Origin of the sequence: Pseudomonas sp. IPO3747 (assembly GCF_013385245.1) — a bacterium.
Taxonomy (GTDB): domain Bacteria; phylum Pseudomonadota; class Gammaproteobacteria; order Pseudomonadales; family Pseudomonadaceae; genus Aquipseudomonas; species Aquipseudomonas edaphica.
In genome coordinates, this window is record NZ_JACAQL010000002.1 from 69,594 (window position 1) to 162,939 (window position 93,346).

Annotated in this window: 81 protein-coding genes, 4 tRNA genes and 3 pseudogenes (1 of these 88 running past the window's edge); 35 read left to right on the forward strand and 53 right to left on the reverse strand. The window is 60.1% G+C overall.

All coding sequences use genetic code 11. From position 1 onward, the window contains the following. A protein-coding gene (locus HX790_RS01495; protein WP_176991157.1) for a glutathione S-transferase family protein crosses the window boundary here: on the reverse strand, positions 1-48 show its 5' portion. The gene continues 570 nt to the left of window position 1, outside the view; 48 of the gene's 618 nt are visible here — the first part of the coding sequence; the start codon lies at positions 46-48; its stop codon lies off the left edge, out of view. Between the two features lie 56 nt (positions 49-104). Next, positions 105-776: a transglutaminase family protein gene (locus HX790_RS01500; RefSeq protein WP_017136397.1), complete on the reverse strand. Its 672-nt coding sequence runs from the start codon at positions 774-776 to the stop codon at positions 105-107. 178 nt (positions 777-954) lie between these two features. Between HX790_RS01500 and HX790_RS01505 the strand changes: the two genes are divergently transcribed. Both HX790_RS01505 and HX790_RS01510 read left to right on the forward strand, forming a co-directional pair. Continuing rightward, positions 955-3,402, forward strand: coding sequence for an acyl-CoA dehydrogenase (locus HX790_RS01505; protein WP_017136398.1), 2,448 nt, complete (start codon positions 955-957; stop codon positions 3,400-3,402). 91 nt (positions 3,403-3,493) lie between these two features. Next, positions 3,494-3,901: a PA2817 family protein gene (locus HX790_RS01510; RefSeq protein WP_010567536.1), complete on the forward strand. Its 408-nt coding sequence runs from the start codon at positions 3,494-3,496 to the stop codon at positions 3,899-3,901. Between the two features lie 140 nt (positions 3,902-4,041). Here HX790_RS01510 and HX790_RS01515 read toward each other — a convergent pair whose 3' ends face one another. Next, positions 4,042-4,974: a LysR family transcriptional regulator gene (locus HX790_RS01515; protein WP_176991158.1), complete on the reverse strand. Its 933-nt coding sequence runs from the start codon at positions 4,972-4,974 to the stop codon at positions 4,042-4,044. Between the two features lie 89 nt (positions 4,975-5,063). Between HX790_RS01515 and HX790_RS01520 the strand changes: the two genes are divergently transcribed. Next, positions 5,064-5,690 carry an alanyl-tRNA synthetase gene (locus tag HX790_RS01520; RefSeq protein ID WP_026013638.1) on the forward strand — a complete coding sequence of 209 codons (627 nt, stop codon included), beginning with the start codon at positions 5,064-5,066 and terminating at the stop codon, positions 5,688-5,690. Here the strand turns inward: HX790_RS01520 and HX790_RS01525 are convergent. Both HX790_RS01525 and HX790_RS01530 read right to left on the reverse strand, forming a co-directional pair. Then, positions 5,687-7,261: an alkaline phosphatase D family protein gene (locus HX790_RS01525; RefSeq protein ID WP_176991159.1), complete on the reverse strand. Its 1,575-nt coding sequence runs from the start codon at positions 7,259-7,261 to the stop codon at positions 5,687-5,689. The genes HX790_RS01520 and HX790_RS01525 overlap by 4 nt on opposite strands. Beyond that, a complete protein-coding gene (locus HX790_RS01530) occupies positions 7,258-7,812 on the reverse strand; it encodes a GNAT family N-acetyltransferase (RefSeq protein WP_026013639.1) in 555 nt (184 codons plus the stop codon). Before HX790_RS01530 ends, HX790_RS01525 begins: the two co-directional genes overlap by 4 nt. Positions 7,813-8,002: 190 nt before the next feature. Between HX790_RS01530 and HX790_RS01535 the strand changes: the two genes are divergently transcribed. From HX790_RS01535 to HX790_RS01560, 6 genes are all read left to right on the forward strand, one after another. Continuing rightward, positions 8,003-8,410, forward strand: a complete 408-nt coding sequence (locus tag HX790_RS01535) for a biopolymer transporter ExbD (RefSeq protein WP_176991160.1) — start codon at positions 8,003-8,005, stop codon at positions 8,408-8,410. A 2-nt stretch (positions 8,411-8,412) separates the two neighbouring features. Then, positions 8,413-9,147, forward strand: a complete 735-nt coding sequence (locus tag HX790_RS01540) for an energy transducer TonB (protein WP_176991161.1) — start codon at positions 8,413-8,415, stop codon at positions 9,145-9,147. Between the two features lie 24 nt (positions 9,148-9,171). Continuing rightward, on the forward strand, positions 9,172-11,457 hold the full coding sequence (locus tag HX790_RS01545) for a TonB-dependent receptor (protein WP_176991162.1): 2,286 nt from the start codon (positions 9,172-9,174) through the stop codon (positions 11,455-11,457). A 25-nt stretch (positions 11,458-11,482) separates the two neighbouring features. Beyond that, entirely contained in the window at positions 11,483-12,130 is a 648-nt protein-coding gene (locus HX790_RS01550; protein WP_017136406.1) for a MotA/TolQ/ExbB proton channel family protein, read from the forward strand. A gap of 56 nt (positions 12,131-12,186) precedes the next feature. Then, positions 12,187-13,404 (forward strand): phospholipase D-like domain-containing protein, encoded by a 1,218-nt coding sequence (locus tag HX790_RS01555; RefSeq protein WP_176991163.1) that lies wholly within the window; start codon positions 12,187-12,189, stop codon positions 13,402-13,404. Between the two features lie 270 nt (positions 13,405-13,674). Continuing rightward, entirely contained in the window at positions 13,675-15,414 is a 1,740-nt protein-coding gene (locus HX790_RS01560; RefSeq protein WP_176991164.1) for a dipeptidase, read from the forward strand. Positions 15,415-15,486: 72 nt separating this feature from the next. Here HX790_RS01560 and HX790_RS01565 read toward each other — a convergent pair whose 3' ends face one another. From HX790_RS01565 to HX790_RS01575, 3 genes are all read right to left on the reverse strand, one after another. After that, complete coding sequence (locus HX790_RS01565) at positions 15,487-16,035, reverse strand: hypothetical protein (RefSeq protein ID WP_099547853.1); 549 nt, start codon at positions 16,033-16,035, stop codon at positions 15,487-15,489. 20 nt (positions 16,036-16,055) lie between these two features. Beyond that, positions 16,056-16,310 carry a hypothetical protein gene (locus HX790_RS01570; RefSeq protein WP_017136409.1) on the reverse strand — a complete coding sequence of 85 codons (255 nt, stop codon included), beginning with the start codon at positions 16,308-16,310 and terminating at the stop codon, positions 16,056-16,058. A gap of 126 nt (positions 16,311-16,436) precedes the next feature. After that, entirely contained in the window at positions 16,437-18,098 is a 1,662-nt protein-coding gene (locus HX790_RS01575) for an NAD(P)H dependent flavin oxidoreductase family protein (protein WP_017136410.1), read from the reverse strand. A gap of 77 nt (positions 18,099-18,175) precedes the next feature. Between HX790_RS01575 and HX790_RS01580 the strand changes: the two genes are divergently transcribed. Further along, a complete protein-coding gene (locus HX790_RS01580) occupies positions 18,176-19,657 on the forward strand; it encodes a PLP-dependent aminotransferase family protein (protein ID WP_176991165.1) in 1,482 nt (493 codons plus the stop codon). Between the two features lie 536 nt (positions 19,658-20,193). On the opposite strand, the gene HX790_RS01585 is transcribed toward HX790_RS01580, so the two are convergent. Then, on the reverse strand, positions 20,194-20,445 hold the full coding sequence (locus HX790_RS01585; protein ID WP_099547849.1) for a hypothetical protein: 252 nt from the start codon (positions 20,443-20,445) through the stop codon (positions 20,194-20,196). 55 nt (positions 20,446-20,500) lie between these two features. Further along, positions 20,501-21,604, reverse strand: a complete 1,104-nt coding sequence (locus HX790_RS01590; protein ID WP_176991166.1) for a polyamine ABC transporter substrate-binding protein — start codon at positions 21,602-21,604, stop codon at positions 20,501-20,503. Between the two features lie 138 nt (positions 21,605-21,742). Between HX790_RS01590 and HX790_RS01595 the strand changes: the two genes are divergently transcribed. Both HX790_RS01595 and HX790_RS01600 read left to right on the forward strand, forming a co-directional pair. Further along, positions 21,743-22,534: a response regulator transcription factor gene (locus HX790_RS01595; RefSeq protein WP_017136286.1), complete on the forward strand. Its 792-nt coding sequence runs from the start codon at positions 21,743-21,745 to the stop codon at positions 22,532-22,534. A 118-nt stretch (positions 22,535-22,652) separates the two neighbouring features. Beyond that, positions 22,653-24,872 (forward strand): hypothetical protein, encoded by a 2,220-nt coding sequence (locus HX790_RS01600; protein ID WP_176991167.1) that lies wholly within the window; start codon positions 22,653-22,655, stop codon positions 24,870-24,872. On the opposite strand, the gene gltS is transcribed toward HX790_RS01600, so the two are convergent. Next, entirely contained in the window at positions 24,829-26,040 is a 1,212-nt protein-coding gene (gltS, locus tag HX790_RS01605) for a sodium/glutamate symporter (protein ID WP_099547845.1), read from the reverse strand. The two genes, HX790_RS01600 and gltS, sit on opposite strands and share 44 nt — an antisense overlap. A gap of 93 nt (positions 26,041-26,133) precedes the next feature. On the opposite strand from gltS, the pseudogene HX790_RS01610 reads away from it, so the two are divergent. After that, positions 26,134-26,355, forward strand: a pseudogene (locus HX790_RS01610) (hypothetical protein); the annotation flags it as partial. A 68-nt stretch (positions 26,356-26,423) separates the two neighbouring features. Here HX790_RS01610 and HX790_RS01615 read toward each other — a convergent pair. From HX790_RS01615 to HX790_RS01630, 4 genes are all read right to left on the reverse strand, one after another. Then, positions 26,424-26,499: transfer RNA gene (locus HX790_RS01615), tRNA-Gly, on the reverse strand. 4 nt (positions 26,500-26,503) lie between these two features. Further along, positions 26,504-26,579: transfer RNA gene (locus tag HX790_RS01620), tRNA-Glu, on the reverse strand. 105 nt (positions 26,580-26,684) lie between these two features. Further along, positions 26,685-26,760 (reverse strand) — tRNA-Gly (locus tag HX790_RS01625). A 3-nt stretch (positions 26,761-26,763) separates the two neighbouring features. After that, positions 26,764-26,839: transfer RNA gene (locus HX790_RS01630), tRNA-Glu, on the reverse strand. Between the two features lie 371 nt (positions 26,840-27,210). On the opposite strand from HX790_RS01630, the gene HX790_RS01635 reads away from it, so the two are divergent. Both HX790_RS01635 and HX790_RS01640 read left to right on the forward strand, forming a co-directional pair. Beyond that, on the forward strand, positions 27,211-27,981 hold the full coding sequence (locus HX790_RS01635) for a hypothetical protein (RefSeq protein ID WP_017136282.1): 771 nt from the start codon (positions 27,211-27,213) through the stop codon (positions 27,979-27,981). 663 nt (positions 27,982-28,644) lie between these two features. Next, complete coding sequence (locus HX790_RS01640; protein WP_176991168.1) at positions 28,645-29,457, forward strand: alpha/beta fold hydrolase; 813 nt, start codon at positions 28,645-28,647, stop codon at positions 29,455-29,457. A gap of 28 nt (positions 29,458-29,485) precedes the next feature. Here HX790_RS01640 and HX790_RS29765 read toward each other — a convergent pair whose 3' ends face one another. The 4 genes and pseudogenes from HX790_RS29765 to HX790_RS01655 all read right to left on the reverse strand — a co-directional run bounded on the left by HX790_RS29765 (position 29,486) and on the right by HX790_RS01655 (position 33,945). Next, positions 29,486-30,403: a methyl-accepting chemotaxis protein gene (locus HX790_RS29765; protein WP_371318485.1), complete on the reverse strand. Its 918-nt coding sequence runs from the start codon at positions 30,401-30,403 to the stop codon at positions 29,486-29,488. Beyond that, positions 30,392-31,453 (reverse strand): annotated as a pseudogene (locus HX790_RS29770) (HAMP domain-containing protein); the annotation flags it as partial. The pseudogene HX790_RS29770 and the gene HX790_RS29765, both read right to left, overlap by 12 nt. 114 nt (positions 31,454-31,567) lie before the next feature. Further along, entirely contained in the window at positions 31,568-32,980 is a 1,413-nt protein-coding gene (locus tag HX790_RS01650; RefSeq protein WP_017134452.1) for a PLP-dependent aminotransferase family protein, read from the reverse strand. Positions 32,981-33,183: 203 nt separating this feature from the next. Next, complete coding sequence (locus HX790_RS01655; RefSeq protein ID WP_176991170.1) at positions 33,184-33,945, reverse strand: SDR family oxidoreductase; 762 nt, start codon at positions 33,943-33,945, stop codon at positions 33,184-33,186. Between the two features lie 228 nt (positions 33,946-34,173). On the opposite strand from HX790_RS01655, the gene HX790_RS01660 reads away from it, so the two are divergent. Beyond that, positions 34,174-35,181 carry an NADP-dependent oxidoreductase gene (locus HX790_RS01660; protein ID WP_017134454.1) on the forward strand — a complete coding sequence of 336 codons (1,008 nt, stop codon included), beginning with the start codon at positions 34,174-34,176 and terminating at the stop codon, positions 35,179-35,181. Positions 35,182-35,292: 111 nt separating this feature from the next. On the opposite strand, the gene pyrF is transcribed toward HX790_RS01660, so the two are convergent. Beyond that, on the reverse strand, positions 35,293-35,991 hold the full coding sequence (gene pyrF, locus HX790_RS01665) for an orotidine-5'-phosphate decarboxylase (protein ID WP_017134455.1): 699 nt from the start codon (positions 35,989-35,991) through the stop codon (positions 35,293-35,295). 261 nt (positions 35,992-36,252) lie between these two features. Here pyrF and HX790_RS01670 point away from each other — a divergent pair, with 261 nt between their 5' ends. Beyond that, positions 36,253-37,017, forward strand: coding sequence for a response regulator (locus HX790_RS01670; protein ID WP_026013476.1), 765 nt, complete (start codon positions 36,253-36,255; stop codon positions 37,015-37,017). Next, positions 37,017-38,051: a HAMP domain-containing sensor histidine kinase gene (locus HX790_RS01675; RefSeq protein ID WP_017134457.1), complete on the forward strand. Its 1,035-nt coding sequence runs from the start codon at positions 37,017-37,019 to the stop codon at positions 38,049-38,051. The genes HX790_RS01670 and HX790_RS01675 overlap by 1 nt, the downstream gene beginning before the upstream one ends. Here HX790_RS01675 and HX790_RS01680 read toward each other — a convergent pair. The 9 genes from HX790_RS01680 to HX790_RS01720 form a co-directional block, all read right to left on the reverse strand. Continuing rightward, positions 38,048-39,109, reverse strand: coding sequence for an AI-2E family transporter (locus tag HX790_RS01680; protein WP_176991171.1), 1,062 nt, complete (start codon positions 39,107-39,109; stop codon positions 38,048-38,050). The genes HX790_RS01675 and HX790_RS01680 overlap by 4 nt on opposite strands. 73 nt (positions 39,110-39,182) lie before the next feature. Further along, positions 39,183-40,001 carry a DUF4892 domain-containing protein gene (locus tag HX790_RS01685; protein WP_017134459.1) on the reverse strand — a complete coding sequence of 273 codons (819 nt, stop codon included), beginning with the start codon at positions 39,999-40,001 and terminating at the stop codon, positions 39,183-39,185. 102 nt (positions 40,002-40,103) lie between these two features. Beyond that, on the reverse strand, positions 40,104-40,958 hold the full coding sequence (locus HX790_RS01690) for an alpha/beta hydrolase (RefSeq protein ID WP_099549014.1): 855 nt from the start codon (positions 40,956-40,958) through the stop codon (positions 40,104-40,106). After that, a complete protein-coding gene (locus tag HX790_RS01695; RefSeq protein WP_099549015.1) occupies positions 40,955-41,758 on the reverse strand; it encodes an alpha/beta fold hydrolase in 804 nt (267 codons plus the stop codon). The genes HX790_RS01690 and HX790_RS01695 overlap by 4 nt, the downstream gene beginning before the upstream one ends. Before the next feature lie 97 nt (positions 41,759-41,855). Next, complete coding sequence (locus tag HX790_RS01700; protein WP_138449178.1) at positions 41,856-42,299, reverse strand: hotdog fold thioesterase; 444 nt, start codon at positions 42,297-42,299, stop codon at positions 41,856-41,858. Between the two features lie 30 nt (positions 42,300-42,329). After that, positions 42,330-43,979 carry an AMP-binding protein gene (locus HX790_RS01705; protein WP_176991172.1) on the reverse strand — a complete coding sequence of 550 codons (1,650 nt, stop codon included), beginning with the start codon at positions 43,977-43,979 and terminating at the stop codon, positions 42,330-42,332. Positions 43,980-44,065: 86 nt separating this feature from the next. Further along, positions 44,066-44,515: a phosphohistidine phosphatase SixA gene (gene sixA, locus HX790_RS01710; protein ID WP_176991173.1), complete on the reverse strand. Its 450-nt coding sequence runs from the start codon at positions 44,513-44,515 to the stop codon at positions 44,066-44,068. Then, positions 44,512-44,859 (reverse strand): DUF4389 domain-containing protein, encoded by a 348-nt coding sequence (locus HX790_RS01715; RefSeq protein WP_017134465.1) that lies wholly within the window; start codon positions 44,857-44,859, stop codon positions 44,512-44,514. Before HX790_RS01715 ends, sixA begins: the two co-directional genes overlap by 4 nt. Positions 44,860-44,870: 11 nt before the next feature. Continuing rightward, entirely contained in the window at positions 44,871-45,896 is a 1,026-nt protein-coding gene (locus HX790_RS01720; RefSeq protein WP_176991174.1) for an NAD(P)H-dependent glycerol-3-phosphate dehydrogenase, read from the reverse strand. A 193-nt stretch (positions 45,897-46,089) separates the two neighbouring features. Between HX790_RS01720 and HX790_RS01725 the strand changes: the two genes are divergently transcribed. The 5 genes from HX790_RS01725 to fabB all read left to right on the forward strand — a co-directional run bounded on the left by HX790_RS01725 (position 46,090) and on the right by fabB (position 53,036). Beyond that, a complete protein-coding gene (locus HX790_RS01725; RefSeq protein ID WP_346343063.1) occupies positions 46,090-48,210 on the forward strand; it encodes a TonB-dependent receptor domain-containing protein in 2,121 nt (706 codons plus the stop codon). Between the two features lies 1 nt (position 48,211). Next, positions 48,212-49,141, forward strand: a complete 930-nt coding sequence (locus HX790_RS01730; RefSeq protein ID WP_176991175.1) for an ABC transporter substrate-binding protein — start codon at positions 48,212-48,214, stop codon at positions 49,139-49,141. Beyond that, the gene (locus HX790_RS01735) at positions 49,138-51,039 is read left to right on the forward strand and encodes an ATP-binding protein (protein WP_017134469.1); all 1,902 of its coding nucleotides are present in this window, start codon (positions 49,138-49,140) and stop codon (positions 51,037-51,039) included. The genes HX790_RS01730 and HX790_RS01735 overlap by 4 nt, the downstream gene beginning before the upstream one ends. Before the next feature lie 249 nt (positions 51,040-51,288). After that, positions 51,289-51,804: a 3-hydroxyacyl-[acyl-carrier-protein] dehydratase FabA gene (fabA, locus tag HX790_RS01740; protein WP_003210552.1), complete on the forward strand. Its 516-nt coding sequence runs from the start codon at positions 51,289-51,291 to the stop codon at positions 51,802-51,804. An 11-nt stretch (positions 51,805-51,815) separates the two neighbouring features. Beyond that, positions 51,816-53,036 carry a beta-ketoacyl-ACP synthase I gene (gene fabB, locus HX790_RS01745; RefSeq protein ID WP_017134470.1) on the forward strand — a complete coding sequence of 407 codons (1,221 nt, stop codon included), beginning with the start codon at positions 51,816-51,818 and terminating at the stop codon, positions 53,034-53,036. 176 nt (positions 53,037-53,212) lie between these two features. Here the strand turns inward: fabB and HX790_RS29775 are convergent, their stop codons facing one another. Next, the gene (locus HX790_RS29775) at positions 53,213-54,076 is read right to left on the reverse strand and encodes a methyl-accepting chemotaxis protein (protein WP_371318486.1); all 864 of its coding nucleotides are present in this window, start codon (positions 54,074-54,076) and stop codon (positions 53,213-53,215) included. Then, positions 54,068-54,838 (reverse strand): annotated as a pseudogene (locus HX790_RS29780) (MCP four helix bundle domain-containing protein); the annotation flags it as partial. The gene HX790_RS29775 and the pseudogene HX790_RS29780, both read right to left, overlap by 9 nt. Positions 54,839-55,043: 205 nt before the next feature. Between HX790_RS29780 and HX790_RS01755 the strand changes: the two are divergent. Beyond that, positions 55,044-55,460: an OsmC family protein gene (locus tag HX790_RS01755; RefSeq protein ID WP_099549021.1), complete on the forward strand. Its 417-nt coding sequence runs from the start codon at positions 55,044-55,046 to the stop codon at positions 55,458-55,460. 64 nt (positions 55,461-55,524) lie between these two features. Then, on the forward strand, positions 55,525-56,391 hold the full coding sequence (locus tag HX790_RS01760) for a pirin family protein (protein ID WP_017134473.1): 867 nt from the start codon (positions 55,525-55,527) through the stop codon (positions 56,389-56,391). A gap of 99 nt (positions 56,392-56,490) precedes the next feature. Here the strand turns inward: HX790_RS01760 and HX790_RS01765 are convergent, their stop codons facing one another. The 4 genes from HX790_RS01765 to HX790_RS01780 all read right to left on the reverse strand — a co-directional run bounded on the left by HX790_RS01765 (position 56,491) and on the right by HX790_RS01780 (position 60,205). After that, entirely contained in the window at positions 56,491-57,219 is a 729-nt protein-coding gene (locus tag HX790_RS01765) for a dienelactone hydrolase family protein (protein WP_017134474.1), read from the reverse strand. A gap of 66 nt (positions 57,220-57,285) precedes the next feature. Further along, positions 57,286-59,190 carry a molecular chaperone HtpG gene (gene htpG, locus HX790_RS01770; RefSeq protein WP_176991176.1) on the reverse strand — a complete coding sequence of 635 codons (1,905 nt, stop codon included), beginning with the start codon at positions 59,188-59,190 and terminating at the stop codon, positions 57,286-57,288. 89 nt (positions 59,191-59,279) lie between these two features. Continuing rightward, on the reverse strand, positions 59,280-59,732 hold the full coding sequence (locus HX790_RS01775) for a PaaI family thioesterase (protein WP_017134476.1): 453 nt from the start codon (positions 59,730-59,732) through the stop codon (positions 59,280-59,282). After that, the gene (locus HX790_RS01780; RefSeq protein WP_017134477.1) at positions 59,729-60,205 is read right to left on the reverse strand and encodes a PaaI family thioesterase; all 477 of its coding nucleotides are present in this window, start codon (positions 60,203-60,205) and stop codon (positions 59,729-59,731) included. Before HX790_RS01780 ends, HX790_RS01775 begins: the two co-directional genes overlap by 4 nt. 159 nt (positions 60,206-60,364) lie before the next feature. On the opposite strand from HX790_RS01780, the gene HX790_RS01785 reads away from it, so the two are divergent. After that, complete coding sequence (locus HX790_RS01785) at positions 60,365-60,622, forward strand: hypothetical protein (protein WP_017134478.1); 258 nt, start codon at positions 60,365-60,367, stop codon at positions 60,620-60,622. 96 nt (positions 60,623-60,718) lie between these two features. Here HX790_RS01785 and HX790_RS01790 read toward each other — a convergent pair whose 3' ends face one another. From HX790_RS01790 to sdhC, 11 genes are all read right to left on the reverse strand, one after another. Further along, on the reverse strand, positions 60,719-61,459 hold the full coding sequence (locus HX790_RS01790; RefSeq protein WP_017134479.1) for a DUF599 domain-containing protein: 741 nt from the start codon (positions 61,457-61,459) through the stop codon (positions 60,719-60,721). A 233-nt stretch (positions 61,460-61,692) separates the two neighbouring features. After that, positions 61,693-63,006, reverse strand: coding sequence for a branched-chain amino acid transport system II carrier protein (gene brnQ, locus HX790_RS01795; protein WP_017134449.1), 1,314 nt, complete (start codon positions 63,004-63,006; stop codon positions 61,693-61,695). A 432-nt stretch (positions 63,007-63,438) separates the two neighbouring features. After that, entirely contained in the window at positions 63,439-64,320 is an 882-nt protein-coding gene (gene sucD, locus HX790_RS01800; RefSeq protein ID WP_017134448.1) for a succinate--CoA ligase subunit alpha, read from the reverse strand. Further along, positions 64,320-65,486, reverse strand: a complete 1,167-nt coding sequence (gene sucC, locus HX790_RS01805; RefSeq protein WP_003210567.1) for an ADP-forming succinate--CoA ligase subunit beta — start codon at positions 65,484-65,486, stop codon at positions 64,320-64,322. The genes sucD and sucC overlap by 1 nt, the downstream gene beginning before the upstream one ends. Positions 65,487-65,690: 204 nt before the next feature. Beyond that, positions 65,691-67,127 (reverse strand): dihydrolipoyl dehydrogenase, encoded by a 1,437-nt coding sequence (lpdA, locus tag HX790_RS01810; protein ID WP_017134447.1) that lies wholly within the window; start codon positions 67,125-67,127, stop codon positions 65,691-65,693. A 99-nt stretch (positions 67,128-67,226) separates the two neighbouring features. Then, positions 67,227-68,444 (reverse strand): 2-oxoglutarate dehydrogenase complex dihydrolipoyllysine-residue succinyltransferase, encoded by a 1,218-nt coding sequence (odhB, locus tag HX790_RS01815; protein WP_176991177.1) that lies wholly within the window; start codon positions 68,442-68,444, stop codon positions 67,227-67,229. A 44-nt stretch (positions 68,445-68,488) separates the two neighbouring features. Next, positions 68,489-71,320: a 2-oxoglutarate dehydrogenase E1 component gene (locus tag HX790_RS01820; protein WP_017134445.1), complete on the reverse strand. Its 2,832-nt coding sequence runs from the start codon at positions 71,318-71,320 to the stop codon at positions 68,489-68,491. Positions 71,321-71,581: 261 nt separating this feature from the next. Next, positions 71,582-72,286, reverse strand: coding sequence for a succinate dehydrogenase iron-sulfur subunit (locus HX790_RS01825; RefSeq protein ID WP_003172807.1), 705 nt, complete (start codon positions 72,284-72,286; stop codon positions 71,582-71,584). A gap of 11 nt (positions 72,287-72,297) precedes the next feature. Then, complete coding sequence (sdhA, locus tag HX790_RS01830) at positions 72,298-74,070, reverse strand: succinate dehydrogenase flavoprotein subunit (RefSeq protein ID WP_017134444.1); 1,773 nt, start codon at positions 74,068-74,070, stop codon at positions 72,298-72,300. A 3-nt stretch (positions 74,071-74,073) separates the two neighbouring features. After that, positions 74,074-74,442, reverse strand: coding sequence for a succinate dehydrogenase, hydrophobic membrane anchor protein (gene sdhD, locus HX790_RS01835; protein WP_003172805.1), 369 nt, complete (start codon positions 74,440-74,442; stop codon positions 74,074-74,076). Next, positions 74,436-74,810, reverse strand: a complete 375-nt coding sequence (sdhC, locus tag HX790_RS01840) for a succinate dehydrogenase, cytochrome b556 subunit (RefSeq protein ID WP_016979564.1) — start codon at positions 74,808-74,810, stop codon at positions 74,436-74,438. The genes sdhD and sdhC overlap by 7 nt, the downstream gene beginning before the upstream one ends. A 364-nt stretch (positions 74,811-75,174) precedes the next feature. Between sdhC and gltA the strand changes: the two genes are divergently transcribed. Beyond that, complete coding sequence (gltA, locus tag HX790_RS01845; protein ID WP_017134443.1) at positions 75,175-76,464, forward strand: citrate synthase; 1,290 nt, start codon at positions 75,175-75,177, stop codon at positions 76,462-76,464. 271 nt (positions 76,465-76,735) lie between these two features. On the opposite strand, the gene HX790_RS01850 is transcribed toward gltA, so the two are convergent. The 3 genes from HX790_RS01850 to HX790_RS01860 form a co-directional block, all read right to left on the reverse strand. Beyond that, positions 76,736-78,394, reverse strand: a complete 1,659-nt coding sequence (locus HX790_RS01850) for a cation acetate symporter (protein WP_017134442.1) — start codon at positions 78,392-78,394, stop codon at positions 76,736-76,738. Beyond that, positions 78,391-78,702: a DUF485 domain-containing protein gene (locus HX790_RS01855; protein WP_017134441.1), complete on the reverse strand. Its 312-nt coding sequence runs from the start codon at positions 78,700-78,702 to the stop codon at positions 78,391-78,393. The genes HX790_RS01850 and HX790_RS01855 overlap by 4 nt, the downstream gene beginning before the upstream one ends. Before the next feature lie 231 nt (positions 78,703-78,933). After that, a complete protein-coding gene (locus HX790_RS01860) occupies positions 78,934-79,785 on the reverse strand; it encodes a glycine betaine ABC transporter substrate-binding protein (RefSeq protein ID WP_017136250.1) in 852 nt (283 codons plus the stop codon). Positions 79,786-80,117: 332 nt separating this feature from the next. Between HX790_RS01860 and HX790_RS01865 the strand changes: the two genes are divergently transcribed. Continuing rightward, positions 80,118-81,671 (forward strand): glycosyl hydrolase family 17 protein, encoded by a 1,554-nt coding sequence (locus HX790_RS01865; protein WP_026013624.1) that lies wholly within the window; start codon positions 80,118-80,120, stop codon positions 81,669-81,671. 113 nt (positions 81,672-81,784) lie between these two features. On the opposite strand, the gene HX790_RS01870 is transcribed toward HX790_RS01865, so the two are convergent. Continuing rightward, the gene (locus HX790_RS01870) at positions 81,785-82,153 is read right to left on the reverse strand and encodes a hypothetical protein (RefSeq protein ID WP_017136248.1); all 369 of its coding nucleotides are present in this window, start codon (positions 82,151-82,153) and stop codon (positions 81,785-81,787) included. Positions 82,154-82,388: 235 nt separating this feature from the next. On the opposite strand from HX790_RS01870, the gene HX790_RS01875 reads away from it, so the two are divergent. Together HX790_RS01875 and HX790_RS01880 are read left to right on the forward strand one after the other, a co-directional pair. Next, positions 82,389-83,687, forward strand: coding sequence for a serine protein kinase PrkA (locus HX790_RS01875; RefSeq protein WP_017136247.1), 1,299 nt, complete (start codon positions 82,389-82,391; stop codon positions 83,685-83,687). After that, complete coding sequence (locus tag HX790_RS01880) at positions 83,680-84,468, forward strand: VacJ family lipoprotein (RefSeq protein ID WP_017136246.1); 789 nt, start codon at positions 83,680-83,682, stop codon at positions 84,466-84,468. Before HX790_RS01875 ends, HX790_RS01880 begins: the two co-directional genes overlap by 8 nt. 35 nt (positions 84,469-84,503) lie before the next feature. Here the strand turns inward: HX790_RS01880 and HX790_RS01885 are convergent, their stop codons facing one another. Both HX790_RS01885 and HX790_RS01890 read right to left on the reverse strand, forming a co-directional pair. Beyond that, the gene (locus HX790_RS01885) at positions 84,504-86,495 is read right to left on the reverse strand and encodes an FUSC family protein (protein WP_017136245.1); all 1,992 of its coding nucleotides are present in this window, start codon (positions 86,493-86,495) and stop codon (positions 84,504-84,506) included. A 65-nt stretch (positions 86,496-86,560) separates the two neighbouring features. Then, positions 86,561-87,466 carry a DUF808 domain-containing protein gene (locus HX790_RS01890; protein ID WP_017136244.1) on the reverse strand — a complete coding sequence of 302 codons (906 nt, stop codon included), beginning with the start codon at positions 87,464-87,466 and terminating at the stop codon, positions 86,561-86,563. A 133-nt stretch (positions 87,467-87,599) separates the two neighbouring features. Between HX790_RS01890 and HX790_RS01895 the strand changes: the two genes are divergently transcribed. Then, positions 87,600-88,205, forward strand: coding sequence for a TetR/AcrR family transcriptional regulator (locus tag HX790_RS01895; protein WP_017136243.1), 606 nt, complete (start codon positions 87,600-87,602; stop codon positions 88,203-88,205). Positions 88,206-88,415: 210 nt separating this feature from the next. Continuing rightward, on the forward strand, positions 88,416-88,874 hold the full coding sequence (locus HX790_RS01900) for a transposase (protein WP_017136242.1): 459 nt from the start codon (positions 88,416-88,418) through the stop codon (positions 88,872-88,874). A gap of 127 nt (positions 88,875-89,001) precedes the next feature. On the opposite strand, the gene HX790_RS01905 is transcribed toward HX790_RS01900, so the two are convergent. Next, positions 89,002-89,442: a heme-binding protein gene (locus tag HX790_RS01905; RefSeq protein WP_017136241.1), complete on the reverse strand. Its 441-nt coding sequence runs from the start codon at positions 89,440-89,442 to the stop codon at positions 89,002-89,004. Between the two features lie 256 nt (positions 89,443-89,698). Here HX790_RS01905 and gcl point away from each other — a divergent pair, with 256 nt between their 5' ends. From gcl to HX790_RS01920, 3 genes are all read left to right on the forward strand, one after another. Then, on the forward strand, positions 89,699-91,474 hold the full coding sequence (gene gcl, locus HX790_RS01910) for a glyoxylate carboligase (RefSeq protein WP_017136240.1): 1,776 nt from the start codon (positions 89,699-89,701) through the stop codon (positions 91,472-91,474). Positions 91,475-91,484: 10 nt separating this feature from the next. Further along, entirely contained in the window at positions 91,485-92,267 is a 783-nt protein-coding gene (hyi, locus tag HX790_RS01915; protein ID WP_017136239.1) for a hydroxypyruvate isomerase, read from the forward strand. Positions 92,268-92,439: 172 nt separating this feature from the next. Beyond that, a complete protein-coding gene (locus HX790_RS01920) occupies positions 92,440-93,330 on the forward strand; it encodes a 2-hydroxy-3-oxopropionate reductase (RefSeq protein ID WP_026013623.1) in 891 nt (296 codons plus the stop codon). Positions 93,331-93,346: the final 16 nt, after the last annotated feature.

The window sequence follows — 93,346 nt, forward strand, 5'->3', positions numbered from 1 at the left end:
TGCCTTCCTGACGTTTGATGAATTTTTACGACCCCAGATTTTCAGCATGACCGCGCCTTATCGTTGATGAACATGGCTTGATGAACGCAGCAGCATACGCCGGTTCACCCGCGGCTTAAATCGCTGTGCATATCGCTGTGCATGTCCTTCAGCGAGATCGGCATGTCGTCGGCAAACAGGTGCGGATAACACTGCTGAATATGCGCGAAAAAAAACGCTTCGGGCACGTCGCTGAACTGCCCGTGGTCCAGCACATATTCCATCGAGCGCCGGCCCTGGCGGTTGAAGGCGTGGAACACGCTGTCGTTGACCCCATCGAACGCCAGCGGTGGCACGTCGAACAACTCGCACAGTTGACTGTTGAACGCCGGCGTGGCCTTGACCCAACGGCCGTGCAGGTACAACTCGGTATAGCCGTGCATGGCGAACACATCACTTTTGAGCAGCGCGAGCAGGCGCGGTGTCGATAAATGATTGCGCACGTCCGCCAGGCCAATGCGCGCCGGGATCCCGCAATGACGGGCACAGGCGGCCAATAAGGTGGCCTTGGGTACACAGTAGCTCTCGCCGGTGGCCAGGGCAAAGCTGGCACTGAGGGTATTTGGATCACGGCTGAAGGTGTACGGGTTGTAGCGAATCGCCTCACGCACGGCGTAGTAGAGACTGACCGCCTGGTCACTTAAATCCGGGCGGGTTCCGCGATGTTTTTCGGCGAACTCCACCACCGCAGGGTGGTCACTATCGATGAAGCGGCTGGGATTCAAGTACGTATCCATGAGCTTTATCTCCAAGGGAAGCCTTGAGTCTAACGACAGGCCTGCCGTGGAGATAACGACGATTCGGCCAAATGTCGGCGTGCGCCAGCACAACTCGTTACACCCTCGCCACCGCGCTTTTTCGGATGCCGACTAAGCTCCATGGTGGTTTCGCCCTTGGTTTCACGGAGGATTGAATATGCTGTTGTTGTGGATACTGGTTCTGGTGGTCGGCATTGCCTACCTGGCACACCGCCGCACCGCGCCCCTGCCCGCGCTGGGCGTGGTTGCCGTCTACCTGCTGGCGATGGGCGCCTGGAGCCATGCACCGGGTTGGCTGCTGGTCATCCTCTGGGTGCTGATCGCCGCCGTGGCCGTGCCCCTGTTGCTGCCCGACCTGCGCCGCCAATACTTCACCAAGCCGCTGTTCAGCTGGTTCCAGAAAGTCCTGCCGCCGATGTCCGAGACCGAGCGCGACGCCATCGACGCCGGCACCGTGTGGTGGGACGGCGAACTGTTCAGCGGTCGCCCCGATTGGGATAAATTGCTGGCCTACCCCAAGGCGCAACTGACTGAAGAAGAACAAGCGTTTATCGACGGCCCTACCGAAGAACTCTGCGCGATGGTCAGCGACTGGGAAATCGGCCAGGCCATGGACCTGCCGCCCGCTGCCTGGGAGCACATCAAAACCCACGGTTTCTTCGCCCTGATCATTCCCAAGGAATATGGCGGCAAGGGTTTCTCCGCCTATGCCCACTCCCAGGTCGCGATGAAACTCGCCACCCGCAGCGGCGACCTCGCCTCCACCGTGATGGTGCCTAACTCCCTCGGCCCGGCCGAGCTGCTGCTGCATTACGGCACCGACGAACAACGCAACCACTACCTGCCACGCCTGGCCCGTGGCGACGATATCCCCTGCTTCGCCCTCACCGGCCCACTGGCCGGCTCCGACGCCGGCGCCATGCCCGACACCGGCGTGATCTGCAAAGGTGAATGGGAAGGCAAGGAAACCCTCGGTCTGCGCCTGAACTGGGAAAAACGCTATATCACCCTCGGCCCGGTCGCGACCCTCCTCGGCCTGGCCTTCAAGGCCCATGACCCGGACCACTTGTTGGGTGAGGAAGAAGACCTGGGCATCAGCCTGGCGCTGATCCCCACCGACACGCCCGGCGTGGAAATCGGCCGTCGCCACCTGCCGTTGGGCGCCGCCTTTATGAACGGCCCCAACTCCGGCAAGGACGTGTTCATCCCCCTGGAATTCCTTATCGGTGGCCAGGAAATGCTCGGCAAGGGCTGGATGATGCTGATGAACTGCCTGTCGGTCGGCCGTTCGATCTCCCTGCCTGCGGTCGGTACCGGCGCGGCCAAGTTCACCAGTTTGGTGACCGGCCAATACGCTCAAGTGCGCGAGCAATTCAACGTGCCGCTGTCGGCCTTTGAAGGTATCCAGGAAGCCCTGGCGCGCATTGGCGGCAACGCCTGGCTGATGGACAGCGCGCGCATGCTCACCGCCAACGCGGTCGACCTGGGCGAAAAGCCTTCGGTGTTGTCGGCGATTCTCAAGTACCACCTCACCGAGCGCGGTCGCGAGTGCATCAGCCACGCCATGGATGTGCACGGCGGCAAGGGCATCATCATGGGGCCTAACAACTACCTGGGCCGCAACTGGCAAGGCGCGCCGATCTTCATCACAGTGGAAGGCGCGAACATCCTCTCGCGCAACCTGATGATCTTTGGCCAGGGCGCGATCCGCTGCCACCCGTTCGTGCTTAAGGAAATGGCCCTGGCCGGTCGTGAAGACCATGACCAGGCGCTCAAGGAATTTGACGGCCTGCTGATGCAACATATCGGATTTGCCGTGAGTAACGCCGCCAGCACGTTGGTGCTGAACCTCGGCATCGGGCACTTTGAAAAAGCCCCGGGCAACCGTTTGAGCCAGGGTTATTTCCGTGCATTGAACCGTCAGGCCGCAGCATTCGCCCTGCTCGCCGACTTGAGCATGATGTTGCTCGGCGGCGAGCTGAAACGCCGCGAACGCCTGTCGGCGCGCCTGGGTGATGTGCTGAGCCATATGTACCTGGCCTCGGCCGCGCTCAAGCGTTACCACGACCTGGATTCGCCGGATCACCTGGAGCCGCTGTTTGCCTGGGCCATGGAAGAAAGCCTCGGTGAGTCGGAGCGTGCCCTGGATGAGCTGCTGAGCAACTTCCCGAACAAGGTCCTCGGTTGCCTGCTGCGGGTGATCGTGTTCCCGTTCGGCCGTCGTCACACCGGGCCGTCCGATGCTTTGGACGCCGAAGTGGCTGCGGTGATTGGCCGTGCCAAAGGCGACCCGACCCTGGAAGAGTTGCTGGCGGGTTGCTATCGCCCGCAATCGGCAGAAGACCCGGTGGGTGCCCTGCAACATGCCTACGACCTGCTGGGTGCCAGCCACCCCTTGCAGAAAAAACTCCACACCGCGCTCAAAAGCGGCCAGGTCAAACCGGCCGCCGGCGAGCATGCCATCGACGCGGCGCTGCACGCGGGCGTATTGCAACCGGCCGAAGCGCAAACCCTGCGCGACGCCGAAGCCGCGCGCCGCAAGGTGATCGATGTGGATGATTTCAGCAAGGAAGAGCTGACCCAGGCCGAGGGTAAAGTGCGCTGACCGCTCACACCCTATAAAGCTAAGGTCATATAAATACGGGCGCGAGAGGCATATACTCTCGCGCCCGTTTTTGCTTTAGAGGACTTATCTCGTGTCCAACGTCGTTGCCGATCATCTCGTCTTGCTCGACCACTTGCGCAGCATCCTGGTTGCCGTCGGCGAAGCCGAACAGGTGCCCGAGGAAAGCCACACCCTGTTCCTGGAGCGCTTCGACGAATTGCGCGCCCTGCTGCCGATCGACCCGATCGAGAGCCAGTACCTGGGCCAGGACCTGATGAGCCAGGTCATCCTGCGTTACCCGCAAATCGCCCACCTGGTGCCACGCGACCTGCTGTGGTTCTTCGGCGGTGATTGCCTGCACTTCATGCCCGATGAAGAACTGGACCTGTACCAGGCCCTGGAAGAACGTCGTTTTGAAGCCGAACAGAACGATGAACCGTTCGACTGGAACCAGGAAAAACAGCTGCTGGCCATGCCGCAGGATCAGAGTAAGCACTGATTTTAAATGTGGGAGCTGGCTTGTGTGGGAGCTGGCTTGCCTGCGATGCAGGCGACTCGGTCTATCAGTTAAACCGAGGCGATACAATCGCAGGCAAGCCAGCTCCCACACAAGCCAGCTCCCACAGTTGGACCGCACTCCTACCTTCGGCGCAGTGTCGGCTCCTTCGCCATGCACTCCACCAGATAATCAATAAACACCCGCAACTTCGGTGGCAGATACCGCGTGGGCGAATGCAGCAACCACGCCTCACCATGGTAGGACGCAATAAAATCCCACTCGGGCAATACCTGCACCAGGCTCCCCGCCGCCAAGGCGTGGCGCGCCGTGAAGTACGGCAAGCTACCAATCCCCACATGCTGCAACACCGCATCCAGGCGCACGCCGGTGTGGTTCGCGGCGTAGCGCCCGCGCACGCCCACGGTCACCGCCTTGGCACCCTGACGAAACTTCCAGCGTGAATCCCCCGGCGTTTCTCCCAGGTAGATGCAGCTATGTTCCAGCAAATCATGGGGATGTTCAGGCGTACCCTGCTCGGCCAGGTACTGCGGTGTGGCACACAGCAAGTGCTCGATGGGCAACAGTTGGCGGCCGACCAAGCCCGGCGGCGGGCTGTCGGTGATGCGGATGCTGAGGTCCACATTGTCGTCGATCAGGTCCACATGCCGGTCTTCCAGGATCAATTGCACATCCACCTTGGGATAGCGCCGCAAGAACTCCGACATATGCGGGTGCACCACAAACCGGCCCACCGCCTTGGGCACGCTGACCCGCACCAGGCCTTCGGCTTCATGGGTGAACTGGCCACTGATCTCCATCACCGAGCGCGCCGCGTTGACCATCTCCTGGCAACGCTTGAACACCTCTTCGCCGCCTTCGCTCAAGCGCAATTTACGCGTGGTGCGTTGCAGCAAGCGTGTCGCCAGCGCCTGTTCGAGACGCGAGATACTGCGGCTCACGGCCGAGGGCGAAACGCTCAGTTGTCGCGCCGCTTCGGAGAAACTGCCGGTCTCCACGACTTTGACGAAAATCGCCATTTCACCCAGCAGTGGCAAAGGAAGATTGATGCTCATGACGCACAGGTCCATTGATAATTGAACGGATTATCACCCATCCACGCACTATTTATACTGCCCGTAGAACCCTGATGCGGATGTAAATGATGACCGAGCGCCTGTTTTTCACCCACGACCACCTGACCGCCGAGCTTGAAGTGCTGAGCTGCACACCCCACGAAGGCCTGTTCGCGGTCACCCTGCAGTCGACGATTTTTCATCCCCAAGGCGGCGGGCAACCCTTTGATACCGGTTGGCTGGGCGACAGCCAGGTGCTGCGCGTGACTCAGGAGGCTGACCGTGTGGTGCATTACGTGGACCAGCCTGTGCAGCCCGGCCCGATCAGCGCACGGGTCGACGCACAACGCCGTGCCCTGTACACGCGCCTGCATTCGGCCGGGCACCTGATCGGCAATGCGGGAGAAAGCTTCGGTTGGATGCCGATCAAAGCCCACCATTGGCCGGGCGAGTGCAAAATCACCTTTATCCGTGGCGAAATGGCCCAGGCCATCGACGCCGAGGCGATCCAGCAACAGGTCAACCAATGGATCGCCGCCGACTACCCGCGCCATATGACCCTGGAAGACGGCGCCCGCGAAGTGGGTTTCGGCGAACTGCCCGCCTACGCCTGCGGCGGCACCCATGTGCAAGCCCTGAACGAGCTCGGCCAAGTGACCATCCTGGCCTTGTCGGAGAAAAAAGGCGCGCTGTCGGTGCGTTACAGCCTGGACTAAACCGCAATCGCCCCCGCCCGCCCCGGCTCCACCACAAACGACTTGAGGGTCGACACCGTGGCGTTGGGATCGCGCGGGTCAGTTATCACCCGAAAGTTCGTCAGCATCTTCTGAGCCGTAAGCTCTACCGACACATACCCACGCTGGCGGCTGTCGAAAAACTTCACATGCGGATTAAGCGGCAGGATCTTGCTGAACGCTTCAAAGGGCGGGCCATCGGAGGTCACCGAGCTGCCGACAAACTCAGTGGCGATCACTGGCGAGTCCGGGTTGTTGGCGTCGGCATGCAGGTCAGTGGTCCAGAACGAATGGATATCACCGCCCCAGAACACCGGGTTGCTGACCTTGTGACGCCCGATGGACGCCAGCATGCGTGAACGATTGGCCACGTAGCCGTCCCAACCATCGGTCCAATGGCCCACCTTGTGGTTGCTCAGGTCGCGCTGGAGCAAGGGCGCCACCAGCAAGTCCTGGGCGATCACATTCCACTGTGCCTGCGACTGGGCAAAGCCCTGGTCCAGCCAGGCTTCCTGTTGCCAACCCAGCATGGTGCGGCCGAGATCACGCAGGTCGCTGCAAGTGTTGGCGGCGATATGCCCCTGATGGCTGCCGTTGGCCTGGATGCAGGGTTGCTCGGAGCGATACTGGCGCCCATCCAACACATGGAAGCGCGCCAGCCGACCGTAATCCAGGCGCCGGTAAATGCGCATGTCCGGCCCCTTCGGCACACTGCTGGCGCGCAGCGGCATGTGCTCGTAAAACGCCTGGTACGCCGCCGCCCGCTGCTGAAGAAATTGCGCCACGGGAATCTTCGGGTCCTGGGACCAGCGGTTGGCGTAGTCATTCTGCACTTCGTGGTCATCCCAGGTCGCCACGCTGGGGGCGGCCGCGTGCAGGGCTTGCAGGTCCGGATCGGTTTTGTACAGCGCGTAGCGGTTGCGGTAGTCGCTCAAGCTCACCGCGTTACCGCTGCCGTGGGCCCGAAAGACTTTCCCCGAGTCGGCGGCGTAAGAGCTGTCGTAAATGTAGTCCCCGAGAAAAAACACCAGGTCAGGTTGCTCTGCGGCTAAATGGCGATAGGCGCTGAAGTAACCGCGCTCCCAATGCGAGCAGGAAACAAACCCCAGCCGAGCCGAGGCCATCGCCTGCAAAGGTGGCGTGGTACGTGCCTGGCCCACCGGGCTCTGCGCGCCGAGGCCTTCGAACTGGTACCAATACGGCCGGCCCGCCGCCAGCCCGGCCACTTCAACATGCACCGAATGGGCGAACCGCTCCGTCGCCAAGACTTCGCCCTGCTTCACGATGCGCGTCATCGCCGCATCACTGGCCACCCGCCAACGCACCGGCACCGCGCGCTTCAACCCACCGCTGCCATCGGCTGCATTGAACAACGGCGCCAGGCGCGTCCAGATCACAAAACCATCCGGCAGCGGGTCGCCCGAAGCCACGCCGAGGGTGAACGGGTAATCCACCCCGGCACTGCGCGCAAATGGGCTGAGGATTGAAAACGCGGTAGCGACCGCCAGCCCGCTAAGGACTCGCCGCCTGCCTTGGTCCACTGCGTCATTCACAACGCGCGCTCCCAGTCCTCACGCACGGTGGCAAAGCCCAGCAGGTCTTCGTACACGCCATTTTTGAGAAACGCCTGACGCAGGCAACCCTCGTAGCGCAGGCCGATTTTCTGCATGACCCGCGCCGATTCCTTGTTGCGGCCAAAGCATTGGCTGCCGACACGCTGCAGCCCAAGCTCGGTGAAGCCAAAACCCATCATCGCGCTCGCCGCCTCAGCGGCATACCCCAGGTTACGCGCATGCGCCGCGACCCAGCCGCCCAAATGCCCTGCGTGATGACGAGCGTTAAGGCGCAGGCTGACCATGCCAACCAACTCACCGGTTTCACGCACATGCATGCCCAGGTTCAACAACTCGCCCGCCCGATATTTGTCTGCGGCCCCGGCAATAAAACTCTGTGCAGTTTCCAAGGTATAGGGCGACGGAATGTTGGCCGTGTTGTCAGCGATTTTCGGCCCGTTGGCGAGCATGAAGAGCACCTCGGCCTGGTCCATTTCCAGCGCCCGCAATAGTAGTCGCGGGGTCGACAATTGAGGCAGTGCAGTGGGCATACGCGGCAGCTCTTCAAGTAAATTCCCCCAGAATGTACTGCCTTCGTGTCAATTGCATTACGTCATGAAACCGCAAGGTAAAATCTCTGAGAGACGCGTCCTAGAGCCTTTAAAACGTCAATTAAAGTTAACCATTCGGTCATTTTTGGTTGTTAGCGTGTCGCCCCTAATTCAACGACGGGGTAACAGAATGAGAACCTGGGATGAACCCAAGAAACGCAAGGCACATATCGAGTTGATCCCCATGATCGACGTGATGATGTTCCTCCTGGTGTTTTTCGTACTGGTGAGTTTGAACGTGATCCCCGCACTCGGCATGAAGACCCAACTGCCCAGCGCCAGCAGCTCGCAGCAACTCAAGCCGCAGAATAAATTCATCCTTACCTTGGGCCTGGAAGGCCAGTTGCAACTCGACGGCAAGGCCATCACGGTCGATGCGTTGGTGCCGGCACTGAAGGCTGCAGAAAAGCCTGATACCAAGTCGACCATCATCGTCAACAGCGACAAAGGCGTAGAGGTTTCGCGCCTGGTGGAAGTCATGGACACCCTGCGCCTGGGTGGCTTTACCTCCGTGTCCATTGCCACGCGTAAGTCTTGATCATGTATGTATTGTTTCGTGCGCGTCAGCTGCTGGGCAGTGTCCCGGCCCTGATCGCCCTGGTGCTGATTGCACTGGGTATCCAGTCCCAACCGTTGAAAATCCAGCCGCAGTACGACGAGTCGGCGGTCGAGCTGGCCCTGGTCGAACCCGAGCCTGAAGTGGTTCCCGAGCCTGTGGTCGAGCAAGAGCCGCCACCGCCGGTGATCGAGGACGAAGAAGCCGAACCGGCCCCGCCGCCACCACCGCCCAAACCCTTGCCAAAACCTGAACCCAAGCCCAAGCCGGTGCCCAAACCCAAGCCCGTGGTGGCCGCCAAACCGACTCCCACGCCAGCGCCAGTCGCACCAGTGGCGGCCAAGCCAGTACAGGCCGCTGTCGCGCCAACACCTGTGCCGCCCGCGCCACCAGCACCGCCCAAAGTAGATGGCCAGGCACTGGAAGGCGGTTACCTCAAGGGGCTGCGCAACGAGCTGGACACGTACAAGCAATACCCCACCGGGCGCCAGGCGTCCCTCGAGCGCCCCAGTGGCGAGGTGGTGGTGTGGTTGATGGTGGATCGACAAGGTCGCGTCCTTGATGCCGGGATCCAGACCCCGGCGCCGAGCATGCTGCTCAATCGGGCCGCTACCAATAGCTTGCGCCGCATCAAGCAGGTCAAGCCGTTCCCCGAACAAGCCTTCGGTGGACGTAACGAGCAACGCTTCACCGCCACCTTCAACTACAGCGTGCAATAAGCACCCGACACCAGGACGACAGTGATGAGGTTCACACGTATTCATCTGGCACTCGTTGCCGCGACAAGCATGACCCATGGAGTGGTCATGGCTGATACCAGTGACAGTGACGTCGGCACGATCGGAGTTCAGGGAGGCAAGGCAACCGCGGGGGGCGGTTACATGGTCCAGGAAGAGAGCGCCAAGGGCCGCTCGACCATCACCAAGGAAGCGTTGGACAAACAAACCGCCACCGGCAACGCCATCGACAAGCTCAAATACACGCCGGGCCTGAACATCTCCAGTGAGGACAACACCGGTCTGTCGGGCTTTCGCTTCACCATGCGCGGCATGAACTCCGACCAGGTCGGTATGTCGGTCGATGGCATGCCGATCAATGACTCCGGCAACTACGCGCTGTACTCCAACCTGCTCGGCGATCCGGAAAACATCGACCAGATCTTCGTCACCCAGGGCTCGTCGGAAGCCGACGGCCCGCACATCGGCTCCAGTGGCGGCAACATCGGCATCGTGACGATTCGCCCGACGAAGGAAACCGGTGCGTTCGTTAAACAAGTGGTGGGCAGCAACGCTACCCGCAAGACCTTTGCGCGCCTCAACACCGGCGAAGTCAACGGCCTCTCCAACTGGCTGTCGGCGTCCCACACCGAAGGCCAGATGTGGCGCGGCTCGGGCGCGGTACGTGCGGACAAGGTGGAGTGGAACAGCTTTTTCGACGCCGGCAACGGCAACACCGCCAACCTGATCCTCAAGTACCACGAGCAGGACAACAACAGTTACAGCCAATTGACCAAGGCGCAGTTCCAGCAGTTCGGCCGCCAGTATGACCCGTACCCGGCCAAGCCGGCGCTGGGCTCCAACGGCAAGATCAGCAGCTATTACGACCTGGCACAGAACCCGTTCCAGACCTTCACCGCCGTGCTCAACACCCAGTACAAGCTGAGCGACAACCTGTCGCTCTCGGTGATCCCGTATTACTACTACGGCAACGGCAGCGGCGTGGGCTCCTCCGCCTATGCGCTCAACAGCGGTTCCAACAAAGGCGGCGTATTCGACCTCGGCAACCTGCCGACGCAGGCCCAATACAACGCTGACGGCTCCGCGACGACGGGCGTCTACTACCGCCCTTCGCGCACCCAGACCTGGCGCCCGGGCATCACCACCAAGCTGAACTGGGACCTGGGCGACCACAGCCTGCAATTCGGCTACTGGTACGAGCGCGCCCGCCAAAGCCAGACCCAGCCGTTCATTGCCCTCAAGAACAGCGGCAAGCCCAGCGACACTTGGCCGGACGCCAGCTCCGTGGTCGACGCCAATGGCAACACCGTACAAGGCCGCGACCGCTACACCGTAACGCCAGCGCAAAAAGTCTGGGCTCAGGACACCTGGTACATCAACTCGGACTGGACCCTGATCGCGGGCCTTGCCTACATGAATGTCGAGCGTGAGGGCACCAACCACGGCAGCCTCACCGAACAACCGGGCAAGGCCAACCAGACCTACAACAAGCTGCTACCCAACGCCGGTCTGAAATACCAGCTCGACGAACGTGACCAGTTGTTCTACAGCCTTTCGCGCAACATGCGTATCCCGCAGAACTACGTGCTGTACGACAAAGGCGTGGGCTCCCTGGACTCCAAGCCGGAACTGAGCTGGAACCAGGAACTGGGCTGGCGCTACACCGGCGAAGACATGACCCTCGCCGCCACCCTGTTCTACATGCAGTTCAAGAACCGCCAGCTCACGTCCCTGGACAGCAACGGCGATTCGGCCGACATCAACGCCGGTACCGTGATCAACAAAGGCCTGGAACTGGAGTGGAGCGGCAAGCTGCCGCACAACTTCAACTACTACACCTCCTACACCTATACCAGCTCCAAGCAGCAGGATGACCTGACCGTCTTCAGCGCCGGCAAACCGATCGTATTGCCCACCAGCGGCAAGCAGTTCGCCAACGTGCCGACCAACATGCTGGCGGCCAACATCGGCTACGACGACGGGCGCTTCTACGGCACCTTCGGCGGCAAATTCACCAGCAAGCTCTACGGTGACCTGACCAACGACGAAGCCATTTCGGCGCGCACCGTTTTCAACCTCGGCGCCGGTATCTACCTGCCCGTGGACAAGAAAGTGGTCAAGGACGCCACTCTGCGCCTGAACGTCGACAACCTGTTTGACAAGAAGTACCTGGACGGCGTGTACACCACCAAGACCAACGCGGCGAGCTACAGCGGTTTCCGCGATGGTGACCCGGCTTACATCGTCGGCCTGGACCGTACCGTCACGGTTTCCCTGGAAGCGAATTTCTGATTAATCACCTGAGAGGAACACACTCATGGACATGGACCTGCTGCACCAAATCACCTTCTATGTGATGTACGCCGCGATGGCGATTGCGATCTTCATCACCATCGAACGGGGCATCTACTTCGCTTACGTGCGCCGCCAGGCCCGCGCCCTGACCGACGTGCTGGGCGCCAACGTGCACAGCGAGCGTGACTTGCCAGAAAGCCTCACCCGCCGCGACAGCCTGCCGCTGAACATGGTGCTGCCGATCCTCGCGCAGAAGGCCTCCAACGGCTCGCGCAAGGACCTGGACGACGAAATCGAAACCCAGTACCTCAAGACCCGTGCGCCGCTGTCGCGCAGCCTGTGGATCATCGAGACCATCACCACCGCCGCGCCATTGCTGGGCCTGCTGGGCACCATCCTCGGCATCATCGACACCTTCAAGGCGCTGGCCAGCGCCGGCGTGTCCGACCCGGGCCAGATCTCCGGTGGCATCGGCACGGCTTTGTTCGCCACCGGCCTGGGTATCGCCATCGCGCTGTTCTGCGTGGTGTTCCACAACTTCTTCCAGGACAGCCTGGAGCGCATCAACGACCAGTTGAAAATCCTGCTGATCCGTGCGGCCACCGGCGCCCGTGTACAGGGTGAAGTACCGCATCTGGTGCCAACGCCGTTGCACACCCGCACGGCATGACCTTCAGGGCGGGCGCATGATGCGCCCGCCTTTCTTTTTGCCCCGATGAGACGCCTATGTCCCTCTCGATAAAGTTGCGTATCGCAGGCCTGACCGGCCTTCTGTTGAGTCCGCTTGCCCAGGCGGACTTTTCAATTCCAGGGTTTGAATTGGTACACACCGTACCGGTGGACACTGCGCTGGGGACTGCCGACTTGCGCCAGCCAGGGCCGGTGTGGATCGAGCTGTTTGACGGCGCAAAAAGCAGCATTGATATCGGCCAGTTCTACGCGGCCGACCATCCCGGTTCGGTGATGGACAAGGTGATCGAGCATCTGGAAGCTGCCGGCAAACGGGGTGTGAAGATTCGCTTTCTGCTGGAGGAAAAAGGTATTCGGCTGTCGGAGGCGTCTACGCTGGAACGCCTGCGCGCAATTCCTAACCTGAGCTTTCGCGTGTTGGCCTATGGGCAGTTGAGCGGTGGGATCATCCACGCCAAATACATGGTGGTGGACGGCAAGCAGGCGTTTGTCGGCAGTCAGAATTTCGATTGGCGCTCGCTGGAGCATATCCATGAAACCGGGTTGCGCATCAGCGATGCCAGCGTGGTCAGCCAGGTGCAGGCGATCTTCAACCAGGACTGGCAAGCCCAGGCCGCCTTGGCGGATAAGCAACCGGTGCCACTGCCCGCTGCGGCCCAGGAGCCTGCGCGCACCGGCAACTACCTGGTGGCCAGCCCGCAACGCTACAACCCGCCCGGCGTGGGCGACTCACAACTGGAACTGCCGCGCCTGCTAAGCGAAGCCAAGAAAGAAGTGCGCGTGCAATTGCTCGACTACGCGCCACTTTCCTACGGACCGGACCGAACCCGCCCCTACTACGCGGTGATCGACAACGCCGTGCGCGCCGCGGCTGCGCGTGGGGTATCGGTCAAGCTGATGGTGTCCAACTGGAACACCGACAAACTGGAACTGCCCTACCTCAAAAGCCTGGCCGTGCTGCCCAACGTGGAGGTCAAGATCGTCACCCTGCCCGAGGCCAAACAAGGGTTTATTCCGTATGCGCGGGTGATCCACAGCAAGACCATGGAGATCGACGGGCAAGTGGCCTGGGTTGGCACCAGCAACTGGTTGGGCGGGTATCTGGATAACTCGCGCAACCTGGAAGTGGTGATGCACGACGCGGCGATGGCCAAGCGCATCGGGCAGTTGCACGAGCAGTTGTGGGAGGGGCCGTATGCCAAGGCATTGGACGTGATTGCACCGTATCCGGAGCCGCATCCGGGTAAGCCTTGAGCACTCATTTCAAACTTCACTGTAACCCCCTGTGGGAGCTGGCTTGCCTGCGATGGCGGACTGTCAGTCGACAACTTCATTGCTGATCCACCGCTATCGCAGGCAAGCCAGCTCCCACATTTTGTTACTGGGCAACCCTGATACTTGAGTAGGACATTTCCCATATCGAGGCTCCCTATCCCGGCCTTGGTGATGGTAGTGTGTGGAAATGTTTCTGACAGATCGATCAGAAACCTCTTACTCACCGCCTGCAAAGGAATGCCTCTAACCATGCACTTTCCACTCAAGAAACTGGTGGCTGCCACCCTGTTCGCCGCCAGCTTTGCGGCCGTCGCCACGCCTGCGTCCGCCAATATCAGCGTCGAACAAAGCACAGCCATCATCAAGCACTTTGGTGAAACCCCAACCACCGATTTCCGTGGTTTCCTCGCCACCCTGGCCAAGGGCGACCTGGCAAAAACCGACGACGTCGGCCCGGCCATCGAAGCCTTCCTCGCCAGCAAACCCCTGAGCGCCGACCAGCAGAACGAAATCAATCGCCTGCTGGGGATTTATACCCGCGTGAAGTACGGCAAGGCCGCCCTGGAAACCCTGCGCGAGCTGGTCGAGATCCCAACCTTCAACATCGACGGCCTGCCGCAGTACAAGAACCCGGAATTCCTCAAGATCGCCGACAAGATCCAGGGCCTGGCCAAAGCCTTCAACCTGAACTTCCGTAACGTCGACAACCGCGTCTATGAAATCTCCCTGGAAGGCAGCGGCGATGAAGTGGTCGGCATTCACGCCCACGCCGACGTGGTGCCAGTGACCCCGGAAAACTGGGTGCTCAAGGACGGCACCAAGCTTGACCCGTTCAAAGTCACCCTGATCGGCGACCGCATGTACGGCCGTGGCACCGAGGATGACAAGAACGGCATCGTGGTGACGATGTATGCGATGAAGGTCATCAAGGAAGAAAAGCTTCCACTGGCGCGCAACTTCAAGCTGCTGGTGGACACCACCGAGGAAACGTCCGGAGACGCCATTCCTTACTACTTCGAGCATAACCCGACGCCGCAATACAACCTGGCGCTGGATGGCGGCTACCCGGTGGTGATTGCCGAAAAAGGCTACGGCACCGTCATGGCAAGCTTCCCGGTGCGCAAAGGTGACGGCAAAGGCGCAGAAATCATCGCCATGACCGGCGGCGCGGCCACCAATCAGATTCCTTCGGTGTCGGTGGCCACTCTGCTCAGCGACAAGCCTGCGGAGCTGGCGGCCAACCTGCAAAAAGCCGGCGACGAATACGCCAAAAATAACGGCGCTGACTTCACCGTGGCGGCCAAGGTGGTGGGCAAAGAGGTCAAGCTGACGGTCACTGGTGTGTCCGCGCACTCGTCCGAGCCGGAAACCGGCGTGAACCCGGTCGCACGCATGCTGGAGCTGATCCACAGCGTCGACGGCAAGATCGCCCTCAAGCACAACCACATCACCGACGCCGCAAAATATGCCGCCGACAACTGGGGCTTGGATTACCTGGGCGGCAAGTTGGGTGTGGGCTTCTCCGATGCGTTCATGGGGCCGCTGACCACTTCGCTGACCTTTGTTGGCCAAGACGCCAAAGCCTTCAAACTGGCGGTGAACTTGCGCATTCCCAAGGGCAAGTCGCCGGAAAAACTCAAGGCCGAGATCGAAGAGAAAATCAGCGCCTGGGACAAACACACCAAAGTGGCCATGGACGTCACTTACTCGGTGGCAGAACCGATGTATCGCAACCCTGAAGGTGAGTGGGTCAAAGCGCTGTTGGCCGTGGCCAGCGAAAACCTCGGCATGGAGCACAAGTTCGGCACCTCAGCCGGCGCGACCTCCGTGCATGAGCTGCCCAATGGCGTGCAATTCGGCCTGGCAAAGCCGGACGTGAAGTACACCGGGCACACCGACGGTGAGTTCAAGACCGTCGAGCAGTTCCTGTTGGACCTGCAGATCGTCACGGAAATGATCGGCCGTGTGGGGCAACTGCCGAAGCTCTGATAAGCGCAGGTAAAAACCACAACGCCGATCAACATTGATCGGCGTTGTGGTTAAACAGGTCTGGCTTGCGGCCTAAAACATATCCATCGCATTGCACAGCTTGGCCTTCTCTACCGGCACGTTCTGCGGTTTCCCCGTCGGGTTCAGGCGCTGCAATGCAATCAGGCACTGGCCACCGTCCAGCAGGATCAGTTCGTAATCTTGCCCGGCCTTGGGGGTGAAGTGAAAGCTCTGCCTGCAGCTGTAGGAATTGCCGCCAGAAACATAGCCCTCACTCTGGAAGTTCATGGCAAAAGGCTTGTTCGCCGGCACCTTCAGTTCGCTACGCGCCGAGCCTTGCGCCTCCACCCGGCGGTTGCTCTCGGGCATGCCCAGGCTGCGGCCATTATTCTGACCCGCAAAGCCGGATTCGGACACGGCCATCACCCCGGCGCCAGGCACACGCCAGTCGATGCAATCACGGCCCGGCACGCCGCGCGCCATGCCATTGGTGATTACACGCAAACGTGCGGTATCCCCGGATGTGGGTTCAACATAGGCCGTGTTGTAAGCACGGATATTGGAAATATTGCCGCAGCCACTTACGGCCACGGCCAGGCCTGCTATCAGAAACGCTCTCATGGAAATCCTTTTTTTGAGGCTTAACGGCAGTGATAAGGGCTTTCGCTGCGCAGTTCCTCGCCGGTCCGGGCATCGCGAATGATGACCGTCGCCCCCGGCGCATTGAGGCAGAACGCATTGCGTATGGGGTAAATGTTATGGCCCTCGGCGGTGAAGGTGCCGAGCCTGGTTAACGGGGCGCCGGAGGCGTCCTGAGCCGTCACGGTGTATTCACCCGACATGGTCAGGCAGCCGCTCAGTGACAGCAGCAAGGTGGCGCAGATTGCATATTTCACAGGTGATGTCCCTATCGCACAGAAATAATTGCCGTGATTGGCAATGGCTGTATGAGCCGACTGCGCCCATATAGTTCAGGGAAACTCGGGAAACCTCCTACCTAACACCTAGAGTGCCTCAGCCCTTCAAGCTTCAAGCATCAGGATATCTTCAAAGAACCCACCAACCGGCTCGGTGGGGTGGCAGAGCTGGATCTCCAGCACCCACACCATTTCACTCGGTGTGATCTCAAGCTCGGCCAATTCCGTGGTGCCGAACAGTGCGTGGGGGAAATCCGCAATACGGTGGCCGGCCAGGTTGCGCGACAACCGCCAGCCCTTGGAAACGGCCCGTTCCTCGGCAAAGTCATAGAGTTCACAGCCGGTCATGCCACGCTTCCAGGCCTCGCGGGTTTCATCGAACACTTCATGCACGGCCTTGAAGCAATCGCGGTGCAGCGCTGACTCGCCGAAAACAAAGGTGTCGCCATAGTCGCCCTCGTAGCCGTCCCACACCGGGCCGAGGTCGACCACCACGATATCGCTGGCACGCAGCGGGCGCAGTGGGTCAATGCCTTCTCTCGGTGGGCGAACCGTGTCGTCGCCAAAACGGATGTACGTCGGGTGCCAGGTGTGGGAGGCGCCCATGGCCTGCAACTGCTCGGCGGCCATGTCGAGAGCTTCCCCGGTGGTCATGCCGACCTTGAGCTGGCTGGCAATCGCTGCCAGGGCGCGGATGGTTTTTTCACGAGCGGCGAGCATGCCGTCCAGCGAATACCTCGGGCCGACCTTTTCCCAGGTGTCATCCAGGGTCTTGAGCAGCGCGTCGGCGCTCGACTGGCCGCTGGGCACAAAGGCTTCGGCGATAAACCGATGGCTCGGTAAACCTGCTTCCAGGCACTTGGCACGCGTCTGGCTGATCATGCCGCCATTACCGCAGGCATACACCTGAGCGGCTTCCCAACGGTGCCCGTGGCCTAGCGCGACTTCCTGCACCTTGCCCTGCGAGGCCAATACTGGGTGCCAGTGGAAACGCGGGTGGTCGATGACCGCCTGGTCCAGGAATGCGCGGTCGTAAAAATCTGCTGCTTGCGCGCCGCCCCAGTAAAACGTCACCTCTACATCACGCTTCAAGGCGGTCAGCAAGATCGGCTTGATACCCGCATAGCCGGTGCCGGTGGCAAACAGGACGACCGGCGCAGCGTCATCGTCCTGCCAGGTGCAGGCACCAAAAGGCCCTTCCAGCGGCAACAGGTCGCCGGCCTCAAGGCTGCCCAGCAGGGTCTCGGAAAACAGCCCGCCGCTCACCTGGCGAATCTGAAACACCAGCCGCCCATCGCCGTCGGCCGGCAAGTTGGCGATCGAGAAGCACCGCGAATCACCATCGACCAGGCGGACCTTGAGGTACTGGCCTGCCCGCACGGCCAATGGCATATCCGGCATCACCACCAACTCGATGATGTCGGAGCTCAGTGCGCGCTTGCTCAGCACTGTCGACTCGACGACCAGCGCGGGCGTGTCCAGCGACCAGCCGGGAATTTCCAGGCGCATGTCGGCGCAGGCATGGCTTTGGCACAGCAGCATTTCATTGGCCGCCAGCGGGTAGCTCGGCGCGGGTGCGCCGGGGGCCAGTTGCTTGGCGCGGTATTCACCTTGGGTGACCACCACCTTGCACGACCCACAGGCACCGCGTCGGCACGAGAACGGCACTGACAAACCGCTGGCGAGCATCGCGTCCAGCAACAGCTCATCACCGGCTTCAAAGGTTTTACCCGAGGGAGAGAGTTCGATTACATGGCGTGTGTTCATAAAGACCTCGGAGTAAGTGAGGCCTGATTGTTGCGCTAGACTAGGCCCATTAAAACCTCCAGTTTTGGATACTTCAGATGGTCCAGATGCGTAAGTGGCGCCCCTTGCTCAAACTTGATGACGGTTCAAGCCAAGCCTCCTATCGCAAGATTGCCGAAGGCCTCGTCGCGGCCATCCTCGAAGGGCGGCTGCCGCCCGGCACGCTGCTGCCGGGCACTCGGGAGATGGCGCACCTGCTCGACGTCAACCGCAAAACCGTGATCCTGGCCTACGAAGAGGCCATGACCAAAGGCTGGCTGATCAGCGAGCCGCGCCGTGGCACCTTCGTCAATGCGCAACTGGCGCCCAAGCCCGTGCCCAGTCGCTCGCAACCGTCTTTCGCCCCAGCGCTGGTGCCACAGGCGGTCGTGCCCTACTTCGCCCAGAACGCCCAGGTGATTGCGCTGGAGCACCGGCATGACGCGTTGTTTTTCGATAACGGCGCGTGCGATCACCGCTTGCTGCCACAAGCCGTGCTGCATCGTTACTACCGCAACGCCTTGCGCAGCAGCTTTACCACCAACACGGTGCGCTACGGCAGCGAAGGCACCGGCTATTACCTGCGCTGCGCGCTGGCCGACATGCTGCGCAACAATCGCGGGCTGATGATCAGCGCCGAGAATATCTGCCTGACGCCAGGCACCCAGGTGTCGCTGTACCTCACGGCCAGCCTGCTGATCCAGCCCGGTGACGTGGTGTTGGTGGAGCGCCTGAGTTACCCGCCGGCGTGGGAGATTTTCCGCAAACTCGGAGCGCGTTTGATCACGGTCGACATGGACGATGAAGGCTGCCGCACCGACCATATCGAGCAGCTCTGCCAAACGCATAAAGTGCGCATGATCTATCTCACCCCGCACCATCAATTCCCCACCACCGTAAGCCTGCATGCGGCACGTCGGCAACAGCTGCTGGCCTTGGCGGCGCTGCATGATTTTTGCGTGATCGAAGAAGACTACGACCACGAGTATCACTTTAACGGGCGGCCCTATTTGCCGCTGGCCAGTGACAGCGCGCAACGCCATGTGATCTACATCGGCTCGCTTTCAAAGGCATTGGGGTCGACGTTTCGTTGCAGCTATGTGGTGGCGCCTGCCCATGTGACTGAAGTGCTGCAAAAAAGCGCCGCATTGGTAGTGGGCGACACCGATGCCGTCGCGCAGAAAATGTTGGCGGACCTGATCAATGAGGGTGAATTGAAGAAGCACTTGCGCCGTGTTTCGAAAGAATACGCCGCGCGGCGGGAAGTGTTGCAGAGCTGTCTGCACGAGGCGTTCGGCGAGCGTATGCAGGTGCGTACGCCCGAGGGCGGGCTGGCGCTGTGGGTGCGTTTCCAGGATGAGACGAATGTTGACCGGTTAGTGGAGGATGCCCTGGGCCAGGGAGTTGTGGTGCGCAGTGCGCGTCAGTTTTCGCCTGAGGGCTTGGCGGAGAACGCGTTGCGCCTGGGCTTTGCTTCGCTCAATCGGGATGAGATCCGCCAGGGTACGTTGCGCTTGGCGCGGGCCATGAAGATGTGTTGAACACAGGCCGAACGCTATGTGTGGGGGTGGGTTGTTGAATACATATCCGTTGCTGCGGTAACGGCGGCTTATGCTTCCGCTCTTACGGCGGGTCACTTTTGCAAGGACCGGAATGCCGGCCCAGTCAAAAGTAACCAAAAGGTCCTCGCCCCAACACTCGGTGCCTCGCTGTGGCTCGGCATGCCCGCAATCCGCCAGTGATTTGGGGGGCGATTTCAGATCAAGATCANNGCCAGAGCAACAGCAACAGCAGAGCCATACTCGGTCTAATGTGGGAGCTGGCTTGCCTGCGATGGCATCAACTCTGTGTGCCTGACACACCGAGGTGCCTGCATCGCAGGCAAGCCAGCTCCCACAGAAAAGCAGTTTTTCAGTGTATTCAGTGGTTACTTTTGGCTGGGCCGGCATTCCGGGCGTTTGCCAAAAGTGACCCGCCGTAAGGGCGGAACCCTAAGCCGCCGTTACCGCAGCAACGGATATACACTCAAAACCACCGCCCCTAAGACCGCCTCAAAAGACCTGAAAAAGCACCACCCTCAAAGAGGAAGCATCAAACGAGACCGCTCTTGCACCCGCGCCAACTCAGGAAACTCCAGCAGCAGCGCCCGATTACCCCTGCCGATATGCTCCATGACCGCCCGCGTAACGTATTCACGCACCATCCCGGTCGAGACGTAATACATGGCCCAGGCCTGCTCCGGCGTACAGTGACCGATCTGCTCCTCAATCTCCTTGTACGCCTGATAATCGTCCGATTTCACATCGCACGGGTCATCACGTCGGGCCATGATTTATCTCCCTCTCTGGGATCTATGCGAAAGCACTCGGGCCTCACTCAGCCAGTCACGTACCGCTCTTCACCTTGGTCCACACACGTGTACGGATACGCTCCAGCTTCAAGGGCAACGGCTCAAGCGGCACCAGCGTGGCGATGGTGGCTTTGGACGGATAAATCCACGGGTTATCGCGCAACTTCTGCTCAACCAGCGCGGTGGCGTCCTTGTTGGCATTCGGGTAAAGCGTGTGGTTGGAGCTCTTGGCAATCACATCGGGTTCAAGCATGTAATTGATAAACGCCAAGCCGGCCTTAGCGTTGGGCGCATCCTTGAGCAACACAAAGTTTTCCGACCAGACCAGCCCACCCTCGCGCGGCAAGCTGTAGGCAATCTTGCGGCCAGTGTGGTTTTTCTCATTGATGGCCTGGGCCGTCAGTGCCCCGCTCGCCCAACCAACGACCACGCAGATATTGCCATCGGCAAAGTCGGCGTCGGTTCTGGAGGAGTCGAAGTAGAGAACATAAGGGCGGATTTTCAGCAGCAGCGCCTGGGCCTTCTGGTAGTCCTCGGGGTTCTGGCTGTTGCTCGGCAGGCCAAGGTAATGCAAGGCGATGGAGATGATTTCACTCGGCGAGTCGAGCATCGCCACGCCGCAGGACTTGAGCTTGCTGATGTTTTCTTCTTTGAAGATCAAGTCCCAGCTGTCCACCGGGGCGTTATCACCCAGTGCCGCCTTGACCTTATCCACGTCATAACCAATGCCGGTGGTGCCCCACAGGTACGGAATCGCGTATTGGTTGCCCGGATCGTTAGTGGCGAGCAAGGCCAGCATTTCCGGGTCGATATGCGCATAGTTGCTCAGTTGGCTGCGGTCCAGCGGGGCCAGCACGCCCGCCTGGATCAGGCTTGGCAATACGTTGGAGGTGGCGACGACGACGTCATACCCCGTGCGCCCGGCCATGGCCTTGCTTTGCATGACTTCGGCACTGTCGAAGGTATCGATGTGCATCTTGGTGCCGGTTTTCTGCTCGAATTCCTTCGGTGTCTCGGGAGCGATCAACCCGAACCAGTTGTACAGGTTAACCCGGGGTTCTGCCGCCGCTGCGGGCGTGCTGGCCCCGACACAGACAAGCGAGGCTAAAAAAATGGCTCGCAAATGTGATTTATTCATATAACTATCCTTGTCAAAAACGACAGGCCTTCATGGCCATCAACGCTGGTGGGTGAATATACCCGGCGTCGTCGAATAGTAAATACCTACAAATACTTAGCTCAGCCCCATGAATCCCTAACCCAAAAGGGGTAGTCCATGTCACTCGACCTACACAATCTCGCCTGGCACCGGTCGGCCGGCAAGCTGATCATGGAGCTGAACCGCCCAGCCTTCTGGAGCTCGCTGGTTCGCGTCCTGAATGAGTATGTGCAGATCGACAATTGGGTGGTCCTGGTGTTCAGCAACCAGCAAGTCAACGTCGTCAGCGTGACCGAGGTTGCGGATGCCGACGAAGTCGACGCCCTGACGCAACTGTATGTAAAAGGCCTTTACCTGCTGGACCCGTTTTACATTGCCAACCGTGAAAACCCGCAGAGCGGTTTTTTCCATCTGTCAGACATTGCCCCCGAGCACTTCCTGACCACCGAGTACTACCATCAGTATTTCGCCCGGTACGTGTCCGTCGATGAGGTGCAGTACAACGTCCAGCTCGACGCGGATCGAACCCTGTGTATTTCATTTGGCAGTAACACGCGCTACACCCCGGAACAGATCACCACACTGGATATCATCAAGCCGTGGGTCATGGCATTGATGCATCAACGCATGTGTTTTGAAGTCGATGAAGAAAAAAACCTCAGTGAGCCGCCGCCCTGGTCCGAAGCCATTGTGCAGTTGGGCACACAGATCACCACGCGCGAGAAGGACGTGCTCAAGTTGCTGCTCAGTGGTTTTTCCAATAAAGAAATCGCCGGCAAACTGGCGCTGTCGACAGAAACCATCAAGGTGCACCGGCGCAATATCTACACCAAGCTCAACATCAAATCGCAGTCCGAACTCTTTTCGCGTTTTTTCATGCCTAAACAGGACGTTTACACGCTGAATTAGGCGCGCGATCACTCGCCATCCTCAAGAAGCCCCCGGGCGGTAACCTAGCCGTTCGGTCAGTTACCGCGCATGCCCCCTTTGCTTACCCTTTCCCCTGGTTTCTCTCGGAGGGGGCGTGATGTCCTTGATCAGCGATGTAGAACGCGCTTGCACACGCCTGGCCTCAGCAGGATGGCATGACCTATTGCTGCACCACGGCCTGGACATCACCTCGACAAGCCTGCGTGAGGAACTCGCCAGGCCTGTGCAGATTGATCGCACCCAGCCAGGCTTTGAGGATTTTTCCGCTGATGCCACACGCGGCATAGAGCCAGGGCACCCGGCCGACAGCCTGCTGTTTCATGCCTTCGCCTCGCCTCATGTGGTCACCGCTGTCAAGGGTAAAACGCTCACGGCCTTCCCCACAGCCGCTGAAATCGAGCACGTCCTCAATTATGTCTACGGCGCCGCTCCCCCGACCCTGGAGGCTTTGCAGCAACTGGCCGGTGAGGCGCAACTGGCGATTGCAGTGTTCGCGTATGAATACCGGCCCTACGCCGAAACTGTGCACAGGCGCCAGGCGGACCTGTGTTTCTCGCGTACCGGGGTGGCCCGGGTCGGCACGGCGGACGCGCTGTATAACCCGCAGCAAAGAGGTTTTTTGCCCTTTGTCGAGGGCCAGCCGAACCAGATGCGGGTGATACCCGCGCGCTACGGCGCGTTCATCGCTGCCCGGCACACCGGCCAACCGGCGCGGTTTGGCCCAATGGATGCTCAACCTATCGATGAGGATCTGGAGTTCTGGGTGCCCCTGCACAAAGTGTTCGATGGCAACGAGTGCCTGGCCGGAATGGACCTGACTGTGCAGTTGGAAAACCACCAGATCAATGAAAAAATCGGACAGATCCATAGGCGATTTCGCGATACCGGCTGGCAAGAGCCTGACATTCTCAACGCGCCTTTCGTCATTACCGAGGGCTTGTCCCATTGGGCGAATACCGATGAGTTCGCGCCGGGGCTATTGGTGCCCGACGCCAAAGAAGCGCTGGTGGAACTGGCCTATTACCAAGACCGTCCGCTGTCGTTCATGATGCCTCCCAATACCGGTGGGTTGGTGCATGGGCGCCATCATTTGCGCGACGACGGTTCGATCGAAGACCTCAATCAACGACAGGATGTCGACGCCATCGTCAAGGCGGGCGGCTACCGAGCCCTGCACTATCAGGATGCCATGGCCGACGGCTGGGTACGGGCCCACTGCCCTGCGCTGGAACTGGCGAGCATCGCCGCCTACTCCATCATCGGTGCGCCGGATTTTTTTCCGTTATGTGGGCAACGAGAGCTCAAGCAATGGTCCAGCGACCCGGCGGTTTTCCCTTGCCCTGCGCCGCCCTGCCCAGAGGTTTGGCATACACGGGTCAACCCACTGTCCGACGTGCGTTTTTTTATCAATCAGGCCCTTGCCGGTGGTTACTTCGCCCCTGAAGACCGTGGCGTCACCGCCATCGTCTCCCACCCACAGTCCTCCACAACACCCGACTTGGCCCTTCCTGTGCAGCGTGCTCAACGGCAATCCTGGCTACCGGATTTCGCCAGCGGGGTCTTTGGACCGGGCTGGGAAGTGGGCCGGGGCCTGGTAGACGCTCCGTTTACGAACATGCTGTGCGGTTATCAGTTAGCCAGCCCGTTTACTGAGGATGCACGCATCTGTGCGGCACTCGGCTCGTACTGGCCAGGGGTGGCACCTGACTCCACCCGCAGCTTTGAACCGCGCAATGTTTCGGCCACGGTCATTCCGCTGACAGACAGCGAAATCGGCCTGGGCGACAGCCCTGCCTGGGATGGCCGCGCCGGTCCCACCTTGATTGAGTCGCAGGGGCGCATGCTGGTGCAGTACCGTGCTTATGAGTACAGCGACTACACGCAGGCCGCATTGGATGGCCAACTGTCGCTGGCCATCACCGGGCAGACCAGCACCGCGCAGTACCACCAGAGGGTGCTGGGGATGCGTCGTGCTTATGAGGCAGTAGGGGTCGGATCAGACAAAGAACAACGAAAACGCTGGCCTCTGCTGGCGTTTTTTCAGGTGCAATTACCGGATCAAGCGTTCGAAGTTGCGCAGCAAGAGGCCGGCTTGCAACTCTCGGGTGAGGTGCATTTTTACACGCTGTACAAACATGGCGCGATAATCACCCCAACGCATGACTTCAAGCTTCGCCACGTGCAAATAGAGCAAGTCATCGACCTGTACATGAGCCACGACGCCGTACTGATCCGTCTGGACGGCGCCGCCTGGCGACCATTCGAAGGCCCCCTCAACCCGCCGCCCCCAAAAACGGCAACGCCAGGTACAGTTTGATCACCACCGCATTGGTAATGTCGATAAAAAACGCCCCCACCATCGGCACCACCAGAAACGCAATCGGCGATGGCCCGAAGCGCTGCGTGACCGCCTGCATATTGGCAATGGCGGTCGGCGTGGCCCCCAAGCCAAAACCGCAATGCCCCGCCGCCAGCACGGCCGCGTCGTAGTTGCGGCCCATGACCCGGAACGTCACAAAGATCGCAAACAGGGCCATCAGCAACGCCTGGGCCGCCAACAGAATCACTATCGGCAAGGCCAACGCCGCCAGATCCCAGAGCTTGAGCGACATCAGCGCAATCGCGAGGAACAACGACAAGCTGACATTGCCCAGCAGCGACACTTCACGCTCAAACACCTGATGCCAGCCAAGCGCCGACAAGCCGTTGCGCAACACCACGCCCACAAACAGCACGCATACAAACGTCGGCAATTCGAAAGCCGTACCTTTAATAAAGCCATACAGGAAGGTGCCGACCTGCAAGCTGATCGCCAATAACGCCAGGGTCTCGATAAATGAAAACGAGGTGATCATGCGTTCCTGGTTGGGCTGCTCAAAGCCTTTGGGCTGGGGCGGTTGCGCCAGCTCAACGCCGGGCACCTGCACACGTTTGATCAGCAAGCGGGCAACGGGGCCACCTATCAGCCCACCCAATACCAAGCCAAACGTCGCCGAGGCAATCGCCAGTTCGGACGCCGAAGCCACGCCATATTTTTCGCTGAACACCGCGCCCCAGGCTGCGCCAGTGCCGTGCCCGCCGGACAAGGTGACGGAGCCTGCCAACAGCCCCATCAACGGGTCGAGCCCCAGCGCCTTGGCCAGGGCAATGCCCATGGCATTTTGCACCACCAGCAGGGCCGTCACGACCAGCAGGAAGATGCCGAGGATGCGCCCGCCTTTCTTCAGGCTGGCAAAGTCCGCATTCAGGCCGATGGTGGCAAAGAACGCCAGCATTAAGGGGGCCTGCAATGAGGCGTCGAATCGAACCTCGATATCCGTTAATGCGCGCAGCAACAGCAGCAGCGCAGCCACCAATAAGCCGCCGACCACCGGCTCCGGAATACTGTAGGCGCGTAAAAAGCCGATACGGGCGACCAGCCAACGCCCCAACAGCAGCACCAGAGAGGCGGCGACCAGGGTTGAGTAAAAATCGAGTTGGAACATCTGGGCAGTTCTCTGAAGTGAACAGGCACACGGGGCTGGCCAGAGTAGAGACAGCAGAACCAGTACACACCCACCCGCTATTAACTACAGACTATTCCCACGCACTTCACAACAAGGCCTACACATGTCGCGTGCAGCCGCTATCGCTGGGTGGTCCCCGGTTTGATTTTCGTCATCTACGCCATTGCGGCGGCCGACCGCGCCAACCTCGGTGTGGCGATGCCATTTATTCGCAAAGAATTCGACATGAGCAACGCCGAGGCAGGCGGCCTGATAAGCCTGTTCCTTCTCGCCTATGCCCTGGCGCAGATTCCTGACCCGGCTGATTAAAATCAGCACAAACAAAAACGCCGATCATTGCTGATCGGCGTTTTCGTTAAATATGGAGCGGGAAACGAGACTCGAACTCGCGACCCCGACCTTGGCAAGGTCGTGCTCTACCAACTGAGCTATTCCCGCAAAATGGCGTCCCCTAGGGGACTCGAACCCCTGTTACCGCCGTGAAAGGGCGGTGTCCTAGGCCACTAGACGAAGGGGACACACAACTGAAACACATGGTGTGTATTTCAGTGCCCAGAGGTTAAATCCGAAGATTATGCCCTGGTTTCACTCAATGCCGCCCGAGGGCCACATTGCTTGTAAATTGGAGCGGGAAACGAGACTCGAACTCGCGACCCCGACCTTGGCAAGGTCGTGCTCTACCAACTGAGCTATTCCCGCATATGGCGTCCCCTAGGGGACTCGAACCCCTGTTACCGCCGTGAAAGGGCGGTGTCCTAGGCCACTAGACGAAGGGGACACACGTACAACATTCACTCCCTACCGCGTTTCGCTGTGTGCTTTACGCTGTAAGTGGCGCGCATTCTATGGATGGATTGAAAGGTCGTCAACCCCCAAGGATAAATTTATTTAAATCAATGACTTCGCCCTGCTTTCCGGGCCTTGGCGGGCATTCTGCCCGTCCGGGCTTTGACGCCTATATTCTGGCGCCCGACAAGGCGCTATAGTTCGCCCAAGCAAATGATGGCAATGTGCATCTATGCAGGGAGCCCGCCCGGCAACGCTTACCTATATAGAAGAAACTACCTGGGCAACTGGTCGAACAGTCCTATCCGCCGGATGGTCCAGTCACTACACTCCACAGCAAACCCTATAAAAGAGGTCACACCGGTGACACCACTCATGATCACCCTGCTGGTAATAGCCGGGATCGTAATACTGATCGCCATTGGCTACATGAACCACGTGGTGGAAAACAACAAGCTGGAAAAGAAACGTACCGAGATCGAGCTCAATGATCGGCTGCGTCGGTGCGGTGAAATCACCGAGACCTTTCCTGGCCAATTGATGACCCCGGCGCTCAAGCTGCTGCTCACCCGCCTTGAGCTGAACGTCAACCAGCGTCTGTTGCACCTCAACAAGTCCAGTGCAGCACTCAAGGCGCGTATCACTGAGTTGAATGCGCTGATCGCCCAGGGCGAATCGATTCCGGTGACCAACCCGCCGGCGCCGATCCAGACCGAAGCCAAGGCCAAGGATGTGCGTTTCCTCCTTGAAGCCCTGCATGGCCAAGTGACCCGCGCGGCCCAGGATGGTTTTCTGCCGACCAACGAGGCCAAGCACTGGATCAAGGAAATTCGTCATATCCTGGTGCTGCTGCACATCGAGTTCTTCAACAACCTCGGCCAGCACGCCCTGCAACAGAACCAACCCGGCCAGGCACGCCTGGCATTCGAGCGCGGTGTGCAGTACCTGCGTAAACAGCCAGAGCCGGTGCTCTATAGCGCGCAGTTGCAATTGCTTGAGAATCAATTGGCCCGTGCTAATTCGACGGTACTGACTAACAGCAAGCCGGCTGAAGATGAGGTCAATGAGTTGACTGAAGGGCTTAAAGTTGTGGATGCGGATGCGGAGTGGAAAAAGAAGGCTATTTACGATTGATCGTTTGGCGCGCGCGGTGGATGGATGGGTTGGGTACATATCCGTTGCTGCGGTAACGGCTACTTAGGGTTCCGCCCTGACGGCGGCTCACTTTTGGAAAGACCGGAATGCCGGCCCAGCCAAAAGTAAGCAAAAAGTCTTCGCCCCACCACTCGGCACCTCGCTTAGGCTCGGTGTGCCAGAACGAAGGCTTGAATCCGTGGGCCGCCTCAGATCAAAAGCAAGATCAAAAGCAGAGCACGGCGGCCTAGTAGCCGACCTGAGTGGTTAGATCAAAAGCAAAAGCGGATTTGCATACACTGAAGAGCTGCTTTTCTGTGGGAGCTGGCTTGCCTGCGATGCAGACACCTCGGTACATCAGGCACACCGAGTTGATGCCATCGCAGGCAAGCCAGCTCCCACATTAGACCGAGTATGGCTTTGCTGTTGCTGTTGCCGAGTGTTGGGGCGAAGACTTTTTGGTTGCTTTTGTCTGGGCTGCCATTCCGGTCTTTACAAAAGTGCCCCGCTGTCAGGGCGGACTCCTAAGCCGCCGTTACCTAAATAACGGATATGCCCCCCAACGCAACACGCCACAACAAAGTGCCATCAATTTGCACCTATCCCCCCGCCCCCGACTAGCGTAAAAAAGTGCCCCTAACTCCATGAAGTCAGAGGCCTGCTATGCCTGTCGCCGTCATTGATGGACAACCGCTGCACTACGTCGACCAGGGCACCGGCCCGGTCGTTCTGCTGGGTTCAAGCTACCTGTGGGACCGCCACATGTGGGCGCCGCAAATCGAAGCCCTGTCGCAACAGTACCGCGTGATCGTCCCCGAGCTCTGGGGCCATGGTGAATCTGGCCCGCTGCCGGCCCAAACCCGGTCCCTCGACGACCTGGCGCGCCAGACCCTGGCCCTGCTGGATCAGTTGGACATCCCACAGATCAATCTGGTGGGCTTGTCGGTCGGCGGCATGTGGGGCGCACGCCTGGCATTACTGGCCCCAGAGCGCATCAACAGCCTGGTGCTGATGGACACCTACCTGGGCGCCGAGCCCGAGGCCACGCGTCAGTATTATTTCTCGCTGTTCAAGATGATCGAAGACGCCGGTGCCATCCCTGAGCCGTTGCTGGATGTGATCGCACCGATCTTCTTCCGGCCAGGCATCGACCGCGAGTCGGCGCTGTACCAGGATTTCCGCCAGTCGCTGCAAGCCTTCTCCAAGGAGCGTTTGCTGGACAGCATCGTGCCATTGGGCCGCCAGATCTTCAGCCGCGCCGATATCCTCGACCAACTGCACCGCCTGGACACCGACACCACCCTGATCATGTGCGGTGAGCAGGACAAGCCACGCCCACCCGCCGAATCCAGGGAAATGGCTGAGTTGATCGGTTGCAGCCTGACCCTGATTCCAGACGCCGGGCACATCTCCAGCCGCGAAAACCCGGACTTCGTCAATGAAGCCCTGCTGACCTTCCTCGCCAACAACGCCTGATCGTACGGCTCCCGCCTTTGCTCACTGATCAAAGGCGGAAGTGCCCCACCATGCCCTTGAGTTCGGCCCCCAGCTGCGCCAGCTGAATGCTCGAGGCGGCGTTGCCTTGCATGCTCAGCGCCGATTGGTCGGCACTCGCGCGAATACTGGTGACACTGCGATTGATCTCTTCGGCCACCGAGCTTTGTTCCTCGGCGGCGGCGGCAATCTGCTGGTTCATCTGCTGGATCAGGGACACGGCAGCGGCGATGCTGCCCAGCGCGCTCTCGGTTTCCAGCGCATCGCTGACGGCGAGTTTCACCAGCTCGCCGCTTTGCTGAATCTGCTGCACCGATGACTGCGCCGCACTGCGCAAAGTACTCACCAACCGCTCGATCTCCTCGGTCGATTGCTGAGTACGCTTGGCCAGCGCCCTCACCTCATCGGCCACCACCGCAAACCCTCGGCCTTGCTCGCCGGCGCGGGCGGCCTCGATGGCAGCGTTAAGGGCCAACAGGTTGGTTTGTTCGGCCACGCTTTTGATCACCCCCAACACCGTGCCGATGTGCTGGATTTCGGCACTGAGGCTGTCGATGCTGGCGCTGGCACTGGTGCTGGAGGACGCCAGCAATTCGATGCGTTGCAGGCTCTGACGCACCACCTGCTGGCCGCTGTCGACCTTGGCATCGGCGGTCTGCGCCGCTTGCGCGGCTTCTTCGGCGTTACGCGCCACGTCATGCACGGTGGCGGTCATCTGGTTCATCGCCGTGGCGACCTGTTCGGTCTCCTCCTTCTGGCTGCTGACCTCTAGATTGGTTTGTTCGGTGACGCTGGAGAGGGATTGCGCAGAGCTGGCCAATTGCTCTATGCCGGCCTGCAAGCCGCTGACCATCTGGCTCAAGCCATTGCCCATCTGTTGCATCGCTTGCATCAGCTGGCCAATTTCATCGCGGCGACTGACCTCCATCCGCCCGCTCAGGTCACCGGCGGCGATCCGCTGGGCCACTGCGATCACACTGCGCAGCGGCGCCACGATCAGGCGGGTAATCAGCCAGGCTGCAACCAGCCCCACCAGTAACGCCAGTGCCGAGGAACCGACGATCAGCAGCGTGCTTTTCTTCAATTGCGCCTGCATCGACTGGTCTTCGGCGGCATACGCCTGGTTGACCCGGCTGACCACCTGGTCGGCGCGGTCATGCAATTGCTTGTAGACGATTTTTTCCTGAGCCAGCAAACCGGTGTACTCACCGAGCTTTTCGCTGAAGGCCGCAATATGCCCGGACACCTCATTGAGCACGGTCTGGTAACCCGCGTCCTTGACCGAGGTTTTCAACTGCTCAACCTGCGCAAGGGCCTGGTCGGCCTGTTCGATCTTGCCCTGTTCGGCGTTGTCGGCATCGGCCTTGCGGCTCTGGTCCAGGCGTACCCGCGCCTCGTTCATGGCTTGCAGCATCAAGCGAGACACCTGGCTGACCTGCCCGGCCTGTTCGATAAACTCGGCGCCCTCCTTGCCCTGGCTTTCCTTAAGGCCATAGGCGCCATCGTCGGCCAGGCCGGCTTGCAGCACATCGAGGTTATTGGCCACGCTGGAAACGGACCAACTGGCCATTTCCAAAGCCAGGTCCTTGGTCTGGGTCAACTCGACAAATTCATCGAACGCCTTGCGATACGCGGCCAACGCCTGTTCAACGTCGCCCATCACCAGCACATTGGCGGCGGACTGGGCCTTGAGCGTGGCCGCCAGGGCGGCCAGTGCATCGACGCTCTCATGCAAGGCATCAACGGCTTTGGGGTCGGCGTGCAACGCGTAGTCCTGCTCGATCAAGCGCACCTTGAGCAAGCCGCTGTTGAGCGAGGACATGGCATTGAGGCCTTCGAAACGCTGGCCAATGGTTTGCAGCGACCACACGCCAATGGCCGCCACCAGCGCCGTCAGCAGCAGCACCAGGAAGAAGCCCAAGCCCAGCTTTTTTGCCATACCGAGGTTGGCGAAACGTCGTTGCACGGCCGAAATCATTGCACTTGAATCCTCTTGCACGGGCAGATGCCAGCAAGCCTGGTTGCCATGCAGCGAGATTCGCAACGAGACGCCATTGGCACAAGACGTTGGCGTCACAATAATGGCAAAAAGCTACATGCTCGTCGTTTTCAGAATGGTTGAGGTCGATCTGGCAGGCCCCATGGCACGGAACAACTCCAAAGCCCGCTGATCAGCAGCATAGGCCACATTTATGCGCAGCCAGTCACTGTGCTCACCGCGGGGAGTGAACAGCGCCCCGCAAGACAGCAGGACACCAAGCCTGCGCGCGCACGCCTGCAACCGTGAATGATCGCCCAGGCCCGGCCGCGCCCACACAAACATACCGCCAGCAGGCACGGCAAACACCTGCCATTCCTCATCCTCCAGCACCTGCAGGGTGGCTGCCATTTGCGCATTCAAACGCTTGCGCAGGCGTTGCACCCACTTGCGGTAGGTGCCATTGGCCAGCAATGTGGCGACCACTGCTTCGGCAAACCGTGAAGTGCCGATACCGGTCAGGGTCTTGAGGCTGGCCATTTTCGCAACGATATCTGTGCCGGCACTGACGTAGCCCACGCGCAAGGCACTGCTCAGGGTTTTGGAAAAGCTTGATACGTAGATCACCCGGTCATCATGGGGCAACGCCGACAGCCGCGTGCAACTGGCGTGCTGCAGGTCGCCATAGACGTCTTCTTCAATGATCAGGAAGCCATCGCGTCGCGAAAGCTCCAGCAACCGTTCAGCCACGGCGCGGCACAGGCTGGTGCCGGTTGGGTTGTGGTAGAGGCAGTTGATGAACAGGCACTTGGGACGATGCCGTAGCAGCAGTTGCTCAAGCACTGGCATGTCCGGGCCGCCCACGGTGCGCGGAACTTCCAGCAACGTGACGCCATGGCGCTCCAATTGTCGATAGAGGTTGGCGTAGCCCGGCGTCTCGACCACCACCGTATCGCCAGCCTTGAGCAATGAGCGGATCAACAGGTCCTGTGCATGGCCGGCACCATGGGTGGTCAGGATGCGATCCAGGCAGGTGCCCACCTTTATCTGGGTCAGCCGCTTGAGCAGTTGCTCGCGCAATGCTGGCAGGCCCAATGGCGTGCTGTAGTTGAAGAGACCGGCCGTGTCGGTGCGGCTGATTTCCCGTATCGCGTAGCACAGGTCATCACTTTCACGCCATGTGTCCGGCAGCCAGCCGCAACCCAGCTTCAACTCGCCCAACGGGCCATCGACATAGGCGCCCCAGCCCAGCTCTGCACCCTCATACCAGTGGCCTTCAAGGCAAACAGGCGGCTGGGCGACCACAAATCCCGAGCCTTGCCTGGACGCCAACAACCCCTGGGCCACCATTCGCTCGAAAGCCTCGATCACGCTGGACTGGCTGAGCAGGTTGTCGAGGGCCAGTTGCCGGATGGACGGCAAGCGCGTGCCGGGGCTCGCGCCGCTCTTGCGTATCCATTGCGCCACCGCGCTGACGATTTGCTGCACCACCGGTACAAGGGCTTGTCGATCGATCCCTAAATCCATGAGCCACTCACTTGAACTGTCTGTTATTCAACCCCAAACAGTTAAGCACAGAAGCTCGCTCAAGCCGGCCGCAAAAAATTATTAAAGTATTGATTTTATTGACTTATTTACCTGCTGATACACATTCTGACGAGGCCTTGTGCCAGCCATGGAAACGCCCCACAGCAGCCCCATCCTTTTCTAAGAGTGCATGGCATGGAGTCCTAGATAGCCGTTGCGCCACCATCCACCGCCAAGGCTTGCCCGGTGGTAAACGCCGCCCCATCACTGCACAGGTACAGCACGGCACTGGCGATTTCCTCGACCTTGCCGATGCGCCCAACCGGGTGCATGGCGGCGGCGAACTCGGCTTTGCGCGGGTCTGCTTCATAGGCACGGCGGAACATGTCGGTGTCGATCACCGCAGGGCACACCGCATTCACGCGGATTTTCTTCTTTGCATATTCAATTGCGGCCGATTTGGTCAGGCCGATCACAGCATGCTTGGACGCCGCATAGATGCTCATCTTCGGCGCAGCGCCCAGCCCGGCTACCGAGGCGGTGTTGACGATTGCACCGCCGCCCTGGGCCAGTAACAGCGGCAGTTGATACTTCATGCACAACCACACGCCCTTGACGTTGACGCCCATGATTGCATCGAACTCATCCAGGCTGCCGTCGGCCAGCTTACCCTTCTCAATCTCGATGCCGGCGTTGTTGAAGGCATAGTCCAGGCGCCCATAGACGGCGATGGTCTGTGCCATCAATTGCTGCACATCGGCGTCCAGCGTGACATTGCAACGCACGAACAGCGCTTCGCCGCCTGCTTGTTGAATCAACGCAACCGTGCCCTCGCCGCCCGCCACATCCAGGTCGGCTACCACTACTCTCAAGCCTTCTGCGGCAAATGCCAGCGCGGTGGCGCGGCCAATACCGGCGGCGGCGCCGGTCACCAGGGCAACCTGGCCGGAAAACGTCATGCTCATGGGGGATGTCCTATGCAAGAAATAGCCGTGGGCCGAGTCTAGCCAAGCCGACGGCGGGCGCGTCAGCACTATCATATGGCCGGTTGGGGTTGCATGAATCGCAGTGATAAGACGCCCAGGCCAACTATCAGTCCAACCTATCGGCGGGCATTCGCAGCCCCCCTTAACCTTGCCCACAGGCCGCTGAAGGTCTATCACTCAGGGTTCACTTCTAACAGAGTCCCTGCCATGACTGCCCAGACCAACCGCCAATTCCTGCTCGCCAAACGCCCGGTCGGCGCCGCCACGCGGGAGACCTTTACCTACCAGGAAGTGCCGGTGGGCACGCCAGGTGATGGGCAAGTGCTGGTGCGCAATGAATACTTGTCCCTGGACCCGGCCATGCGTGGCTGGATGAACGAGGGTAAATCCTACATTCCACCGGTCGGCATCGGTGAAGTGATGCGAGCGCTGGGCGTGGGCAAGGTGATTGCCTCGAACAACCCGAAATTTGCCGTGGGTGATTATGTGAACGGCGCGCTGGGTGTGCAGGATTATTTCCTGGGCGAGCCGCGCGGCTTTTATAAGGTCGACCCCAAACTGGCCCCGCTGCCGCGCTACCTGTCAGCGCTGGGCATGACCGGCATGACCGCCTACTTCGCCCTGCTCGACACCGGCGCGCCCAAGGCTGGCGATACCGTGGTGATCTCCGGCGCCGCTGGCGCAGTGGGCAGCATTGCCGGGCAGATTGCCAAGCTCAAGGGTTGCCGCGTGGTGGGCATCGCCGGGGGCGCCGACAAGTGCAAGTTCCTCATTGATGAACTGGGCTTTGACGCGGCCATCGACTACAAAAGCGAAGACGTGCCCGCCGCCCTCAAGCGCGAATGCCCTAAAGGCGTGGATGTGTATTTTGATAACGTCGGCGGCGACATTCTCGACGCCGTGCTCAGCCGCCTGGCCTTGAAGGCACGGGTGGTGATCTGCGGCGCAATCAGCCAGTACAACAATAAAGAAGCAGTGAAAGGCCCGGCCAACTATTTGTCGTTGCTGGTCAATCGTGCGCGCATGGAAGGGTTTGTGGTAATGGACCACGCGGCGAACTTTGCCGCCGCCGGCATGGAAATGGCCGGCTGGATGGCCCAGGGCAAGCTCAAGAGCAAGGAAGATATTGTCGAGGGGCTGGAGACGTTCCCGGAGACGTTGATGAAGCTGTTCAACGGCGAGAACTTTGGGAAATTGGTGCTTAAAGTCAGCTGACCCGATCGTTCCCACGCTCTGCGTGGGAATGCAGCCCGGGACGCTCTGCGTCCCAAAGCGTGACGCAGAGCGTCACAAGAGGCGTTCCCACGCAGAGCGTGGGAACGATCATCAGGCGATTTCGGCGACGACTGCGGCCAGTGCCTTGGCCGGGTCCGCCGCCTGGCTGATCGGGCGACCGATCACCAGGTAGTCCGAGCCTGCATCCAGCGCCTGACGCGGCGTCAGGATACGACGCTGGTCATCCTGGGCGCTGCCCGCGGGACGAATCCCCGGGGTTACCAGTTGCAGCGACGGGTGCGCGGTCTTCAGCGCCTGGGCTTCCAGGGCCGAACACACCAGGCCATCCAGGCCAGCCTTCTGCGCCAAGGCTGCGAGGCGCAGTACCTGCTCCTGCGGCTCGATGTCCAGGCCGATGCCGGCCAGGTCTTCGCGCTCCATGCTGGTGAGCACGGTCACACCGATCAGCAAGGGTTTCGGGCCGCTGCGCTGCTCGAGCACTTCGCGGCAGGCGTTCATCATGCGCAGGCCGCCGGAGCAGTGCACATTGACCATCCACACGCCCATTTCGGCGGCGGCTTTAACCGCCATGGCTGTGGTATTGGGGATGTCATGGAATTTCAGGTCGAGGAATACTTCGAAGCCTTTGTCACGCAGGGTGCCGACGATTTCGGCGGCGCAGCTGGTGAACAGTTCCTTGCCGACCTTGACCCGGCAAAGCGCGGGGTCCAACTGGTCAGCCAGCTTCAGTGCGGCGTCACGAGTGGGGTAATCCAGGGCGACGATGATAGGAGTCTGGCAGACGGACATTGGAATGGGCTCTCAGGCAAGTCGAAATCGGCGCGGATTGTAGCGCAAGCGGCGCCGTTGCGGGATCCGATGATCGGTAAAATGCTGATCAAGCGCGCATAACCCAGTGTTTTAAGAAGATGTGTCAAGACTGATACATTCCCGACATGCCCTCAACACGCCCCGCGACTAGCCTCGCGCACATGACCGCTCGCCCGGCACTTCCAGCCATGGAGCCGGGCGCCTATGCTCAATGCAACAACCCAGGCAGATGATCGCACTATGCATACCCCTACCGTCTCTGTAAACGAAGAGCAAAAAAGCGCGGTGATCGCCGAAGACAAGCGGTGGAACACCCGCGCGCTGATCGTCGATGACGACCTGCCGATCCGTGAACTGCTGATCGACTACCTGGCCCGCTTCAATATTCTTGCCACCGGCGTCACCGACGGCACGGCCATGCGCACCGCCATGCAAGCCGAAACCTTTGATGTGGTGGTGCTCGACCTGATGCTGCCGGGCGAAGACGGCCTGTCGCTGTGCCGTTGGCTGCGCACTGAATCGGACATCCCGATTTTGATGCTCACGGCGCGCTGCGAACCCACCGACCGCATCATCGGCCTGGAACTGGGCGCCGATGACTATATGTCCAAGCCGTTCGAACCGCGCGAGCTGGTGGCGCGTATCCAGACCATCCTGCGCCGGGTGCGCGATGACCGCACCGAGCAGCGCGCCAACATCCGTTTCGATAACTGGCGGCTCAATAGCGTATTGCGCCAACTGGTGGCCGACGATGGCCTGGTGGTGCCGCTGTCCAACGCGGAATTTCGCTTGCTGTGGGTGTTTATCGAGCGCCCGCGCCGTGTGTTGAGCCGCGAACAATTGCTCGATGCTGCCCGTGGCCGCTCCATCGAAGCCTTTGACCGCAGCATCGATCTGCTCGTATCGCGCCTGCGCCAGAAGCTTGGGGATGACCCGAAAGCACCGCAACTGATCAAGACCGTGCGTGGCGAAGGCTACCTGTTCGACGCCCGGGATATCGGTTGATGCGCGCCACCTTCAATACGCTGTTTGGCAGGCTGTTCGGCGTATTGCTGGTGGCTATTGTGCTCGCTCATGTACTGGCCATTTTCTGGTTCCGTCATTACGGCCCGCCACCACCACGGCCCCAGGAAACCTTTGTCGAGCAACCAGACGGCACGATGAAGCCATTGGCCCGCCATCACCGCCCATGGTACGGCGGCCCCGTGGTACCGCTGACCTTCCAGTTTATCTCGCTGATCATCGCCGCCTGGTACGGCGCCAAACTGCTGAGCCGGCCGATCCAGCGCCTGAGCGCAGCGGCCGAACGCTTGAGCCTTGACCTCGATAGCCCGCCACTCGACGAATCCGGGCCACGGGAAGCACGCCAGGCTGCATCGACCTTCAACCTGATGCAAAAACGCATCCGCGAACAAGTCAGCCAGCGCGCGCGCATGCTCGGCGCCGTCTCCCATGACCTGCGCACGCCGCTGTCACGCCTCAAGCTGCGCCTGGAGCAGATCGAAGACACCAAGCTGCAAGGCCAGATGCGCCAGGACCTGGACGACATGATCGGCATGCTCGACGCCACCTTGAGCTACCTGCACGAACAACGCACCAGCGAGACCCGGCACTGGCTCGATGTGCAGGCGCTGGTCGAGTCCCTCAGCGAAAACGCCCAGGACCAAGGCTCGGACGTACAGTTCTCCGGCACGTGCGTACCGTTGCAGGTGCAACCGATGGCACTGCGTTCGTGCCTCAACAACTTGATCGACAACGCCCTGCGGTATGCCGGCACGGCGCGTATTGAGTTGGCGGACAGCCGTGGCGCCCTGGTGATCCGCGTGATCGACCACGGGCCGGGGATTGCGGCGGATAAACGCGAGGCGGTGTTCGAACCGTTCTTTCGCCTCGAAGGCTCGCGCAACCGCAACTCCGGCGGCGTTGGCCTGGGCATGACGATCTCCAAGGAAGCCGTAGAACGCCTCGGCGGCCACCTGAGCCTGGAGGAAACCCCAGGCGGCGGCTTAACCGCCGTGATGTGGTTACCGAGGGCCTAAAGAACTTTATCTTCGCGACGCTCCTGGGACTGGGTCGCGCTCCAATCCGTCAGCAGGCTGTAGGCCACCGCCAACAAGGTCGGGCCGATAAACAGGCCGATGAAGCCAAAGGCAATCAAGCCGCCAAACACGCCTAACAGCACGATCACCAGCGGCAGGTTGCCGCCTCGGCTGATCAGGTACGGCTTGAGCACGTTGTCCACGCCACTGATGATGAACGTGCCCCATACACCGAGGAACACCGCATAGGTGTAGTCGCCCTTCCATGCCAGCCAGGCCGTGGCCGGGATCCACACCAGCGGCGGCCCCATGGGGATCAGGCTGAGCAGGAAGGTGACGATGCCCAGCACCAGCGCGCCCGGCACCCCCGCAATCAGGAAGCCGATCAGCGCCAGCAGGGCCTGGGCCGCCGCCGTACCAATCACGCCGTTGACCACGCGCTGCACAGTGCCGGCCACCAACTCGATGTAGTAACCGGCGCGCTCGCCGATCAGGCGCTCCAGCAACCGATGGGCAAACATCGCCAGCCGTGGCCCATCACGGTAAAAGAAGAACACGAACACCAGGCTCAGGGTCAGCTCGAGGATACCGCCGCCAATTTGCGCACTGCGCGCCAGCAGCCAGTTACCCACCTGCCCCAGGTACGGCTTGATGCTGACCATCAGCGCCGCGCCCTGTTGGTCGATGCTGTCCCAGGTCGCCACCAGCCGCTCGCCAATAAAGGGGATCGAGTTCAGCCAGGCAGGTGCGGCGGGCAAGCCGTCAACCTGGATATCCTTGATCAGGCCGACCGCATCGCGCACATGGTCGGCCAGGTTGAACCCCAGCCACACCAGCGGCACCGCCACCAGCAACATCCAGCCCAGGGTCAGGATGCCCGCCGCGAGGGATTCGCGGCCACCCAGCCAGCGCGTGAGCAAACGCATCAGCGGCCAGCTGGCAAACGCCAGCACCGCGCCCCAGAACAGCGCCGACCAGAACGGCGCCATCACCCAGAAGCTGGCACCAAACAACACCAGCAGCAGGATTTGCACCAGTAGGCGATCGTTATTGAGCATCGGGTATCTCGAGAATAAGGCTGTAGGAAGAGAGCTTAGGCGAACGGCACGGGTCCGTTCGCCTTGATAACGGTCAGCGTATCAGATGCAGGTGCAAACCCTTAGCGTCACCGCTGCCGGTTTCCAGGCGGGCAGCCCGCACACCGCTGTCGATCAGACCCTGGCGCCAGGCTTCGGCGGTCGGCCCGGTGAGGCTCACGCGCAAGGTGGCGTCGAGGTTCAAGCCACGGGAAATCAAGGTCAGCCAAGTGGCGTCAGGCGCGCTGCCGAGTGCCGGAAAGTCCAGCTCGCCGGTGCTTTTCAGCTCGCGCAGCAAGGTTGCCGAGGTGGGCAGCAAGTCGCCCAACGGCGCCCCGGCGTCCAGTTGTTCTACATGCAGATAAGCCCGGCGGTTGCCGCGCGTTATGCCATACAGCGCCACCAACGAGTTGTCTTGCGGGGCGGCCAGGCGCAGCAGCAGGTATTCCTGCTGGCCGTCGGCGCCGACCAGCTTGGCATTGCCGAACACTTCATTGGCCCACAGGCTGCTTTCGCCGCAATCACGCGCCTGGCACCAGAACAACAGCTGCGCGCCCTTGGCCTGCAGCGCTTCGCGCGTCGCGGTAAATGCGGCGCTGGAGGTGTGCTCGGCAGGCAGCTCATAGGTGATTGCAGTGGTTTGGCCGCGCGCCGTAGCCTGGCCTTCGTAGCGCAACTGGCCGCTGATCTTGCGGATCGCGCCCATGGGGTAGATGCGTTCTTTTTCTTCGGCGGGGCGATAATCGACGATTTGCGCGTCGACCTGACGGGCCACGGTCGGCAGATCCTGGCTGCCTGGCACATCGGCGGCGAACACCAAGGGGCTGAAACAGCACAGCCCGAGGACACGGAGACATTCTTTACGCAGGCTCATCGGATGATTGAGCCCTGGCCATCGAAGTGCGCAGCGGTGTTGAGTTCGTACATGGTTGACTCCCTTTCAATCCGCCCAGCCTCGGCAGTTGACCCCGCCAAGTCAAGGCATGGAGAAAAACCGATTGAAACAGTCTGCAACAAGGATCGCGCCGGGCTCATCATTAAGGTGTAAATGATGGCCGCCCGGCAGCGTGTTCACCGTAAAAGGTAGCTGAGAAAGCAATTCGGAATGTTTCGCCAGCATGCCGTCAGCCGCGACGACCAATTGTGTAGGGCAACCCACACGTCGCACGAAAGCCATCGCCTGTTCATCGGTCAGGCGCATCGGCGACGCCAGGGTCAAGCGTGCATCGGTGCGCCAGGTATAGCCGCCCGGCACGGGCATCAAACCGCGCTGGGCCAGCAGTTCAGCGGCTTCACGGCTGACCGCCACCACGCCTTTCATGCGCGCTTCGACGGCCCGATCCAAGGTGCTGTAGACCGGTTTGCGCTTGTCTTGCAGGCTCAATTGCGCCTGCAACGCCATGCCGAGGCGCTCGGCGGCGTTCTCGCCAGCGGCGGTCGGCGGGATCACGCCGTCGATCAACCCCAGGTGTGTGACGCGTTCCGGCAGCGCTCCGGCCAACACCAGGGAAACGATGGCGCCAAGGGAATGGCCAAGTAATGCAAAACGTTTCCAGCCCAGTTGTTCAGCCACTTGCAGCACATCAAACACGTAATCCCACAAGGCGTAGCCGGCCCCGGCAGGCCGATGCGCCGAGTGCCCATGCCCGGCCATGTCCAGCGCAACGATGCGCAAACCCGCAAGCTTGGGTGCCAGCCGCGCAAAGCTGTTGGCGTTGTCCAGCCAACCATGCAAGGCGATCACCGGCAGGCCGTCTTCAGGCCCGAACAAATGCGCGGCCAATTCGATATGCGGCAGGCTCAGGCGCACTTCTTCGACGGGGTTGCTCATGCGCAGCTGCGCTCACGGGCTTCCCAGCGGGAAAACAGGTTCTTGATCAACGTCGCGGTGTCCTGAGGGCGTTCGAGAGGGAACATATGGCCGCCGGGCATGGTGAGCATTTCACCCATGGGCAGACGATCGACACCACTGGCATGGTGACGCATCACCACCCGGCTCTGACGCCCGCGCACCACCGCCAGCGGCACCTTCAGCTGGCGAACCTGGCCTGGGCTGGTATGGGGCACGCCTCGGTAGATACTGATTTCGGTGGCCGGGTCAAAGCGCAAGCGCAGGCGATCGCCCACCTGTTGCAGGCCGTGTTGCAAATACGCGTCAAAGCACTCCGGGTCGAAGCCGCGAAACAGCGTTTTGCCGGCGAAGTAGCTGCGTGCGGCGGCCAGGTCGCTGAATTCTTCACGCCGGCCCAAGGTACGCCCCGCCGGGGTCAGGCGGTCTATAAAGCCAAAACGTTTGGCAGCGCGAATTACCCAGCGGTCAGCGCGGGTCAATACCGGCGAATCAAGCATCACCACACCACGGTACAGCTGCGGGCGGCGCATGGCCGCGTGCAAGTGCAGCACGCCGCCCAAGGAATGGCCCACGCCCCACACCGGTTCCGGTTGCTGTTCCAGGTGATGGATCAGCTCATCCACCAGGTTCTGCCAGTTGTCATCCACCGGAAACCTGGGGTCGTGACCGTGCTGCGGCAAATGCGCCACCGCGTACTCCGGGGCCAGGGCGGCAAACAACTTGCCGTAAGTGGCTGAAGGAAAGCCATTGGCATGGGCAAAAAACACGTGCTGCGACATACAGGATCCATCTACGGGAACAGAAGTGAATTGTCACCAGCCTTGAGCCGTACAGCAATGACTGTAACCGCCAGGAATGATGACACTCACGCCACGCCTATCGTGCGGGTGGGTTCTCGCCCAACGGCACCACGGCCATGGTCAGGCGCGACACACAGCTGGCTTTGCCATCGTCGCTGGTCAAGCGAATGTCCCACACCTGAGTGGTACGGCCGATATGAATCGCCCGTGCTACCGCCCTCACCCGCCCGCTGCGCACACCACGCAAGTGGTTGGCGTTGACCTCAAGGCCCACGCAATAGAACTTGCTGGCATCAATGCACAGGTAAGCCGCCATGGAGCCGACGCTTTCGGCCAGCACCACCGACGCGCCACCGTGCAGCAGGCCGTACGGCTGGTGGGTGCGATGGTCGACCACCATGCTCGCGGTCAGCGACTCGTCGTCGAAGCTTTCGAAACGGATATCCAGCAGTTCACCGATGGTGTTTTTCTGGATGGCGTTGAGTTGCTCGATATTCGGTTGGGTGCGCCACAAGCTCATGAAGTCGTCCTTATTGGTTTTATTACGGTCCTAATCCTGCCACACAATCGGCTCACTGCGTTCGCTCCAGGCCGAAAATTGTGCACCGTAAGTCGACTCGATCACGTTGCGTTTTATCTTTAAGGTCGGCGTCAAAAAGCCGTTTTCCACCGCCCAGTTGTCTTTGACCACCACCAGTTGGCGCAAACGTTCATGCTTGTCCAGTGCGCTGTTGACCTGTTCCAGCCAGCGTTCCAGGCTGCTGCGCAGTGCCTGTCGGTCCTGGCTGCCAGCCGACAACACGCATAAGCCCATCGGCGCCAGCAAGCCATCGCCGACTACACACACCTGTTCGATGCGTGCATGTTCAGCCAGGCGGTTTTCGATCGGCGCCGGGGCCACGTACTTGCCCTTGCTGGTTTTGAAGATCTCCTTGAGCCGCCCGGTCAGGCGCAGGCGGCCATCGGCGTCCTGCTCACCCTTGTCGCCCGTGCGCAGGAAGCCATCGTCAGTGAGGGTTTCGGCGGTTTTCTGCGGGTCCTTGAAGTAGCCGAGCATGGTCGCGCCACTGCGCACCTGCACTTCACCCATCGGGTCGATGCGCACCTCGACACCGGGACACGGCAAGCCGATCCAGCCGAGCGTCTGTTGGCCAGGGCGGCATACATGGGAATAGCCGCAGCTTTCGGTCATGCCATACACCTCCAGCACATCCAGGCCCAGGCGTTGATACCAGCGCAGCAGGGCCTCGGGCACCGGGGCTGCGCCGGACAGCGCGATGCGCAGTGCATCCAGGCCCAGCCCGGCCAGCACTTTGTGGCCGACGCGCTTGCCGATAAAAGGCAGACGCAACAGGGTATCGAGGCGTTTTTCCGGCATTTTGGCGTAAACGCCCATCTGGAACTTGGTCCAGATACGCGGCACGCCGAACAAGGCTGTGGGCCGCGCCCGGCGCAGGTCGGTCAGAAAAGTCTCGAGGTTTTCGGCGAAAAACACAGTTTGCCCGGTATAGATCGAGGCCAGCTCGACAAACATGCGCTCCGCCACATGGCACAGCGGCAAGTACGACAGCAGCCGGTCGCCCTCGCCCAAGCCAAATATCTCTGTGCCGCGCGTGGCCGCAAATCCAAGGGCGCCAAAGGTTTGCATCACGCCTTTGGGCAGGCCGGTCGTGCCGGAGGTGTAGACGATGGTTGCCAGGCTTGCGGCATCCGGCGCGGGGTTGTCCTGGATCGGCGCATTGGCTTGCAGGTCTGCCCAGCTGAAATCAAAGTCGCCGGCCGGGCACAACGGCAAGCTGATGGTCGGCAACCCGGCCGGGATGCCGGGCGCCATCGCAGGCCAGTCATCCAGCTTGCCGATCAGCACCAGCGCCGCCTCGGAATGCGTGAGCACATGGTTGACGGACTCGGCCGTGAGGTTGGGGTACAACGGCACCGACACATGCCCGGCCATCCAGATCGCCAGGTCGGCAATGATCCAGTGCGCACAGTTTTTCGAGATCAGGGCAATGTGCGAGCCTTGGGGCAATTCCCGGGCGCGCAACCAATGCGCGGCGCAACGGGCCTGATGGCCGACATCGCCCCAGGTGAGCGTCTGCACCTCGCCGCCGCCGATGGGTTGCACCAGAAAGGGTTTGCGCGGGTGTCGCGCTTCACGTTCGAAGAAGACCTGCAACGGCAAACGAAAAGCGACAGGCATGGGACGCGCTCCTTTGTGATCCGATGATAGCCAACCAAGCACTTGCTTGGTTGACTATATAGCACACAAAGTCGCGATTGCTTTTCCTACGGATGCTTCACACTGACCAGGCTCATCAGCCCTGCCAGCGGAAAATCGCCTTCCAGCTCCGCCAGGCTGGCGGTGTGCATCGGCTCTGGCTGGCGCTGGTGACCATGCTGCAAAAAGCTGATCAGGCTGCCCACCAAGGGTTGGTGGCTGACCAGCAGCACGTTGTCATCGGTGTCGAGCTTTTCCAGCACTTGCAGCGGGTTGCCGTCGGGTGTCAGCCACGGCACGGTGCGGATCTGCGGCTCAAACCCCAGCGCGTCACGCACCAACTGCGCGGTCTGCTGCGCGCGCACATAAGGGCTGGCGATAATGGCACTGATGGGCTGGCCAATCAGGTGCGCAGCACTGCGCAACACTTCACCACGGCCATGCTCGGTGAGGTTGCGCTCGGCGTCGGTGCGCGCATGCCCTTCGGCTTCACCATGGCGCAAAATCCATAGCTTCACAGCTTTGGCTCCTCATCACGCACCGGGTGCGGCGCTGGCGGCACGCTGTGGGCGGCTTCGCCTTCGGGTGCGCGTGGGGTTGGCCAATCGGCAAACGGCCAAGGTTTCTGTTCAGTATGAAAGCTGCCGAAACGGCCGATCTGCGCCAGGAACTGGCTGAGGCTGTCGCCAAAGTTCATCAGGCCCAGGTTCGGCGCGCCGTAGATCAGGCGATAAATCAGCTGCACCACCACCAGCGCACCGAGCAGGAACTGCGCCACTTGCCACACCAGGGCAAACACCAGCATCCACAGGACGCGCAGCAGGATGGACTCGTATTTTGGGGTGTCTTTAGGATCGTTCATGTGCGCGTTCCTCAGTTGAAACCGCTGGTGGAAATGAAGTCGACGTCGGTCTTGGGCTCGGCGCGCATCAGCACCTCGATCACCTGGTCCAAGGTGCGCCCTTCAAACAGGATCGCATGCAGGCCGGCGACCAGCGGCATGTACACACCGACTTCCTGGGCCTTGGCCTTCAACACCTTGAGGGTGTTGACGCCTTCGGCGACTTCGCCCAGGCGCGTGACCGCGTCTTCCAGGCTCAGGCCCTGGCCGAGGGCGAACCCGACCTGGTAGTTGCGGCTTTTGGGCGACGAGCAGGTGACGATCAAGTCACCTACGCCTGCCAGCCCGAGGAAGGTCATCGGGTTGGCGCCCTGGTTCACGGCAAAGCGGGTCATCTCCGCCAACGCGCGGGTGATCAGCATGCTTTTGGTGTTCTCGCCCATGCCCAGCGCCACGGCCATGCCGGCGATGATCGCGTAGACGTTTTTCAGCGCCCCGCCCAGCTCGACGCCGAAGCGGTCGCCACTGGCGTAGACGCGGAAGGTACGGCCATGCAGCACGGCCTGCACACGTTCGCACAGTGCTTCGTCTTCACTGGCCACCACCGTGGCGGTCAGCGCGTGCTCGGCGACTTCCCGTGCCAGGTTCGGCCCGGACAGCACGCCGATGCGCGCCTGCGGGGCGATCTCGGCGAGGATTTCGCTCATCAGCTTGAAGGTCTGCGCCTCAATGCCTTTGGTCAGGCTGACCAGCAGCTTGCCGGCCAGGCGTTCAGCGTGGGGCGCCAACACCGAGCGCAAGGCGCTGGAAGGCAGCGCGACAAAGCACAGGTCACAGTCAGTCAGCGTGGCCAACAGGTCGGTGACCGGCTCCACCACCGGATGAATCTTGATGCCTTTAAGGTAACGGGGGTTTTCCCGATGCACGCGGATGGCCTCGGCCTGCTCGGGATCACGCATCCACTGGCGCACCGCGTGGCCGTTCTCAGCCAGCAGGTTAGCCACGGCGGTACCAAAACTTCCGCCTCCCAGGACCGCAATAGGGCGCTGTTCAGTCATATGCAATCCGTTAATCCTTACATGGCGATGGCGGCATTATACGGGGCGACCCGCTTGCGGCCAGCCCCCGCGTCAATTCGTGCGCTTGTCGGAAAATGCCACACTTGTGTGAAGTAATTGCAAGTCCCACGACTGGCAAATGGCCCCACCTCAGTTAACATGGGCGGCTATCCGTAATTATCAAGGCTGCACCGTGTATCTGGGCCATCCTCCTCGCTCATCTCTGTTGCTGATGTTGCTGTGCAGCACACCTGCGCTGGCGGATGACCTGTTTCTCGACAGCCAGCCACTGCCGCAAGTGTTGACCGCCACACGCCTCAAGCAATCGGCCGCGGCCGTGCCCGGCAGCATGACGGTGATCGACAGCGAGCTGATCAAGGCCAGCGGCGCACGCGACATCGCCGAACTGCTGCGGCTGGTACCGGGGATGATGGTCGGCTACACCACCGGCAACCAGGCGGCGGTGAACTACCACGGCACCAGCGCCAGCGACGCGCGACGCATGCAGGTGTTGATCGACGGGCGCTCGGTGTACCGCGCGGGCCTGGCCACCGTGGACTGGAGCGACATCCCGGTGGCCATGGAAGATATCGAGCGCATCGAGGTGTTCCGTGGCCCCAACACCGTCAGCTATGGCGCCAACGCGCTGATGGCGGTGGTCAATATCCTCACGCGCTCACCGGCCAACAGCCACGGCTCGCGGATTAAAGTCATCCGTGGCCAACGCGGCATCAACGACTATTACGCCAGCCAGGGTGTGGGCTGGGAAACCGGTGACTTGCGCCTGTCCTTGTCCGGCCAGCAGGACGATGGCTTTGACAGTGATGCCGTCGGTGCCGACCGTCGTGACGGCCGCCGCCTCAACCGCTTCAGCCTGGCGGTGAGCCAGACCCTGAATGCGCAACAGAGTCTCGACTGGCAATTTGATGCTAAGGAAGGCACCAACCAGCGTCCTTATACCTACCTGCCGGTGTTCGCCGGGATTACCGAAGGCGGCACCAATTCCGATGCCGTCGCCAAGGACTATGCCGGGTCGTTGCGCTGGAACTTCGACTTCAACCCCGAACACAGCCTGTACATTCAAGGCTCGGCCCAGCAATGGGACCGCCAGCAGGTCTGGAAAGCCTGTGACGCCAAGGTCTCGTTCAGCCCGGAACTGACGCAGTTGTGGCAGTTGAACCCCAACTATGCCGAACGGTTGGCGCGGCACATGGACACCTACAGCCAGGGCGTTGCACCACCCGGCAGTGCCGCCGAACAAACGCTGGGCAACCAGGTGCTCGACCAGTGGCGCAACGGCGCTAACCAAAGCGTGTGCGGCGACATCGACCAAAGCACCCGCGAAAGCCGCTACGACCTGGAGATTCAGGACACCCTGAGCCTGTCCGATAGCCTGCGCCTGGTCAGCGGCATGAACTACCGTTACGACCGCGCCGACTCCGACACCTACTTCAACGGCACCCTAGACGACACCACCTGGCGCTTGTTCGGCCACCTGGAATGGCGCGCCAGCGAACACTGGCTGCTGCAAGGCGGCGCCATGTACGAAGACACCCACCTGAGCGGCAACTCGCTGACGCCACGGGTGGCGGTCAACTACCTGATCAACCCGCGCCACGGCTTGCGGGCGGTGTACTCCGAGGCGATTCGCTCGCCGGACATGTTCGAGAACAACGTCAACTGGAGCTACCGCGTCACCAATTTGAGCTCCCCGACCTACGGGCAGAACTCCGGGCAATATTTTGTGGTAACGCGAGGCCCCGGCAACCTCGATAAAGAGTTGATGCGTTCACGAGAGCTGGGCTACAACGGCTTCTTTGCCGATTTCGGGTTGAATGTCGACGTGAAACTGTTCTACGACGAAATCACCGAGATGATCAGCTCGCCGCTGCGCAACAACCAATACATTGCCAGCAACGCCAACAGCGCACGGTTCACCGGCGCCGAATCGCAGTTCGACTGGCGCATGAGCAATACCGACCGTCTGCGCCTGACCTATGCTTACGTCGACGCCGCTTCCAGCAACCCGCTGGACAAGGCGCAAACCGCGCGCAACAGCGGCTCGGCCGGTTGGCTGCGCGAGTGGGGCCACGGCTGGTCCAGTGCGCTGTTCTACTATGGCGACGATGCGCTCAACCAATATCGCTTCGAACGGGTCGACCTGCGGGTGGCCAAGCGCATTGCCCTGGGCAAAGCCAATGTGGAGCTGGCCGGCATGTTGCAACAACGCCTCGATAACCAGCCCACCACCTGGGCCGATAACAACTACGACAGTCGCCATGTCCTGTATTTCAGCGCGGAGCTGGAATTCTGACATGGGCGCTCAGTCACGGATGACCCCCTTCTTTATCTTTCGGCTCTGGCGCCGCGCCTTGCTGCTGGTGTGCCTGTTGCTGACCGCGCCGGCGTGGAGCGCCGATATCCTGTTGACCGCCGCCGAAGACGGTGCCGGCGTTCAGGCATTTACCCAGGCCCTCGCCCAGCAACGCCCCGAAGACCAGGTGAGCTTTGTCCCGCTCAAAGACTTGCCCGCGCCGAGCCAGTTGCCGCCCGGCACGCGCCTGATCCTGCTGGACCTGCCCGGCCTCGACTGGCGCCTGCAGGATGACCAGGGCCCGCCGACCCTGGTGTTGCGCATCAGCCGCTTACAGGCACGCCAGCGCCTGGGCACCACCCACCCGGCAAAAATCAGCCTGTTGTGGAGCGACCCGCCGCTGGCACGCCAACTCAAGCTGATCGCCAACATCCTGCCGCAGGCCCAACGCATCGGTGTGCTCTATGGCAGCGGCAGTGAGTTCCTGCTGCCGGAGTTGCGCGAGTATGCAGCGCCCATGGGCCTGGAAATCGTGGCGCAACGCTGGGACAACATTAACGACAGCCGCCCGTTGCAAAACCTGCTCAAAAACAGTGACGTGCTGCTCGGCCTCGACGACCCGCAGTTGTACAACCCGAAAACCGTGAAGAACCTGTTGCTCAGCAGCTACGCCCAGCAACTGCCGCTGGTGGGGCCCAACGCCGGGTTCGTCAAGGCCGGCAGCCTGGCCAGCACCTACAGCGACCAGGCCGACTGGCTGGCGGTGCTCGACCGGCTGCTGGATCATCCGCCAGCCAACTGGCCACGCAGCCTGTACCCGCAACACTTCAAAGTCGTGGGCAACCCGCAGGTCGCGCGCTCACTGGGGATCGAACAGGTGGACGAAACCGCCGTCGCCGCCCGCCTGGCCGAAGGAGAAAAACGCCCATGACCTTGCGCCGTCGTTGGGACATCAACACCCGCACCCAGCTCATCACCCTGGGCCCGGCGCTGTTGCTGACCTTGCTGTTGATCAGCTTCTTTACCTTCGTGCGTATCCAGGACCTGCGCCAGGAACTCGACCACACCGGCCAGTTGATCGCCAACCAACTGGCCCCGGCCACGGAGTACGGGGTGATTTCCGGCAACAACGATGTGCTCGAAAGCCTGCTGCGTGCCACGCTGGCCACCCCGCATGTGCGCTTCCTGGAGATTCAGGACAGCACTGAGAACATCCTGGTGTACGTCGAACAACCTTCGGAAAAACACGACCGTTCGCTGTCGGTGAAAGTGTTCCAGGCGCCCATCCGCTTACAGCATATCCAGCTGGGCAATGACTTTTTCCAGGACAACCTCAACGAACCCAAGGCGCCGCGTGCCGATTACCTGGGCCGGGTGATCGTCGGCATGTCCAACGACGCCTTCAGCCAGCGCCAGCAGGAGATTCTGTTCAAGGCCGGCATCCTCGCACTGTTCGCCCTGCTGTTTACCTTCCTGCTCGCGCGACGCCTGGCCGCGAGCCTGTCGCAGCCGATCAGCGCCATGGGCCACGCGGTAAAAGCCATCCAGCAAGGCGACTACAAGACACCGCTGCCGATTGTCGATGATTCGGAGCTGGGCGACTTGTCGCGGCACATCAACAACCTCGCCGAAGGCCTTAACCAGGCCAGCCGCGAACAGCACCAGGCCATGGCCCAGTTGATCCAGACCCGCGAAGAAGCCGAACGGGCCAACAACGCCAAGTCGGACTTCCTGGCGATGATGAGCCACGAGTTGCGCACGCCCATGAACGGCGTGCTGGGTATGCTGCAACTGCTGGAAACCACCGAGATGACCGAGGAGCAGACCGAGTACGCGGCGCTGGCCTCGGAGTCCACCGAGCACCTGCTTAAAGTCATCAACGACATCCTCGATTTCTCACGTATCGAACGCGCCGCGCTGGAGCTGGAACATATCGCCTTCAACCTGGCGGACCTGATCAACAGTTGCGCCCAGGCCTTCCAGCACAGCGCACAGCAACGTGGCCTGAGCCTGGAATTACCGATTCCGCTGGGCATGGACGCCTTGCGCGTGAGGGGTGACCCGACGCGTATCCGCCAAATCCTGGTGAACCTGATCGGTAACGCGCTCAAATTCACCGAGCACGGCAGCGTCACCGTCGAGCCCCATTGGCAAACTCTCGACCATGAACTGGTGTGGTTCACCTGCACGGTGCGCGACAGCGGCATCGGGATTTCCGCTGAACGCCTGGAGCTGATGTTCGATGCGTTCCAGCAGGCTGACAGTTCCATTTCCAGACGTTACGGCGGCACCGGCCTGGGCCTGCCTATTGCTCGCACGCTGGCCGAACGAATGGGCGGCACGTTGCGCGCGCAAAGCCAGGAAGGCCGTGGCTCGGTATTTACCCTGGAAATTCCACTGGCCATCGACCAGCACAGCTTGCCGGCGATCGCCCTGGACGCCGAGGGCAAGGCCAGCGCGGGTGATGGCCGCCATGTGTTGCTGGTGGAAGACAACCCGGTCAACCGCACCGTGGTCGAGGCCATGTTGCGCAGCCTGGGCTTTGAAGTGAGCCTGGCCACCGATGGCGCCGAGGCAATCCGCAGCGCCGAGAGCCTGATTTTTACCGCGATCCTGATGGATTGCCGCCTGCCGCTGATCGACGGCTACGAAGCCACCCGCCGGATTCGCCAACTGCCCGGCTGCGCCGACCTGCCGATTATCGCGTTGACGGCCAACGCCTTGCAGGGCGATCGCGAAGCCTGTCTGGCAGCCGGAATGAACGATTACCTGGCCAAGCCGTTCAAACGCACGGATTTGCAGCAAATACTGCAGCGCTGGGTGCAATAGCGCCGCGCCATCAACCAACTGCGACTGGCGCGAGAGACGAAAGTGCGGCAGTCTTAGGCACCCAAACGGGCCGATAAACAGGCTCGGTTTAAAATTTCAGTGAACAAGTGTACATTGAGTACCTTGACGCTGTGACTTTCACTACAACGCAATAGTCTATGTGTAGGCTGCCGGTATGAGGCATGAACGCTTCATTCGGTCCGGGAAGATTTACCCTGCCCTGCCGCATGGGATTATTGAGGAGCTCGCATGACCAAACAAAACGCCTTTACTCGGGAAGACCTGCTGCGCTGCAGTCGCGGTGAGCTGTTCGGCCCAGGTAACGCGCAACTGCCCGCCCCGAACATGCTGATGGTGGATCGCATCACCCATATCAGCGAAGAGGGTGGCAAGTACGGCAAAGGTGAATTGGTCGCCGAGCTGGATATCACCCCTGACCTGTGGTTCTTCGCCTGCCATTTCGAAGGCGACCCTGTGATGCCGGGCTGCCTGGGCCTTGATGCCATGTGGCAACTGGTCGGTTTCTACCTGGGCTGGCAAGGCCTGCCAGGTCGCGGCCGCGCCCTGGGTTCGGGCGAAGTGAAGTTCTTTGGCCAGGTCCTGCCGACTGCCAAGAAAGTCACCTACAACATTCAAATCAAGCGCGTCCTCAAGGGCAAGCTGAACCTCGCTATCGCCGACGGTTCGGTGACTGTCGACGGTCGCGAGATCTATACTGCCGAAGGCCTTCGGGTCGGCGTATTCACTTCCACTGACAACTTTTAAGGGTTATCCGCATGCGCCGCGTCGTTATCACTGGTCTGGGCATTGTTTCTTGCCTGGGCAATGACAAAGAGACCGTCACCGCTAACCTGCGTGCAAGTCGCCCTGGCATCCGCTTCAACCCGGAATATGCCGAAATGGGTCTGCGTAGCCAGGTTTCCGGCTCCATTGACCTGCCCCTCGAAGAACTGATTGATCGCAAGATCTATCGCTTCGTCGGCCACGCTGCCGCTTACGCTTACCTGGCCATGAAAGACGCCATTGCCGATTCCGGCCTGAGCGAAGACCAGGTTTCGAACGTACGCACCGGCCTGATCGCCGGCTCCGGCGGCGCATCGACCCTCAACCAGATGGAAGCGCTGGACATCCTGCGCGAAAAAGGCGTGAAGCGCGTTGGCCCGTACCGCGTAACGCGGACCATGGGCAGCACTGTTTCGGCCTGTCTGGCCACCCCGTTCCAGATCAAGGGTGTGAACTACTCGATCTCCTCTGCCTGCGCCACCAGTGCTCATTGCATCGGTACTGCGGTCGAGCAGATCCAGCTGGGCAAGCAGGACATCGTTTTCGCCGGCGGCGGCGAAGAAGAACATTGGAGCCAGTCGTTCCTGTTCGACGCCATGGGCGCGCTGTCCACCCAGTACAACGAAACCCCGGAAAAGGCCTCCCGCGCCTACGACGCCAAGCGTGACGGCTTCGTCATCGCCGGCGGTGGCGGCATGGTGGTGGTCGAGGAACTGGAACACGCTCTGGCCCGTGGTGCAAAAATCTACGCGGAAATCGTCGGCTACGGCGCTACTTCCGACGGCTACGACATGGTTGCGCCGAGCGGCGAAGGTGCCATTCGTTGCATGCAGATGGCCATGTCCACCGTGGACACCCCAATCGACTACCTGAACACCCACGGCACTTCGACTCCGGTCGGCGATGCCAAGGAAATGGAAGGCGTGCGTGCGGTATTCGGTGACAAGGCTCCGGCCATCAGCTCCACCAAGAGCCTGTCGGGTCACTCCCTGGGCGCCGCCGGCGTTCACGAAGCGATCTACTGCCTGCTGATGATGGAAGGCAACTTCATGGCCGGCTCGGCCAACATCGACGAGATCGACCCGGTCGTCGCCGATATGCCGATCCTGACCAAGACCGTTGAAAACGCAAAAATCGACACCGTGATGAGCAACAGCTTCGGCTTCGGTGGCACCAACGCCACCCTGGTACTGAAACGCTGGCAGGGCAAGTAAGCCCCGCAGGTTGATCACCTGGAAAAGCCCCGACTGGTTCGGGGCTTTTTTGTGGGCAATGGAATGAGACCGAGTCGCCTTCATCGCAGGCAAGCCAGCTCCCACATATGGCGGTGTTCGCCATTCAACATGTGGGAGCTGGCTTGCCTGCGATAGCGTCACCTCGGTCCCAAGCCCTACACCGAAAACCGCGCCACCATGGTATTCAGGTCCACCGCCAACCGCGACAACTCCTGGCTCGCCGCACTGGTCTGGTTAGCGCCCGTCGACGTCTGATGCGCCAGGTCGCGAATATTCATCAAATTGCGATCCACCTCCCGCGCCACCGCTGCCTGCTGCTCCGAGGCACTCGCAATCACCAGGTTGCGCTCGTTGATCAAGGTAAAGGCCGACGCAATCTCCTCCAACGCCGTGCCCGCCGACTTGGCGATATCCAACGTAGAGCGCGCCCGCGTATTGCTCTGCTGCATCGAACTGACAGCTTGATCGGTGCCTTGCTGAATCCCGCTTATCATCAATTCTATTTCCTGAGTCGACTGCTGCGTGCGATGGGCCAGTGCCCGCACTTCATCGGCCACCACCGCAAACCCACGCCCGGCATCGCCCGCGCGCGCCGCTTCGATCGCGGCATTCAGCGCCAGCAAGTTGGTCTGCTCGGCAATCGAGCGAATCACATCCAACACCTTGCTGATGCCATAGACCTTCTGCGCCAAGTCCTCAACCTGGGTCGCGTTGGATGTGACGTCATCGGCCAGCGCTTCAATCGACACCACTGTCTGATGCACCTGCTCGCGCCCACGCTGGGCAATGCGGTCAGACTCGCGGGACGCCTGTGACGTGGCCACCGCATTGCTCGCCACCTCCTCCACCGCCGCGGTCATCTGGTTGACCGCCGTGGCCGCCTGTTCAATTTCCTGGTTTTGCTGGTGCAAACCACGGGTCGCATCTTCAGTCACACAACTGAGTTCTTCAGAAGCCGAGGCCAATTGGTTCGAAGACTCGGCAATCCGTCGAATGGTGTCGCGCAGGTTCTCCTGCATGCCCTTGAGCGCCTGCTGCAAGCGCGCGGGCTCATCGTTGCCGGTTACGTTGATCTCACCAGTGAGGTCGCCGCCTGCCACGCCCTGGGCAACCTTCAGCGACTGCGCCAACGGCAGCACGATGCTGCGGGTCAGCCATACCGCCAGGCCAATGGTGATCAATGCTGTGAGCACTATCATGCCAACCACCCATGTGCGCGATTGGGTGAACACGCTCTGCGCGAGGTTCGCGGCCTGGTTGGCACTGGCCTTGTTCAAGGCGACCAGGTCGTGCAGGGTCGCGGCCATCTCATCGGCCAGTTGATTCATCTCCCCATTGACGATCCTGACCGCATCCTCCAGCTGGTTGGCCTTGGAAAACGCCATCACCTGCTCCTGACGTTGCAGGTATTGCTGCTCCTGGTTTTTGAAACGATCAAACAGTACACGCTCTTCGGGCAGTACGATCAACCCTTCGTAGAGCGTCTGCGCATGGTGCAGGCCGTTTTTCAGGTCGGTGAGCTTCTGTTCGTTCTGCGCCAGCGCCTGCGGGTCACGGTTGACCACCAAACGCAGGGTGAGGGCACGCACCCGCAACAGGTCCTGGCTCATCTCCCCCACCGCCATCACGCTGGGCAGCCAGTTGTTCTCCACCTGATCCGACTGCTGGCGCATATTGGCCATCTGCAGCAGGGCGAAGCCGCCCAGGGCAAACACCATCAATGCCAGCACGCCAAAGCCTAAGCCTGCGCGCGGGGCGATATTCAAACTACGGATACTCATGCCTGGATTCCTTCCGAATGCGCTGCATCCACCTGCAGCAGGTCTCCTGAAAGGTATCGGCCCTTTGTCGCGTTTGCGTAAGACGAAAACGCGATATCAACGCGCTTGGCAATCGCGCGGGCAGCCATTGGAAAAAACACGGAACACTGAAGTGCCAGCATGCTCTATAACTGCATGACCTTTTACTGCCCTCGTGAGGTTTGCCATGCCTGTTACCGTCAATACGCTTAACCACGACAACTTTCGCCACAGCGTGAACATCAACAACCACGAACTGTTCACCGACCTGCCCAAGAGCCTGGGCGGTGATGATTCGGCGCCCTCGCCCCACGATTATTTCGACGCCGCCCTGGCCTCGTGCAAGGCGCTGACCGTCAAGCTCTACGCGCAGAAAAAAGACATCCCGCTCACCGGCGTCACCGTGGAAGTTACCCACGACAGCTCAGAGGAGCAAAAAGGCAAGTACAAGCTCAACGTCAAGCTGACGCTCAAGGGCGTACTCAGCGATGAGCAGCGCGATGAACTGCATCGCGTCGCCGATAAGTGCCCGGTACACAAGCTGATGACCACTGCCGACGTCACCATCGAAACCAAACTGTCCGAAGGCGCTTTCAGCCAGTAGCCCCAACCTCCCGTCGAGCGGGTTATGCTCAGTAGCACCTAACCCGCTCAGACAGGGACGCCCCATGACCACCCTTACCGTGATCCGCCCGCGCGCCGAAGACGTCGAAGGCCAGCCGATCCTGCGACCGCTGCCGTCACGCGAATGCCGCAGCGTCGGGCCTTTTGTGTTTTTCGACCATATTTTGTCGACCCGCTATGCACCCGGCACCGGCATGAATATCCGCCAGCACCCGCATATCGGGCTGTCCACCCTCACCTACCTGTTCGAAGGCGCCCTGCAACACAAGGACAGCCTGGGCTCGGACCAGGTAGTGCAAGCCGGCGACGTCAGCTGGATGACCGCCGGCAGCGCAATTGCCCACGTCGAGCGCACGCCCGAAGCCCTCAAGGCCAGTGGTTTCAGCTTGCACGGCCTGCAGGTGTGGCTGGCCTCGCCCAAGGACCATGAAACCGGGCCGGGCCACTACAGCCATCACCCGGCGGCAAGCCTGCCGGTGAGCGATAACCTGGGCGTGCAGATTCGCCTGATCGCAGGCGCGGGTTTCTGCCTTAAATCGCCGGTGCCGGTGCTGTCGCCTACGCTATATGCCGAGGTGCAGATGCACACGGCCACGACGCTGCTGATCCCGGATGAGCATGAGGAGCGCGCGGTGTATGTGCTGGACGGCGAGGTGCAGTTGGACGGTGAGGCAGTGGAGGCGCATAGCCTGGTGGTATTGCCGAGCGGGCAGGAAATGACCTTGTTTGCCGAAAGCGATTGCCACGTGGTGGTGCTCGGCGGCGCGCCGCTGGATGGGCCACGCCGGATCAATTGGAATTTTGTCGCGAGCGATCCGGCGGTGATTGAACAGGCCAGGCAGCGCTGGGCGGCCGGGGATTGGCCGACGGTGCCGGGTGAATCTGAAAGGATTGAGTTGCCTGTCAGATAGCTATCTCAGGCAAGCCAGCTCCCACCTGTCGAATGTTTTCACAGTTCAAAGTGTGGGAGCTGGCTTGCCTGCGATGAGGCCGGAACAGGCGCTAAAGCTTTAGCCCTTGAACACTTCATCCAGCAAGTTATGCATCGACTGGAACGCACGCTTGGCCGTCTTCGCGTCGTACATCATCTTGCCCGGCACATTGGCGTGCGGGTCAGTAAAGGAATGCACCGCGCCGCCGTAGCTCAGCAACTGCCAATCCACACCGGCGGCGTTCATTTCTTGCTCAAACGCCGGCAGTTGCTCTTTCGGCACCAATGGGTCGGACGCGCCGTGCAGCACCAACACCGAACCCTTGACGTGCTTGGCACCTGCCGGGTTTTGTGTGTCGATCGTGCCGTGGAACGACACAGCAGCCTTCAACGGCGCACCGGTGCGTGCCAGCTCCAGCGAGCAGAAACCACCAAAGCAGAAACCGAAGGTCGCCAGCTTCGAGGTATCAACGGCCGCTTCGGTCTGGCTTTGCAGTTGCTCAAAGGCCGCCTGCATGCGCTTGAGCAGCGCCGGGTTATCGTTCTTCAACGGCATCATCGCAGCGCCGGCTTCATCGCCATTCGTCGGGCGCACGGTTTGCCCGTACAGGTCGGCGATCAGTACCACGTAGCCTTTGCTGGCCACGCTCTTGGCGATTTCCTCGGCACCCGCACTCACCCCCATCCAGTTCGGCGCCATCAGCAGGCCCGGCAGCGGGCCCTTGTGGCTGGCATCGAACGCCAGGCGGCTTTCATAAGACTGGCCATCAATCTGATAGACCACGGAACGTACAGTGACTTGGCTCATCATTTACTCCAGTTGAGGTGCGTTAGAACGAAAAAACCCGCCGAAGCGGGTTTTTCTACAACGGTGTTAAACCGACAGTTCAACCAACAGCTTGTTCAGCCGGCGCACATACGCGGCCGGATCTTTAAGGCTGTCACCGGCAGCCAGGGCTGCCTGGTCGAAGAGGATGTGCGTCAGGTCGCCAAAACGCTCTTCGCTCTGCTCGCCATCGAGTTTCTCGATCAGCGGGTGAGCCGGGTTGAATTCGAAGATCGGCTTGGAATCCGGCACTTTCTGCCCGCTGGCTTCGAGGATCTGACGCATCTGTATGCCCAGGTCCTGCTCACCGATGGCCAGAATCGCCGGAGAGTCGGTCAGACGGTGGGAAACCCGCACTTCGCTGACGGCATCGCCCAAGGCAGTCTTGATCCGCTCAACCAGGCCTTCTTTGGCCTTGGCGACCTCTTCGGCTTCCTTCTTCTCTTCCTCAGAGTCCAGGTTACCCAGGTCCAGGTCACCACGGGCCACGTCGACGAAGGTCTTGCCGTCGAACTCGCTGAGGTAGCTCATCAGCCACTCGTCGATACGGTCGGTCAACAGCAGCACTTCGATGCCTTTCTTGCGGAAGACTTCCAGGTGCGGGCTGTTCTTGACCTGGGCGTAGGTTTCGCCGGTCAGGTAGTAGATCTTGTCCTGACCTTCCTTGGCGCGTGCCAGGTACTCGGCCAACGACACGATCTGCTCGCCGTCGTCACCCTGAGTCGAGGCAAAACGCAGCAGGCCGGCGATTTTTTCCTTGTTGGCGAAATCTTCTGCCGGGCCTTCTTTCATGACCTGGCCGAAGTTTTTCCAGAAGCCCTTGTATTGCTCAGGCTCGTTCTTCGCCAGTTTTTCCAGCATGTCGAGCACGCGCTTGGTCAGCGCCGACTTCATGGAGTCGATGATCGGGTCTTTCTGCAGGATTTCCCGCGACACGTTCAGCGACAGGTCGTTGGAGTCGACCACACCTTTGATGAAGCGCAGATACAGCGGCAGGAACGATTCCGCCTGGTCCATCACGAACACGCGCTGCACGTACAGTTTCAGGCCTTTTGGCGCCTCACGCTGGTACAGATCGAATGGGGCACGGGCAGGTACATAAAGCAGCGAGCTGTATTCCAGCTTGCCTTCGACCTTGTTGTGGCTCCAGCTCAGCGGGTTCTCGTAGTCGTGAGCGATGTGCTTATAGAACTCCTGGTACTCCTCGTCTTTGACTTCGGTACGAGGGCGGGTCCACAAGGCGCTGGCACGGTTGACCACTTCCCATTCCTGGGCAGGTTTCTCTTCGCCCTCGACAGCCGCTTGTTCTTTCGGCAGTTCGATCGGCAAAGCGATGTGGTCGGAGTATTTCTTGATGATATTGCGCAGGCGGTAGCCGTCGGCGAATTCATCTTCAGCGGCTTTGAGGTGCAGCACGATACGCGTGCCACGGTCAGCCTTGTCGACAGTGGCGATTTCGAACTCGCCCTCACCTTTGGAGGCCCAGTGCACGCCTTCGCTAGCGTCAAGGCCGGCGCGGCGGCTGAATACTTCAACCTTGTCGGCGACGATGAAGGCCGAATAGAAGCCCACGCCGAACTGGCCGATCAGGTGCGAATCTTTCTTCTGGTCGCCCGACAGGTTCTTCATGAAGTCTGCGGTGCCGGATTTGGCGATGGTACCCAGATGGGTAATCGCGTCTTCGCGGCTCATGCCGATGCCGTTGTCTTCGAGGGTGACGGTCTTGGCGTCCTTGTCGAAGCTCACACGGATTTTCAGTTCGGCGCCACCTTCCAGCAACTCAGGCTTGGAGAGGGCTTCGAAACGTAATTTGTCGACAGCGTCAGAGGCGTTCGAGATCAATTCGCGAAGGAAGATTTCCTTGTTGGAATACAGCGAATGGATCATGAGGTGCAGCAGTTGCTTCACCTCGGTCTGGAAGCCCAGGGTTTCCTTTTGAGTTTCCACACTCATGGTCATCAAACTCCAATTGGATGGCAGTGGCCGCGCCCGAAAGGGTTGGCGGCGGGTTGTCATCAAAGTTGGGGGCTAAGACCAGGATTTCAAGGGCGCACCAATTCCTCAATTTTGAAATGTGCACGAGCGGTGGCAATCGGCTCAGCGGCGGTGCTTTGCCAGGCGGTGATCGCCACATTCGCCACCCGGCGGCCTTGGCGCCACACCTGGCATTTGGCGTAAGTGTCGCGAAACTGCCCGGCACGCAGGTAATCCAGAGAAAAATCGATGATTTTCGGCAAACCTGGCGCACCGGTAAATACCAGCAAATGTAACGCTGCCGACAGCTCCATAAAACCTGCGATCACGCCGCCGTGCAGCGCTGGCAATATCGGGTTACCAATATTGTCCTTGTTGGCCGGCAGGCGAAACAGCAGCTCATCCCCCAACCTTGAGCATTCGATGCCGATCAGCTTGGCGTAGGGCACCAGGTTGAGCAACGCCTCATAGTCGCCGCGCTCATGGGCCTGTTCGAGGCGGGTCTTGAATCGATGCGTCATGCCTGGTCTCCCTTGATCGAATTGCCGAGTCCTTGCGTGCCTTTGAGGCGCTTGCCCATGCGCATGAAGGTGCCCACCACATGGGCGATGGGTTGCTGAGGATCATCCTGGTAGGCAAAGCCACGGGTAAAGATCACGTCGGTGGTCACCCGGTAGCATTGTGCAAAGCCATACACCGGCTTGTGCGGCTCGGCGGGATGCATGTAGTCGACGCGCAAATCCAGGGTCGGGCACACCTCGAACTCCGGCAGCACGCACAGCGTGGCCATGCCGCAGGCGGTGTCCATCAGTGAGGTCAGCGCGCCGCCGTGAATCACGCCGGTCTGAGGGTCACCGACGATATGCGGGCCGTAAGGCAGGGCCAGCGTCATGCCCTCCTCGCTGGCGGCATGCACGATAATGCCCAGCACCTGGCAATGGCGCAGGGCCAAAACAAAGCGTGTGGCACGCTCTAACAAGGGATTTTCGGTCATGTGTGCAGACTCTTATTAGTGTGGGTTTGCGCAGTAGCCGGGACAGGACTAAAAGTTCCTTGGCAGCGGTGTTTTATATATCTTTGAAACAAAAGGAACTAATGCTGGCCGTCCAAGCTCGAAAGGCCAGTAGATATCTTCAATAAGGAGAAACACCCCATGCGCAAAACTTTAGCTATTTCCATGATGTTGGCCGCTGCCCTCGGTCTCGCTGCCTGCGATAAGAAATCCGAAGACAAAGCCCAAGATGCCGCCGCGCATTCTGAGCAAGCTCAGAAGGACATGGCGAAAGCACAGGATAAAGTGAACGACGCTGCGAAAGAAAACGCCGATGCTGCCAAAGCTCAGGCTGAATCGAACGAAGCCGCCGCGAAAGAAGCTGCACCTGCCGCACCTGCAGAACCTGCCAAGAACTAATAGCCTGGCATTTGCTGCAAAAAGAAAGCCCGCTTACATAGCGGGCTTTACTTTGCCTGCGATTTATAGAATTTGATTAACCCTGGGTGCCACTCATCAAGACACGGTTTCTTTAGCCGGCTCGGCTACCGGCATATCGGTCGGCGTATAAACCATCACCTGCAGTACGTCGGAATGAAACTCGCGGCGATACAGCACCAGTACCACACCGCTGCTCATCAACATGAACAACCAGGGGCTGACAAACCAGGCCAGCATGGTCATGCCGAAGTAATACGAGCGCAGGCCAAAGTTGAACTGGTTGGCCGCCATCGAAATCACCCGCGCCGCCCGCAGGGCAAATGCCTTGCGCTCCTGCTCCGACACCTGCCGCTCACCGATCATCGGCGCTGAGCCCACCAGCACGGCGGCAAAGTTGTATTGACGCATGCACCAGCTGAAGGTGAAGAACGCGTAGACGAACACCAGCGCCAGGCACAGCAGCTTGATTTCCGACATGCCCTGTGACGCCTGCTGCACCATGGGGATGTCCGCCAGCAACGATACCGCACGCTCGGACGCGCCCAGCACGGTGAGAATACCGGCGAGAATAATCAACGTGCTGGAGGCGAAGAACGAGGCATTGCGCTCCAGGTTGCCGATCACACTGGCGTCGGCAATCCGGTTATCGCGCAGCAGCATACGGCGCATCCAGTCTTCGCGATACAGGTGCAGCACGCTGGCCAGGCAGGCGGTGTCTCGGGCTTTCCAACTGGCATAGCGGGTGTAGCCACCCCAGCACAGGGCAAACCAGAAGGCGGCCAGCAGGTGGATTTGATTGGTTTCGATGAACGACATGCGGGGCCTTGTATACGATAATTAAAGACAAACACGGTTAAAAATGTGCGAGCTGGCTTGCCTGCGATGGCGGTGGATCAGGCGACACAGCAGTGACTGAACCGACGCCATCGCAGGCAAGCCAGCTCCCACATTGACCGAACTCCAACTTTAGAGCGTTGTGGTCTTGCAGGCATAAAAAATGCCCCGTATCGATTGATACGGGGCATTTCAGTACAGCGTGAAACCTTGAGTCAGGCGATGGCTTCGCTACGCTTGCCGAGCATCCGGTCAACCACTACCGCCACGCCGAGCGTCATCACCGACGGCACCAGCCAGGCCAAACCTTGCTCACTCAGCGGCAGGTGCGCCAACTGTGCAGGCATCCAATCGGCCAAGTCAGCGCCTTTAAGCGCGTCGATGCAACCAAAGATGAACGACACCAGCATCACCGGGCCAACAATACGGCCCTGCTCCTGCCAGAAGTCTTTGCAGAAGCTCAGGGCCACCAGCACGATGCACGGCGGGTAGATCGCGGTGAGTACCGGGATCGAGAAGGCAATCAGCTTGGTCAGGCCCAGGTTGGACACGAACAGCGAGAACAGCGCCAGGATCACCACCAGCGTCTTGTAGGACAGTGGCAGGACCTTGCTGAAGTACTCGGCGCAAGCACAGGTCAGGCCCACGGCAGTGACCAGGCACGCCAGGGAGATCAACACAGCGAGGAAGCCACTGCCCAGGGAGCCGAAGGTGTGTTGCACGTAGGCGTGCAACACTGCCGCGCCATTGCTGGCACCGGCCGCCACCGCGTGGCTGCCCGAACCCAGGCGGAACAGGCTGATGTACACCAGCGCCAGGCCCACGCCGGCAATCAGCCCGGCGATGATCGCATAGCGAGTGATCAGCTTTGGCGACTCAACACCACGGGAACGAATCGCGTTGACGATGACGATACCGAACACCAGCGCGCCGAGGGTATCCATGGTCAAGTAGCCATTGATAAAGCCCTGGGAGAACGGTGCAGCGACGTATTCCGGGGTGGCAACACCGACATCACCGGCCGGCAAGGCAAACGCAGCGATGCCCAGCACGGCCAGGGCGATGATCTTCAACGGTGCGAGAAAACGCCCTACCGTGTCCAGCAGACGCCCCGGGTACAGGGAAATGAAGAACACCAGCAGGAAGTACACCGAGCTGTAGAGGAACAGCGCCAGCGGGCTTTCGCCGGTCAGCGGCGCCAGGCCCACTTCAAACGAAACGGTCGCGGTGCGCGGGGTGGCGAACAGCGGGCCTACCGCCAGGTACGCCGCCGCCGCCAGCAGGCCACCGGCGATCTTGCCGATCGGGCTGCTCAATGCGTCCATGCCGCCGCCGACCTTGGCCAGCGCGATCACGGTGACCACCGGCAAGCCAACTGCGGTGATCAGGAAGCCCAGCGCTGCCATCCAGACGTGAGGCCCGGACTGCAAACCAACGATAGGCGGGAAGATGATGTTGCCGGCGCCCACGAATAGGGCAAAAGTCATAAAGCCTAACGCCAGGATGTCCTGGCTTTTCAACACTTTCATTTCAGGAAATACCACACTACTGAATCGGAATTTAGAGAGGGATTCCCTGTGGATGAGGGAACTGCTGCCGGCCCTGATGGGGACCGACCGGTCTAGCGCGCGGCTTCCTTTTGGGAGGCGGACGCATAAAGAGGCGGCTAGAGTACAGAAATAAGCCGACAAACGCACTGTTGCGGGGCGGACTGTCCGATAAGCGACATCCAAATGTCGCGTTTTCATACTTAACCTGGCAATACATTCCACTGTGGGAGCTGGCTTGCCTGCGATAGCGATCTGTCTGTGCCAAATGTGTTGGCTGACACACTGCTATCGCAGGCAAGCCAGCTCCCACATTTGACCGAGTAAATCTGCCAAAAAATGGGCAAATCCAGAATGCACAAAGGCCACCCGAAGGTGGCCTTTGTGTGGTGAAGCGTCAGCTAAGCGGGAGGCTTACTTGACAGCCCAACCGGTCAGCTCGGACAAAGCCTTGCCGATATCTGCCAGCGAACGCACGGTTTTAACGCCTGCGTCTTCCAGGGCAGCAAACTTCTCGTCTGCTGTGCCCTTGCCGCCAGAGATGATTGCGCCAGCATGGCCCATGCGCTTGCCTGCAGGGGCAGTCACACCAGCGATGTAGGAAACAACCGGCTTGGTCACGTGTGCCTTGATGTAGGCAGCCGCTTCTTCTTCAGCCGAACCGCCGATCTCACCGATCATCACGATCGCTTCGGTCTTCGGGTCTTCCTGGAACAGTTTCAGGATGTCGATGAAGTTCGAACCTGGGATCGGGTCACCGCCGATGCCGACACAAGTCGACTGACCGAAACCGGCGTCAGTAGTCTGCTTGACAGCTTCGTAGGTCAGGGTGCCGGAACGCGAAACGATACCGACTTTGCCTGGCAAGTGAATGTGACCTGGCATGATGCCGATCTTGCATTCGCCTGGGGTGATCACGCCTGGGCAGTTAGGGCCGATCAGGGTAACACCCAGCTCGTCGCACTTAACTTTAGCGTCCAGCATGTCCAGGGTAGGAATGCCTTCGGTGATGCAAACGATCAGCTTGATGCCGCCGAAGGCTGCTTCCAGGATCGAGTCTTTGCAGAAAGGAGCTGGAACGTAGATAACGCTGGCGGTGGCGCCAGTTTTTTCTACAGCATCTTTCACGGTGTTGAACACTGGCAGGCCCAGGTGCTCGGTACCGCCTTTACCAGGAGTAACACCACCAACCATCTTGGTGCCGTATTCGATGGCTTGCTGGGTGTGGAAACTACCTTGCGAACCGGTAATACCCTGGCAGATAACTTTGGTGTCTTTATTGATCAGGACGCTCATTATTTGCCCTCCGCAGCTTTGACAACTTGTTGAGCAGCGTCGGTCAGGCTGGTAGCCGCGATGATGTTCAAACCGCTTTCTGCCAGTACTTTAGCGCCCAGTTCAGCGTTGTTACCTTCAAGGCGAACAACAACCGGGATTTTAACGCCAACTTCTTTCACTGCACCGATGATGCCTTCGGCAATCATGTCGCAACGAACGATGCCGCCGAAGATGTTGACCAATACTGCTGCGACGTTGGAGTCGGACAGGATGATCTTGAACGCTTCGGTAACGCGTTCTTTGGTAGCACCGCCGCCCACGTCGAGGAAGTTGGCTGGTTTGCCGCCATGCAGGTTGACGATGTCCATGGTACCCATGGCCAGGCCAGCACCGTTGACCATGCAACCGATGTTACCTTCCAGGGCTACGTAGTTCAGTTCGAACTTGGCAGCGTGCGCTTCGCGCGGATCGTCTTGCGACGGATCGTGGAAAGTCTTCAGCTTAGGCTGACGGTACATGGCGTTGGCGTCGATGTTGATCTTGGCGTCGAGGCAGTGCAGATCGCCGTCAGCCTTGATCACCAGCGGGTTCACTTCCAGCAGGGCCAGATCGTGATCCTGGAACAGTTTGGCCAGACCTACGAAGATCTTGGCGAACTGGGCAACTTGCTTGCCTTCCAGGCCCAGCTGGAAAGCCAGCTCGCGACCCTGGAATGGCTGAGCGCCAACCAGTGGATCGATAGTGGCTTTCAGAATTTTTTCTGGGGTTTCTTCGGCGATCTTCTCAATGTCCACGCCACCTTCGGTGGAAGCCATGAACACGATGCGACGGCTCGAACGGTCAACGACAGCGCCCAGGTACAGCTCTTTAGCGATATCAGTGCACGATTCAACCAGGATCTTGGTGACTGGTTGGCCATTGGCATCAGTCTGGTAAGTCACCAGACGCTTGCCCAGCCACTGCTGTGCGAAGGCCTTGGCGTCTTCTTTGCTGCGAACCAGCTTGACGCCGCCCGCTTTACCGCGACCACCGGCGTGGACCTGGGCTTTGACAACCCATTCGGTACCACCGATTTTGTCGCAAGCTTCTGCTGCTGCTTCCGGGGTGTCCACTGCGTAACCCTTGGATACTGGCAGGCCGTATTCAGCGAACAGCTGCTTACCCTGATACTCGTGAAGATTCATGCTTTTTACCGTCTTCGTTAGGTACTGCGCATTCGGCGCTGCGCTCATTATGAGTGCCGCACCACCTGTGACTGCTGCTTGCACAATTTGCGAGGCTTAAGACCCGTAAAACTGTGCAAGGCTGCGTCCAGCGGATATTCCGCGGTGAGTCTTGCGCGCAAGGCTCACGACGGGCAACTCCGCCGTGGTTTCTTATTATCTCGCTTAGCGCTTCTTGCGGTTGGCGATGTGGATGGCGCCGCCATTCACTGCCAACGCTGCTTCGTGCAACGCTTCGGACAGGGTCGGATGGGAGAAGACCATCATGCCCAGGTCTTCGGCACTGGTGCCGAATTCCATACCGATCGCGCCCTGCTGAACCAGTTCTGCAGCGCTTGGGCCAATCACGTGGACGCCCAATACGCGGTCAGTCTTGGCATCAGCGATGACTTTGACAAAACCACCGGTGTCGTTAGCTGCCATGGCACGGCCAGAAGCGGCAAACGGGAAGGTGCCGACGTTAACTTCAACGCCTTCAGCTTTCAACTGCTGTTCGTTCTTGCCGACCCATGCAATTTCCGGGTGGGTGTAGATAACCGATGGGATCAGGTCGTAGTTCATCTGGGTTTTATGACCCTTGATGCGCTCGACAACCATGATGCCTTCTTCGGAAGCCTTGTGCGCCAGCATCATGCCGCGAACCACGTCGCCGATGGCATACACGCCTGGCACGGTAGTAGCGCAATGATCGTCAACGTGGATGAAACCACGCTCGTCGATGTTCACGCCGCTATCGGAAGCCAGCAGGTCGGTGGTCACTGGACGGCGACCCACGGCTACGATCAGCTTATCGAAGGTGATGGTCTGCTCGCCTTCTTTATCGGTGTAGGTCACAACGACTTCTTCGCCGTTGACCTTGGAACCGGTAACACGGGCGCCCAGCTTGATATCCAGACCTTGCTTGGTCAGGGTTTTCAGCGCTTCTTTGGACACTGCAGTGTCGGCAGCCAGCAGGAACGTGTCCAGGGCTTCCAGCACAGTCACTTCAGAACCCAGGCGCGACCATACCGAACCCAGTTCCAGGCCGATTACGCCAGCGCCGATCACGCCCAGACGCTTGGGAACCGCTTGGAATTCCAGGGCGCCGGTCGAATCAACGATCACGTTCTGGTCAACAGGAGCAGGCGGAATGTCGATTGGACGCGAACCTGGTGCCAGGATCACGTTTTCGGCTTCGATGACTTCAACCGAGCCGTCCGGCTTGGTGATTTCAACTTTCTTGCCGGCCAGCAGCTTGCCGTGGCCTTGCAGGGAAGTCACGCCGTTGGCCTTGAACAAGGTGGCAACGCCGGAAGTCAGGCCTTTAACGATGTTGGCTTTACGGCCGACCATTGCTGGCACGTCCATGGTCACGCCAGCATGGTTGATGCCGTGGATCGCGAAACCGTCTTGGGCTTCGTGGAATTTCCAGGAGCTGTCCAGCAGCGCCTTGGAAGGAATGCAACCAACGTTCAGGCAAGTACCGCCCAGCGCCAGTTTGCCTTCCTTGTCGGTGTATTTTTCAATGCAAGCAGTCGAGAGGCCCAGTTGTGCGGCCTTGATGGCGGCAACGTAGCCGCCAGGACCTGCACCAATCACTACAACGTCAAATTTCTGTGTCATGAAAATAGATCCTCTATTCAGCGACAAGCTTCAAGCGACAAGCTGCAAGCCAAGCTGCTTTTTCCTACAGCTTGTAGCTCGCAACTTGCAGCTGCGTCTTTAGATGTCCAGCAGCAGACGAGCCGGGTCTTCCAGCAGGTTCTTGATGGTTACCAGGAAAGTCACGGCTTCTTTACCATCGATCAGGCGGTGATCGTACGACAGCGCCAGGTACATCATCGGGCGGATCACGACTTGGCCGTTGATGGCCATCGGACGCTGGATGATGTTGTGCATGCCCAGGATCGCAGCTTGCGGCGGGTTGACGATCGGGGTCGACATCATCGAACCGAAGGTACCACCGTTGGTGATGGTGAAGGTACCGCCGGTCATCTCGTCGATGGTCAGCTTGCCGTCACGGGCTTTCTTGCCGAAGCCGGCGATGCCGCCTTCGATTTCAGCCAGGCTCATCAGCTCGGCGTTACGCAGGACCGGTACTACCAGGCCACGGTCGCTGGACACGGCAACGCCGACGTCTGCATAGCCGTGGTAAACGATGTCGCTGCCGTCGATGGAAGCGTTGACTGCCGGGAAGCGTTTCAGCGCTTCGGTGGCCGCTTTCACGAAGAACGACATGAAGCCCAGGCGCACGCCATTGTGGGACTTCTCAAACAGATCCTTGTACTTCGAACGCAGGGCCATGACTTCAGTCATGTCGACTTCGTTGAAGGTGGTCAGCATCGCCATGTTCGACTGCGCTTCAACCAGACGCTTGGCCACGGTGGCACGCACGCGGGTCATCGGTACGCGCTTCTCGGTGCGGTCGCCAGCAGCGAACACAGGCGCAGCGGCAGCAGGTGCTGCAGCCTTGGCCGGTGCAGCAGCCGGAGCGTTTTTCTTGGCTTCGACAGCAGCAACCACGTCTTCCTTGGTTACGCGGCCGTCTTTGCCGGTGCCCTTGAGGGACGCCAGGTTGATGCCGTTTTCTTCAGCCAGCTGACGCGCAGCCGGTGCGGCGATCGGGTCTTCACCACCTGCAGCCGGAGCGGCAGCGGCAGGTGCGGCAGCTGGAGCAGCAGCGGCAGCCGGAGCAGCAGCGCCGCCCGCTTCGATCGAGCCCAGGATCTGGTTCGACAGGACGGTAGCGCCCTCTTCAGCCACGATCGCGCCCAGCACGCCGTCAGCTTCGGCCAACACTTCCAGAACGACTTTGTCGGTCTCGATGTCGACGATCAGGTCGTCACGCTTTACAGCGTCGCCTGGTTTCTTGTGCCAGGTGGCAACGGTGCCATCGGCAACCGATTCCGGGAATGACGGGGCTTTGATTTCGATAGCCATTATCTGTGGGTCCTTAAAATTCGGTTTCAGTCAGCGCGAAGGCGTTAAACAGTGAAAGCATCTTGCAGCAGTTTTTCCTGCTGCTCGGCGTGCATCGACGCATAACCACACGCAGGTGCAGCAGAAGCATCACGACCGGCGTACTCCAGGCCCAGGCCTGTTTTGTGGTTACCGATACTGCGACGCAAATGATGCTGGCTGCTGTACCACGCGCCCTGGTTCATCGGTTCTTCCTGGCACCACACCGCGTGGGTGAGGTTGGTGTAAGGCGCGATGGCCTCCATCAGGTCGTCTTCCGGGAACGGGTAAAGCTGCTCGATACGCACGATGGCGATGTCTTCGCGGCCTTCGGCACGGCGTTTTTCCAGCAAGTCGTAGTAAACCTTGCCGCTGCACAGGACCAGGCGAGTGACCTTGGCAGCGTCCAGGGTGTCGATTTCTGGAATCACGGTCTGGAACGAACCGTCGGCCAGATCTTCCAGGGTCGAGATGGCCAATTTGTGACGCAACAGCGATTTCGGGGTCAGCACTACCAGCGGCTTGCGCAGCGGGCGGATCACCTGACGACGCAGCAAGTGGTAGATCTGGGCCGGGGTAGTCGGCACGCACACCTGGATGTTGTGCTCGGCGCACAGCTGCAGGTAACGCTCCAGACGGGCCGAGGAGTGCTCCGGACCCTGACCTTCATAACCGTGTGGCAGCAACATGGTCAGACCGCACAGACGGCCCCACTTGTGCTCACCGCTGGTGATGAACTGGTCGATAACCACCTGGGCACCGTTGGCGAAGTCGCCGAACTGGGCTTCCCAGATCACCAGCGCATTTGGCGTGGTGGTGGAGTAGCCGTATTCGAACGCCAGTACGGCTTCTTCGGACAGGAACGAGTCGTACAGGTCGAAACGTGGCTGGCCTTCGTACAGGTGTTGCAGCGGTACGTAGGTGGTCGCGTCTTTCTGGTTGTGCAGTACCGCGTGACGGTGCGAGAACGTACCACGGCCGATGTCCTGGCCGGTCATGCGGATCGGGTGACCTTCGAACGCCAGGGTCGCGTACGCCATGGTTTCGGCGTAACCCCAGTTGATCGGCAGGCCGCCGGCTTGCATCTTCTGACGGTCTTCGTAGATCTTCGCAACCTGGCGCTGCACCACGAAGCCATCTGGAATTTCCAGCAGCTTGGCGGACAGTTCCTGCAGGGTCTTGAGGTCGAACGAGGTGTCGTGACGCGCCGTCCAGGCGTGGCCCAGGTACGGGCGCCAGTCCACGAACAGCTCTTTGTTCGGTTCTTTAACCAGGCTTTTCACTACATGCAGGCCGTTGTCCAGCGCGTTGCGGTATTCGTCGACTTTCGCCTGAACACGCGCATCGTCAACCACGCCGGCCGTAATCAGGCTGTCGGCGTACAGTTCACGGGTGGTGCGCTGCTTGGTGATCTGCTGGTACATCAACGGCTGGGTGCCGCTCGGCTCATCCGCTTCGTTGTGACCGCGACGGCGGTAGCAAACCAGGTCGATGACCACGTCACGCTTGAACTGCATGCGGTAGTCGATGGCGAGCTGGGTCACGAACAACACGGCTTCCGGATCATCACCATTCACATGGAGGATCGGCGCCTGGATCATCTTGGCAACGTCGGTCGCGTACTCGGTAGAGCGCGCGTCCAGCGGGTTGCTGATGGTGAAACCGACTTGGTTGTTGATGACGATGTGAACCGTACCGCCGGTCTTGAAGCCGCGAGTCTGCGACATCTGGAACGTTTCCAGGACCACGCCTTGACCGGCGAACGCCGCGTCACCGTGGATGGAAATCGGCAGGACTTTCTCACCGGTGGAATCGTTACGACGATCCTGGCGAGCACGCACCGAACCCTCGACCACCGGAGAAACGATTTCCAGGTGGGACGGGTTGAAGGCCATGGCCAGGTGAACTTCACCGCCGGTAGTCATTACGTTGGACGAGAAGCCCTGGTGATACTTGACGTCACCGGAACCCAGTTCGACCTTCTTCTTGCCTTCGAACTCGTCGAACAGTTCACGCGGGTTCTTGCCGAAGGTGTTGACCAACACGTTCAGGCGACCACGGTGAGCCATGCCGATCACGATTTCCTTGGTGCCGTAGGAACCGGAACGCTGGATCAACTCGTCGAGCATTGGAATCAGGCTTTCGCCGCCTTCCAGGCCGAAACGCTTGGTGCCCGGGTATTTGGTACCCAGGTATTTCTCGAGACCTTCGGCCGCGGTCACGCGCTCCAGCAAGTGGCTGCGCACGTCGGCGGACAAAACCGGACGGCCACGCACACCTTCCAGGCGATGCTGGAACCAGTGGCGCTGCTCGGAATCGGTGATGTGCGTAAACTCAGCGCCGATGGTGCGGCAATATGTCTGCTGCAACGCTTCGTGAATTTCGCGTAGGCTCGCTTCCTCTTTGCCGATGAACAGGTCGCCGGCACGGAAGGTCGTATCAAGATCGGCATTGGTCAAGCCGTAATGATTGATCGACAGGTCAGCAGGTGCAGGACGCTTCCAGAGCCCCAGCGGGTCAAGCTGGGCCGCCTGGTGGCCACGCATCCGGTAAGCCTGGATCAGTCGCAATACTTCAACTTGCTTCTTCTCATGCTCGCTGCTCACGCTACCGGCGGAAACCGGTTGGGCGCGGCGCTGGTTCTTTGCCAGCAGCACAAATTGATCGCGAATTGTTGCGTGCGATACATCGGTGGCAGCGTTGCCGTCTGAAGACAACGTCTGAAATTTGGTGCGCCATTCTTCTGGCACAGCGTTAGGGTCGTGCAGGTAGAGCTCATAAAGCTCTTCCACATAGGCAGCGTTACCACCTGAAAGATAGCCGCTGTTCCACATGCGCTGCATCACGCTTTCTTGCATGCTTGGTCACCCTCGATTTGGGGACACCACCGGCGAAAACACCGAGTTTGCTTGCAAAAGGCCAAGTGCAGCGACCAAAACAAGCCACTTAGGATCACGCTGATAGTTCGGGTACCAACCCGAATGCCCCTGCTTGTCTCATTTCTTCAAAATAAGAGCTGCGGCTTTGTAAGTCGCTGCTCAAGTTAAAACTACGGCGCCGGTTGAAGCCTGCGCCGTAGCATTTACGGGCACAACGGTCCTGCTTTGCTACAACGTCGCTTACACGCCGCTTTGCAGCAGCATGTTACGGATGTGACCAATGGCCTTAGTCGGGTTCAGGCCTTTGGGACATACGTTGACGCAGTTCATGATCCCGCGGCAGCGGAATACGCTGAACGGGTCATCCAGTGAAGCCAGACGCTCGGACGTCTTGGTGTCACGGCTGTCTGCCAGGAAGCGGTACGCTTGCAGCAGGGCAGCTGGACCCAGGAACTTGTCCGGGTTCCACCAGAAGGACGGGCACGAGGTCGAGCAGCAAGCGCACAGGATGCACTCGTACAGACCGTCGAGCTTTTCACGCTCTTCAGGGGACTGCAGACGTTCGATGGCCGGAGCCGGCGTGTCGTTCTGCAGGAACGGCTTAACTTTCTCGTATTGCTTGTAGAAGATGCTCATATCGACCACCAGGTCACGGATAACCGGCAAACCTGGCAGAGGACGAACGATCAGCTTGTTACCTTTAACAACAGCCGACAGCGGCGTGATGCACGCCAGGCCGTTTTTGCCGTTGATGTTCATGCCGTCGGAGCCACAAACGCCCTCACGGCAAGAGCGACGATAGGAGAAACCTTCGTCCTGCTCTTTGATCAGTGCCAGTACATCCAGCACCATCAGGTCTTTACCACCGGTATCGACCTGAAATTCCTGCATGAACGGCGCGGCGTCCTGATCAGGGTTGTAGCGGTAAACACTGACTTTCAACATGGCAGCCACCCTTAGTAAGTCCGAATCTTCGGTTCAAACGTCGGCACCGTCTTCGGCGAGAAGTTCACGGCACGCTTGGTCACGCGCTTGTCACCCGGGAAGTACAGGGTGTGGCACAACCAGTTTTCGTCGTCGCGATCTTCAAAGTCTTCACGGGCGTGGGCACCACGGGATTCTTTACGAACCTCGGCGGCGATCGCAGTGGCTTCGGCCACTTCCAGCAGGTTTTGCAGCTCAAGGGCTTCGATACGAGCCGTGTTGAACGCCTGGCTCTTATCGTTGATCTTGACGTTGGCGATGCGCGTGCGCAGGTCGGCCAGCTGGGCAATACCCTTCTGCATGTATTCGCCGGTACGGAATACACCGAAGTAGTTCTGCATGCAGCTTTGCAGCTCGCGACGCAGGGTAGCCACGTCTTCGCCATCGGTACGCTCGTTCAGAGCGTTCAGGCGCGCCAGGGCGGCCTCGATGTTGGCGTCGGTGGCGTCATCGTATTCGATGCCGTCGGTCAGGGCTTTTTCCAGGTGCAGGCCGGCAGCACGACCGAATACCACCAGGTCGAGCAGCGAGTTGCCGCCCAGACGGTTGGCACCGTGTACCGATACGCAAGCCACTTCGCCTACGGCGAACAGACCGTGGATGATCTCGTCCACGCCTTCGGCGTTCTGGGTGATCGCCTGGCCATGAATGTTGGTCGGCACGCCGCCCATCATATAGTGGCAAGTCGGAACAACCGGCACCGGAGCAACTACCGGGTCAACGTGCGCAAAAGTCTTGGACAATTCGCAGATACCTGGCAGGCGGCTGTGCAGGACTTCTTCACCGAGGTGATCGAGTTTCAGCAGTACGTGGTCGCCGTTCGGGCCACAGCCGTTACCGGCGATGATTTCCTTAACCATCGAACGGGCCACAACGTCACGACCTGCAAGGTCTTTGGCGTTCGGAGCATAACGCTCCATGAAACGCTCGCCGTGCTTGTTGATCAGGTAACCACCTTCACCACGGCAACCTTCTGTAACCAGTACACCGGCGCCGGCGATGCCGGTCGGGTGGAACTGCCACATTTCAATGTCTTGTACCGGCACGCCAGCACGCAGGGCCATGCCGACGCCGTCACCGGTGTTGATCAGGGCATTGGTGGTCGACGCGTAGATACGACCTGCACCGCCGGTTGCCAGCACAGTAGCCTTGGCACGGATGTAGGTGGTTTCACCGGTTTCGATGCAGATGGCGATCACACCGACGAAGGCGCCGTCGGCGTTCTTCACCAGGTCAACGGCGTAGTACTCGTTCAGGAACGTGGTACCGGCTTTCAGGTTGCCCTGATAAAGGGTGTGCAACAGCGCGTGACCGGTACGGTCGGAAGCGGCGCACGTACGGGCAGCCTGCCCGCCTTTACCGTAATCCTTCGACTGGCCGCCGAATGGACGCTGGTAGATACGACCTTGCTCGGTACGCGAGAACGGCAGACCCATGTGGTCCAGCTCGAACACGGCGGCCGGGCCTTCCTGACACATGTACTCGATAGCGTCCTGGTCACCGATGTAGTCGGAACCCTTGACGGTATCGTACATGTGCCAGCGCCAGTCATCGTTCGGGTCGGCGGAGGCGATGGCGCAGGTGATGCCACCCTGGGCCGACACAGTGTGGGAACGGGTCGGGAACACCTTGGTGATCACGGCAGTCTTGTGACCGCCCTGAGCCAGCTGCAGCGCTGCGCGCATGCCGGCACCGCCGCCACCAATAATGATGGCGTCGAAGGAAATAGTTGGAATGTTAGCCATGAATCAGATACCCCAAAGAATCTGCACACCCCAGACGAAGTACGCGAACATCGCAACGCCGCAGACTGCCTGGAAGAGAAAACGTACTGCAGTCGCGGACTTGCCCAGCGCCATCGGCGTCAGGTAGTCGGTCGCGATGGTCCACATGCCGACCCAGGCGTGAGCGCCCAGGGCTACAAGGGCCAGCAGACTGAAGATTCGCATCGCATTGTGGGAAAACAGGCCATGCCATTGCTCATAGCCGATGCCCGGGTTTGCGACGAGGTATCCGATCAGGAAAATGAAATAAGCCGCGAGAACGACCGCAGACACACGCTGTGCCATCCAGTCATAGAGGCCCGAACGCGAAAGGTTCGTAACGCTGGTTACCATATCCAAACTCCTGCCAGAACGATCAGCACCACGGAAATGGCGATGATGATTTTCGAGCCCAGGCGGCCGCCTTCCAGCGTCTCACCGATACCCGCATCCATGATCAAGTGGCGCACACCGGCTACCAGGTGATACAGCAGAGCGGACAGGAGGCCCCATGCTACGAACTTGGCCAGCGGGCTGGTCAAGCATGCCTTCACCTCGGCGTATCCTTCCTCGGAACCCAGGGATTTGCTCAATGCATAAAGCATGATGCCCAAGCCCAGGAACAGGATGATGCCGGAAACACGGTGCAGGAACGACGTAACGCCGGTGATGGGGAGTTTGATGGTCCTTAGGTCTAGGTTTACAGGTCGTTGGCTATTCACGGCTTTTTTTCACACTGAAGAGCCCCTAACAATCAGGGCAAAGTTGTTGGGGAGTGCACTGGTCAGGTAAGCACCACCCAGGGAGTGCGACCCCCAATGAAAGCAAGCCCAAAAGCCCTTGGCGGTCGGTGGCCGAGTATAGACAGTTAGGTTACTAATGACAACGCGCACTCCTCACCCTAATAGCGGATTGCGCTGGCGGTATAAAAGGCGTAAATGGCAGTCAATTTCGACGAAAAAGTATGGTTAAAGCCTTCTGGAGCAAGACTTTAGGCAAATTGACATCTGGATTTATATCAATATAGTGGTGCGGGCCCTGCGTGGGGGGTCTGTCTGATGATTTGAAGCATAAATAGGAGGCCACATGGCTGACAAAAAAGCGCAGTTGATCATCGAGGGCGCAGCCCCCGTCGAGCTGCCCATTTTAACCGGCACCGTTGGTCCCGATGTTATCGACGTACGGGGCCTGACGGCCACGGGCCGTTTCACATTCGACCCAGGCTTCATGTCGACCGCCTCTTGCGAGTCGAAGATCACCTATATCGATGGTGACAATGGTATTTTGCTGCACCGCGGCTACCCGATCGAACAGCTTGCTGAACAGTCGGACTACCTGGAAACCTGCTACCTGCTGCTAAATGGCGAATTGCCAACAGCTGAGCAGAAAGCCCAGTTCGTCAGCACCGTGAAGAACCACACCATGGTTCACGAGCAGTTGAAGACCTTCTTCAACGGCTTCCGTCGCGACGCCCACCCGATGGCCGTCATGTGCGGTGTAGTCGGCGCCCTGTCGGCCTTCTATCACGACTCCCTGGACATCAATAACCCGCAGCATCGCGAAATTTCCGCGATCCGCCTGGTTGCCAAGATGCCAACCCTGGCCGCAATGGTTTACAAGTACTCCATGGGTCAACCCATGATGTACCCGCGCAACGACCTGACGTACGCGGAAAACTTCCTGCACATGATGTTCAACACCCCGTGCGAGATCAAACCGATCAGCCCGGTGCTGGCCAAGGCGATGGACAAGATTTTCATCCTCCACGCCGACCACGAGCAAAACGCCTCCACCTCCACCGTACGTCTGGCGGGTTCTTCGGGCGCCAACCCGTTCGCCTGTATCGCCGCCGGCATTGCCGCATTGTGGGGCCCTGCCCACGGCGGTGCGAACGAAGCCGTGCTGACCATGCTCGATGAAATCGGCGATGTGTCCAACATCGACAAGTTCATCGCCAAGGCCAAGGACAAGGAAGATCCGTTCAAACTGATGGGCTTCGGTCACCGCGTCTACAAGAACCGTGACCCGCGTGCCACCGTGATGAAACAGACCTGCGACGAAGTGTTGAAGGAGCTGGGCATCAAGAACGATCCGCAACTCGAACTGGCCATGCGCCTGGAAGAGATCGCCCTGACCGACCCGTACTTCATCGAACGCTCGCTGTACCCGAACGTCGACTTCTACTCGGGGATCATCCTCAAGGCGATCGGCATTCCAACCAGCATGTTCACCGTGATCTTCGCCTTGGCACGTACTGTCGGCTGGATCTCGCACTGGAAAGAAATGCTCTCCAGCCCGTACAAGATTGGCCGCCCGCGCCAGCTGTACACCGGCTACGAGTCGCGTGATATCACCAAACTGGAAGATCGCAAGTAAGCATCTAACTATTTGGTCTTAAAAACGGCCTCCTTTCACAAGGAGGCCGTTTTTATTTGTGCAGGAATTGAGCGCAAGACCGGAGGCCAGCGCCAACCGGGACGCAGAGCGTCCATGGCTGTATTCCCACGCAGAGCATGGGAACGATCGGCGTAGAGGCACTTTATTGATGCAAGCGTTGAGAAACTGTTTTGTGAAATCCGTTACCAATAAAAGCAAAAAAATGCCCCGATCTCACGACCGGGGCATTTTTTTGTAACCGTTACAAATATTAGTGATTAACCGCTCCGCTTGCCCCCAAGCCAGTCTGCGAACGCACAAACTGCGGGAAGTACAGCGCACGCTCTTTTTCTGCCGCCGCCGACTTGTCAGTGATGGAGAAGAACCAGATGCCGACGAACGCAATGATCATCGAGAACAGCGCCGGGTACTCGTAAGGGAAGATCGCTTTTTCATGGTGCAGGATCGACACCCAGATGGTCGGGCCAAGGATCATCAGGCCGACGGCACTGATCAAGCCCAGCCAGCCGCCAATCATGGCGCCACGGGTGGTGAGGTTTTTCCAGTACATGGAAAGCAGCAGCACCGGGAAGTTACAGCTGGCAGCAATCGAGAACGCCAGGCCGACCATGAACGCGATGTTCTGGCTTTCGAACAGGATACCCAGGCCGATCGCCAACACGCCCAACGCCACGGTGGTGATCTTCGACACGCGAATCTCATCTTTCTCGTTGGCCTTGCCCTTCTTGATCACACTGGCGTACAGGTCATGGGACACCGCCGAAGCACCGGCCAGGGTCAAACCGGCAACCACTGCCAGGATGGTGGCAAACGCCACGGCCGAGATGAAGCCGAGGAAAATGCTGCCACCCACCGCGTTGGCCAGGTGCACCGCCGCCATGTTGTTACCGCCGAGCAAGGCACCTGCAGCATCCTTGAACGCCGGGTTGGTGCTCACCAGCAGGATCGCGCCAAAGCCGATGATAAACGTCAGGATATAGAAGTAGCCGATGAAACCGGTGGCATACAGCACGCTCTTACGCGCTTCCTTGGCGTCACTGACGGTGAAGAAGCGCATCAGGATGTGCGGCAGGCCGGCCGTACCGAACATCAGCGCCAGGCCCAGCGAGAATGCCGAAATCGGATCTTTTACCAAGCCGCCGGGACTCATGATCGCCTCACCTTTAGGGTGAACCTTGATCGCCTCGGAAAACAGCATGTTGAAGTCGAAGTTGACGTGCTTCATCACCATCAACGCCATGAACGAAGCACCGGACAGCAACAGCACCGCCTTGATGATTTGCACCCAAGTGGTTGCCAGCATGCCGCCAAACAGCACATACATGCACATCAGGATACCCACCAGGATCACCGCTACGTGGTAGTCCAGACCGAACAGCAGCTGAATCAGCTTGCCCGCCCCTACCATTTGCGCGATCAGGTAGAACGCCACCACCACCAGCGAGCCACAGGCCGACAGACTGCGGATCTGGGTTTGCCCCAGGCGATAGGACGCCACGTCGGCAAAGGTGTACTTGCCCAGGTTACGCAGGCGCTCGGCGATCAGGAACAGAATGATCGGCCAGCCCACCAGGAAGCCGATCGAGTAGATCAGGCCATCGTAGCCGGAGGTGAACACCAGCGCGGAAATCCCCAGGAAGGACGCCGCCGACATGTAGTCGCCGGCAATCGCCAGGCCGTTCTGGAAACCGGTGATCTTGCCGCCGGCCGCATAGTAGTCGGCCGCCGACTTGTTGCGTTTGGACGCCCAGTAGGTGATGCACAACGTCGCGCCGACGAAGACCACGAACATCAGGATCGCTGCAACGTTCAGCGGTTGTTTGTGTACTTCACCGGTCAATGCATCCGCCGCCCAAACGGCGGGCGCAAAGACCGAGGCGCCAAGTACAGCCAATAGACGACGGATCATTGCGCAGCCTCCTTGAGAATCGCATTGTTCAGGTCGTCGAATTCGCCGTTGGCGCGTCGTACATAGATGCCGGTGAGGACAAAGGCCGAGACAATCAGGCCGACCCCGATGGGGATGCCCCAGGTGATGGATGAGCCGGGGCTGAGTTTGGCCCCCAGTATTTGTGGCCCGTAGGCAATCAACAGGATGAAAGCGGAGTAAAGCCCTAGCATGATCGCCGAGAGTATCCAGGCGAACCTTTCCCTTTTTCTGACCAGCTCCTTGAAACGCGGGCTGTTTTGAATCGAGAGGTAAATGCTGTCGTTCATTGTTTTTATCCTCGCAGCACAGCTTTTTATTATTTTGGAACATATCCACTGTATGCGGCTGCGGAACAGGTTCCAGACGACCTTAGTAGTAGAGGGAGTGTAGCGAGGGTTTACGGGCGTGCGAGGCTAATGTGGGAGCGGGCTTGCCCGCGATGGCGGTGTATCAGTCAAAACATCTGTGACTTATACGCCGCCATCGCGGGCAAGCCCGCTCCCACAAGGGTTAGTGCTTTATTTTGCGGTCCACTCCGCGACACGTTCAGGGTGCTTGGCGACCCAATCCTTGGCCGCAGCATCAGGCTTGGCGCCCTCTTGAATTGCCAGCATCACTTCGCCGATTTCGTCCTTGGAGGCCCATTGGAATTTCTTCAGGAAAGCGGCGACTTCCGGCGCTTTCTTCTCCAGGCCCTTGCTGCCGATGCTGTTGACGGTCTCAGCAGCACCATAAATCCCTTTTGGGTCGTCCAGAAAGCGCAGTTTCCACTTGGCGAACATCCAGTGTGGCACCCAGCCGGTCACCGCAATGGATTCCTGCTTGTCTTCGGCACGGGTCAGCTCGGCGATCATCGCAGCGCCCGAACTGGCTTGCAGTTTGTAGTCCAGGCCATAGGCCTTGATGGCTTCGTCGGTCTTGAGCATCACGCCTGAACCGGCGTCGATGCCGACGATCTTGTTCTTGAAGGTGGTGTCGGTCTTGAGGTCTTCGATGGACTTGGCTTTAACGTACTCCGGCACGATCAGGCCAATTTTGGCATCCTTGAAGTTGGGGCCGTAGTCGACCACCTTGTCCTTGTTCTTGGTCCAGTATTCACCGTGAGTCACGGGCAGCCAGGCGGAGAGCATGGCGTCGAGTTTGCCGGTAGCTACGCCCTGCCACATGATCCCGGTGGCGACCGCTTGCAGTTTCACGTCGTAACCGAGTTTTTCCCTGATCACCTCGGCTGCCACATGGGTCGTGGCAACGCTGTCGGACCAACCATCTACATAGCCGATGCTCAGGGTTTTGCTGTCGGCGCTGGCCAGTGTGGAGCCCATCGCAACTACCAGAGTGGCAGCTGCGCCCAAGAGTCGTCGCATCTTCATAATACTTCCCCGAAAGTGCTGCGCTCGGCGGATGCCGAGCGACGTCAACCTGTTGTTATAGGGTGCATCGCGCCCCCTTCACGCGCGTCGATCACGGTGGTGCGCCGCCAGTGGAGTGCTGACACTTCGATCATCAACCTGCCGGGGCCTTGGACCTGCTCTGTCAGCGACCTCGGGTAAGCAAGAAACGACATCACATCGCCAGCAGGACAGTTCCTAGGACTTGGCGTCAATTTCCCGCCCGAACTTTGCATGTCTAAATTATGCAGCCCCACTGGGACGGGCCAAATCCGGGTAAGATGCGCGCCTTTGCTCCCCCAGATAAGCTGACCATGCCCGCGACTGCCCGCTTTCCTGCCCTGCCCTATTTCTGCGCCTTGATCCTCGGCGTGCTTGCCCTCGTCGGCTATTGGTACGGCCTTGGCCGACCGGTGGTGTTGCCGGATGTGGCCAGTGCCAGCCACAAGATGCAATGCGCGTCCTACACGCCGTTCGACAAGGACCAGTCGCCGTTCGACCAGCCGTTCAAACTGCGCCCTGAGCGCATGGACGCCGACCTGGCGCTGCTGGCCACCCGTTTTGAATGCATCCGCACTTATTCCATGACCGGCCTGGAAGCCCTGCCTGGCATGGCGCGCAAGCATGGTTTGAAGGTGATGGCCGGCGCCTGGGTCAGCAGTGACCCGGTGGCCACCGAAAAAGAAATCAAAGAATTGATTGCTGCTGCCAATGCCAACCCCGATGTGGTCACTTCGGTGATCGTCGGTAACGAGGCCCTGCTGCGCAAGGAAGTCACCGCGAAGCAGTTGGTGACGCTGATCCATCAGGTCAAAAGCCAGATCAAGCAGCCGGTCACTTATGCCGATGTGTGGGAGTTCTGGCTGCAACACCCGGAAATCGCCCCGGCGGTGGATTTCCTGACCATTCACCTGCTGCCCTACTGGGAAGATGACCCGTCGGGCATCGACCAGGCCCTCAAGCATGTGGGGGATGTGCGCCAGACCTTTGGCAACAAATTCGCCCCTAAAGATGTGCTGATCGGCGAGACCGGCTGGCCCAGCGAAGGCCGCCAGCGCGAAACCGCGGTGCCGAGCCGGGTCAACGAGGCCAAGTTCATGCGTGGTTTTGTGGCCATGGCCGAGGCCAATGGCTGGCGCTACAACCTGATCGAAGCGTTTGACCAGCCGTGGAAACGCGCCAGCGAAGGTGCAGTCGGTGGTTACTGGGGCTTGTTTGACGCCGACCGCCAGGACAAGGGCATCCTTGCCGGGCCGGTGAGTAACGTGCCGTATTGGCCGCTGTGGCTGGGCATCGGCGGCCTGATTCTGCTGGGCACTCTGGCACTGGGCGGCCGGGTGCGCAGCGCGCGTGCCGCATTCATGCTGCCATTACTCGGCGTAGTGGCCGCCTGCTCCATTGGCACCTGGGCCGAGCTGACCCGTGTCACAGCACGTTTCAACGATGAATGGGTGTGGGCGGGCTTACTGGTGGTGTTGAACCTGTTGGTACTGGCCCATGCCGCGCTGGCTTTAAGCGCTCGGGAAGCTTGGCGGGAACGCGCCTTCACTTGGCTGGAGCAACGCGCAGGTTGGCTGGTGGCAATTGCCGGGTTCGCCGGTGCAGTGATGATGCTGGCGCTGGTGTTTGACCCGCGCTATCGCAGCTTCCCAAGTGCGGCACTGGTATTGCCGGCACTGGTTTACCTGGTTCGCCCGGTCACCGGCCCGCGTCGGGAGATTGCGCTGCTGGCCTTCATTATTGGCGCCGGCATTGCGCCGCAGCTGTATCGCGAAGGCTTGCTGAACCAGCAGGCGTGGGGTTGGGCGGTGGTCAGCGTGTTGATGGTTGTAGCGTTGTGGCGTTGCTTGCGGGTGCGCAAAGCTTAAAAATGCTATCGCAGGCAAGCCAGCTCCCACATTCGACCGCATTCCATTGGATGCACCCAATCTAATGTGGGAACTGGCTTGTCGAATCGTCGCACCGCTGCGATGAGGCTCTATCAGACGCCCCGAGGCTTCCTGACCAACCGCAACCCCGCAATCACCACCGCAAACACCGCAAACGTGGTGTTATACAACGCCAGTGCCGGCAACCCGAACACCATCCCCAACACCGCCAAACCCCAGCCCGCTCGCCCCGGCACAAAAAACGCCAGCACCGACGTGACCAATGCGGCCCAGCCCAATACCTTGAAGTGAATCATCAGCCCCAGGTTCGAGCGCAACTGGCATTCCCAGCGGCTGGCCTCGTCAACGCAGACCCCCACCCACTGGCCATCTTCCATAAACCCGTAACGGGCGCCATAACTGGCGGCCAACCATAACGGCAGGGCAATAAGCAGCAGGATCAGTGGCAAACGATGGGACATGGGGTACTCCGATAGGCAAAAACGGCGCTCAGCTTAATGCGCCGGCAGCCGTTAGCAAGGCGCATACACACAATTAGTGTTCATCAATGCATGGCAACGTGTATCTTCTGGCTACTATTACCCCGATTCCGTGGTTTTTTCCGACTTTTAGTGCCGAGGGCTGGCACTTCGGTGGCAACGCGGTGGTCATAGCCTGCGAACTTCATTCAGCACGTTTCCTCTTAGGGATTAAGTCATGCTCCGTTCCTTGCGCTGCGCTGCCTTGCTGGGCAGCCTATTTTTGAGTGCGTCAGCACTGGCCGTCGATATCGACCCAGCCAGCTATGGCTACCCTTTGACCAACCCGTTCGAAGCGACTATCGCCACCACTCCGCCGAATCTGCGCCCGCAATTGCCGAGCGACGACGAGATCAACCAGTCCGACTACAGCCTGACCATGCGCCCTGAGCGCCAGTTCAGCCTGCCGGACAACTTCTGGGCGGTAAAGAAACTCACCTACCGCATCGCCAAGCAAGACCACGCCGCACCGCTGATTTTCCTGATTTCCGGCACCGGTGCGCGGTATGACAGCAGCATCAACGAATACCTCAAAAAGCTCTATTACAAAGCCGGCTACCACGTGGTCCAGTTGTCCTCGCCCACCAGCTTCGACTTCATCGCCGCGGCTTCGCGCTTCGCCACTCCCGGCATTACCCAGGAAGACGCCGAAGACATGTACCGCGTGATGCAGGCGGTGCGCGCGCAGAACTCCACGCTGCCGGTGACCGACTACTACCTCTCCGGCTACAGCCTGGGCGCTTTGGACGCGGCATTTGTGAGCAAGCTCGACGAGACCCGCCGCAGCTTCAACTTCAAGAAAGTGCTGCTGCTCAACCCGCCGGTCAACCTCTACACCTCGATCACCAACCTCGACAAGCTGGTACAGACCGAGGTCAAGGGCATCAACAACACCACCACGTTTTATGAGCTGGTGCTGAGCAAGCTGACCCGTTACTTCCAGCAAAAAGGCTACATCGACCTCAACGATGCCCTGCTCTATGACTTCCAGCAGTCCAAGCAGCACTTGACCAACGAACAGATGGCGATGCTGATCGGCACCTCGTTCCGCTTCTCGGCGGCCGACATTGCCTTCACCTCGGACCTGATCAACCGTCGCGGCCTGATCATCCCGCCGAAATACCCGATCACCGAAGGCACCAGCCTCACGCCGTTCCTCAAGCGTGCGCTGCAATGCGACTTCGACTGCTACCTCACCGAACAAGTGATCCCGATGTGGCGCGCGCGCTCCGACGGCGGCAGCCTGCTGCAACTGATCGATCAGGTCAGCCTGTATGCCCTCAAGGACTACCTGCACGACAGCCCGAAAATTGCCGTGATGCACAACGCCGACGACTTGATCCTCGGCCCTGGCGACCTGGGTTTCCTGCGTAAAACCTTCGGCGATCGCTTGACCGTCTACCCGTTGGGCGGCCACTGCGGCAACCTCAATTACCGCGTCAACGCCGACGCCATGCTGGAGTTCTTCCGTGGCTAAATATCTTCTGCTGCTTGCCGCCTTGATGTGCGCAGGCGTGGCCAATGCCGACAACAGCAAGGCCCACGAGCCGGTCAAAGTCGGCGCCGACGGCTTCAAGGAACCGCTGACCAAACTCAAGTTCAACCCGGGCCTGGACCAGCGTGAATTCGAGCGTTCATCACTGACGGCACTTAACGTCTATGACCCGCTGGAGTCGTGGAACCGCCGCGTGTACCACTTCAACTACCGCTTCGACCAATGGGTGTTCCTGCCGGTGGTCAACGGCTACACCTACGTCACTCCCAGCTTCCTGCGTACCGGTGTGAGCAACTTCTTCAACAACCTGGGCGATGTGCCCAACCTGGTGAACAGCCTGTTGCAACTCAAGGGCCACCGCTCCCTGGAAACCACCGGGCGCCTGCTGCTCAACACCACCATCGGCATCGCCGGCCTGTGGGACCCGGCCACCGCCATGGGCCTGCCGCGCCAGAGCGAAGACTTCGGCCAGACCCTGGGCTTCTACGGCGTCCCTGGCGGCGCCTACCTGGTGCTGCCGATCTTCGGGCCCTCGAACCTGCGTGACACTACCGGCCTGATCGTCGACTACGGCGCCGAGACCGAGATCAACTTCCTCAACGTCTCCAAGGTCAGCGAAAACCACCCGGAAATCTGGGCTTTGCGCGCCGTCGACAAGCGCTACCAGACCAGCTTCCGCTACGGTCAGATGAACTCGCCGTTTGAGTATGAAAAGGTGCGCTACATCTATACCGAGTCGCGCAAGTTGCAGATCGCCGAGTAACCTCCCTGCAGGAGCTGGTTCGCCAGCTCCTGCTGCTATATGCCTCGCTGACACCACTTGCGCCAGGTAAACCGCAACTGCAGCACCGCCGCCCTGGCCATCTCCCGATCCTGCTCCGTCAACCCCGACGGCTGCTCAAGTGCTTGAAGCAGTGCAGCACTTGGCCCATCCAGCATCCCCGCCGTTGCCAAGCCTGGCCCCGCGTGCCTGAGTATCACCGCCAACTGCCGCAGATAATTATCACGCTCGCCAGCCAAGGCGCCCTGGCTGCCCGCAAGGCTTGCACGCAACTCCAGCAACTCATCACCCAGGTCCAACCCGAGCAGGCCATTATCCCAATGGGTACGACGCTCGGCGGGCAAGGTTTGGCTGTAGCGTGACAGGCGAATCAAACGATCGGCCATGCGCCCGCCAAACCAGCTCTCGGCTTGCTCCAGAGGGCGCGAAGTCAACTGCGCCAAATCGAACAACGAAGCCTTGAACATACGCCGGTAGTGTCGCTCGCCAGGGTTGAGCTGGATCAGGCGAAACACCAGCACCGCAATCCCGACGCCCACCAAGGTCGCGATGGCCTTGTTGAGGAAGGCAGCAATGTCGTAGCTCATCAGGTTGCTCGGCCCGACGTTGTTGACGAAGAAGATACAAAACGCCGAAGCGGTGGCCACAAGTTTTGCCCGGCTCATGCACAGCGAGGCGAAAAACAACGGCACGCCTAATGCCACGCATAACAGCGCGAAAGCATCAAACCCGGGCAACAAGGCAAAGCGCACAAAGCCGGCTATCGGGATCGACAGCGCAATGCCCTTGAGAAAATTGAGGCCCGACGCAGAAGGGTTTTCCCGCGCGGCAAACAGGCTCAAGACCACGCCGCTGATCGACACTGCACCCAGGCCCGACGGCCAGTCGGTAAAAATCCAGAATGCCGCAACGGCCAGAAACGCCAAGGCACTGCGCAGCCCACCGAGCACGCCTTGCTCGATATCCCGATGCCAGGACAGGGCGCCTGGCGCACCGGGCGGCACCCTGCCAGCTTCGACGGCCGCCAGGGTCAATGCGCCCACATCGATCAAGCGCAGCACCTCGGCCAATTGCACCAGGCAAAAGTGCGCCTCCGCGCTCAAACCTGGATCACCCAGCGCCAACCTCAGGCGCTGCGAGAGTGCAGGCAGCGCATCGGGCCGCTCTTGCTGTAGCGTCGCGGCCACCTCGTCCACCCAAGGCGCCACGCGGGTCGCATCTTCCAGCATCAGTCGCTGCCGTGCCACGCCGCGGGCCGCGCGCAAGAGTCCCAGCAAGTCCCGGCTCAGCACCCGCAGCGCCTGGGATCTGCGCCGGCCCTTGGGGCCTTCGAACCAGGCATGGTCACGCTGGGCATCAACTGCAACCAAACGGCCCAGTGCTTCGAGCAACCCCTTGCGCTGATCGGTGCCCAGCAGCTCCGACGCCGCGGCGCGCAGGCCCGCCTGCCAGGCCGCACGGCCTTGAACCGCCAGCGTCTGCTCAACCCGGCGCGGCCATAAAATCGTGCTGGCGATAGACGCGCAGAGAATCCCCAGGCTGATTTCCTGGCAACGGGCTACCGCCTCATCGAAAACCCCAAGCGGCGCCGCAGTCGCAGGCAGCGCGATAATCGCCGTGGTGTAGCCCGCCAGCACAAACCCATAAGAGGCGTGATTGCGCAGCAACGACGCGCCTGTGGTGCAAAACGCCAACCACAACGCCATGCACAGTAGAAACAACAAAGGCGCTTGGCCGAAGACAGCAATCATCACCACCGAAGCCGCCGCGCCCACAAACGTGCCCAGTAACCGATAGGCACCCTTGGCCAAGACCATGCCGCTGGTGGACTGGCCGACGATAAATACCGTGGTCAGCGCCCATTGCGGCTGCTGCAAGTCCAAGCAAAAGGCCAGATACAACGCGACCCCGCCGGCGATCATGTTGCGCAACGCAAACAGCAGATCGTCCCGCGAGGGCGCCAGGGTGGCTTGCCAGAAGTCAGGCAGTTGAAACGTGGAAAGCTTCATTCAGCGAACACATAGATAGCTAGCTAATGATTAGCATAGTATCTATATGCCCGCCGAATGCCAATCTAGCGTTTCAGCGCGCGCCACACTTTGCCTACCAGTGAAACCACGGCCAGCACCAGCGCCCCGGCAATAATCCCGGCCACTGCGTTGAGCAACGTAGGCATCAACCACGCCGCCGCGCCGACACTCTGGCTGAGCGTCTCGATCCAGTGATGCACCGCCGGCACGCCATGGGTGAGTATGCCGCCGCCGACCATGAACATCGCCGCTGTGCCGATCACCGACAGACTTTTCATCATGTAAGGCGCGGCGCGCAAGATCGCCCCACCGATACTGCGAGCCGCCTGGCCGGGCTTTTGCGTCAGCCACAGACCCAGGTCATCGAGCTTGACGATACCGGCCACCAGCCCGTACACGCCAATGGTCATGACAATGGCGATGCCCGACAGCACTATCACTTGCTGCATCAAAGGCGCATCCGCAACGGTACCCAGGGTGATGGCGATGATTTCCGCCGAGAGGATGAAATCGGTGCGAATTGCACCTTTGATCTTGTCCTTCTCAAATGCCACCAAGTCAGTCGCCGGATCAGCCACGGCTTCAACCAGGTGAGCCTGTTCTTCGGTGCGTTTATGCAAGAAGGTGTGCGCAAGCTTCTCAAAGCCTTCAAAACACAAATAGGCGCCGCCGAGCATCAACAGCGGCGTGACCGCCCACGGCGCAAAGGCGCTGATCAGCAATGCCGCCGGCACCAGGATCAGTTTGTTGACAAACGACCCCTTGGCCACCGCCCACACCACAGGGATTTCCCGCTCGGCGCGCACGCCGGAAACCTGCTGGGCGTTGAGTGCCAAGTCATCGCCCAGCACGCCGGCGGTCTTCTTGGCGGCCATTTTGGTCATCAGCGCAACGTCATCGAGTACGGCGGCGATATCGTCGATCAATACCAACAAGCTGCTTCCTGCCATCAATCGGGCTTCCATAAGAATGAGAAACGCCGAGCATAGCGCGGCGCAAAGCTTTACGGGCGCATTCTTGAGGCTCGCGGATAGCCGGTGCTACCATGCACAACCGCCGATCTGGCAAGGAAACTCCTGGTTTATGAGCACCATTCGCGAGCGCAATAAAGAAAAGATCCTGCGGGCGGCCAGCGAGGAGTTTGCCGACAAGGGCTTCGCCGCGACCAAAACCAGCGACATCGCCGCCAAGGCCGGGCTGCCCAAGCCCAACGTCTATTACTACTTCAGGTCCAAGGACAACCTCTACCGAGAGGTGCTCGAAAGCATTATCGAGCCGATCCTGGCCGCCTCCACACCGTTCAACCCCGAGGGCGAGCCGTCGGTGGTGCTGAGCAACTACATCCGCTCGAAAATCCGCATCTCCCGCGATTTGCCGTTTGCATCCAAGGTGTTTGCCAGCGAAATCATGCACGGCGCCCCGCACCTGAGCCCCGAGCAGATCGAGCAGCTCAACGCCCAGGCCAAGCACAACATCAACTGCATCCAAAGCTGGGTAGATCGCGGCCTGATCGCCGCCATAGACCCCAACCACCTGATGTTCAGCATCTGGGCGGCGACGCAGACCTATGCCGATTTTGACTGGCAGATATCGGCGGTGACCGGCAAAGCCAAGCTGGATGAGGCGGATTATGAGGCGGCGGCGCAAACGATTATTCGGTTGGTGTTGAAGGGGTGTGAGTTGGGCTGATGGGCCGAGGTGCCGGTGCTATTCGCGAGCAAGCCCGCTCCCACATTTTGATCCGCGCGAGACATAAATTGTATTAACACCGCAGACCCCATGGGGGAGCGGGCTTGCTCGCGAAAGCGCCCATCCAGACACATCCTGCCAAAAGCCTGCCGATCAGCGTCAGCCACCGAGATCTAGCCTCTCAGAACCCATCTGAAGAGAGGCCATGGAATGCCTGATCTAGCGACTTCACACCGCCTGCGCATCGGGCGGTTCAGCGAACCGAACCGCGTCTACCTGATCACCACCAACACCCAGGAGCGAGTCCCACTATTCGGCGACTTTCACCTCGGCCGCCTGGTGGTCTGGCAGTTCAGACTGGCCCAATACCAAGGCCTGGCTAATTCATTGGCCTGGGTGGTGATGCCAGACCATTTCCACTGGCTGATCGAACTGCAAAAAGGCCCGTTGGGGGATTTGATGTGTCAGGTGAAATCCAAAAGTACGCGATCGGTGAATGGTGCAACCGGGCGCAAGGGCCGGCTTTGGCAAACCGGTTTTCATGATCGGGCACTGCGCAGGGAGGATGATTTGGTAAAAATGGCCAGGTATGTGGTGGCCAATCCACTGCGAGCAGGGTTGGTAGAGCGGATTGGCGACTATCCGTTGTGGGATGCGATTTGGGTTTAAAGCCAAGACCGGGTCGCCGCCTTCGCGAGCAAGCCCGCTCCCACACTTGACCGAGTTCCACCTTTGGAATGCAGCCAAGTGTGGGAGCGGGCTTGCTCGCGAAGAGGCCCTTACAGTCACCACAGAATCAAGCAGAAACCCCCGCATCCGCCAACAACCCCACCCCCTCGATAGCCGTAATCGCGCACTGCTCATCAATATCCGAGGTATCTCCGCTGATCCCGATCGCCCCCAGCACTACCCCATCCTGATTCCGTATCAACACACCACCCGGTGCCGGCACCACGCTGCCCTGCCCCAGGCTGTTCAACGCGGCGATAAACGCCGGGCGCTGCTGTGCGTCCAGCGCCAGCAAGCGCGAGCCCTTGCCCAGTGCAATCGCGCCCCAGGCCTTGCCGATGGCGATTTGTGGGCGCAGCAGGCTGGCGCCGTCTTCGCGTTGCAGGGTGATCAAGTGGCCGCCGCTGTCGAGCACCGCGATGGTCAGCGGCGCAGCCGAGATCGTGCGGCCTGCGGTGAGGGCCTGGCTGGCGAGTTGGGTGGCAAGTTTCAAGGTTAAAGCGCTCATGGTGCCGTCCTTCTTTTGTTATTGGGAATGCGGTGGAGGTCTGTTTGATCAGATGCTCGATCAAACAAATAGAACACAATGACGTTTATTTTTGTATACAATATTTTCGCCAAAAGGCTCCACACGTCGAAAAAAGTGCTTCCGACGAACGCCATGGCCACTTTGCAAAATGCATTGACCTTCGCAGCTCGCCGTGAATACACTTTGTCCAGACACCACTTGTATACAATTACAAAACGCAAGAGGCACCAAAACCATGAGCAAAATGAGAGCAATCGAAGCCGCCGTCCTGGTAATGCGCCGTGAAGGCGTGGACACCGCCTTCGGTATCCCGGGCGCCGCGATCAACCCGCTGTATTCGGCCTTGCAGAAGGTCGGTGGCATCGATCACGTCCTTGCTCGCCACGTTGAAGGCGCCTCGCACATGGCCGAGGGCTACACCCGCACCAAGGCCGGCAATATCGGCGTGTGCATCGGTACTTCCGGCCCGGCGGGCACCGACATGGTCACCGGCCTGTACAGCGCCTCGGCCGACTCGATCCCGATTCTGTGCATCACCGGCCAGGCCCCACGTGCACGGATGCACAAGGAAGACTTCCAGGCCGTGGATATCACCAGCATCGTCAAGCCGGTGACCAAGTGGGCGACCACTGTTCTGGAGCCCGGCCAAGTGCCCTACGCGTTCCAGAAAGCCTTCTATGAAATGCGCTCCGGCCGCCCTGGCCCGGTGCTGATCGACCTGCCGTTCGACGTGCAGATGGCCGAGATCGAATTCGATATCGACGCCTACCAGCCACTGCCGCTGGCCAAGCCCTTGGCTACGCGCATCCAGGTGGAAAAAGCCCTGGCGCTGCTGGATGCGGCCGAACGTCCCTTGCTGGTCAGCGGTGGCGGCGTGATCAATGCCGACGCCAGCGAGCTGCTGGTTGAATTTGCTGAACTCACCGGCATCCCGGTGATCCCGACCCTGATGGGCTGGGGCACGATCCCGGACGATCACCCGCTGATGGTGGGCATGGTCGGCCTGCAAACCTCGCACCGCTATGGCAACGCAACGATGCTCAAGTCGGACGTGGTGCTGGGCATCGGCAACCGCTGGGCCAACCGCCACACTGGTTCGGTGGAGGTATACACCGAAGGCCGCAAGTTCATTCACGTCGACATCGAACCGACGCAGATTGGCCGCGTGTTCACGCCGGACCTGGGCATAGTGTCCGACGCCGGTTCTGCGCTGACGATGTTCATTGAAGTGGCCCGCGAGTGGAAAGCCGCCGGCAAGCTCAAGGATCGCAGCGCCTGGCTGCATGACTGCCAGCAGCGCAAGGCCACCCTGCACCGCAAGACCCACTTCGACAACGTGCCGGTCAAGCCGCAACGCGTGTACGAAGAGATGAACCAGGTGTTCGGCAAAGACACCTGCTACGTCAGCACCATCGGCCTGTCGCAGATTGCCGGCGCGCAATTCCTGCATGTGTACAAGCCACGCCACTGGATCAACTGCGGCCAGGCCGGTCCCTTGGGCTGGACCATTCCGGCGGCACTCGGGGTGGTCAAGGCCGACCCGAGCCGCAAAGTGGTGGCGTTGTCGGGCGACTATGACTTCCAGTTCATGATCGAAGAGCTGGCGGTGGGCGCGCAGTTCAAGCTGCCGTACATCCACGTAGTGGTGAACAACTCCTACCTGGGCCTGATTCGCCAGGCCCAGCGCGGGTTTGAGATGGACTACTGCGTGCAGCTGTCCTTCGACAACCTCAACGCCCCGGAACTTAACGGCTATGGCGTCGACCATGTGGCTGTCGCCGAAGGCCTGGGTTGCAAGGCGCTGCGCGTGTTCGAGCCGGGCCAGATCCAGCCGGCGTTGCGCAAGGCGCAGGAAATGATCGAAGAATTCAAGGTTCCGGTGATTGTTGAGATTATTCTGGAACGCGTGACCAATATTTCCATGGGCACCGAGATCAACGCCGTCAACGAATTCGAAGATCTGGCCCTGGTCGGCAACGACGCGCCGACTGCCATTTCCCTGCTCGATTAAGGAGAACCCTATGCCGCGTTTTGCCGCCAACCTGTCCATGCTGTTTACCGAGCAGGACTTTCTCGCCCGTTTCAAAGCGGCCGCCGACGCCGGCTTCCAGGGTGTGGAATACCTGTTCCCGTATGAATTCAGCTCCGCCGAGATCAAGGCGCAGTTGGATGCCAACGGCCTGACCCAAGTGCTGTTCAACCTGCCGGCCGGTGACTGGGCCAAGGGCGAGCGCGGCCTGGCGTGCCACCCGGACCGGGTCGAGGAGTTCCGTGCCGGGGTCAAGCTGGCCATCGCCTACGCCCAAGTGCTGGGCAACACCCAGATCAACTGCCTGGCCGGGATTCGCCCCGCCGGTGTGGATGACGAAACCGTAGAAAAGACCTTTGTCGCCAACCTCAAGTACGCCGCCGACAAGCTGCAAGCGGCGGGCATCAAGCTGGTGATGGAGATGATCAACACCCGCGACATCCCGGGTTTCTACCTGAACAACACGGCGCAGGCCCTGTCGATTCGCGAGCAGGTCGGCAGCGCCAACCTGTTCCTGCAATACGACATCTACCACATGCAAATCATGGAAGGCGACCTGGCCCGAACCATGGCCGCGCACCTGGGTGAGATCAACCACATCCAGTTGGCCGACAACCCTGGGCGTAACGAGCCGGGGACCGGGGAGATCAACTATCGCTTCCTGTTCGAGCATCTGGATCGGATTGGTTACACCGGTTGGGTCGGCTGTGAGTACAAGCCGCTGACCACCACCGAGGCGGGACTGGGTTGGCTCAAAACCCATAACGCCATCTGACTGACACAACACAAAAGAAGGTGGGAGCTGGCTTGCCTGCGATGCAGACACTGCGGTGTATCAGGCAAAACCGGGTGATGCCATCGCAGGCAAGCCAGCTCCCACATTTGGATCTTCAGTGTTTGGTGGACCGTGTCCGCCCTGCACCTAGAATAAAAAGAGGATGTTGATCATGGCTAAAATCGGATTTATCGGCACCGGCATCATGGGCCAACCCATGGCCGCCAACCTGCAAAAGGCCGGCCACCAACTGTTTCTGTCCGAGCATCACGGCAAGGCGCCCGAAGCCCTGATCGCGGCGGGTGCCGTGGCCCTGGCCAACCCGCAGCAAGTCGCCCAGGAAGCCGAGTTCATCATCGTGATGGTGCCCGACACCCCACAGGTGGACGATGTGCTGTTCCGCGCCGACGGTGTTGCCGCCGGCCTGTCACCCAACAAAGTAGTGATCGACATGAGTTCGATCTCCCCCACCGCCACCAAGGCCTTTGCCGCCAAGATCAATGCAACCGGCGCGCAATACCTCGACGCGCCTGTGTCCGGCGGTGAAGTCGGCGCCAAGGCCGGCACCTTGAGCATCATGATCGGTGGCGAGCCGCAGACGTTCGAACGCGCCCTGCCGCTGTTCCAGGCCATGGGCAAGAACATCACCCTGGTCGGCGGCAATGGCGATGGCCAGACCGCCAAGGTGGCGAATCAGATCATCGTCGCGCTGAACATCCAGGCAGTGGCCGAAGCACTGCTGTTCGCATCGAAGAACGGCGCCGACCCGGCCAAGGTGCGCGAAGCGCTGATGGGCGGGTTTGCTTCGTCGAAGATCCTGGAAGTGCATGGCGAGCGCATGATCAAGGGCACCTTTGATCCGGGCTTCCGTATCAACCTGCACCAGAAAGACCTCAACCTGGCACTGGCCGGGGCCAAGGAGCTGGGGATCAACCTGCCGAACACGGCTGGCACGCAGCAGGTGTTCAGCACCTGCACGGCGATTGGTGGCGGTAATTGGGACCACTCGGCGCTGATCAAAGGGTTGGAGCATATGGCGAATTTTTCGATTCGCGATAAGTAATTCGATTTGAAATGCA

What these genes read in the sequence shown, in the direction of transcription:
- HX790_RS01685 (WP_017134459.1), bottom strand. Translation starts at nt 40,001, where the DNA reads ATGAGCCTGCGTAAAGAATGTCTCCGTGTCCTCGGGCTGTGCTGTTTC.
- HX790_RS01905 (WP_017136241.1), bottom strand. Translation starts at nt 89,442, where the DNA reads ATGAGCGCTTTAACCTTGAAACTTGCCACCCAACTCGCCAGCCAGGCC.
- sdhA (WP_017134444.1), bottom strand. Translation starts at nt 74,070, where the DNA reads ATGGCTAACATTCCAACTATTTCCTTCGACGCCATCATTATTGGTGGC.
- HX790_RS01655 (WP_176991170.1), bottom strand. Translation starts at nt 33,945, where the DNA reads ATGAGCATGACGTTTTCCGGCCAGGTTGCCCTGGTGACCGGCGCCGCC.
- HX790_RS01730 (WP_176991175.1), top strand. Translation starts at nt 48,212, where the DNA reads ATGGGCGCTCAGTCACGGATGACCCCCTTCTTTATCTTTCGGCTCTGG.
- HX790_RS01670 (WP_026013476.1), top strand. Translation starts at nt 36,253, where the DNA reads ATGCATACCCCTACCGTCTCTGTAAACGAAGAGCAAAAAAGCGCGGTG.
- HX790_RS01820 (WP_017134445.1), bottom strand. Translation starts at nt 71,320, where the DNA reads ATGCAAGAAAGCGTGATGCAGCGCATGTGGAACAGCGGCTATCTTTCA.
- HX790_RS01535 (WP_176991160.1), top strand. Translation starts at nt 8,003, where the DNA reads ATGAGAACCTGGGATGAACCCAAGAAACGCAAGGCACATATCGAGTTG.
- lpdA (WP_017134447.1), bottom strand. Translation starts at nt 67,127, where the DNA reads ATGACACAGAAATTTGACGTTGTAGTGATTGGTGCAGGTCCTGGCGGC.
- HX790_RS01885 (WP_017136245.1), bottom strand. Translation starts at nt 86,495, where the DNA reads ATGAAGCTTTCCACGTTTCAACTGCCTGACTTCTGGCAAGCCACCCTG.
- HX790_RS01865 (WP_026013624.1), top strand. Translation starts at nt 80,118, where the DNA reads ATGCCCGCGACTGCCCGCTTTCCTGCCCTGCCCTATTTCTGCGCCTTG.
- HX790_RS01500 (WP_017136397.1), bottom strand. Translation starts at nt 776, where the DNA reads ATGGATACGTACTTGAATCCCAGCCGCTTCATCGATAGTGACCACCCT.
- HX790_RS01705 (WP_176991172.1), bottom strand. Translation starts at nt 43,979, where the DNA reads ATGCCTGTCGCTTTTCGTTTGCCGTTGCAGGTCTTCTTCGAACGTGAA.
- gltA (WP_017134443.1), top strand. Translation starts at nt 75,175, where the DNA reads ATGGCTGACAAAAAAGCGCAGTTGATCATCGAGGGCGCAGCCCCCGTC.
- HX790_RS01785 (WP_017134478.1), top strand. Translation starts at nt 60,365, where the DNA reads ATGCGCAAAACTTTAGCTATTTCCATGATGTTGGCCGCTGCCCTCGGT.
- HX790_RS01595 (WP_017136286.1), top strand. Translation starts at nt 21,743, where the DNA reads ATGTCACTCGACCTACACAATCTCGCCTGGCACCGGTCGGCCGGCAAG.
- HX790_RS01755 (WP_099549021.1), top strand. Translation starts at nt 55,044, where the DNA reads ATGCCTGTTACCGTCAATACGCTTAACCACGACAACTTTCGCCACAGC.
- HX790_RS01540 (WP_176991161.1), top strand. Translation starts at nt 8,413, where the DNA reads ATGTATGTATTGTTTCGTGCGCGTCAGCTGCTGGGCAGTGTCCCGGCC.
- HX790_RS01555 (WP_176991163.1), top strand. Translation starts at nt 12,187, where the DNA reads ATGTCCCTCTCGATAAAGTTGCGTATCGCAGGCCTGACCGGCCTTCTG.
- fabA (WP_003210552.1), top strand. Translation starts at nt 51,289, where the DNA reads ATGACCAAACAAAACGCCTTTACTCGGGAAGACCTGCTGCGCTGCAGT.
- HX790_RS01775 (WP_017134476.1), bottom strand. Translation starts at nt 59,732, where the DNA reads ATGACGCATCGATTCAAGACCCGCCTCGAACAGGCCCATGAGCGCGGC.
- odhB (WP_176991177.1), bottom strand. Translation starts at nt 68,444, where the DNA reads ATGGCTATCGAAATCAAAGCCCCGTCATTCCCGGAATCGGTTGCCGAT.
- HX790_RS01895 (WP_017136243.1), top strand. Translation starts at nt 87,600, where the DNA reads ATGAGCACCATTCGCGAGCGCAATAAAGAAAAGATCCTGCGGGCGGCC.
- HX790_RS01875 (WP_017136247.1), top strand. Translation starts at nt 82,389, where the DNA reads ATGCTCCGTTCCTTGCGCTGCGCTGCCTTGCTGGGCAGCCTATTTTTG.
- HX790_RS01580 (WP_176991165.1), top strand. Translation starts at nt 18,176, where the DNA reads ATGGTCCAGATGCGTAAGTGGCGCCCCTTGCTCAAACTTGATGACGGT.
- HX790_RS01780 (WP_017134477.1), bottom strand. Translation starts at nt 60,205, where the DNA reads ATGACCGAAAATCCCTTGTTAGAGCGTGCCACACGCTTTGTTTTGGCC.
- HX790_RS01505 (WP_017136398.1), top strand. Translation starts at nt 955, where the DNA reads ATGCTGTTGTTGTGGATACTGGTTCTGGTGGTCGGCATTGCCTACCTG.
- HX790_RS01860 (WP_017136250.1), bottom strand. Translation starts at nt 79,785, where the DNA reads ATGAAGATGCGACGACTCTTGGGCGCAGCTGCCACTCTGGTAGTTGCG.
- HX790_RS01695 (WP_099549015.1), bottom strand. Translation starts at nt 41,758, where the DNA reads ATGTCGCAGCACGTGTTTTTTGCCCATGCCAATGGCTTTCCTTCAGCC.
- brnQ (WP_017134449.1), bottom strand. Translation starts at nt 63,006, where the DNA reads ATGAAAGTGTTGAAAAGCCAGGACATCCTGGCGTTAGGCTTTATGACT.
- HX790_RS01735 (WP_017134469.1), top strand. Translation starts at nt 49,138, where the DNA reads ATGACCTTGCGCCGTCGTTGGGACATCAACACCCGCACCCAGCTCATC.
- HX790_RS01550 (WP_017136406.1), top strand. Translation starts at nt 11,483, where the DNA reads ATGGACATGGACCTGCTGCACCAAATCACCTTCTATGTGATGTACGCC.
- HX790_RS01720 (WP_176991174.1), bottom strand. Translation starts at nt 45,896, where the DNA reads ATGACTGAACAGCGCCCTATTGCGGTCCTGGGAGGCGGAAGTTTTGGT.
- fabB (WP_017134470.1), top strand. Translation starts at nt 51,816, where the DNA reads ATGCGCCGCGTCGTTATCACTGGTCTGGGCATTGTTTCTTGCCTGGGC.
- gltS (WP_099547845.1), bottom strand. Translation starts at nt 26,040, where the DNA reads ATGTTCCAACTCGATTTTTACTCAACCCTGGTCGCCGCCTCTCTGGTG.
- HX790_RS01715 (WP_017134465.1), bottom strand. Translation starts at nt 44,859, where the DNA reads ATGAACGATCCTAAAGACACCCCAAAATACGAGTCCATCCTGCTGCGC.
- HX790_RS01575 (WP_017136410.1), bottom strand. Translation starts at nt 18,098, where the DNA reads ATGAACACACGCCATGTAATCGAACTCTCTCCCTCGGGTAAAACCTTT.
- HX790_RS01920 (WP_026013623.1), top strand. Translation starts at nt 92,440, where the DNA reads ATGGCTAAAATCGGATTTATCGGCACCGGCATCATGGGCCAACCCATG.
- HX790_RS01825 (WP_003172807.1), bottom strand. Translation starts at nt 72,286, where the DNA reads ATGTTGAAAGTCAGTGTTTACCGCTACAACCCTGATCAGGACGCCGCG.
- HX790_RS01600 (WP_176991167.1), top strand. Translation starts at nt 22,653, where the DNA reads ATGTCCTTGATCAGCGATGTAGAACGCGCTTGCACACGCCTGGCCTCA.
- HX790_RS01790 (WP_017134479.1), bottom strand. Translation starts at nt 61,459, where the DNA reads ATGTCGTTCATCGAAACCAATCAAATCCACCTGCTGGCCGCCTTCTGG.
- sucC (WP_003210567.1), bottom strand. Translation starts at nt 65,486, where the DNA reads ATGAATCTTCACGAGTATCAGGGTAAGCAGCTGTTCGCTGAATACGGC.
- HX790_RS01515 (WP_176991158.1), bottom strand. Translation starts at nt 4,974, where the DNA reads ATGAGCATCAATCTTCCTTTGCCACTGCTGGGTGAAATGGCGATTTTC.
- HX790_RS01765 (WP_017134474.1), bottom strand. Translation starts at nt 57,219, where the DNA reads ATGAGCCAAGTCACTGTACGTTCCGTGGTCTATCAGATTGATGGCCAG.
- HX790_RS01590 (WP_176991166.1), bottom strand. Translation starts at nt 21,604, where the DNA reads ATGAATAAATCACATTTGCGAGCCATTTTTTTAGCCTCGCTTGTCTGT.
- HX790_RS29765 (WP_371318485.1), bottom strand. Translation starts at nt 30,403, where the DNA reads ATGGAGGTCAGTCGCCGCGATGAAATTGGCCAGCTGATGCAAGCGATG.
- HX790_RS01680 (WP_176991171.1), bottom strand. Translation starts at nt 39,109, where the DNA reads ATGCTCAATAACGATCGCCTACTGGTGCAAATCCTGCTGCTGGTGTTG.
- HX790_RS01560 (WP_176991164.1), top strand. Translation starts at nt 13,675, where the DNA reads ATGCACTTTCCACTCAAGAAACTGGTGGCTGCCACCCTGTTCGCCGCC.
- HX790_RS01870 (WP_017136248.1), bottom strand. Translation starts at nt 82,153, where the DNA reads ATGTCCCATCGTTTGCCACTGATCCTGCTGCTTATTGCCCTGCCGTTA.
- HX790_RS01760 (WP_017134473.1), top strand. Translation starts at nt 55,525, where the DNA reads ATGACCACCCTTACCGTGATCCGCCCGCGCGCCGAAGACGTCGAAGGC.
- gcl (WP_017136240.1), top strand. Translation starts at nt 89,699, where the DNA reads ATGAGCAAAATGAGAGCAATCGAAGCCGCCGTCCTGGTAATGCGCCGT.
- HX790_RS01585 (WP_099547849.1), bottom strand. Translation starts at nt 20,445, where the DNA reads ATGGCCCGACGTGATGACCCGTGCGATGTGAAATCGGACGATTATCAG.
- hyi (WP_017136239.1), top strand. Translation starts at nt 91,485, where the DNA reads ATGCCGCGTTTTGCCGCCAACCTGTCCATGCTGTTTACCGAGCAGGAC.
- HX790_RS01565 (WP_099547853.1), bottom strand. Translation starts at nt 16,035, where the DNA reads ATGAGAGCGTTTCTGATAGCAGGCCTGGCCGTGGCCGTAAGTGGCTGC.
- HX790_RS01660 (WP_017134454.1), top strand. Translation starts at nt 34,174, where the DNA reads ATGACTGCCCAGACCAACCGCCAATTCCTGCTCGCCAAACGCCCGGTC.
- HX790_RS01545 (WP_176991162.1), top strand. Translation starts at nt 9,172, where the DNA reads ATGAGGTTCACACGTATTCATCTGGCACTCGTTGCCGCGACAAGCATG.
- HX790_RS01850 (WP_017134442.1), bottom strand. Translation starts at nt 78,394, where the DNA reads ATGATCCGTCGTCTATTGGCTGTACTTGGCGCCTCGGTCTTTGCGCCC.
- HX790_RS01520 (WP_026013638.1), top strand. Translation starts at nt 5,064, where the DNA reads ATGACCGAGCGCCTGTTTTTCACCCACGACCACCTGACCGCCGAGCTT.
- sucD (WP_017134448.1), bottom strand. Translation starts at nt 64,320, where the DNA reads ATGAGCGTCCTGATCAATAAAGACACCAAAGTTATCTGCCAGGGTATT.
- HX790_RS01675 (WP_017134457.1), top strand. Translation starts at nt 37,017, where the DNA reads ATGCGCGCCACCTTCAATACGCTGTTTGGCAGGCTGTTCGGCGTATTG.
- pyrF (WP_017134455.1), bottom strand. Translation starts at nt 35,991, where the DNA reads ATGTCCGTCTGCCAGACTCCTATCATCGTCGCCCTGGATTACCCCACT.
- HX790_RS01690 (WP_099549014.1), bottom strand. Translation starts at nt 40,958, where the DNA reads ATGAGCAACCCCGTCGAAGAAGTGCGCCTGAGCCTGCCGCATATCGAA.
- HX790_RS01900 (WP_017136242.1), top strand. Translation starts at nt 88,416, where the DNA reads ATGCCTGATCTAGCGACTTCACACCGCCTGCGCATCGGGCGGTTCAGC.
- sdhD (WP_003172805.1), bottom strand. Translation starts at nt 74,442, where the DNA reads ATGGTAACCAGCGTTACGAACCTTTCGCGTTCGGGCCTCTATGACTGG.
- HX790_RS29775 (WP_371318486.1), bottom strand. Translation starts at nt 54,076, where the DNA reads ATGCAGGAGAACCTGCGCGACACCATTCGACGGATTGCCGAGTCTTCG.
- HX790_RS01640 (WP_176991168.1), top strand. Translation starts at nt 28,645, where the DNA reads ATGCCTGTCGCCGTCATTGATGGACAACCGCTGCACTACGTCGACCAG.
- HX790_RS01890 (WP_017136244.1), bottom strand. Translation starts at nt 87,466, where the DNA reads ATGGCAGGAAGCAGCTTGTTGGTATTGATCGACGATATCGCCGCCGTA.
- htpG (WP_176991176.1), bottom strand. Translation starts at nt 59,190, where the DNA reads ATGAGTGTGGAAACTCAAAAGGAAACCCTGGGCTTCCAGACCGAGGTG.
- HX790_RS01700 (WP_138449178.1), bottom strand. Translation starts at nt 42,299, where the DNA reads ATGAGCTTGTGGCGCACCCAACCGAATATCGAGCAACTCAACGCCATC.
- HX790_RS01530 (WP_026013639.1), bottom strand. Translation starts at nt 7,812, where the DNA reads ATGCCCACTGCACTGCCTCAATTGTCGACCCCGCGACTACTATTGCGG.
- HX790_RS01650 (WP_017134452.1), bottom strand. Translation starts at nt 32,980, where the DNA reads ATGGATTTAGGGATCGATCGACAAGCCCTTGTACCGGTGGTGCAGCAA.
- HX790_RS01855 (WP_017134441.1), bottom strand. Translation starts at nt 78,702, where the DNA reads ATGAACGACAGCATTTACCTCTCGATTCAAAACAGCCCGCGTTTCAAG.